108 protein-coding genes and 3 tRNA genes (2 of these 111 only partly in view) are annotated in these 115,343 nt (G+C 57.1%); 56 read left to right on the plus strand and 55 right to left on the minus strand.

Annotated elements, in window-relative coordinates:
* The 5 genes from CLU84_RS16380 to CLU84_RS16400 all read left to right on the plus strand — a co-directional run.
* On the plus strand, positions 1–321 hold the final stretch of the coding sequence (locus CLU84_RS16380) for a site-2 protease family protein (RefSeq protein WP_099738430.1). 348 nt of this gene lie to the left of the window's left edge; only the last 321 of its 669 coding nucleotides appear in the window; its start codon lies beyond the left edge, outside the window; its stop codon occupies positions 319–321.
* Positions 322–364: 43 nt separating this feature from the next.
* On the plus strand, positions 365–1,666 hold the full coding sequence (locus CLU84_RS16385; protein WP_099738432.1) for a tryptophan--tRNA ligase: 1,302 nt from the start codon (positions 365–367) through the stop codon (positions 1,664–1,666).
* An 82-nt stretch (positions 1,667–1,748) separates the two neighbouring features.
* Positions 1,749–2,462, plus strand: coding sequence for a response regulator transcription factor (locus CLU84_RS16390; RefSeq protein ID WP_099738434.1), 714 nt, complete (start codon positions 1,749–1,751; stop codon positions 2,460–2,462).
* A 38-nt stretch (positions 2,463–2,500) separates the two neighbouring features.
* On the plus strand, positions 2,501–4,264 hold the full coding sequence (locus tag CLU84_RS16395) for a FecR domain-containing protein (RefSeq protein ID WP_369826871.1): 1,764 nt from the start codon (positions 2,501–2,503) through the stop codon (positions 4,262–4,264).
* A gap of 116 nt (positions 4,265–4,380) precedes the next feature.
* Positions 4,381–6,747: a CHASE2 domain-containing protein gene (locus tag CLU84_RS16400; protein WP_099738436.1), complete on the plus strand. Its 2,367-nt coding sequence runs from the start codon at positions 4,381–4,383 to the stop codon at positions 6,745–6,747.
* 71 nt (positions 6,748–6,818) lie between these two features.
* Here the strand turns inward: CLU84_RS16400 and CLU84_RS16405 are convergent.
* Positions 6,819–6,895: transfer RNA gene (locus CLU84_RS16405), tRNA-Arg, on the minus strand.
* 315 nt (positions 6,896–7,210) lie between these two features.
* Between CLU84_RS16405 and CLU84_RS16410 the strand changes: the two genes are divergently transcribed.
* The 4 genes from CLU84_RS16410 to CLU84_RS16425 all read left to right on the plus strand — a co-directional run bounded on the left by CLU84_RS16410 (position 7,211) and on the right by CLU84_RS16425 (position 12,541).
* Entirely contained in the window at positions 7,211–8,500 is a 1,290-nt protein-coding gene (locus CLU84_RS16410) for an integrase (RefSeq protein ID WP_233210225.1), read from the plus strand.
* A gap of 94 nt (positions 8,501–8,594) precedes the next feature.
* A complete protein-coding gene (locus CLU84_RS16415) occupies positions 8,595–9,890 on the plus strand; it encodes a hypothetical protein (RefSeq protein ID WP_158235235.1) in 1,296 nt (431 codons plus the stop codon).
* Positions 9,891–10,532: 642 nt separating this feature from the next.
* Positions 10,533–11,234 (plus strand): hypothetical protein, encoded by a 702-nt coding sequence (locus CLU84_RS16420; RefSeq protein WP_099738441.1) that lies wholly within the window; start codon positions 10,533–10,535, stop codon positions 11,232–11,234.
* Entirely contained in the window at positions 11,234–12,541 is a 1,308-nt protein-coding gene (locus tag CLU84_RS16425) for an NAD(P)-binding protein (protein WP_099738443.1), read from the plus strand. Before CLU84_RS16420 ends, CLU84_RS16425 begins: the two co-directional genes overlap by 1 nt.
* 350 nt (positions 12,542–12,891) lie before the next feature.
* Here the strand turns inward: CLU84_RS16425 and CLU84_RS16430 are convergent, their stop codons facing one another.
* Together CLU84_RS16430 and CLU84_RS16435 are read right to left on the minus strand one after the other, a co-directional pair.
* Positions 12,892–13,824 (minus strand): hypothetical protein, encoded by a 933-nt coding sequence (locus CLU84_RS16430; protein ID WP_099738445.1) that lies wholly within the window; start codon positions 13,822–13,824, stop codon positions 12,892–12,894.
* A gap of 101 nt (positions 13,825–13,925) precedes the next feature.
* Positions 13,926–15,059, minus strand: a complete 1,134-nt coding sequence (locus CLU84_RS16435; RefSeq protein ID WP_233210226.1) for a hypothetical protein — start codon at positions 15,057–15,059, stop codon at positions 13,926–13,928.
* 104 nt (positions 15,060–15,163) lie between these two features.
* On the opposite strand from CLU84_RS16435, the gene CLU84_RS16440 reads away from it, so the two are divergent.
* Positions 15,164–15,559 (plus strand): helix-turn-helix domain-containing protein, encoded by a 396-nt coding sequence (locus tag CLU84_RS16440; protein WP_099738449.1) that lies wholly within the window; start codon positions 15,164–15,166, stop codon positions 15,557–15,559.
* A 5-nt stretch (positions 15,560–15,564) separates the two neighbouring features.
* On the opposite strand, the gene CLU84_RS16445 is transcribed toward CLU84_RS16440, so the two are convergent.
* The 3 genes from CLU84_RS16445 to CLU84_RS16455 form a co-directional block, all read right to left on the minus strand.
* Positions 15,565–16,305 carry a hypothetical protein gene (locus tag CLU84_RS16445; protein ID WP_233210228.1) on the minus strand — a complete coding sequence of 247 codons (741 nt, stop codon included), beginning with the start codon at positions 16,303–16,305 and terminating at the stop codon, positions 15,565–15,567.
* On the minus strand, positions 16,305–16,676 hold the full coding sequence (locus CLU84_RS16450; RefSeq protein ID WP_233210229.1) for a type I restriction endonuclease subunit M: 372 nt from the start codon (positions 16,674–16,676) through the stop codon (positions 16,305–16,307). Before CLU84_RS16450 ends, CLU84_RS16445 begins: the two co-directional genes overlap by 1 nt.
* A 203-nt stretch (positions 16,677–16,879) precedes the next feature.
* Positions 16,880–17,521: a hypothetical protein gene (locus CLU84_RS16455; protein ID WP_233210231.1), complete on the minus strand. Its 642-nt coding sequence runs from the start codon at positions 17,519–17,521 to the stop codon at positions 16,880–16,882.
* 390 nt (positions 17,522–17,911) lie between these two features.
* Here CLU84_RS16455 and CLU84_RS16460 point away from each other — a divergent pair, with 390 nt between their 5' ends.
* From CLU84_RS16460 to CLU84_RS16485, 6 genes are all read left to right on the plus strand, one after another.
* Positions 17,912–18,904 (plus strand): site-specific integrase, encoded by a 993-nt coding sequence (locus tag CLU84_RS16460; protein ID WP_099738455.1) that lies wholly within the window; start codon positions 17,912–17,914, stop codon positions 18,902–18,904.
* 92 nt (positions 18,905–18,996) lie between these two features.
* Entirely contained in the window at positions 18,997–20,610 is a 1,614-nt protein-coding gene (locus CLU84_RS16465) for a class I SAM-dependent DNA methyltransferase (RefSeq protein WP_099738457.1), read from the plus strand.
* Positions 20,607–21,938: a restriction endonuclease subunit S gene (locus CLU84_RS16470; RefSeq protein ID WP_099738459.1), complete on the plus strand. Its 1,332-nt coding sequence runs from the start codon at positions 20,607–20,609 to the stop codon at positions 21,936–21,938. Before CLU84_RS16465 ends, CLU84_RS16470 begins: the two co-directional genes overlap by 4 nt.
* Positions 21,939–22,111: 173 nt before the next feature.
* Positions 22,112–22,843: an OST-HTH/LOTUS domain-containing protein gene (locus CLU84_RS16475; protein WP_199173791.1), complete on the plus strand. Its 732-nt coding sequence runs from the start codon at positions 22,112–22,114 to the stop codon at positions 22,841–22,843.
* On the plus strand, positions 22,840–26,124 hold the full coding sequence (locus tag CLU84_RS16480; protein ID WP_099738463.1) for a type I restriction endonuclease subunit R: 3,285 nt from the start codon (positions 22,840–22,842) through the stop codon (positions 26,122–26,124). The genes CLU84_RS16475 and CLU84_RS16480 overlap by 4 nt, the downstream gene beginning before the upstream one ends.
* A 1-nt stretch (position 26,125) precedes the next feature.
* Positions 26,126–26,839: a SprT family zinc-dependent metalloprotease gene (locus CLU84_RS16485; protein WP_099738465.1), complete on the plus strand. Its 714-nt coding sequence runs from the start codon at positions 26,126–26,128 to the stop codon at positions 26,837–26,839.
* 294 nt (positions 26,840–27,133) lie between these two features.
* On the opposite strand, the gene CLU84_RS16495 is transcribed toward CLU84_RS16485, so the two are convergent.
* The 17 genes from CLU84_RS16495 to CLU84_RS16570 form a co-directional block, all read right to left on the minus strand.
* Positions 27,134–28,984 carry a type I restriction-modification system subunit M/S gene (locus tag CLU84_RS16495; protein ID WP_099738469.1) on the minus strand — a complete coding sequence of 617 codons (1,851 nt, stop codon included), beginning with the start codon at positions 28,982–28,984 and terminating at the stop codon, positions 27,134–27,136.
* A 356-nt stretch (positions 28,985–29,340) separates the two neighbouring features.
* Entirely contained in the window at positions 29,341–31,173 is a 1,833-nt protein-coding gene (locus tag CLU84_RS16500) for a UvrD-helicase domain-containing protein (RefSeq protein WP_099738471.1), read from the minus strand.
* A 164-nt stretch (positions 31,174–31,337) separates the two neighbouring features.
* Positions 31,338–32,180: a hypothetical protein gene (locus CLU84_RS16505; protein ID WP_099738474.1), complete on the minus strand. Its 843-nt coding sequence runs from the start codon at positions 32,178–32,180 to the stop codon at positions 31,338–31,340.
* A 99-nt stretch (positions 32,181–32,279) separates the two neighbouring features.
* Positions 32,280–33,179, minus strand: a complete 900-nt coding sequence (locus CLU84_RS16510) for a helix-turn-helix domain-containing protein (protein WP_099738476.1) — start codon at positions 33,177–33,179, stop codon at positions 32,280–32,282.
* 117 nt (positions 33,180–33,296) lie between these two features.
* Positions 33,297–33,752: an AlpA family transcriptional regulator gene (locus CLU84_RS22515; protein WP_233210244.1), complete on the minus strand. Its 456-nt coding sequence runs from the start codon at positions 33,750–33,752 to the stop codon at positions 33,297–33,299.
* A 99-nt stretch (positions 33,753–33,851) separates the two neighbouring features.
* Positions 33,852–34,700, minus strand: a complete 849-nt coding sequence (locus CLU84_RS16520) for a hypothetical protein (RefSeq protein ID WP_144445474.1) — start codon at positions 34,698–34,700, stop codon at positions 33,852–33,854.
* Between the two features lie 318 nt (positions 34,701–35,018).
* Positions 35,019–35,095, minus strand: a tRNA-Ile gene (locus tag CLU84_RS16525).
* 52 nt (positions 35,096–35,147) lie between these two features.
* Complete coding sequence (gene hrcA, locus CLU84_RS16530; protein WP_099738480.1) at positions 35,148–36,155, minus strand: heat-inducible transcriptional repressor HrcA; 1,008 nt, start codon at positions 36,153–36,155, stop codon at positions 35,148–35,150.
* A 9-nt stretch (positions 36,156–36,164) separates the two neighbouring features.
* Positions 36,165–36,752, minus strand: coding sequence for a recombinase family protein (locus CLU84_RS16535; protein WP_099738482.1), 588 nt, complete (start codon positions 36,750–36,752; stop codon positions 36,165–36,167).
* A 380-nt stretch (positions 36,753–37,132) separates the two neighbouring features.
* Positions 37,133–38,080 carry a hypothetical protein gene (locus CLU84_RS16540; protein ID WP_099738484.1) on the minus strand — a complete coding sequence of 316 codons (948 nt, stop codon included), beginning with the start codon at positions 38,078–38,080 and terminating at the stop codon, positions 37,133–37,135.
* Between the two features lie 316 nt (positions 38,081–38,396).
* Positions 38,397–39,545: a zonular occludens toxin domain-containing protein gene (locus CLU84_RS16545; protein ID WP_099738485.1), complete on the minus strand. Its 1,149-nt coding sequence runs from the start codon at positions 39,543–39,545 to the stop codon at positions 38,397–38,399.
* A 57-nt stretch (positions 39,546–39,602) separates the two neighbouring features.
* Complete coding sequence (locus CLU84_RS22715) at positions 39,603–39,857, minus strand: DUF2523 family protein (protein ID WP_099738489.1); 255 nt, start codon at positions 39,855–39,857, stop codon at positions 39,603–39,605.
* On the minus strand, positions 39,857–41,161 hold the full coding sequence (locus tag CLU84_RS16555; RefSeq protein WP_144445475.1) for a virulence factor TspB C-terminal domain-related protein: 1,305 nt from the start codon (positions 41,159–41,161) through the stop codon (positions 39,857–39,859). Before CLU84_RS16555 ends, CLU84_RS22715 begins: the two co-directional genes overlap by 1 nt.
* A 194-nt stretch (positions 41,162–41,355) precedes the next feature.
* Positions 41,356–41,565, minus strand: coding sequence for a major capsid protein (locus CLU84_RS16560; RefSeq protein ID WP_158235236.1), 210 nt, complete (start codon positions 41,563–41,565; stop codon positions 41,356–41,358).
* Entirely contained in the window at positions 41,558–41,764 is a 207-nt protein-coding gene (locus CLU84_RS21950) for a hypothetical protein (RefSeq protein ID WP_144445476.1), read from the minus strand. Before CLU84_RS21950 ends, CLU84_RS16560 begins: the two co-directional genes overlap by 8 nt.
* Entirely contained in the window at positions 41,761–42,162 is a 402-nt protein-coding gene (locus CLU84_RS16565; RefSeq protein ID WP_099738494.1) for a hypothetical protein, read from the minus strand. Before CLU84_RS16565 ends, CLU84_RS21950 begins: the two co-directional genes overlap by 4 nt.
* 2 nt (positions 42,163–42,164) lie before the next feature.
* Positions 42,165–42,473: a hypothetical protein gene (locus CLU84_RS16570; protein WP_099738496.1), complete on the minus strand. Its 309-nt coding sequence runs from the start codon at positions 42,471–42,473 to the stop codon at positions 42,165–42,167.
* A gap of 116 nt (positions 42,474–42,589) precedes the next feature.
* On the opposite strand from CLU84_RS16570, the gene CLU84_RS16575 reads away from it, so the two are divergent.
* The 8 genes from CLU84_RS16575 (at position 42,590) to CLU84_RS16610 (ending at position 50,629) form a co-directional block, all read left to right on the plus strand.
* Positions 42,590–42,955 (plus strand): hypothetical protein, encoded by a 366-nt coding sequence (locus CLU84_RS16575; protein WP_099738498.1) that lies wholly within the window; start codon positions 42,590–42,592, stop codon positions 42,953–42,955.
* Positions 42,956–42,971: 16 nt separating this feature from the next.
* A complete protein-coding gene (locus CLU84_RS16580; protein ID WP_099738500.1) occupies positions 42,972–43,871 on the plus strand; it encodes an NAD kinase in 900 nt (299 codons plus the stop codon).
* A 2-nt stretch (positions 43,872–43,873) separates the two neighbouring features.
* Entirely contained in the window at positions 43,874–45,634 is a 1,761-nt protein-coding gene (recN, locus tag CLU84_RS16585; protein WP_099738502.1) for a DNA repair protein RecN, read from the plus strand.
* A gap of 4 nt (positions 45,635–45,638) precedes the next feature.
* Positions 45,639–46,562: an RNase adapter RapZ gene (gene rapZ, locus CLU84_RS16590; protein ID WP_099738504.1), complete on the plus strand. Its 924-nt coding sequence runs from the start codon at positions 45,639–45,641 to the stop codon at positions 46,560–46,562.
* Between the two features lie 11 nt (positions 46,563–46,573).
* Positions 46,574–47,281 (plus strand): winged helix-turn-helix domain-containing protein, encoded by a 708-nt coding sequence (locus CLU84_RS16595; RefSeq protein ID WP_099738506.1) that lies wholly within the window; start codon positions 46,574–46,576, stop codon positions 47,279–47,281.
* 5 nt (positions 47,282–47,286) lie between these two features.
* Positions 47,287–48,750, plus strand: coding sequence for a two-component system sensor histidine kinase CreC (gene creC, locus CLU84_RS16600; RefSeq protein WP_099738508.1), 1,464 nt, complete (start codon positions 47,287–47,289; stop codon positions 48,748–48,750).
* A 176-nt stretch (positions 48,751–48,926) separates the two neighbouring features.
* A complete protein-coding gene (creD, locus tag CLU84_RS16605; RefSeq protein WP_099738510.1) occupies positions 48,927–50,360 on the plus strand; it encodes a cell envelope integrity protein CreD in 1,434 nt (477 codons plus the stop codon).
* Entirely contained in the window at positions 50,357–50,629 is a 273-nt protein-coding gene (locus CLU84_RS16610; RefSeq protein ID WP_099738512.1) for a hypothetical protein, read from the plus strand. Before creD ends, CLU84_RS16610 begins: the two co-directional genes overlap by 4 nt.
* A gap of 64 nt (positions 50,630–50,693) precedes the next feature.
* Here the strand turns inward: CLU84_RS16610 and mutY are convergent, their stop codons facing one another.
* The 3 genes from mutY to mutM form a co-directional block, all read right to left on the minus strand.
* On the minus strand, positions 50,694–51,761 hold the full coding sequence (gene mutY / locus CLU84_RS16615; RefSeq protein ID WP_099738514.1) for an A/G-specific adenine glycosylase: 1,068 nt from the start codon (positions 51,759–51,761) through the stop codon (positions 50,694–50,696).
* A 4-nt stretch (positions 51,762–51,765) separates the two neighbouring features.
* Positions 51,766–53,763, minus strand: coding sequence for a dynamin family protein (locus tag CLU84_RS16620; protein WP_099738516.1), 1,998 nt, complete (start codon positions 53,761–53,763; stop codon positions 51,766–51,768).
* 246 nt (positions 53,764–54,009) lie between these two features.
* Positions 54,010–54,849: a bifunctional DNA-formamidopyrimidine glycosylase/DNA-(apurinic or apyrimidinic site) lyase gene (gene mutM / locus CLU84_RS16625; protein WP_099738518.1), complete on the minus strand. Its 840-nt coding sequence runs from the start codon at positions 54,847–54,849 to the stop codon at positions 54,010–54,012.
* Positions 54,850–54,899: 50 nt separating this feature from the next.
* Here mutM and CLU84_RS16630 point away from each other — a divergent pair, with 50 nt between their 5' ends.
* The 7 genes from CLU84_RS16630 to pth all read left to right on the plus strand — a co-directional run bounded on the left by CLU84_RS16630 (position 54,900) and on the right by pth (position 60,794).
* Positions 54,900–56,687 (plus strand): tetratricopeptide repeat protein, encoded by a 1,788-nt coding sequence (locus tag CLU84_RS16630; protein WP_099738520.1) that lies wholly within the window; start codon positions 54,900–54,902, stop codon positions 56,685–56,687.
* Positions 56,684–57,214 carry a lipoprotein insertase outer membrane protein LolB gene (locus CLU84_RS16635; RefSeq protein WP_099738522.1) on the plus strand — a complete coding sequence of 177 codons (531 nt, stop codon included), beginning with the start codon at positions 56,684–56,686 and terminating at the stop codon, positions 57,212–57,214. The genes CLU84_RS16630 and CLU84_RS16635 overlap by 4 nt, the downstream gene beginning before the upstream one ends.
* A 63-nt stretch (positions 57,215–57,277) precedes the next feature.
* Positions 57,278–58,132 carry a 4-(cytidine 5'-diphospho)-2-C-methyl-D-erythritol kinase gene (gene ispE, locus CLU84_RS16640; RefSeq protein WP_099738523.1) on the plus strand — a complete coding sequence of 285 codons (855 nt, stop codon included), beginning with the start codon at positions 57,278–57,280 and terminating at the stop codon, positions 58,130–58,132.
* 39 nt (positions 58,133–58,171) lie between these two features.
* A tRNA-Gln gene (locus tag CLU84_RS16645) sits at positions 58,172–58,248 on the plus strand.
* 44 nt (positions 58,249–58,292) lie between these two features.
* A complete protein-coding gene (locus CLU84_RS16650; protein WP_099738525.1) occupies positions 58,293–59,252 on the plus strand; it encodes a ribose-phosphate pyrophosphokinase in 960 nt (319 codons plus the stop codon).
* Positions 59,253–59,406: 154 nt separating this feature from the next.
* Entirely contained in the window at positions 59,407–60,030 is a 624-nt protein-coding gene (locus tag CLU84_RS16655) for a 50S ribosomal protein L25/general stress protein Ctc (protein ID WP_099738527.1), read from the plus strand.
* A 125-nt stretch (positions 60,031–60,155) separates the two neighbouring features.
* On the plus strand, positions 60,156–60,794 hold the full coding sequence (gene pth / locus CLU84_RS16660) for an aminoacyl-tRNA hydrolase (RefSeq protein ID WP_099738529.1): 639 nt from the start codon (positions 60,156–60,158) through the stop codon (positions 60,792–60,794).
* Positions 60,795–60,874: 80 nt separating this feature from the next.
* Here the strand turns inward: pth and CLU84_RS16665 are convergent, their stop codons facing one another.
* Positions 60,875–61,135 (minus strand): YfhL family 4Fe-4S dicluster ferredoxin, encoded by a 261-nt coding sequence (locus CLU84_RS16665; protein WP_099738530.1) that lies wholly within the window; start codon positions 61,133–61,135, stop codon positions 60,875–60,877.
* Positions 61,136–61,332: 197 nt separating this feature from the next.
* On the opposite strand from CLU84_RS16665, the gene CLU84_RS16670 reads away from it, so the two are divergent.
* The 5 genes from CLU84_RS16670 to CLU84_RS16690 all read left to right on the plus strand — a co-directional run bounded on the left by CLU84_RS16670 (position 61,333) and on the right by CLU84_RS16690 (position 66,714).
* The gene (locus CLU84_RS16670; RefSeq protein WP_099738532.1) at positions 61,333–62,295 is read left to right on the plus strand and encodes an ABC transporter permease; all 963 of its coding nucleotides are present in this window, start codon (positions 61,333–61,335) and stop codon (positions 62,293–62,295) included.
* Positions 62,292–63,179: an ABC transporter permease gene (locus CLU84_RS16675; protein WP_099738534.1), complete on the plus strand. Its 888-nt coding sequence runs from the start codon at positions 62,292–62,294 to the stop codon at positions 63,177–63,179. Before CLU84_RS16670 ends, CLU84_RS16675 begins: the two co-directional genes overlap by 4 nt.
* A gap of 18 nt (positions 63,180–63,197) precedes the next feature.
* Entirely contained in the window at positions 63,198–64,226 is a 1,029-nt protein-coding gene (locus CLU84_RS16680) for an ABC transporter ATP-binding protein (protein ID WP_099738536.1), read from the plus strand.
* Positions 64,223–65,047, plus strand: a complete 825-nt coding sequence (locus CLU84_RS16685; protein WP_099738538.1) for an ATP-binding cassette domain-containing protein — start codon at positions 64,223–64,225, stop codon at positions 65,045–65,047. The genes CLU84_RS16680 and CLU84_RS16685 overlap by 4 nt, the downstream gene beginning before the upstream one ends.
* Positions 65,048–65,226: 179 nt before the next feature.
* Entirely contained in the window at positions 65,227–66,714 is a 1,488-nt protein-coding gene (locus CLU84_RS16690) for an ABC transporter substrate-binding protein (protein ID WP_099738540.1), read from the plus strand.
* Positions 66,715–66,804: 90 nt separating this feature from the next.
* Here the strand turns inward: CLU84_RS16690 and CLU84_RS16695 are convergent, their stop codons facing one another.
* The 16 genes from CLU84_RS16695 to CLU84_RS16770 form a co-directional block, all read right to left on the minus strand.
* Complete coding sequence (locus CLU84_RS16695; RefSeq protein WP_099738542.1) at positions 66,805–67,452, minus strand: LysE family translocator; 648 nt, start codon at positions 67,450–67,452, stop codon at positions 66,805–66,807.
* A 79-nt stretch (positions 67,453–67,531) separates the two neighbouring features.
* The gene (locus CLU84_RS16700; RefSeq protein ID WP_099738543.1) at positions 67,532–68,422 is read right to left on the minus strand and encodes a DMT family transporter; all 891 of its coding nucleotides are present in this window, start codon (positions 68,420–68,422) and stop codon (positions 67,532–67,534) included.
* Between the two features lie 204 nt (positions 68,423–68,626).
* Positions 68,627–69,352 carry a GTP cyclohydrolase I gene (gene folE / locus CLU84_RS16705; RefSeq protein WP_099738545.1) on the minus strand — a complete coding sequence of 242 codons (726 nt, stop codon included), beginning with the start codon at positions 69,350–69,352 and terminating at the stop codon, positions 68,627–68,629.
* Positions 69,353–69,450: 98 nt separating this feature from the next.
* A complete protein-coding gene (locus CLU84_RS16710) occupies positions 69,451–70,215 on the minus strand; it encodes an endonuclease/exonuclease/phosphatase family protein (protein ID WP_099738547.1) in 765 nt (254 codons plus the stop codon).
* 23 nt (positions 70,216–70,238) lie between these two features.
* On the minus strand, positions 70,239–70,736 hold the full coding sequence (gene nudB / locus CLU84_RS16715) for a dihydroneopterin triphosphate diphosphatase (protein ID WP_099738548.1): 498 nt from the start codon (positions 70,734–70,736) through the stop codon (positions 70,239–70,241).
* Positions 70,737–70,978: 242 nt separating this feature from the next.
* The gene (aspS, locus tag CLU84_RS16720; RefSeq protein WP_099738550.1) at positions 70,979–72,784 is read right to left on the minus strand and encodes an aspartate--tRNA ligase; all 1,806 of its coding nucleotides are present in this window, start codon (positions 72,782–72,784) and stop codon (positions 70,979–70,981) included.
* An 18-nt stretch (positions 72,785–72,802) separates the two neighbouring features.
* Positions 72,803–73,447, minus strand: a complete 645-nt coding sequence (locus CLU84_RS16725) for a DUF502 domain-containing protein (RefSeq protein ID WP_099738551.1) — start codon at positions 73,445–73,447, stop codon at positions 72,803–72,805.
* A 14-nt stretch (positions 73,448–73,461) separates the two neighbouring features.
* The gene (locus CLU84_RS16730; protein WP_099738553.1) at positions 73,462–73,752 is read right to left on the minus strand and encodes an FmdB family zinc ribbon protein; all 291 of its coding nucleotides are present in this window, start codon (positions 73,750–73,752) and stop codon (positions 73,462–73,464) included.
* Positions 73,753–73,852: 100 nt separating this feature from the next.
* Entirely contained in the window at positions 73,853–75,304 is a 1,452-nt protein-coding gene (locus CLU84_RS16735) for a sodium:solute symporter family protein (protein WP_099738555.1), read from the minus strand.
* Between the two features lie 33 nt (positions 75,305–75,337).
* On the minus strand, positions 75,338–76,906 hold the full coding sequence (gene ubiB, locus CLU84_RS16740) for a ubiquinone biosynthesis regulatory protein kinase UbiB (RefSeq protein ID WP_099738557.1): 1,569 nt from the start codon (positions 76,904–76,906) through the stop codon (positions 75,338–75,340).
* Positions 76,903–77,514 carry a hypothetical protein gene (locus CLU84_RS16745; protein WP_099738559.1) on the minus strand — a complete coding sequence of 204 codons (612 nt, stop codon included), beginning with the start codon at positions 77,512–77,514 and terminating at the stop codon, positions 76,903–76,905. The genes ubiB and CLU84_RS16745 overlap by 4 nt, the downstream gene beginning before the upstream one ends.
* Positions 77,515–77,605: 91 nt before the next feature.
* Positions 77,606–78,598, minus strand: coding sequence for a Tim44 domain-containing protein (locus CLU84_RS16750; protein WP_099738561.1), 993 nt, complete (start codon positions 78,596–78,598; stop codon positions 77,606–77,608).
* Positions 78,599–78,649: 51 nt separating this feature from the next.
* Complete coding sequence (ubiE, locus tag CLU84_RS16755; RefSeq protein ID WP_099738563.1) at positions 78,650–79,381, minus strand: bifunctional demethylmenaquinone methyltransferase/2-methoxy-6-polyprenyl-1,4-benzoquinol methylase UbiE; 732 nt, start codon at positions 79,379–79,381, stop codon at positions 78,650–78,652.
* Between the two features lie 243 nt (positions 79,382–79,624).
* Complete coding sequence (locus CLU84_RS16760) at positions 79,625–80,044, minus strand: gamma-butyrobetaine hydroxylase-like domain-containing protein (protein ID WP_099738565.1); 420 nt, start codon at positions 80,042–80,044, stop codon at positions 79,625–79,627.
* 87 nt (positions 80,045–80,131) lie between these two features.
* Complete coding sequence (locus CLU84_RS16765) at positions 80,132–80,572, minus strand: HIT family protein (protein ID WP_099738566.1); 441 nt, start codon at positions 80,570–80,572, stop codon at positions 80,132–80,134.
* Positions 80,573–80,579: 7 nt separating this feature from the next.
* Positions 80,580–84,497, minus strand: a complete 3,918-nt coding sequence (locus CLU84_RS16770; protein ID WP_099738568.1) for an FAD/FMN-binding oxidoreductase — start codon at positions 84,495–84,497, stop codon at positions 80,580–80,582.
* A 540-nt stretch (positions 84,498–85,037) separates the two neighbouring features.
* Here CLU84_RS16770 and ugpB point away from each other — a divergent pair.
* The 6 genes from ugpB (at position 85,038) to ugpQ (ending at position 90,461) form a co-directional block, all read left to right on the plus strand.
* Positions 85,038–86,351, plus strand: a complete 1,314-nt coding sequence (gene ugpB / locus CLU84_RS16775) for a sn-glycerol-3-phosphate ABC transporter substrate-binding protein UgpB (RefSeq protein ID WP_099738570.1) — start codon at positions 85,038–85,040, stop codon at positions 86,349–86,351.
* A 120-nt stretch (positions 86,352–86,471) separates the two neighbouring features.
* Positions 86,472–87,353 (plus strand): sn-glycerol-3-phosphate ABC transporter permease UgpA, encoded by an 882-nt coding sequence (gene ugpA, locus CLU84_RS16780; RefSeq protein WP_099738572.1) that lies wholly within the window; start codon positions 86,472–86,474, stop codon positions 87,351–87,353.
* Positions 87,354–87,355: 2 nt separating this feature from the next.
* The gene (ugpE, locus tag CLU84_RS16785; RefSeq protein ID WP_099738573.1) at positions 87,356–88,204 is read left to right on the plus strand and encodes a sn-glycerol-3-phosphate ABC transporter permease UgpE; all 849 of its coding nucleotides are present in this window, start codon (positions 87,356–87,358) and stop codon (positions 88,202–88,204) included.
* A gap of 65 nt (positions 88,205–88,269) precedes the next feature.
* Complete coding sequence (locus CLU84_RS16790; protein WP_099738575.1) at positions 88,270–89,277, plus strand: sn-glycerol-3-phosphate import ATP-binding protein UgpC; 1,008 nt, start codon at positions 88,270–88,272, stop codon at positions 89,275–89,277.
* A gap of 66 nt (positions 89,278–89,343) precedes the next feature.
* Entirely contained in the window at positions 89,344–89,691 is a 348-nt protein-coding gene (locus CLU84_RS16795; RefSeq protein WP_099738576.1) for a VOC family protein, read from the plus strand.
* Positions 89,688–90,461 (plus strand): glycerophosphodiester phosphodiesterase, encoded by a 774-nt coding sequence (gene ugpQ / locus CLU84_RS16800; protein WP_099738578.1) that lies wholly within the window; start codon positions 89,688–89,690, stop codon positions 90,459–90,461. The genes CLU84_RS16795 and ugpQ overlap by 4 nt, the downstream gene beginning before the upstream one ends.
* Before the next feature lie 243 nt (positions 90,462–90,704).
* Here ugpQ and CLU84_RS16805 read toward each other — a convergent pair whose 3' ends face one another.
* The 3 genes from CLU84_RS16805 to CLU84_RS16815 form a co-directional block, all read right to left on the minus strand.
* Positions 90,705–91,688, minus strand: a complete 984-nt coding sequence (locus tag CLU84_RS16805) for a tripartite tricarboxylate transporter substrate binding protein (RefSeq protein WP_099738580.1) — start codon at positions 91,686–91,688, stop codon at positions 90,705–90,707.
* Positions 91,689–91,858: 170 nt separating this feature from the next.
* Positions 91,859–93,487: a tetratricopeptide repeat protein gene (locus CLU84_RS16810; protein WP_099738581.1), complete on the minus strand. Its 1,629-nt coding sequence runs from the start codon at positions 93,485–93,487 to the stop codon at positions 91,859–91,861.
* Between the two features lie 339 nt (positions 93,488–93,826).
* Positions 93,827–94,120, minus strand: a complete 294-nt coding sequence (locus CLU84_RS16815; protein ID WP_233210246.1) for a hypothetical protein — start codon at positions 94,118–94,120, stop codon at positions 93,827–93,829.
* 54 nt (positions 94,121–94,174) lie between these two features.
* Here CLU84_RS16815 and hemA point away from each other — a divergent pair, with 54 nt between their 5' ends.
* From hemA to CLU84_RS16845, 6 genes are all read left to right on the plus strand, one after another.
* On the plus strand, positions 94,175–95,482 hold the full coding sequence (gene hemA / locus CLU84_RS16820; RefSeq protein ID WP_099738585.1) for a glutamyl-tRNA reductase: 1,308 nt from the start codon (positions 94,175–94,177) through the stop codon (positions 95,480–95,482).
* A 131-nt stretch (positions 95,483–95,613) separates the two neighbouring features.
* Positions 95,614–96,693, plus strand: a complete 1,080-nt coding sequence (gene prfA / locus CLU84_RS16825; RefSeq protein WP_099738587.1) for a peptide chain release factor 1 — start codon at positions 95,614–95,616, stop codon at positions 96,691–96,693.
* Positions 96,694–96,718: 25 nt separating this feature from the next.
* Complete coding sequence (prmC, locus tag CLU84_RS16830; RefSeq protein WP_199173792.1) at positions 96,719–97,579, plus strand: peptide chain release factor N(5)-glutamine methyltransferase; 861 nt, start codon at positions 96,719–96,721, stop codon at positions 97,577–97,579.
* A gap of 132 nt (positions 97,580–97,711) precedes the next feature.
* Positions 97,712–98,032 (plus strand): Grx4 family monothiol glutaredoxin, encoded by a 321-nt coding sequence (gene grxD, locus CLU84_RS16835; protein ID WP_099738590.1) that lies wholly within the window; start codon positions 97,712–97,714, stop codon positions 98,030–98,032.
* 43 nt (positions 98,033–98,075) lie between these two features.
* Positions 98,076–98,510 (plus strand): ribonuclease HI family protein, encoded by a 435-nt coding sequence (locus CLU84_RS16840; protein WP_369826872.1) that lies wholly within the window; start codon positions 98,076–98,078, stop codon positions 98,508–98,510.
* A gap of 108 nt (positions 98,511–98,618) precedes the next feature.
* Positions 98,619–99,998 carry a hemolysin family protein gene (locus CLU84_RS16845; RefSeq protein ID WP_099738594.1) on the plus strand — a complete coding sequence of 460 codons (1,380 nt, stop codon included), beginning with the start codon at positions 98,619–98,621 and terminating at the stop codon, positions 99,996–99,998.
* A gap of 111 nt (positions 99,999–100,109) precedes the next feature.
* On the opposite strand, the gene CLU84_RS16850 is transcribed toward CLU84_RS16845, so the two are convergent.
* Both CLU84_RS16850 and CLU84_RS16855 read right to left on the minus strand, forming a co-directional pair.
* Positions 100,110–100,763 (minus strand): lytic transglycosylase domain-containing protein, encoded by a 654-nt coding sequence (locus CLU84_RS16850; RefSeq protein WP_099738595.1) that lies wholly within the window; start codon positions 100,761–100,763, stop codon positions 100,110–100,112.
* A gap of 12 nt (positions 100,764–100,775) precedes the next feature.
* On the minus strand, positions 100,776–102,518 hold the full coding sequence (locus tag CLU84_RS16855) for a proline--tRNA ligase (RefSeq protein WP_099738597.1): 1,743 nt from the start codon (positions 102,516–102,518) through the stop codon (positions 100,776–100,778).
* A 94-nt stretch (positions 102,519–102,612) separates the two neighbouring features.
* Here CLU84_RS16855 and CLU84_RS16860 point away from each other — a divergent pair, with 94 nt between their 5' ends.
* Positions 102,613–103,311 carry an RNA pyrophosphohydrolase gene (locus tag CLU84_RS16860; RefSeq protein WP_099738598.1) on the plus strand — a complete coding sequence of 233 codons (699 nt, stop codon included), beginning with the start codon at positions 102,613–102,615 and terminating at the stop codon, positions 103,309–103,311.
* Positions 103,312–103,366: 55 nt separating this feature from the next.
* On the opposite strand, the gene proB is transcribed toward CLU84_RS16860, so the two are convergent.
* From proB to rplU, 4 genes are all read right to left on the minus strand, one after another.
* Positions 103,367–104,506: a glutamate 5-kinase gene (gene proB / locus CLU84_RS16865; protein WP_099738600.1), complete on the minus strand. Its 1,140-nt coding sequence runs from the start codon at positions 104,504–104,506 to the stop codon at positions 103,367–103,369.
* A 109-nt stretch (positions 104,507–104,615) separates the two neighbouring features.
* Entirely contained in the window at positions 104,616–105,731 is a 1,116-nt protein-coding gene (gene cgtA / locus CLU84_RS16870; RefSeq protein ID WP_099738602.1) for an Obg family GTPase CgtA, read from the minus strand.
* Positions 105,732–105,877: 146 nt separating this feature from the next.
* Entirely contained in the window at positions 105,878–106,135 is a 258-nt protein-coding gene (gene rpmA / locus CLU84_RS16875; RefSeq protein ID WP_099738603.1) for a 50S ribosomal protein L27, read from the minus strand.
* A 14-nt stretch (positions 106,136–106,149) separates the two neighbouring features.
* Positions 106,150–106,461, minus strand: a complete 312-nt coding sequence (gene rplU / locus CLU84_RS16880; RefSeq protein WP_099738605.1) for a 50S ribosomal protein L21 — start codon at positions 106,459–106,461, stop codon at positions 106,150–106,152.
* Between the two features lie 238 nt (positions 106,462–106,699).
* On the opposite strand from rplU, the gene CLU84_RS16885 reads away from it, so the two are divergent.
* From CLU84_RS16885 to CLU84_RS16915, 7 genes are all read left to right on the plus strand, one after another.
* Complete coding sequence (locus CLU84_RS16885; RefSeq protein ID WP_099739091.1) at positions 106,700–107,629, plus strand: polyprenyl synthetase family protein; 930 nt, start codon at positions 106,700–106,702, stop codon at positions 107,627–107,629.
* Positions 107,630–107,873: 244 nt separating this feature from the next.
* On the plus strand, positions 107,874–109,613 hold the full coding sequence (gene pilB, locus CLU84_RS16890; RefSeq protein WP_099738607.1) for a type IV-A pilus assembly ATPase PilB: 1,740 nt from the start codon (positions 107,874–107,876) through the stop codon (positions 109,611–109,613).
* A gap of 23 nt (positions 109,614–109,636) precedes the next feature.
* Positions 109,637–110,854: a type II secretion system F family protein gene (locus CLU84_RS16895; protein ID WP_099738609.1), complete on the plus strand. Its 1,218-nt coding sequence runs from the start codon at positions 109,637–109,639 to the stop codon at positions 110,852–110,854.
* Positions 110,854–111,723, plus strand: coding sequence for an A24 family peptidase (locus CLU84_RS16900; RefSeq protein ID WP_099738610.1), 870 nt, complete (start codon positions 110,854–110,856; stop codon positions 111,721–111,723). The genes CLU84_RS16895 and CLU84_RS16900 overlap by 1 nt, the downstream gene beginning before the upstream one ends.
* 5 nt (positions 111,724–111,728) lie before the next feature.
* On the plus strand, positions 111,729–112,355 hold the full coding sequence (gene coaE / locus CLU84_RS16905; RefSeq protein WP_099738612.1) for a dephospho-CoA kinase: 627 nt from the start codon (positions 111,729–111,731) through the stop codon (positions 112,353–112,355).
* 89 nt (positions 112,356–112,444) lie between these two features.
* On the plus strand, positions 112,445–113,200 hold the full coding sequence (zapD, locus tag CLU84_RS16910; protein WP_099738614.1) for a cell division protein ZapD: 756 nt from the start codon (positions 112,445–112,447) through the stop codon (positions 113,198–113,200).
* Positions 113,201–113,300: 100 nt separating this feature from the next.
* Positions 113,301–113,510 carry a DNA gyrase inhibitor YacG gene (locus CLU84_RS16915; RefSeq protein ID WP_099738616.1) on the plus strand — a complete coding sequence of 70 codons (210 nt, stop codon included), beginning with the start codon at positions 113,301–113,303 and terminating at the stop codon, positions 113,508–113,510.
* 113 nt (positions 113,511–113,623) lie between these two features.
* On the opposite strand, the gene CLU84_RS16920 is transcribed toward CLU84_RS16915, so the two are convergent.
* The 3 genes from CLU84_RS16920 to argJ form a co-directional block, all read right to left on the minus strand.
* Positions 113,624–114,088, minus strand: a complete 465-nt coding sequence (locus CLU84_RS16920) for an NUDIX domain-containing protein (protein WP_099738618.1) — start codon at positions 114,086–114,088, stop codon at positions 113,624–113,626.
* Between the two features lie 14 nt (positions 114,089–114,102).
* The gene (locus CLU84_RS16925; RefSeq protein ID WP_099738620.1) at positions 114,103–115,038 is read right to left on the minus strand and encodes an ATP-binding protein; all 936 of its coding nucleotides are present in this window, start codon (positions 115,036–115,038) and stop codon (positions 114,103–114,105) included.
* A gap of 225 nt (positions 115,039–115,263) precedes the next feature.
* Positions 115,264–115,343 carry the 3' portion of a bifunctional glutamate N-acetyltransferase/amino-acid acetyltransferase ArgJ gene (argJ, locus tag CLU84_RS16930; protein ID WP_099738622.1) on the minus strand. It continues 1,150 nt past the right edge of the window, so the window shows 80 of its 1,230 coding nt (coding positions 1,151–1,230); its start codon lies off the right edge, out of view — the gene reads right to left on this strand; the stop codon is at positions 115,264–115,266.

A 115,343-nucleotide genomic window follows, 5' to 3' on the forward strand; every position in this document is an offset into this window, starting at 1 on the left:
GTACTGGTGATGCTGGTAGCACTGGGCCAGCACGAGCGCTTCTTTTTAGAGATGTGCCGCGCCGGCATCACGGTCAACCTTGTGATGTGGGCCTTCAACCTCTTTCCGCTGCCGCCTCTCGATGGAGGCCGCATCCTGGTTGGCCTGCTGCCCTGGAAGCAGGCGCAGGCCGTGGCCCGTGTTGAGCCCTATGGCTTTTTCATCGTCATGGGCCTGGTTCTGCTCGGCGTGGTCGGCAGCTACTGGCTGCGTCCGCTGATGAGCCTGGGCTACTCGGCCATCGACCTGATCCTCTACCCCTTCATGGCCTTGCTGCGCTGACACAGGCGCGGCTGACTGCTATCGATTTTTGCTGTTGATTCCTATGAGTACTACCCGTTTCCTGACCGGCATCACCCCCAGCGGCACCCCACACCTGGGCAACTACGCAGGCATGATGCGCCCCGCCATTGAGGCCAGCCGCAACAAAAACGTAGAGAACTTCTACTTTCTGGCCGACTACCACGCGCTCATCAAGTGCCAGGACCCGGAGCGCGTGCAGCGCTCCACCATCGAGATTGCCGCCAGCTGGCTGGCCGCCGGTCTGGACCCAGAACACGTCACCTTCTACCGCCAGTCGGACATTCCCGAGATTCCCGAGCTGACCTGGTTCCTGACCTGCGTGACCGGCAAGGGCATCCTCAACCGCGCCCATGCCTACAAAGCATCCGTAGACAAAAACAACGCCGCTGGCACCGAGCCTGATGACGGCGTGACCGCTGGCCTGTTCATGTACCCCGTGCTGATGGGCGCTGACATCTTGGTCTTCAACGCCAACAAAGTGCCGGTGGGCCGCGATCAGGTCCAGCATCTGGAGATGGCGCGCGACATGGCTTCGAGCTTCAACCACATCTACGGCGGCGAATACTTTGCCCTGCCCGAAGCCGTGGTGGAAGAAAGCGTTGCAACCTTGCCCGGCCTTGATGGCCGCAAAATGAGCAAAAGCTACAACAACACGATTCCGCTGTTTGCCACGCGTGAACAGCTCAAAAAACTCATCAACGGCATCACCACAGACTCGCGCGCGCCCGGCGAGCCCAAGGAAGTCGAAGGCTCGGCACTGTTCCAGATCTATCAAGCCTTTGCCAGCGCCGAAGAAACCGAAGCCCTGCGCCAGCAATACGCCGCAGGCATTGCCTGGAGCGATGCCAAGCAGGCCCTGTTCGAGCGCATCGATCGCGAAATCGCACCCATGCGCGAGCGCTATGAATACCTGATGGCCCACCCCGCCGAGCTGGAAGAGATTCTGCAAGCCGGTGGCATCAAGGCCCGCAAGCTGGCCACCCCCTTGCTGCAGCAACTGCGCAGCGCGGTGGGCATCCGCAATCTAGCGCAGACCAACAAAGCCAAGGCCAAGACGGCCAAAGCCGCCCTGCCCCAGTTCAAGCAGTACCGCGAGGCTGATGGCCAGTTCTACTTCAAGCTGGTGGCCGCCGATGGCCAGCTGCTGCTGCAAAGCCAGGGCTTTACCGCCCCCAAGGAAGCAGGCCAGAGCATTGCCCAGCTGCAGCGTGAAGGCGCAGCGGCTCTGGAGGCGATCAAGCCTCGCCTGCAGTCGCTTGACGGCATCAGTGACGCACAAGTGGCTCAGGCGCTTGAGCAGTTGAGAGAAGCCTCAGAACAGTAAACTGTTCTCGAATCTTGGAGAAAGCTGCCCGTGCCATTGCCGGGCAGTGGTACTTCAATCCTTCGCACGAAAGGGATGAGAAATGCGCATTGCCGCCCTGGATGACGATCCTTTGCAATTAGAAATGTTGCGCCAAGTCGCCACAGAAGCAGGCCACAGCTGCCACACCTTCCTCAAAGGTGCAGCGCTGCAGCAAGAGCTGCGCCGGGAGAGCTTTGATCTGCTGCTGATCGACTGGGAACTGCCCGACACCAAGGGCCCCGATGTCGTGCGCTGGGTGCGCGAGCAAATCAGCAAGGATGTGCCTATCATCTTCATCACCCACCGCAGCGAAGAGGCCGACATTATTGAAGGCCTGGCCAGCGGTGCTGATGATTTCATGATCAAGCCCATCCGCGCGGGTGAATTGCGCGCGCGCATCTCTTCCTTGCTGCGCCGTGCCTACCCGCTGGCTGCGCAAAGCGTTCTGACTTTCGGGCCTTACCGCTTTCTCACCGCCACCAATGGCATTGAGATGGATGGCAAGCCCGTAGAAGTCACGCACCGCGAATACACGCTGGCACTGACGCTGTTCCAGAACCGGGGCCGCCTGCTCTCGCGCGATCATTTGCGCGAAGTGGTCTGGGGTCATAACGCCGAGGTGCAATCGCGCTCGCTGGACACCCATGTCTCGCGCCTGCGCAACCTGCTCAATCTGCGTGCTGGCCAGCCCTATGCCATTTCCGCTATTTATGGCTATGGCTACCGCCTGGATGCCCCCGAAACCGCTGGGGCCGAAGAGCCCAGCGTTGCCTGATTTTTAATAGCACCAACCCCATATCTCACCGCCACAGCATGCCTATTCGCCCTCAGTCCCGCTTTGCAACCCACGCCTCGCTGTATGGCCTTGGCTCAGGTGCGCTCTGGGTGACATTTGCAGGGCTGATGGGAACCAATGCAGTCAACGCGCAGATCACACCGCAGCCACGCGGCGGCGACTTTATCGCCCATCGCGTGGTGGCTGGCGACACACTGGAGATGCTGGCCGCCCGCTATCTGGGTGACCGCACACACTGGACCGCGCTGCAAAGACACAATCGCGTGGACAACCCCTTTCAGTTGCGCCCCGGCTCGGTGCTTGAAATTCCGACGCGTCTGCTGCGCGCAGCCACGGCATCGGTAGAGTTTGTGCAAGGTGATGTACGCAGCTCACGCTCTTTGAGCCATCTCGCAGACAACGCCAATACGGACAGTGCCACTTCGCAAGCTGTGCAAAAAGGCCAGTTGCTGCAAGAAGGTGACTCGCTCAAGGTTCCGGCCAACGCCTTTGTGTCGGTGCGTCTGGCTGATGGGTCGCTGGTGCGGGTGCAGTCAGAGTCTGATGTAGAGCTGCGCCAGATGCGCCGCAAGGGCCGCGCCGGCAGCTTGCAATCCGTCATCGACCTGCGCGAAGGCGGGGTTGAGGCCTCGGTGCCCAAGCAAGCCAATGGAGAGCGCCGCTTTGAAGTGCGCACACTGGCTGCATCCACCAGCGTGCGCGGCACCCAGTTTCTGGTGCTGACCGATGCCGCAGGCCAAACTGCGGCAGCCGTGGATGAAGGCTCGGTCGCCGTTCAGGCAGGCCAGCCCTCTGCCCTGCTCAAGCCCGGCCAGGGCCTTGCCGTTTCAGCCGGAGGCCCGCTGGGCAAGCCTGCCGCCATGCTGGGAGCGCCTGATATTGCTGCATGGCCAGCACTGGCGGAAGACGCCAACTGGGTCAGCCTGCCTCTGCCCGCCATGCCCGGTGCGGTGCGCTATCAGGTGCAACTGGCCAAAGACAAAGATTTCACCCAGATCGTGCGCGGCGGTATGTTCACACAATCTCCTGCCCGCCTGATAGGCGTAGAAGACGGCAACTACATCGCCGCCATTCGCGCCATTGATGCCAATGGCATTCCCGGCGCCCGCAGCCTGCAGGCCCTGCGCGTCAAGGCTCATCCCGTACCTCCGCACTACGAATCGCCCGAGCCGGATGCCACCATCGGCCTGGGCCAGCGCGGCCTGCAATGCACCAAAGTGACGGAGGCCTCCGCCTATCGCATTCAGGTGGCCAGTGCCGCTGGCAACTTCAGCCAGCCCCTGCTTGATGCGAGCGACCTCAAAGATTGCATCCTGCCCGCCGATGCCCTAGCCAAGCTGCCCGTGGGCGAGTACCAGTGGCGCGTTGCCAGCATTCGCACGCTCAGCAATGGTCAGCTGGATGCTGGCCCATTCGCCGCGCCCCAGAAGATGAAGCTGGCCCAAGCCCCAAAATCACTAGATCTGCAACTGGATGGCGGCGCGGGTGAAGGCAGTCGCAGCATTCGCTGGGCCGGTGAAGAAGGCCAGCGCTACCACATCGTCGTGGCCAGCGAGCCCGGCTTTGCCACGCCAGTAGTCGACACCTGGATAACCCAGCCCCAGTGGAGCACGCAAGACCTTCCCGCAGGCGCTTACTACCTGCAGATGCAGGTGGAAGACCGCAACGGCCTGCGCAGCAATTTCTCGGCAGCACGCCAGTTCCAGACCGGTAACTGGGTCACCTCGGCCGAGGGTCAGACCCTGACCTCTGGCGATGGCTCCCACCTGACGCGCCAGTAAAAACAGTAGCTGCCAGCCCATGATTTCAATGGAATGTCATGGGTTTCATGCCTTTAACCGTGATTTGACAATCGCTGCCAGCTATTGTTTTATGACTGCTTCACCGCACTCTCTGCATGACTGAAGCACCACCCACACGCAAAAACCGCTTGCAAGACCTGCGCCTGAGCTGGCTGCTACTCAGCGCCTTTTTGCTCGGCCTGACGTACTGGCTCAGTGGCAGCAATCAGTTGGTGCGCATCAACGGCATCATTCAAGACACCTCGGCCTGGCTGCACCAGCGCCCTGTATCTGCCGATATCGTCATCGTCGCCATTGATGACGACAGTATTGACAGCATTGGCCGCTGGCCCTGGCGCCGCGCCCTACACGCCGCTGCGCTGGAACGCATTCAGCAAGGCCTGCCTCGCGCCATTGGAATGGATATCGTCTTCAGCGAAGAAGACCTTGACTACCCCGGCGATGACCTGCTGCTGCAACTCTCGCTACAAAAAAGCGGCAAAGTGGTTCTGCCCATCACCCGCGCCGAGCGGGGCGAAGCAACACCACCGCTGCAAGGCCTTGCCAGTGTGGCCGCTGCCTTGGGCCACACGCAAATGCCCATGGATGCCGATGGCGTGGTGCGCCGCTTTTACGCACAAGAAGGACGGCCCGGCCAGCTCTGGTGGCATATGGCGCTGAGCCTGCACTGCGTGGGCGAAACCACTCAACCCTGCCCGCCCGCTGAAACGACTCAGATCCCTGCCAAGCCTAGAGCGATATGGCAACGCCTGCAGCCCCGGTTCATCGCCTTTGCCAGCGCAGCGCAAGACAAGCAGCAAAGCCATCAGTCACCGTTCACCACCTATTCCTATATCGACGTTCTGCGCGGCAACATTCCCCCCGCAGCGTTTCGCGGCAAATACGTGCTGATTGGTGCAACTGCTACTGGGCTGGGCGAAAAATTCACCGCGCCTATCGGCTTTGATGCACGCCTGGTCTCCAATGTGGAAATGCTGGGCCATGTGCTCAATGGCATCTTGCTCGGTACGCATCTGGAAGCGGCCTCGCCATCCCTCAACCGCGTTCTCAATCTCCTGCCCGTGCTGCTGTGCCTGCTCGCGCTGGCATGGGGTGGCCCCTCCGGCGGCTTGATTGCCAGCGCATTGCTGACGCTGCTCAGCTTGCTTATCGCCGGGCTGGCCCCGCGCTGGGGCCATGTGCAGACTGCACCGGCTGCGGCGCTATTGGGTCTCTCACTCGCCTACCCGCTTTGGAGCTGGCTGCGCCTGAGAGCCGCCACCCGCTTTCTGGCGCTGGAACTGCAAGACCTGCAAGGTCAGGGCCTGCCGGTCATCAGCACCAGCGCACTCAAAGGCGATGCGCTAGACCAGCGCATTGCTGCCGTCGAGCAAGCCTCACGCCAGTTGCGTGCCCTGCACCACTTTGTAAGCGAAAGCCTGCGCCAGCTGCCATCGGCCACCTTTGTCTGTGACCGCGATGGGATGGTGCTGCTGGCTAACACCGCCGCCTACCGCTACATTGAAAGCTTGGGCACCAGCCTCAAACAAGGCGATGATTTGATGACCCTGCTGGCCGGCCTGCACAACGCAACCGGTCACGACTACCGCTCAGCCAGCCTGCCCACCAACAGTGCGCCACTGCTCAGCCGCAACGCCCTCCAGCAAGCCACCCTGCCGCGCCAAAGCGAGGGCCGCGACACGCAGGGCCGCTATCTCATGCTACTCAGTCAGGCGTTTAAGGCACCGCCCACATCCGGCTGGCTGATCACTCTGGTCGATATCAGCGACCTGCGCAGCGCACAGGCCCAGCGCGATCAGGCCATGCAATTCATCTCACACGACATACGCGCGCCAGTCGGCTCCATCATCACGCTGCTGGAGATGCAGCGCACCAGCAAACGCATCGAGTCGGAAGAAGTTTTGTTTGCTCGCATTGAAAGCTACGCCCAGTCATCGCTCCAGCTGGCGGACGACTTTGTACACCTGGCCAGAGCGCAGGAACAAGACTACCGCAGCGAACTGCTGGACCTAGGCCTGCTGGCCGATCAAGCCGTATCTGACTGCTGGACACAAGCCCAGCAGCAAAACGTGCAGCTGGTGTTTGAGCTGCCAGAGACCGAAGCCAGCGTGCATGGCGACCCTGGCCTGCTGCACCGCGCCGTCATCAACCTGCTGACCAATGCCATCAAATACGGCAAGCCGCAGGACAGCGATCAAGCAGCCATCGTCGAATGCAGCATTGTGGAAGACGCACAGAGCTGGGGCATTGCCGTGCGCGATCACGGCCCTGGCATGGATGAAGCCTCGCTGAGCAAACTCAGCCAGCCCTTCGAGCGCCTGCAGCATCATGAGCGCATGGATGGTGTAGGTCTGGGCCTGGCCTTTACCCGCACCGTAGCCCAGCGCCACGGCGGCAGCCTGCAGATCAGCAGCAGACTGGGTGATGGCAGCACGTTCACTCTGCATATCCCAAAGGCCTGAGGCCAGAACACACCTGATCGCCAGAAACGAAAAAGCCTCAGAACTTTTTAGTTCTGAGGCTAGACGTTTTTTGGTGCGGCTGGCAGGAATCGAACCCACGACCCCTTGGTTCGTAGCCAAGTACTCTATCCAGCTGAGCTACAGCCGCAACAGGGTTGTATTCTAGCGGTGAAAAAACACCTCTCAGACCAAATCAGCAACTTTTTCGCAATCAAGCAAAGAAAAAGCCTGTCACCGATGAAGATGACAGGCTTGATACATGTTTGGTAGGGCGTGACAGACTTGAACTGTCGACCAAAGGATTATGAGTCATGATAGCTTAGCTAATACTGGATTTCACTGGATTTTAAATTTTATCATAACTCATTGATTTTAAACATTTAATTTTCCAACGCAATCCAACAGCATCCAGTATCATCGAAGAAAATTCCGGAACCAAACCGGAACCAGAAATCGCCCTTCAATGACTACAACCCAGACTCCAGGCCAAATTTTTCAAGCTTTACCTGCCGGAAAATTCGCCACGCTCGCAAAAATAAATCCACGTGGAGCGCTGCAACTACGCAAGCTCAAAAACGGCACCGGCATGTTCTACTGGCGCTCCGAGCACAACGGAAAAGAGCTGCGCGAGCCAATCGGCGCGTTTGACACGTCAGCGCCGCCAAAGAGCATCAAGCCAACAGAACGCGGCTACTCATTCAGCGCTGCGGTTCGAGCTGCTGAAGTTCTCTCCACGCAGCATCTTGGCAACATTGACGGTGGCGGCTACCAGACCCTCAAGAAAGCCAAGAAAAAAGAGCATGCTCAAGCAATGGAGCGAGCACAAGAGTTGGAAGAGCAAACGCTTGAGAAGCTACTGCTGGCCTACTGTGACTATCTCCAAAATCTTGGAAAAATTTCTCACCAAGAGGCAAGGAATGTGCTACGGCTCCACGTCATAGAAGCATTTCCAAAACTTGCCAGATCGCCAGCATCGCAGATCACTACCGAGCAAGTGGCTGATGTGATGCGGCGACTGATACAAGATGGCAAGCGCCGCAGTGCCAACAAGCTGAGAAGCTATATGCGCGCCGCCTTCCAGTGCGCGAAGTCTGCCAAGACCAATCCCAGCATTCCGCTGAGCTTCAAAAGCTTTGCGATTTCCATCAATCCAGTCTCAGACACAACGCCGGACCCGCAAGGCAACCAAGCCGACAAAAATCCCATCAACTTTTTTGGACTGCAGAGGTACTGGAAGCACATCAATAGTCAGAACGACTACCGCAGCGCCCTGCTACGTTTTCATTTGGCAACTGGCGGTCAGCGCATAGCTCAACTGCTGCGACTCACCAATGCAGACATTCATAGTGACCACATCGTTCTGCATGATCCAAAGGGACGAACCGGCCAGCGGGCTCGTACACATGTGGTTCCTCTCACCAACGTGGCGCGCCTTGCCCTTGAGCAATGCCGTGCGCCCGGTGAATTTGCTTTCACCAGCGATGGCGGAAAGACTCATTTAACGGGAACCACGCTGAGTGCATGGGCGCAAGCTGCTGCAGCCGAAGCCGGTCTTGCAGACTTTCAAGCTAAGCAAATCCGATCCGGGGTTGAGACTCTGCTGGCAAGTGCAAGTGTCAGCTCCGACATTCGGGGAAGACTACAGTCGCATGGCATTTCAGGCATTCAGAATCGGCACTACAACGCCTATGAGTACCTGCCTGAGAAGCGCCAAGCTCTGGAGAAGCTGCTTGATCTGTTGGAGCAAGAATAGCAACTGATTTTTCGTTAAACAGAAGAATCTGTTTCGTTGGCGCTTGTCGCCACAAGCAAAGTTCAATTGTCCACCCATAAGAGAGGCAAAAGCTGTGTCAACGTTGTCCAAGGAAATCAACCGTCGCTCAGAAAATAGACCTACGGCCCAACCAGCTTCATCAACAAGGTTGGCTCTGGAAGCTCTTGCATTGATTCCCTTGTATATGTTGGCTGAAGGACGGAATCAGAGCATTCCCAGCCTGATCCATGATCTAACTGGGCTGTCAAAAGCACGAATCTCCAAGGGCAGCATAGACACGATTCGCCCATCCACTCTGAAAAAGATAGATGAACATCAGCAACGGTGGTTAGCGAATTACCTTGAAGACCCCGAAGCACTTGCTCACGCTCACGAAAAGATTGCGACAGCACCGAAAACCAAGTCTGGAAATTATGCATCTTGGACTGGTTGGATGCATCAGCTTGAATTTCCGCCAGAGGTTCCTCTTCCTATGAGCAAAGCAGTGGCGTTGACCATAGATGAGTTGACGGAGGCACTGGTAGCGGCCTGCGACGAAGACGACCTAGCTAAATTCAAGCAAATTTTGCTGAGTCACATTGAGCGACATGGATCAGCGGTCAGTATTGCTGGAGAAACCGGTTTTGAACACGCGACAGAGCAGGAATTGAAAGAGCTACAGACCCTGAATGACTGGGCGCAAACTACCGTTTTTATCGAGAAAGTTCGCGACACACTGTATTGGGACATGATTAGTACGCTAGACGCTGAATGGAACAGTCACTATTTCTCCGGCCGCCAGAGACGATCACTGTTTCCTCTTGTCATGGTAAGGGTGCAAGACGGTTTGCTTGAAGGCCGTAAACCACTTTCAAGAAAAAACATCATCTTCCGTCCGTCTCGACGATTGCTGGAATTTCTGTACGCCTTGCTGTTCTACATGCGGTACAAAAAATGGCCCGACGGGGCACCAAGCCCTCAAGTTCTCGCAAGCATTCTCTCCAAACCTAGCGCGCAGGAAGTATTGAGCAACAGCGACGTAAGCAACTATTTCGACGGATCAACAAAGCTTACTCTTGATCTTGTGTATGACCACTGGGTGCAGATGCGCCAACACTTCACGCTTGAAAAAGCTGGGCAGGGGCCAGGACTACCGTTTCCGATAGTCATGCTCGCTCTTCATTGGCAGACCTTGCTGGTACGAGACAAAGGGAAATCGTTTTTGCTACCTGACCTGGAGAGATACAACCTCTTTTGGAACCACCGTCGCCAACAGTGGGAATCTCAGCAATCCGCGCAACATGAGTTTCTACACAATGCAAGCCCCAAGAAGGGGGAACCTATCGAGTGGCCTGCATGGATGCTCAGTCAGTCTTCGTTGTCATCCTGAGTAATTCGGTCTTCCCAGTCATCGGGACGATCATCTTCACCGCGTGAGTGCCAATATTCGTCGTGGTTTGGATTGCATTGATTGGCGTGGTTATCGTTGTCTGATTGGCGGGACATTTTGTTCTCCAGTAGATGAGGGGCTAGATTAATTTGCGGTCTTTGCAAGGGTCTGCTGCATACGGCCAACATATGAACCTTTCGGAACCCCTCCCCCACTTTGTTTAGCAACAGCGCTTTGAACGCGGGCGACTGCTGCTGGAGTTGTTGGCGACTTGACGGTACCACGTGACACCTGAGCGCCGTTGCGAGATGACTTAGACATAGAGCCTCCTTTAAAGTTAAGTGCATGGCCTACTTCGTGCGGCCACAGAAGGACTTTCGTTCAAGTCGTCTGCGCAGTTCATCCAGAAATGTTCACTTTCGGCTTTATCGGCTCCGCATTGATGACCTCATGAGATGTGGAACGGCAAGGGGATAGTGCTTGGTTTCATACGCGTCAACCAACAAGCCCAGTGAATCGCCCCACTTTTCCCTGTCATCAATCAAAATTTCTTTTGAGTCAACTTGAGCATCTTGCTTTGCCGTTTAAGCTTGAACTTGATTTCGTCTGAAAAGACGTGTACCAACTGATTGAATGAGAGCGATGGCGACCAGCTTTAATCCAAACAAGAATCCATATGCCGATGACCTCTTGCGCTTGAGCAAAGTGCCAATGTCGCGCTTTACTCCTCAAGAACGCCATCTCTCCGCGACCTTGCTCGCAAGCAAGCTCTATGGACTTGAGTTCGCTCATCTGCGCAACTATTGGTGGCCGGAACACGGTCCTCTTTTTGCCCAACGAAACAACCAGTTGGTTTTAGTTGAGGTACTGTTTGAGTCTGAATTTGATAAGGCTCGTTTGAGCGAGTTGCGGCATCGACTCTTTTTCGCCGAAGAGTTCTGGAACAGTCACCTCATCGTGCTCAAGGTTGGGATCAGCGGAATCAGCGAGCTATACAACGGAAAGTTGGATACCACACGGTTACGGGAATTCATCGACGCACAGTTGCAACTTACGGATGCACCTGCGCGTTCGGATGGCCCAGGACAAGATGCAATTCCGCCAAGAAGCGATGAGGAAGCCTCTTCAGCATACTTTGGCGACGCAGCCGCTAATAATGGCGCAGGTGGTGGCGGAGATGGTGACGGCTTCCGACAGGGAGGCGGTGGCGGAGGGTTTAGAGGAGGAGAGGGAGGAAACGGAGGCCAAGCTCCTGGCGCGGGAGGTGTCCGAGAACTGATCAATCATCCTGTGCTCTTCACCGTCGACGAAGAAGCTTTACGCGCAATTCTTGAGAACGCCTAATGACAACTCTAAGTACACCGGCGGATGCGCTGCCACTGCTCTCATGCAAAATTGCCCCGCGCCAATTTGACCTGAGCTATAGATTCTCCAGCATCAGCCTGCGGGACCAAATTGTTCGTGCACAAACGTTGATACGGACACTTGTCGAACAAGGTCTAGTAGCATGCCATCTCCCCGAGGTCTGTGCCGAGTTCGAGCTTCTTATCGTGGGGGGCGGAGCTGCTGGGCTTGCTGCGGCACATGAGGCATCCATGCACGGAGTTAGCTTTGTGCTCATTGAGCAAGGCGATGATGTACCGGGAGGTGTATTGCGCAGCTCAGCAAAGAGATATGTAAGCACGGCCATGTACGAATGGCCCCACCCCAATCATGCGGAGCATGATTTCCCTCTTGCTAAGCCGCATTTGCTTGGTCGAAACAAAGCGTCAGCAACTCTTCGACTGAACTTCAAGAAGCCAGTGACGGTTGGTGACTTTGGGAAAAGGCTTCTTAGAGAGTTGCAACCCAGTTTGAAAAGATGGAAGTCAAACTACACAAGTTTCTGTCTGAGCAAGCGCTTGTCTTCGCGTGAGCTTGTGATCACAGGCGCTCGCCTGAGCGATGCAGCCAAGACGTTGTTGCTAGACACGTTAAAAGGACGCGTGAGTATTCATGGCATTCCGCTTGATGAAGTCACCCTTCCTAAAATCACATTAGAAAATAGCTCTAAATCTTCCCTAGGGTGTTTCAAATTTCAGTACATCATCTATGCCGTTGGATTTGGAGTTGAAACCAAGAGCTATTCCAGTCGCAGTGTGTCCCCTTACGCAGGCTATGACCACCGCCCGTTCTGGGAAGCAGACCTCATCCCTGCGAAAAATCTAGGGTTTTCCCAAGCACCAAGGATTGGAATATTAGGTTCCGGTGACGGTGCATTGCAAGATGCACTGCGTTGCTTGGTTGACCCCAAGTGCCCCCACCCCCTTGCCATCTGGAATGGAATCTTGGAATGCCCCCAAAACGGTCTACCTCGGCTTAAGTACTCTCGGCATGTGGACAAGGCCTTGGCAAGAATCGCTGCAGCGGATATGTACACTACTGCTGGCGCCGTCTGGAGTCCTCAGCCCCATATCTTTGAGTCGCTAGATGAAGCTTTCATAGAAATTGCTTCCGACCTCATCGCGAAAGAGGGGGGAAGCTGCAAACAGCAATTGGCTCGATGCTTCGTAATGATGTGCAGAGAGTTACCATCATCACCAGAAACGGCCACTTCACAAAGGCGTATGCGCTCAACCGCTTTCTTGCGCATCTCTTCCATGGTGCACTAACGAAGTGGTGGCCTGGCCGTTTTGAGATTTTATCGGGCGAAGTCATTTCATTCACGCAAATCTCTGGCAGCAATCGGGGGCCATTCTGCAGATTAAGTCGCCGCCAACATCATCATCTATCTCTCTGCAATGCGAGCTCGCAATCATTCGTGGCGGCCTCGATAAAGAGACTGCGCCGACACAACTTGCAGGCCTTACAGGGATAGACACAGGGCGTACGGAGTTAGGGCGAATCCCGCCTGCCATTCGGGCGATTGGGCAGCCTTAAGCAGTTTGATTGGATAGGTGGGCCAGGCATCTACAGATGCATTTCTGAATTCGTGCGATCTAGAGCCGCTCAAATGACCAGATCAACGCGATTGCCTGCTCACAGCATCTTGCACCGCAGGCAGAACATCTTCGTAGTTGAATCCACTTTGCAATTTCTGCAGTGGCTTGGTGACTCTCTGGCTGAGCCACGCAGCCAAGCTCTGGCCCTCACCTTGGCGCACCAGCGGATCGTGACTGTTGCCGGGGTAGCGAAACTCCGTGAGGTTTTCCGGGTGAGCTTTGAACTTATCCGTGAAACCAACCGCCGGATATTGCTTGCTGCCACCAGCCCACGGGTCTTCGTCTTCGATAGATGACCACATCGGCAGTCGCGTGTCCCATTTCCACAAATGCTCGTACTGTCGGTTGACGCTCTGCTTGTGACAGACCCCGCCAACGATTTGGGGATCAGCACGATCCCAGTGGTAAGTGGTGCGGCAGCCCTCGCTATGACCGCTCAAGATAATGGGCAGATTGGAGAAGGTCTTGAACCAGCGGACGACTTCTGCAATATCGTCGCCGCGTGCATCCAGGCGCGCTGGATTGACGGCTGTGTACACGCCTTCGCGTGCCCGCTCGCTGGCTTGCTTAAGCATTTCTTCAGTTGAGCCGCCTGGACAACCGAGCTTGTTGCCGTCCCGCGCCACGAATTCTGGCGTGATGACCGCAAACCCTTCTCGGTAGTAGAACTGGGCCACCGTGGTTTCCCATCCCCACATGCCGCCACAGCCATGGTTGTGAATGACAAGTCCACGCACTGTGGGATGGCGCGGTATTAGCGCAGTGAACTTGTCGCGGTATACCGCCCCAAACAGCGGCAGGTAGAAGACGCTGCGACCAAGCACCGTTCGGGTTTGAGCTTTGTCGTAGGCCGGCACTTGGCGACTCTGCTGAGCACTGGTATTTGAAGTCAAAAGCGACTGCGACAGTGCCATGATCAGAACGCCCCAAGCAGAAAATTTTTCACTGCGCATAACCATCTCCCTCTCTACTAGATCATCTATTTTTCAGCGACGACGACTTTGATGTGCGTGCCACCGTGCAGATCAAATACCGACTGGCTTAAGCCGTGATTTCAAGGCAGCAGAAGTGGACGTTGATCTTGACCAAGGCCCAAGCTCTGCAACTCTGATGTCCCCAGCTCAGACATACGATCCGCTTGGCAGCGCAGGTCTGCAATCCGCTTTCCGTTTTGTTCGACTACGATGCCTTGCACCGTTGTCATGCTGCCATACACGGCATAGCGGTAGTTACCCTTATCAAACGACACAAACAGTAGTGGCAGTCCATTGGCACCAGCGTGCGTGCCTTGCTTGAATGCAGTGCTGGCTACGACGGTTGCACTGGCCGGATAGACCATCTCTGGCGCGCCATCAAGCGGAGCCAGCCGGTATGCCAGCTCATTGCCACTGCCGCTCATACACAGCGATGCACGCTTCTTGCCAGTGGAGCACGCAAACACCGGAGTCTCTTCGGCTGAACACAGCGTTGGCACTGCCGAATTCTGGCTAGGTGTCGCTGCTGCTGGTGTTACCTGAGCTTGCGAACTTGACGCAGCTTGGGGCTGCCGTGGTGCCGGGGTTGATATTGGCGTTGCCACAAGCGCAGGCTCTGACGATGTACCCTCGGACTCTGCTTCCATCTCGGCCTGGCTGGCAGATGGTGCCTGAGTTTCGGCAGCTTTCTTTGCCGCTACTTGCGCACGCAGCATACGGTCATAGCGATCCATGGCTATGTCGTGGAAATAGCCCATGAATGGCATGAAGCCGTTGAGTGCCACCTGTAATGCTCCAGTGTCTTCGGTGCGCTGCACGGTGTATGACACTTGACCCCAGAGCTTGGTGCCATCCAGCACTGCACCTTGTTTTTCATAGATGGCCCGCATGTATTGCTCCATCTGCGGCTCGGCCTTCACAGCATCTTCCGGGAAGACAGTCGTCAGCTGTGCCGAACACACAGCTTTGCCGGTATTAGCGTTGCTGGCATCGGTGGTGATGTTCTCCAACGCAACAGTCGTGTCCTTGACCGTGAACTTCACACGCTGCTGACGCTCTTCACTCATGGCGTTGTGCTGCTTGTCGAACTGCTGCTGGTATATCTGTTTGACCAAGCTGACAGTCTCCGCATCAGCGCAGGTCGGGGTATTGCTGCTGCACCCAGCAAGCATGGCGACAGCCGCACAGACGCTACTTATTAGAGTCTTTCTCATCATTTCTCTCTCCTGTTGTATGTGTTCTATACGACTCAAATCGTAGCGCATTGTGTCGTATAAGACGTTGGTTGAAAAGACACATTGGCAGACCCTCAGCGGCCATGAGAGCCAAGGAGTCTGCCCCGTCGCAACTGAACACCACGCCAGTGGTGAAGCTGCCAAATGCCGTCACAAAAGCATTGGGGGCCAAGCTGCGCAGCTACCGCGAGCTGGCGCAAAAGTCACAAGAGCAACTGGCGCATGACGCCGAAGTGGAGCGCTCGCGCATCTCCAAGCTGGAAAACGGCCACATCAATCCATCGCTGCTCACACTCGCCACGCTGTGCCATTGCTTAGGCATCACGCCAGCAGAGCTCTTTGAAGGCGTGACGGCCACTCTGCCACCCGCATCGCAAGGCGGTGAACTGCGTCGCCGCAACCAAGCACACGCCGAGAAGAGTCCAGCACCATCCAAAGTTGTCGATGCCGATCACCGCGCTAAACGCTCCAAGGCATAGGCCACTCACTGCAACTTGCGCACGCGCACCGCTGCCAGCAATCGCACCAACTCCGCAGACCACGACTCCGATTCGTAGTGCCAGAACACTGTCCATGGCTTGGCGTCACCAGCAGATAGATGCAACTGCTTGGCGCGGCGACTACCAAGGCCAGTGGTAGGCAATCGCAGCCGTGCATTGAATGCTTTAAAGCTTGGCTCACCACCGCCAGGGTCCAGCAGCAAGATGCGCTGCGGCTGATGCTTTGATCCAGAAGCCATGCCTTCCACACCGACCGCCAATGCCCAGTGCTTGGTGCGCTGGTGTTTGACCGATGCAAATGCCACCGCCACCAGCTCACCGCGCATCAACCAGTCCAGCGCATGTCTATCCACATGCTCTTTGGCTCCGTACTTGGCAGTCAACTTCAAAGGCAGCTCTAGGCTTTTGACCAACTCCACCCACTCTTTGGCATAGATGCCGCTGAAGTACTTCGGACCGAATGCATTCCAGACCGCTGCGGCCACGCCGTACTTTCGCTGGCTCATGTCGTACATGGCCGAAGCTTTGGCCAGATCGAAGATCACTAAGAGCATCGCCAGTACGTGCGTTCCGCAAGCGCCGTCGAGCATGGATTGCTGCATAAAGCAGCGCACCGGCTCTTGGCGCTGCTGCTGAACGGTCAGCGCATGGCCGGTCTGCAATGCGGCATGCACGCGCTGGAATCCATAGCGCTGTGGTGCAGAGATAGACGTTCCTTGACGCATCAATACTCCGATGGAAGCAGTAGCGTTGTGGCCGAGCGGTCAGCTTCTGTGATGATCCACAGGGTAGGCAAGCTGCTGCGTTTGTCTTGCGGCGTCTGCTGCAGCGCTTCTGCACCCACCAGCCGGTAAACGCTCATCACGCGCATACGTTGCCGAACGGCTGCCTCGTTAGTGGCTTTGTCTTCATCACAGCAGTCACCCCAATCGCCATGCACATGGCGTGATACCAATGCCAAGGCACTGAAGCCGGTTTGCTCTAGCAGCTCCAAAGCGGCAGGCGTTGCCACCAACTGGCCGAGAGCAAAGCGCGGCGCATTGCTCATCAAAGTCATGCGGTGTGCCGCAACAGAACGAGAAGAATTTGCTGACATGGAAGTACTCCTTGGTTGAACGTCAGACACAAGAACTCCACGTGCGAATCGCCGACGCCGCTGCCCCATACGGGCGAGCGCAGTCCTCCGCATGCGTGGAAACGGATAAAAAATGGACCGGCAAAGCGGTCCATCAAGAGATACAGAAATCAGAGCAGCGGCGACTTCACATCGCCATCACAGGCCAAGCCACCGGCGCTGTGCTAAATCGACAGTCCCACCACAGCGAGAAGCTCAGCATCTGTCGCATAGCTGAGACTTAGTGCTTGAACCGTTGCCGGCCATATGCCCAGCAACGACTTCAAGTCAGTATTGGCGTCGCACGGCTCATACTGATCCAGCACGCCAAGCAGGCTCAGTTGCTCATCCAGCGCCACATCGACAGCGGCCAGATCAACACGCCACCATTCAGCCAGCAGAGCACGCAGGGATGAAGCTGGTAGTTCAAAACACGGCCACGCCGCACCGCCATAGTCCAGGTATGCACACAGCAGCCGCAGCCACTCAGCCGAAGACAAGTCCAAGTGCTTACGAAGCCGCTCCAGATTGCGAGCCGCTGGTGCTACATCTACCGGCAGTGCTGGGCACGGTGCAGCCATCAAGCGCTCCACTACCAGATCAGGCTCCATTGGCTGATCCGGCATCATTGAACCAAGGAAGGTTGGCACTTCAAAAAAGCATGGACTCTGCGCATGGCCCAGCACCGGCCAGTACAGCAACTCCAGATCGCGTGACACATCCGCCAGTTGCTGTGCATCGAGCACATCTACCAGCACCAGCAACAAGCGCTGCAGCATCAGTATGCGGTGATGGCGGCGAAACGCCAGATTGCTCAGCGAATTCAATCCAATGAGAAAACAAGGATTGGGATTAAAACTCTGCACGCTCATATTGAAACCATCAATATCTAATAATGCTGCACCGCACTACAAATAATGCATATTTATCCGTGCATAATGGTATTATATCAATAATATAAGAAAATGCCGTATTTTTAGCGGTTTTATGGCTATTTAAGCCATATATACAGAACAACTACATAAACTCAGCAAAAACGCTGAATTGCAAGTCGTTCGTTGTAGTAACTCAAATCCCCAGCCATCCCTCAAAACCAGCAGTAGACGCGCCTGTAGCAATGGCGTACCCCACCTGCGCGTGCTTTGAAGCTGGCTGAATCCCATTCAAATCCTGACTATCGATAATCAATCGTTATCGATATTTAAACTGGAGATTTCATGAGCAATAAACACTCGACAATTTCAGTCGCTGGAAAATCTCACACTCGAAAAACAGTGAAAAATATCACAAATCGGATTACAAAGAATAAGATAGTAAAAAGCGGCTCAGTTCAAGAATATATGGATGCAAGTCAAGCCGGCGCCACAAAGCGAGCCTACGGCTCAGACTTGCGGCACTTCCTGGCACATGGTGGCGCGATGCCTTGCACGCCCAAGCGCTTGGCAAAGTATCTGGCTGAGTCTGCAAACGATGGCTTGGCTGTTGCCACACTGGAGCGCCGCGTCACCGCAATCCACAAGGCGCATGTCGATCAAAAGCACGGATCACCAGCGCACAGCGAAATCGTCAGACAAGTCATGCAGGGCATACGCCGCACGCTCGGCACCAAGCAGCGGCAAGTGAAACCACTTACAAAAGATGACTTGCTGCCCGCACTTGAAACCATAGAGAGCGTTCACATGCCGGTCAGAGCAGCGCGAGACCGAGCGATTCTATTGATCGGCTTTGCGTCGGCCATGCGCCGATCTGAGCTCGTTGGCGTGTGCGTGGAGCATTTGACGTTTTCACCGGCAGGGCTTGAAATTGAACTACCAGTCAGCAAGACGGATCAGGAACAGCACGGTCGCACCGTATTTATCCCGCGAGCCAATGGCAGTCACTGCCCGGTCACCGCACTGATGTGTTGGCTTAAGACCGCAGGCATCAGAACGGGGCATGTTTTTAGGTCCGTCAACCGCTACGACGGCATTGCCACGCAAGGATTGACGCCGCAGTCGGTGGCTCTCATTGTGAAGGGTGCCATGGCACAAGCCGGAGCTGATGCTCGAATTTTCAGCGGCCACAGCCTGCGAGCAGGTTACTGCACTACCGCCGCCGAGCAAGGCTTGCCGTCTTGGCAGATACGTATGCAGACGGGGCACAAATCCGATGTGACACTGGCACGATACATCCGGAAATCCGACTGGCAAAAAGCGCAAAGTCTGCTGTGACCGGCGCAGGTCGCGCCAGAATTCGCACAGAGGTCATATGAGAATGCCGTATCGATTTTTTTGGTCATACTCGTCTTTAAAATCAGGCCCTTATGGCAAATCAACTTACCCTCGACACGCTCGAATCCTGGCTCTGGGAGTCAGCAAACATTCTGCGTGGTTCCATCGACTCGTCGGACTTCAAGAACTACATATTTGGCTTGCTGTTTCTCAAGCGCTTCAACGACGTGTTCGATGAGCGAGTCCTTGCACTTCAAAAAGATGAAGGGCTTAGCGAGGTTGACGCCTTGGTTGAGGTGCAAGACAAGTGGGGCTCGTTTCCCAAAAGTGCTCGCTGGCCAAGCTTGATTGCCCAGACTGAAAACATTGGTGAGGCGCTGGACAAAGCATTCGCCACGATTGAAGCCCACAACACAGAGCTTCAGTATGTGTTGACGGCCACCCAGTACGGCGATAAGCGCGTGCTGTCAGATGCCACGCTCCAGCGCTTACTGCGTCACTTCAACCAGTACAAGCTGGGTAATGATGACCTTTATAAAGCTGACATGCTTGGCGACGCCTATGAGTACCTGATCAAGCAGTTCGCTGATGATGCAGGCAAGAAGGGCGGAGAGTTCTACACCCCTAAGGCTGTGGTGCAATTGGTAGTAAAACTCATCGACCCACAACCTGGTCATAGCGTGTACGACCCAACCTGCGGTAGTGGCGGCATGCTGGTGGAAAGTGCTGACCACATTGCTACATTGCCCAATGGTCTGCTGCTGGGCAATAAGCCCAATGTGCTGTTATACGGGCAGGAAAAGAACCTTGGCACTTGGGCCATCGCCAAGCTCAACCTCTATCTGCACAACATGCGCGCCGAGATTGAGCGCGGTGACACCTTAGTCGAGCCCAAGCACCTTGCTGGTGATTACCTCAAAACCTTTGATCGAGTGATTGCCAACCCCCCATTTTCTGCGAAGGCCTGGTGGTCACCTCTGGAGCTTGCCAATGAATCCGAACAGGAAGATGGTAAGAAACCTAAGGCACCAAACTACAAACAGGTCAGTGACCCCTACGGGCGCTTTGTCTACGGCATCCCGCCGCGTGGCTATGCCGACCTCGCCTTCGCCCAACACATGCTGGCCAGCCTCAAGGCCGATGGCCGCATGGGCATCATCCTGCCGCACGGAGTGCTATTCCGCAGTGGCGAAGAAGGCAAGATTCGCGAAGGCCTGCTGTTCGGCACCGATACCGCCAGCGGCAACCAGCCCGGTGACCTTATCGAGGCCATCATCGGTCTGCCCTCGGCCCTGTTCTACAACACCGGCATTCCGGCCTGTGTGCTCGTTCTGAACAAGCGCAAGCCTGCTGCACTCAAAGACAAGGTCATCATCATTGAAGCCAGTCGCGACTACCTCGAAGGCAAAGCCCAGAACAGCCTGCGCAGCGAGGACATCGCCCGCATTGCCGACACGCACAAAGCTGCTTTCGAGCAGCAGACCGAGGTGGAGAACTACTGCCGGGTCGTCACGCTGGACGAAATCCGCAACAACGACGGCAACCTCAATATTGCCCGATACATCGACAACGGCGAAACCGAAAAAATCATCGATGTGGAAGCCACTTTGTCGCAGTTGGCGGCGCTGGCAGAAAAAGAAGCGCAGATTGATGCGCGACTAAATAGCTATTTGGCTGAATTGGGTTTGCTGGAGGCTGACGCATGAGAGCCGGCAAGCAGGGCTACAAGGAAACCTCAGTCGGTTGGATACCCATTGACTGGGTGGCAACAACACTAGGCAATGAAGTCGCAACAATTATCGGCGGAGGAACCCCTTCCAAAGAAGTAGCCGAGTATTGGGGAGGTGACATTCCGTGGGCGAGTGTCAAGGATTTTGTCGGTTCGCGATTGAACAAGACCCAAGACCGCATAACTCGTCAAGCAATTAAGGCAAGTGCCACCAATCTAATACCTGCAGGTACATTGATTACACCAACAAGAATGGCGCTAGGACGTGTCGCTGTTTTTGACTGTGAAGTCGCCATCAATCAAGACCTGAAAGCTATTTTCCCTAAGTCATCATTGCTAAAAGAGTTTCTCTTTTACTGGTTTCAGGCCAACGCTGACCGCATTGAAGCAGCCGGTACCGGCTCTACTGTCAAAGGGATTCGGTTGGAGACACTGCGTGAGTTTTGGCTCGCACTTCCGTCACTCCCAGAACAACAAAAAATCGCCGCTATCCTGACAGCCGTGGATGACAAGCTGGATGTGATTGCGCGCCAGATTGAAGTCACCCAGACTCTCAAGCAGGGCCTGATGCAGACCCTGTTCAGCCGGGGTGTTGGCACCCAAGATGCCGATGGCCGCTGGGTGCCACACGCAGATTTCAAGGACAGTGAGTTGGGGGTGACTCCGGCAGGGTGGAAAGTTGGAGTAATCGGAAACTACGTAAGCGCACTTCGTTCCGGAGTTAGCGTAAATGCTGAAGATAGAACCCACCAAGAGGGCGAAGTAGGTGTTCTTAAAGTCAGCGGCGTATTGAATGGCCAGTTCCGCCCAAATGAACACAAAACGGTATTGTCTGAGGAGCTTTCCCGAGTTGCTGAACCTGTAAAGCAAGGCCGAATTATTATTAGCCGCGCTAACACGCCAGCACTTGTAGGGGAGTCTGCTTATGTGGACTCAAGCCGACCAGACCTTTTCCTCCCGGACAAACTTTGGCAGACGCAAGCGTCTGATACGCCTCATTCAGTGAAGTGGCTTGCTTACTACCTGCAAAGCCCATCCGTACGCCAAGAAATCAGCAAGGCGGCGACCGGAACCAGTGGAAGCATGAAAAACATTGCAAAACCTGCATTTTTGGGAATTCCAATGCCCCTCATACCTCTACCTGAACAAGAAAAGATGGCAGATATATTGACCGCCGTTACATCGAAACTGACTGCTTTGGTCGGCAAGCAAGCCCACTTTCAAGCACTAAAGCGCGGCTTAATGCAAAAGCTACTGACGGGCGAGTGGCGGGTCAGCGTGGACGCCAGCGCGACCGGAGCGTAAGGGACTGGATGGCGTCGCAAGCACTGCTCACCCCTGACTCCCCACTTGAACTGCAGCGTGATGTACAGCGCAAGCTGGGGCGGTGCTTGCTGCGCCTCCAACAATACGAAATCCTGCTCAAGGGATTGGTAGCTCACAGCGACCTCGCCGGGTCTCCCGCAGAATTGCAAGCTGTGCGAGACGCTCAGGTGGCCAGCGCCCAGAAGAAGACCTTGGGCACCTTGGTCGGCATGCTGACCGAGCGCCATCTGGCCTTGGCTGATGACTGTGATAGCACCGAAGACCCACAGCAAGACAACAGTAGTCTATGGTGCCAGTTTCGTTTTCGGGTGCAACTTGATGCCAGCCAGCACCAAGCGACAACCGCCGCACTTAAAGAGTTGGTGGACCTGCGCAATGAGCTGGTCCATCACTTTTTGCAGCGGTTCAACATCTGGGAGCATCAAGGCTGCATAGACGCAGACGCCTATCTCGATGCCAGCTACGAGACGATTGACGGCCATTACCTGACCTTGCGCGGGTGGGTTCAGACCTTGGAAAAAGCCCGTAGCGACATGGCTGCCTTCATGAAAACCGCGACGTTTGAGGACCTACTTGTGAACGGCATTGCGCCGGATGGTTCGGTGGACTGGCTCGCCAGCGGGGCCGTTCGCTGCCTGCGCGATGCGGAGTCTCGGTTCATGGTGGATGCGTGGACCCAGCTCAATACTGCAACCTCGTGGATTCGAGCCGAACACCCCGACCAAAATCCTCAGCGCTATGGCTGTGGCAGCTGGCGTCAAGTCATCCACGAGTCTCAGCAGTTTGAAATTCGCAGAGTAAAGAACAAGGAACAAGGCTGCGGCGAAGTTTGGTATCGCAGCCGCCTGGAGGAGAGCAGCATGCAAAGAAAGAAAAGCCCATGAGCCAGTCACCTGAAAAGACTGGCGTTGAAACGCCTGCCATCGAGTCGTTGGTCAAGCTGGGCTACACCCATCTGCCCGGTCACACAGTGCAAATGGAGCGCCGCCACCTCGCCCCGATAATTGAGGATGTGCTGCGCCCCCGGCTGCTGGCCCTGAACCCGTGGCTGGCCACTGCACCCGGTGGAGTGGATACGGCCCTGATTGAACTGCGCAAGCGCGTCAACGACGAGCTGCTGGTTGCAAACAAGGCGTTCTGGGAGCAGGTGGTGCACCGCTCGGACATTCAAGTGAAGGATGCCGAGGGCAAGCCGCGCAGCGTACGCTTCTTCGATGCAAGTCAAGTAGTTCTCAACGACTTCCATGTCGTGGACCAATACGTCGGCAAGAATGCGGATGGCGACCTATTCCGTCCAGACCTGCTGCTGTTCGTCAACGGCTTACCGCTGGCCATCATCGAGTGCAAAGCTAGCCATCACCGCTTAGATGAAGCGCTCGCGCAACTGGATGGTTATCAAGCGAGCTTTCCGGCTCAATTCGTATTCAATCAAGTTTGCGTGGGTCTTAATCGTAGGCAAGGCTTGTATGGAGCCATCCTTACCAAGCCTGCCTTCTATGCACGCTACCGCTTGCAGGACGCAGAACTCGCGATGGTGGAGAAGACTCTGGGCACAGACCCGAGTGAGCAAGATCAGCTACTGTGGGCACTGTTTGAGCCCAGCCGCTTCCTGGAACTCATCACCCACTGCGTCCTGTTTGAAACCCGCGATGGCAGGACCATCAAGAAGCTGCCACGCTACCAGCAATGGCGGGCTGTAAGCAAAGCCATCGCTCGATTGAAGGCAGAAAAGCCTATGGGCGGCGTAGTCTGGCACACCCAAGGTAGCGGTAAATCGTTAACCATGGCTCTGCTGGCTCGAATACTCAGGGCAGATAGCACTGGGCTGAGCAACCCAACTGTGCTGGTTCTGACCGACCGCAAGGATTTGGACAAGCAAATCTTCGATACCTTCCACGCGGTAGGCATCAAGGCTATTCAAGCTGTCTCTGTCGATGGTCTGGTGAAGTTACTTGGGAATGACTATGGCAGTGTGTTTACCAGCACGGTGCAGAAATTCCAAGAGAGCGAAACTGCCACCGAAAGCGCTGACAGCACACCCGATGAAGAAAACGACTTGTTCCAATCCATCCGGCATAGGCGGCTGCGCGAAGACAAAGATTTCTTCATGGTTGAGGAGCGCAACGCCAATCATGGTTTGCATGACGATGATGGTGTACTGCTGGAAGCCAAATGGGAAGAAGTCGGCCGCGAAAAGGTCAACTTCCGCGTGTTAAGCGCCAAGCCCAATTTCTATGTCTTGGTTGATGAAGCCCATCGAAGCCAATACGATTTCTTGGCTGCCTTCATGCGGGCCAGCTTGCCCAACGCTAAGTTCATCGCATTCACCGGCACACCACTGCTGCATGATGACAAGCACACGCTGGCCGAGTTTGGCGGCGACACTTATATTGACGAATACCGCTTGCACGAGGCAGTTGCTGATGGTGCGACCTTACCCATCAAATACCGAGATGCTTGGGTTGAGCTTATTCCCAACTCCAAACTAGATCAGGCATTCAAAGATAAGTTTGCTCAAGAAGACGAAGCTCGGCAGCAAGCATTGAAGAAAGAGCTGCTTGCCAGATGGCGTAAGGCTGAAGGCCGTATGGAGCAGGTAGCAGCTCACTTGGTCGATCACTTTCTTACCAATGTGAAGGCCAAGGGGTTGAAGGCCATGCTGGTCTGTGATGGCCGCGACATGGCAATCCGGTACAAAGACCTACTGGATGCATTGATGCAAGAGAGGCAAGCCAAGGGTCTGCCAACGTTTGAAAGTCGTGTAGTTATTTCCTTGGCGGGCGCAACGGCCTCCCGTACAGGAGCCAGCGAGCAGGCTGCAGCACAAACAGCCGGAGTCACCAAGGAAGCAATTCAGACCATTGAAGAGCGTGTCAGGGCCGAAATCAAGGCTGACAAGCAGCCAGTCGCTCTACCAACAGAGCAAATATCCAACTTTGTCTCCAAGCTGTTCCCTTTGCCGTATGGCGATGAAGCCAAGGGGGCCGATGGGCAACAGCACGCAAATAACGTGGGCCTCATCATCGTGTCAGACATGCTGCTCACTGGATGGGATGCTCCCATTGTCAGCACCATGTACCTCGACAAGCCTCTGAAGGAGCATACCTTGCTGCAAGCCATTGCACGTGTGAACCGCACCATGGCAGGCAAAAACGCGGGCTACATCGTTGACTATCACGGCGTGGTTGAGCATCTCGACCACGCGCTGAAAATTTATGGTGGAGAGGTCAAACCGTCGCAAGTCTGGGAAGGGGTAGAAACTGAGCTTCCCAAGCTGCAGGCAACTCTTGAACGCATCCTGTCTTTGCTGCCAAAAAAGCATGACCCCGTTAGTCAACGCGAGGACTACAAAGAGGATGCTGAACGATTCTTGGACCCCGCCACGCGGTTAGATGCTGTCGAAGATTTCTTGGAATTGGTAAAGCACTTTAACCGCAGCATCGACATTATCTTGCCCGATGTGCGCGCTGTTCCCTTTAAACCGTACTTCACGCTGCTTGCAGAAATCCGCCTGATGCTGCGCGACAAGCTGCCAGACACCACGTACCGCGAACGCATCACCAAGCTGGAATCTGTATTGCTGCAGCAGTTGCTGGATGAGTACATTGACGCAAGCCCGGCTAAAAGCTTGCTTGGAAAAGATGTGTCCATTCTGGACGCCAGCGACATGGCTAGGTTAAAGAAGCTTGCGAGTCCTGGCAGTCAGGCGCTGGTGATGAAAAACCAGTTGAAGCACACCATCGCCACCGGCAAAGACAAAGACCCGGCATTTTTTGACAAACTGGCCGAAGAGCTTGAAAAGCTCCTGGCCGAAGAAGCGGTAGGCCGCATCAGTCAGGCTCAGTTCTTGGAGCAACTCGAACTGTTTGGTCAACGTATCAACGATAAAGACAATACAGGTTTCCAGCATCCTGCCCACTCGGCGGTCTATCACTATCTAGCAGCACTTCTGGGTGAGGCTACGGCTCGTATCGCCACAACGAAGCTGTTTGAGGACAACGACCTGAGCAAAACCTTAGCGGCCGCCAATTGGAAGCAGATGTTCGACCTGCACCCAGATTTGCGCACGTTGCTGCACAAGCTGTTGATTCCGCTTGCGGGATGGGAGCGTTCGGTCGCAAGAGAGCATGCGAAGCGCATACTGGACATTCTGCTGAAGAACTGACATGCCTTTGTTGCAGTACGGACGAACCACCATCGAATGGCGCTTTCAGCCAGATGCAACTTTGAAGCGCCACTACGTGACAGTCGAACGTGGTCAGGCTGTACTGCTGCGTGGACCCTTGGTAAATGAAATTGAGCAAGAGGCTCTTGTTCGCCAACGTGCTCGCTGGATTCGAGAAAAGCTATCGCAGGTCAATCAGCCACAAGCTATTGAGCCTATCGTCACGGGTAGTCGCTTGCGCTACTGTGGTCGCAGCTACTTCACGGAAGTAAGGCATGCGCCAAACTTGACCACGCCTCAGCTGACGTTCACAGCATCCCGCTTCATCGTAGAAAACCCAACGGGGTTGAGCATCGAGCCCGACATACTCGCCCCTTTACTAGATGGCTTCTATCGTGAACGTGCTCACGAAAAACTCTTGACTCGTGTGCGTCACTGGGAGCGTCAGACGGGAATGCAAACTCATGGCACACGCATTCGGCATTTCCAGAGTCGCTGGGCCAGCTGCAACTCGCAAAACGTATTGGAGTTTGATCCACGTGTGATGGAACTATCGGCTAGCGTGCAAGACTATGTGATCGTGCATGAGCTGTGCCATACAGTGGAAAAGAGCCATACCAAAGCTTTCTGGGGATTGGTTGCCAAGCACATGCCTCGCTGGCAACAACACCATGCACTGCTTGATGCTGCCAATCTAACTCCGCGCAAAATTTAAATGCGGTGCAAGCTGCTCGACCCATAGAGCGACTTCATGTCACATTGAAGTTCTTTGTTTAGATCGGCTTCATAGTGGCATTTAACTGTCATTGGGGCTCTTACCACCGAAGGATGACAGCCACAACACTCGGAATCACAATGGCCAAACAAAAGCCTAGATAGCGAATCGTGTATCCATTTTGGTGACGCCTCCATGCTTCCAGCTTCACTTCAGGAGGATCACTTTGGAAGTACTTGAAATTGTCCGGTTCTTTGGGAAATTTTGGCATTGGCATAGTGATTCCCTTCCTGCTCAAGGCTGTGCCCATAGATGCGCTGCGATGGCGGCCTGCTCATTGCGCAACTGGTCGATTTGATCTTGTAGGTTGTCCTCAAGCTCTAATGCTTGGATGGCCTCATCTTGTTGTTGAGAGTTGGGCAGCCATATCGAAAGCGCCATAAGTTCTCGCAACTGAATCAAGGGCGTCGTTGCACCAACCACAATGCTTTGCAAAAGCTCCTGCCCCTGGTTGGAACGTAGTAGCAGGAACAATGCTCGTGCATCTATGGGGGTGGATGCATGCATGCGCAGCACAATCCCCGATTGGCCGACAATCCAAGGTGTGGATAACTGAAGTACATCTTTTGAAACGATGCCGACTTTTCCTGCACCACCTTTAACAATGAGCACTATGTCTAGCGGCTCTAGGTAGAGCGATTCAGTCTGAGCCAAAAGCTGTACAGGTAGGTCAAGCTGCCGTTGTGCATCCCTAATATAGCCATGAGAAGGCAGGTCTTGTGCACCGACCTCATGCACTCTGAAGGTGCTCTCCATCGACTGCGAAGCTTTGCGAAGAGTCGGATGCAGTGGGCGCACTGTATGCACTAAATCTGCTAAACGAACCAATGGTTGCGAAGGTGATGGCGTAAATGAGGATGTTGCTTGCGCAAGGAGACGACTGACCTGTAACGTATTTGCGTCCAGTATTTCTGAGCGTGTTCGCGTAGCCTCGTTTGTCGATGGCAACAAAGCTGGTGACTGAATACGACGAGCTAAGTGAACTGGGTCAATCAAGCTCCACCGTGTTTTGGACACTGCTTTATAAAAGGGGCCATTGCCCACATCAATAAAGTGAACTTGCTCATTCCCTCCGCGCGGGTCCAAGACGAGAACTGCAGTGGCAACACCCGTGACTGGCAGCAGTCCTTTAGGCATTGCCAATACTGCGTGGATCATTCCACGTTGCACAAGATCATTGCGCAACTGAGCTTCAGCACCGGCACCAGACAGCAATGTACTGGGCACAAGAACTACCACTCGACGCTTTGCCTGGGCCAACAAATGCCTTACGACAAGCACGGTGCCAGATGTGGTTTGCTCAGGAAATCGGCACCATTGATCTTGCTGTGACAAATCACGCTCATAGCGCATCCCGAAGGGGGGACATGCAAGAGCCACATCGAACTGAATCAGTCCGCCCTTCTGACTTAATGCTGTCGGGTGCACCACTGGATCAGTGCAATGCACAGGCGCTTCAAGATTAGCAAGTAATTGCACGAGACGCGTGACATTTTGGCGTTCAGGAGTCTCGGTGTACGGCATGGCACCCAGCCGATGCACTGCAACAGAAAACTGAGAAGACGTGTCCCAAGGAGTGTAGACATTGTCGCGCCCCTTTACGTCTCCAAGCTCCACCATAAGTTCAACTAACTCGCGAGGGAGTAACGGAAAAGAGCCGTATGCATGAGAAGCTAGCGACTCACCTTGCCCAAACGAGTCTGTATTCAGAGACAGAACCTCCTCCAGCGACAGATTGTCTAGTTTGCCGTTTTGCAGAATCTTCCAAGCCGTATGAACCAGCGTCTCAATATTTTCTTGAGGCAGGCCTTTGAGGGGCAGTAGATCACTCAGAAGTTGATCTTCCGAAGCCGCGATGGCTTGCGACAGAGCATTGCTGATAGACGTTTGCCCATGTTTCAGGGCGTTTTGGACCTTAGCCGATTCTGGCAAACGATTGAGTTCAGAGAGCTTAGCCCACCCAAGAAGGGCCCACCCCACAGCAAAGGCGACACTCGGACTGAGTGCTTGATCAAGCAAGTGGCGGAAAAGGTCTGAAGGTTGGGCTGCATTCATGAATCGAAGTATTACATACTTCGGATTCATTCATCAAGAGCGCCAACAGAATTTTGTTTTGCTTGCTCAGCATCGGTGCCCAAGGTCCCGTCAATTTGGCTTTAAAAGTTTTTGGGGACCATGCTTTTGGTTGCAGTCAGCAGTCACTAACTCAAAGCCAAATGGATAGTCTGGACGGCATCACACGATCAATGTCTGCAAGCTCATTTCCGTAGACCAGCCGCGTTCCACGATGCTAGCGAGAAGCCACCAGAACGGCCATGGCGGCGTTTCCTGCAGCTTGGCTATGTGGTGCAAAAATTCGCTCTTGGAACGAAAAATGACCAGACAGCGCATGCCATCCGGCCATCAGTTCAGCAGTCATACTGCCACCAACATCACAAAAGCTAGCCCTGCACCTGAGTCAAAGTTCGTTGAACATTGGCTGGCTGCAGCAGGCTACTGAGTTCCTTAGACTTTTTATAGCTTTGAGCATGCGGCATAGGGGCGTAGTACAGCCGAACGGCATTGCGTGCCCGCGTAACGGCAACATACAGAAGCCGACGCTCCTCTGCCAGCGCGGTCTCCGACTTGGCATGGAAGATCGGCAACTCACCGTCAGCGACACCGACCACAAACACGTGGTCCCACTCACCACCTTTGGCTTTGTGGATAGTCATGGTCTGCACCACTGGCTTCTCTTGCTTGGTAGCGCGGAGCATTTCAAGGCCATTGGAATAGTCACGGCATTTCGCGCCCCAAAAATTTAGACCATCTCGGACGTCCTTGTTGGAACGCACGCCGCCGAGAACTTTCAAGTAAATGTCCCGGCATTCTTTGTAGCGCCCCTCTAGCGAGGATGAGCTGGCTGCTTTCTGCAGACTGCGCGCCCTGCTTTTCCAGTCTTGCTTGGCCGTCAGCTTCACTTTGCGAAACGCATGCGCCACCGCATCAGGATCAATTGCCGCTTGAATACGTTCATGCCGATCAACCAGACTAACCAGTCGCAGCACACGCTGAACATGCTGTAAATCACGCGCAATGCCCTTCCTCGCGGAATTTATGTCCAGAGCCAGCAAGCTCTGCTCCACCGTCTTCAAAGTTGAGTTGGTACGAGCAAGCACAGCAATACTTGAGGCATCGACGCCCTGCTCCAGTAGTTGCTGAATGTCCCGGACAACGACATGCGCCCGCTCTATAGGGCCACCGCTAGTCACCAGTGCCGGCTTCACGCCATCCCGCATAGTCACGATCTTTTGAGTGCTCTTGCCAGCAACAGCCATTGCCAGCTCTGCGGTCTGGCGGTGCAGGCGGTGAGACTCCGGCAGAGGCATGACAACGACATCGTCAACAACCTGATCCAGCGGCGTATAACTGCTACCGCTAAAGCCGTAGATCGCCTGCTCAGGGTCGCCAAAGGCCATAAGCTGGCAACCACGCTTGACCAGTGAGGCTAGCAGCAAATTTTGGGCGGCGCTGCCATCTTGGAACTCATCGACCAGCACATGGGTGTAAGGAATTTCAGCCCCGCCATCAAGTACATCAACCGCTTTTTCCAGCATGTCTCCGAAGTCCAGTTTGCCCGCAGCTTTTTTTGCACGCGCAAAGCGCTTCTGCACGGCCAAGGCAATCGGGGCATAAGTAGCAAGACCAGCTGAGAACTTTCGTGAGGTCATCACATCACTGAGCTTCTGCTTCGAGGCCTGAGCAAAGCTCAGCGCTTTTAACAACTGCTTCAAACGACGCGAGTCCTTCAGCAACTCACGCACCAGACGAAGCCGCTCCCGGCGTTCGGATTTATTTAACTTGACCCACAACTTGCGATCAGAGGCATCTTTCCGGCAACGGCGCAAAGCTTCTTTCAACAACACTAGACTTTCTGTGCTTGTAGGCACACCACCACCGCAGCCACCTGCGCGGGTCACTAGACTTAGGGCAAAGGCGTGAGTGGTCTGTGTGGTGGGCAACTCATTACCAACAGCAGACTTCTTCTGCGGTAGTGACTTCTTGCCAGAGTTGCCCTTCTGCTTGAGGCTGCGCTGAAGTCGATTGCGGAACTCATCAACAGAATTTTTGGCGAAGCTCAAGACCAGAATTTGTGAAGCTGGCGTTCCGTTGCGCATCAAGTGCTTGACACGCTGTATGAGCGTGGTGGTCTTGCCACTGCCAGGACTGGCGCGCACTTCCACGCATGGCAGCGTGGTATGCACTATCTGGCGCTGATGAGTGGTTGGCTTCATTTGGGTTATGGTTTTATGGCCTGAATTTCAGTGATTGCATGTGCCATGCAGATAAAGAAATCATCGAGAAAACACATGTTTTTTGAAGAAAAGAGCTGGTGAGATGACTCGTTTTTTTGACGTGTTTTCCGAAATAATTGGCTTCTATATCAGTAGTGCTCGGCCTACTTTTTGATGCGCTTCATCAGCCCGTTCCAGTCTGTTTTTGCCAGATGGCGCTCAAGCTCGGGAGTCGCCTTGAGCGCGTTATGCATGATGAACCGGCCATCAATGCTGTGCTTATCGATCCAACGGTTTGCACGTTTGAGGTATGCCGTGTCCGAAGCATCTGCGCGGCCGCCACAGCAAGCGGCCAGCAAACGGCCCAACTCAGTTTTGCTTGGCGGCAGCGCGTAGAACTTCAGGCTTCTTCCCCAGAACTGCTTATGGCTAAAAACGATGAGGTCTTCCAACGTGCGGATGCCGTGCTTTCTCAAGGCATCCTTGCCACTCAGGCGCAGCTCAACGTGAAAGCACTCCATGGCGTCGGCATCTGGACGCGCATTGTTGATCTTGCTGGCTTTATCTGCGTAGACCGCCAGGACACTGCCATCACGACCACCACTTTCTGCCCGCTGACCGCAGTAAAAGGTGCCTTCGCATTGAACGAAGAGTGACCGCTGGCTCGGCACTTTTACGGAACCGAGAAACGCAGTGAGTAGCGCCATGCGAACCCTGTTGGGTAGAGTCACATCGCGGGCCAACTCGACATAGGTTGGATCGGCATTAGTTTCTGCCCTCAGAATTTCTTTCGCCATACGCAGACACTTGCGTGTCGGCTGAAACAGCTCCAGCTTGCACTTGCGGTTAGCCTGAAATTTGGGCTGATCGTTCGTCACAGTCAGACAAGTGCAGTGCTCGCGCAGCTCTTCAAATTCAGCGTCTGAAGCCGGACGGTCTAGCCATATCGTCACACGATCAGCCCCATATACAGGCGAACGAGACACCGCGTTGTTCTCGATAGTCATAATGAGTCTTCTAGAGATTGGGGGGATGTTGCAGGTGTTGCGCGAAATCTGGCTTTGCTTGAGATAGCCGCAAATCACGCAACACGTGCAACACAGAGATCACAGACGGTCACCGCGCAAATGGAAAGGCAATGCACCCAGGCGACGAGAGATGGTGCTTTTGTTGTAGCCCAAGGCTTCACCGATCTCCTCCAACGACTTTTTCTCTTCACGCAGGCGATAGATTTCGCGATCCAGTCTGTCTGGAGAAACGCAGGGCAGGCAGTGGCGTTCAACGCGACCCTCAGCGTCCACGCGGATGTTTTCAATCACCGCACTGTGGCCCGTTGCCGCGAGAAAACTACCAGGGATGGGAGTGGCCATAACCGCCGATGAATAGCCCTTGTCAGGTTCACAGCGGCAGACTGTGAATACGCCGTTGAAGCAGGAAGACAAGTAGGCTTCTTCCTCTTTGCTGAAGCCCTGAAAGATAAAGATGATCAGCGCCCCCTTGCCCGCTACAGCACGCTTGAATGCAGACAAATTAGCTTCGGACCAACGCGCCTTTTTGTTAGCAGCGGGGACAACCACGACATGACAGCCCTCTGCTTTCGGCGGCCCCATGAGAGCACGGCCTTCTTGGCGGCGATAGTCGGGAGGAGTCGGCGTCTTAGGGACGATCACGGAGATATTGGCTTCGCCATCGACAAAACGAGACACCTGAAATTTCAGATTACTTGCGGAAACATGATCAGCCGCGAATATCTCGACGTTCTTTTGCTGTTCTACAGGCAACCCGAAGATTGAGCCTGCCGCGCACAAGTCAGCCGCGATTCCATAGGCCACCAACGCTGAAGAAACACCTACACCTACCGAGACCCCGTAGCAGCGAGACTCCGCCAGAGGCAAGGATTTGTTAGAGACTGAAGATTCTGCCGAACCGCTGCTTTGCGCATCCTTCTTCACAGTTGGCACTGCTGGTTTTTGAGCATTGATTTCACTTGGATTAGATGTATTCATGGGTAGTTAGCTCCTGGGTGGTAAAAAAATGGCAAAGTGAAGCCCCTGCACCTGTTGATCAGGTGCATACGGTATGAAAAATGGGGGGCTGTTCCGTGAGCCAGCACTAAGCTGGGATCAGAACTTCGGTGGGTTTGCGATGAGTTCGCGGATGGCGGCACGAGACCAGCCGACTGAGCGGGGGCCAAGTTTTACGCCTGCGGGATAGATGCCTTTGAGGACGCCGTCGTACCATGCCGCACGCGAGACCGGATATACCGTCAGAACGTCATTGAGACGTATATAGCCGTCGCTATCCAGACAGATCATTGGAAACGGCTTGTGGACTGGATTTTTATAGCGGGCATCTCGGTCAAACTCAGCAGCACTCTCTGGAGTTATGGATGCCACCTGAACCACCTGAGGTGTGTCCTGAAGTGCAGCCGTGGCGGTCTGAGTATCGAAGTGCAGGCTCTGCGACACCGTCGATTTACCCACACGCTTCAGCTGTTGGAAGGCGCGAGAACGAGCCGCCACAGAAGCTTGAGCGAACAACATACGGGGACCGCCGTTCGCGGAGAGGGGAGAATTCATGATGCAAGGCTTGGTGAGTGCTGATGCCTTGCATTCTGGAATTCGTTGGAAATCGTTGGAACTGGGAAAAATGAATTCCCACGTCGGTTTTTCAAATTTCTACGTGTGCGCCGCAGGAGAGGATTGTGCCGACTTCGCATTCTCTTCAAGCTTGGCTCGAATCTTCTTTACCTCTTCTTCACCGAGCCTCTGAACGGCGGTCACAAAAGCATTCTGTACAGTGCCACGATCACCCAGGTAAGAAACTCCATTTTCTTTACTAATGTCAGCAAGCGGCTGATACAACCCACTACCTTTCACCGAATCCGAGGACTTTTCTGGTGGCCAATCCGGGATGAATTTGTAGTGCTCAATGGCCATAAGCACCAAAAGCCGTGCCCAAGCTTTATTAAGCCTTTCGTTGCTGTTCTCAGCAGGTTTAGGGACCTGGGCCGACTCACCGCTGAAAGAGGATGCACACGTATCCTCTTCAAACTCAAAAGGAAGAGGTGGATTCAGTTCACTGAACTCTTCAGGAAAGTTAAAGCCTTTGAACAAAGCTCCAGTACGAACCTGCTCTACGAAATCGCGTAAAACGATATAAGTGCCATCTCCCGACTTACATTCATAGTCTTCTCCGGGGGCGATCCGGATGCCTTGAACATAAGTGATCCTCTGCTTCAATGTCTTGAGATGCGGACGAAAGTACTTATTGCGAGCATCATCAGCATCAAGCTTCGAGTAAGCAGGAGGATGTATGTCATGCAACAAGCAAATCGCTTCCTGAACCGAAGCAACGGGGCGATCCTGCCAAATTAGCCAGTCTGGTTTGTACTTCCACTCACTTGTTTGAGACTGCGGCGAATCGGTTGCAGTCACTCCAGATTTTGATAGTTCCACCTCAGAATCATCAGTCACCGTCTGATCAATCTGAGCATGTTCAAGTGATGTTGATCGCTTCGCAGGCATGAAAATTTATAGGCTGTGAGTGGGCATTATTTCCCAACTATCTTGCTTCAAGCAACCAGCGAACTCCGTGTGCTTTTCTGCCTACTGGGAGGATGCACTGCTTAAAAATACAGCATCTTTGTAGGCATACCGCAGCACTTGCACTTGAGAAAAATTTCCAAAAAAGTCTCACTCAGGACCAGCCACTCGGACTAGCCATGTCCGAAGAAGTACAGCCACATCTTGCAAAATTCCGGAACCAAACCGGAACCAGGAATAAAAACAAAAAAGCTTGCTATGTTTTTTATAGCAAGCTTTTATTTATTTACAACAGTTTAATGGTAGGGCGTGGCGGACTTGAACCGACGACCAAAGGATTATGAGTCCTCTGCTCTAACCAACTGAGCTAACGCCCCAGCACTGACAACAGCCGTGGCTGCCACCAGAAAAACTATGACATTGTAGGGCCTAACGCTTGTGGCTCAGGGCATTGCTCACCAATTTGGATGTGATGTCGACAATCTGGATCATCTTGTCGTAGTGCATGCGCGTGGGGCCGATCACACCCAGGGTGCCCACAACCTTACCGTCCAGCTCATAGGGAGCACTCACCACGGAGAGGTCTTCAAACGGGACGGTCTGGCTCTCGCCACCGATGTAAATTCGTACGCCATCGGCCTGATTGGAGAAATCCAGCAGGCGCAGAATTTGCGTTTTTTGCTCAAACAGATCAAAAGCGCGGCGCAGATTGCCCATGTCGCTGGAGAAATCACTGACCGACAGCAGGTTACGCTCGCCGGCAATCACCACGTCTTCCTGGTCATGGTTACCCATCACTTCAGAGCCCACATTCACGGCGGCCTGCATGAGGCTAGCGACTTCGCCTTGCAGTTGCTCGACTTCGGTCTGCAGCCTTGTTCTGACCTCTTCCATGGTCAAACCGGCGTAATGGTGATTGAGGAAATTCGAGGCTTCGATCAACTGCGAAGACTCATAATCCACATCCGTAAAGATCACGCGGTTTTGCACATCGCCTTCGGGCGAGACGATGATGACCAGAAAGCGCCGCTCCGACAGGCGCACAAATTCAATGTGCTTGAAGACGGAGCTGCGGCGCGGCACCATGACCACGCCCACAAACTGGGAGAGGTTGGAGAGCAGGTTAGCCGCATTGGCGATCACCTTCTGCGGCTGCTCATGGATCAGCCCGGGCGTGATGAGGTTGGAGCGGTCCACCGTCAGCATGGTGTCGACAAACAGTCGATACCCTCTTGCGGTAGGCACGCGGCCTGCGGATGTGTGCGGGCTGATGATCAACCCCATTTCTTCCAGATCGGCCATCACATTGCGGATGGTGGCAGGCGACAATTCAAGCCCGGATGCACGCGAAAGAGTGCGCGAGCCGACTGGTTGACCATCAGCGATGTAACGCTCAATCAGCGCTTTCAGCAATAACTTGGCACGTTCGTCGAGCATGATTTCATTTTACTTACGAAGCACTCGTTTAACCCAGCGCCCCCTACCCTCATGCCGATAAATGTGATCCCGTAGACACGCGATCGACACCCCCATCATCTCAGCCAGGACGCGCTGTAGATACCAACCCGAGCGCCAAGCGAGAACAATCTCAGCTACTTCGGACTCAGAAAAGTATCTTTTCCTCCCCCAAGTCTTACCAGCCGCACGCGCAGCGATCTGACCAGCAAGACACCGTTCCCGTATCAATTCCCGCTCAAATTCCGCAAATGCAGAAAGCATGTGAAGAAACATGCGCCCATGGGGACTATCAGTCTCTATTGACTCGGTAAGCGAGCGAAAAGCCACACCCCGCGAACGCAACAACTCAAAGACTCGCACAAACTGCGAAACAGACCGAGCCAGCCTGTCGAGCTTGTAAACAACCAAAACATCGCCCTTCTTTAGCTCAGCAAGGAGCCGATCCAACTCAGGCCGATCACGAACAGCGGAACGCTTTTCTTGAACAATATTTTTAATACCAGCGCGCTTAAATGCAGCCAGTTGAGCAGTCATGTTTTGATCAAGTGTCGAAACACGAGCGTAGCCAATCAGCATGAAATCCCCCCTAGTTTTATGAGCGGATTTTGTCCCTTCGGGTACGTACTGCGCCCGCACTGGTGCCCCTGTAACCTCATGTCTCTCCGTGGCTCAGGAACCCTGTAGCCTCATGTCTCTCCGTGGTTGAGCAACCGTGTAGCCTCATGTCGTTCCGTGGTTGAGCAACCTCATAACCTCATGTCAATCCGTGGTTCTGTAAACAGTAACCTCATGTCTTTCCGTGGTTTGAGAACGCTCTAACCTCATGTCTCTCCGTGGCTCACGAACGCTCTAACCTCATGTCGTTCCGTGGCTCAGGAACCCTGTAGCCTCATGTCGTTCCGTGGTTCAGGGGCACCAGCGCGGACGCAGTACAGCAGCTACGCTGCACAAAATCCTTAGTGAACTGTTCCAGGTATATCGATGGGTTTCGGCTCAGTCACAAGCCAATACCGGGCACCCTCAAAGCGTTCGAGGGTCAGGCGATGGGACACGATGACCTCACCCTCTGCACACTCAAAAGTCATTTCGATCATGTCTTGCAGGGATGCACCCCAGATGCGGATTTTTTCAGCCTTTGGCATGGAGGTGACACCATTGCCGTTATGGCTCCTGCTGTACCTGCTGGAATGGCCAGGAGCGTCCGCATAGTCCTTAGTGATGTACTTGGACACGTAAGAAGCAATCTTGGCAATGGAGCGCTGTTTGATGCGTCCTTGGGGAGTCTTGCGACCACCAACGAAGCACAAGCCATTGTCCTTACCAACGATGGAGCGCCAGACCTTAGTGCCGAGTTCCCAGCCTTTGACTTTGACGTCCTTGTGCACAGCGTGCTTGGGGAGTTTGTGGCATGCGATGTGGACATGCATGGCCCCCCTATCCTGCCTCTCAAAACTCGCACAGTAGACGAAGCGTCCACCGAGCGCGCTTTTCATGCGACGAACCCATTCTTTGAAGTGCTTTTTGCAGAGATCACGGTCTTCTTGATTTTCCCGGTAGGTCAACGTGAGCAGCTCATTCAAGCCGTTGGCTTTGATGAACCAGCGGCAGGCAGATTTGGCCCTGTTCGCGTTCTGTTCAAGCTTCTTAAGGCGACGGGCTTCCTTGTCCTCTTCGATCTCTCTCTCACGCCATTCGCGCTCTTCACCATCCCACTGAGAGAGGTAGGCTTCCTCATCAAACGGAGGGGGCGCGATCTTGTCGGTTTCAGACCAGGTGATGACATTGCGGAAAGAGATTTCCCGATGGCCATTGACGCGCTTGACATACACATCCCAAGAGTCTTCATGGACTTCGCCTTGAATGACTATGCGTTCCCCGGTAGGGGCAGTTATGATTCTCTCCATTGCAGCTACTCCAATTAGTTGCGATCACGAGTCCGAACGGTTCCAGCCGTTGCGGGCTCTTTTTTTTCCTACAGATTCAATCAGCGCCCAGAGGCAAAACGATCTCTTGTTCTAAGTTGAGGTATGAATAAATTAGGCACGCGCTGCGCGCGTGCCTGCCCGTCCGCTTCGCTGCCCGTGCAGGCCCGCTGCACAGCTTGTGCCACAACCACCGCAGTGAGAGATACGAGCCCATTAGGGAGTTGAGTGCAGAGGTGCTCTTGGCCGCACGGCCAGCCCATGCAGCCGCAAGCTTCGCTTACGTCCACAAGGGCCATCATTGGAGTACCGACCTGACCTGAGCATTGCGCGCAGCTAAGCCTTGGCTGTAGCCATCAAGAGCCGCAGGAGAAGGACGCTCTTTGGGTTCAGGCATGGGGACGGTCTGAGGAACTGGCGCCGACTGAGCAACAAGAGACGGACGCTCTTGCAACCCAGCCGGGCCCGAGTTGTTGGCTTGAGGCTTTTCCCAGTCAACGAAGTAGCCGTTTTTAACGATCTGGGTGCAGATTTCATCTGGCACCAGCAGCTTGGTTCCCTGCTGCGAATAGCAAGTACAGCCTTTGGACTTCATTTCCACACATGCGGCCGGGTATGGCGCTGTGACAGGCTTTGTCACATCGTCATACCGCGGCGCAGTGTGAGGAAAACCACCCAGACGCGATTTAAAACTAGCAGCGTACTCAGCAGGAGTCATAGGAGGACGCACCCCCTCAGACCCGCCCCCGCTTGCGCTGGAGGCCCCCGCCGCAGCCTTGGCAGTGACAGATGAATCCGCGCCGCCAATCGCACTGACACGCCCAAAACTGATATAGGCGAATACCAAGGCCACGGCGACCGCGATCAGAAACATCCAAGCAGCTTTGGGGATCTTCTTTTTATTGGTGTGAAGAGTGGCGGACTCGTACCACGTGTAAACCTCCTTTGGAAATTTGACAGTGGTACTGGTGCCGGTGGACTTGCTGGAGCCGGGTTTTTCGCAGTTGAGATTGACGGAGTCCCACTCAAGGCAGGAGACAACATCCTGACCCCAGATGCGCTTGAGATGGCGGTGCCAGCCAGGAGAGCCAATCAGACGGCGAACAAACGAGTCAACGTTAGCGGGATGTTGAGAGATCAGGTAGAAGTCAAAGCCGCGCCGGCGGTGCTCGGCAAGCATCTTGACGGACTCAGGAACAGCTGCCCCAGAGGGCCGGTTCGGCAGGTCGTTATGGCACTCATCAATGATGAAGATAGTCCCGTCAGGTTCTGCCTGCCAGTCCTTGAATTCAATCTGTTTCCAGCCCTCTAAAGGCCCGCCGGGCACGGGCTTGAAACGGCCGTTATGGGCAACGGGACGGTTCTCCTTTGTCGCCCGTTCCATCACCCATTTCAGGGTGTTGAGGGTCTTACCAGACCCGTTTGTACCAGTGACCAGATGGAGCATACCGGCCTCAGCTGAAGATCATTTTCTTGAGGGACGCGCCGCCCGTGATTCCGTTCATCACCATGTTTGCGAACATGCAGCTGAACAGAATCGTGAGCGCCCTACCCACTTGCAGAACCCCAAGATTGCCAACACATCAGGGGGCAGATTGTGGAGGTTCTGAGCCACCAGATTTTTCAGAAAATCCAGCGCCTCAGACACACCGTAATAGCTAACGAAAGCGATACCCAGAGAGGCGAGCGTGCGCCCCACCAGACCACCCACCAAACCGATGAGCAGACCACCCAGAGAGCCAAGCAAAGGTAGAGCCATTACGACTGCCTCCTAATGATGATGAGAGCGCCCGCAATAGACGCAAAGATGACGTTGACGTAACCGAGCATTTGCAGCCAAGGACACAGCGCAGAAAACGGCAACGCCAGAGAGCCGAACCAGAAGTCAATGACTCGATCAGCAGGGCAACTGCCCGAGCCAAGAAAGTCATCCCGGTCAGTGACAGATATGTCAAAGCGCTTGTTACCCGGGAGGTCAGTCGTGACGTTCTTAGTACCCAAGTCCTTGACGGTCTCCCAAGCCTTGTACAAAGGGCCATCCTTGAGAGCATCAATCTGGCAATTGCGGGTATGAACTTCCTTGGCAAGCGCACAACTAATGCCGTCACCTTCACAAGTGAAACCACTTGCGCAGGTGCCTTCAAACTTACCGGGCTTGTCTTCGCAGTCTTCGCCCTCACACTTGCCATCCCCCTTGTCGGTTCCATCCTTGCCGTCCGGGTTCTTGTCGCCGTTTGTGGCGGCACAAACAGCGCTGGATTTATTGCTAGCGCAGTACGAACTTTGGGAGCTTGAAGAGGTGGAGCTGGAGGTGCTGGTGGTAGCCCCAGAACTATCCTTGGTGGTAGTCACCGTAGTGGTGGTACAGACACCCTTGTCACAGGTGGTAGATGTCTCTTTGTTAGAGGTAGTCCCATCAGGATTTTTAGCGGACTCAGTCTTCTTGTCACCAGTGGCAGCTTGATTAGGGACACAGGTACGAACCCCATTAACGTCACCAACAGAACCAGCACAGTCCGACTCTTTTTTCTGAGGAACGTCAGAGGGTTGAGGGAGAGTGCAAGTGCCACCTGTTACCCGGTATTCCTGACTAGTCATCCAAGAGCCGTCAGAGGTTTTGTAAGAGACACCAATACCGACCTGTTCGGCAGCACAACCCATGGCGCAATTCGGACGCGCACTATCAGCTGAGCAGCCAGGAGGACTTGCAGTCCCCTTCCCTTCTAAGTTGATCTTTCCACCCTTTAGGCCAGAGCAGAAATCACTGAGGCCATTGCAGGTGTTGGTGTTGTTTAAGACGCACTGATTGCCGTTCTCAGAATAACCAGTGTTGCAGTTGCAGACGCCGCTTGTAGCGATGGAATTTGCAGGGCACTGGGTGAATGAGAGGATTGAAAAATTCGCGTACTCATAGTTATCAGCAGTGCGCTTGATGACGCAACGACCAGAGACAACAGTTCTGGAGTAGCCAGACGCCGCAGGAGCCCAAGAGTTACAGGCCTCAGACTGAGAAGCGTAGTTAGGATCAGAAGCAGCGCCACCCAAGTAATAGCGGGTATTCATAGGCACAGATGCCGAGGCTGACAGCGAGAACAGCGCAAGAGCGAATGCAATCAGGCGGTAAAGATGAGCCATACAGCACCGCATAGAGCAATAACAACGAAGAGTCCCATTTGCTGCCCTTTCCTAAACAAGCCGGGGTTTGCTTAGAAAAGGACAGGGCCGAAGCCCTGCCCAGAACTGGAGCAATCAGTCCATTACTTGATGGAGCGACGGATCCAGTTGAAGCAGACGATGGCCAAAACCACGCCAAGAATGGCCAGACCGATGGAGCCGACAGATGCCTTTTGACCAGTGATGTCAGCAACCAAAGTTGTGACATCAACAGCCTCAGCATGAGCAGTGCCCACAGTTGCCAGAACGAACGCAGGAACAGCCGCGAGGGCCAGTTTCAGTTTTTTACCCATGAGAGTTCTCCTCAGTTTTTCCGCCATCGCGGAGGGTTTGAATAAGGGCACGAATTGCCCAGCCAACAGCCCAGACGGAGATCACCGCCAGACCGATCTGCGCACCCTCTGCAGGAGTGAGACTCAGCACAGGGAACACAAATTCATGCTGCACAGTGACCGTGCAGGCTTGAGAACAGTGGATGACCTGATCGGTCATGGATAAGGGTCCTGCCCGCACTGAGTGCAAGCAGCGTGATAAACCTCGTCACCCCGGACAACGGCTTGAAAGTCATGCTCTGGATACTTACCACGGCAGACCAGCGGAAGCTGATCGACCACGGCAGTTTTTGCATACTCTTTGGCCTCATGCCTGAGGTCCATACGGTCCGCAACACCCACAAAACGCTCCCCAAGGCTTCGCCAACGCGCAGCACGCTTGCGGGACATATCAATGCGGTGCTTACGGTCAATGAAGTAGGTGACTTTGGTAATTAAGCCAATGGCCAAGCCTTGCAGTAGCTGCATCAGCAGGGCACCCACCATGCCCATAACGAGGCAGAGAACCGAGATCACGCGAATCGCGTGATCGAACTGTTCAGAGGTGAGCGTGACCATGGTCAGGCCTTATCTGCAGGAGCAGCAGAGCGCTCTTGCTTAGTGGGCAGACGGGTCAGATTGGTGAGCCGAGACTCGATTTTTCGGGTCTGGTAATGAGCCGCCAGCGAGAACGTGGCGGTATAGGTTCCGGGAACGATAGTGCCGATCATTTCCTTAGGAACGTCGAGGACGCCCACTTGCGAAACTGCGCCGTCACCATCAAGCAGGATGCACTCGGCCTCTTGCATTTGCCATGGTTTGTTGTTCTTGCCAATGCCAGAACGAGGATCATTGACCTTGAGAATTTGAACTACAGATGAATGCTGCATATGGCCTCCTATGGCGAAAATTTCCCTTGCAGATAGGGCAGTCGTAGAATTAACCCGTGGCGGTTTAAAGTAAACCATCACGGGTTAGTAACAATGTAATCCACGGAGGTTTAGAAATGCAAGAGAAAGTTGCAGAAAAAGCCGCACCTACTGAAAAAAAGACAGTGGGCACACCGGACCGTGCACGAATCAAAAGACTGGTGGACGCAGCAGCCGGGAAATGTCACGGAGGGTTCAGACAGCTAGCCGATGTGATGGAAGTACACCCACAGCTAATTTCGAACTGGCGCAACGGGCTGAAGACACCATCACCGGAAGCACAAGCAGATCTGGCACAAATCGCGGGACAAAACGCATTGGTGGCCGGACTGATGGCCATGATCGAAAAGACAGACGGGAACCGTAAAAAACGGCTGCAATCGGCATACAGAGACTGGTCAGCAAAGGCAGCCGCAAATTTAGAGAAAATGACATCTGTTTAATGATGTAATTTCCCAGATGACATCCACGTTCCGCCATATTGCCTTGATCGGCAAGTACCACACCCCCGACGCAGGCGCCCCATCCGACGCTGCCAGCGAAGCTTTGCTGCGCATTGCGTCTTATGTGCGCAGTCTGGGTTGCGAGGTGATTCTGGATACCCAGTCTGCGATCTATGCAGGCCTGTCTGACTACCCAAGCATGGACGTGGATGGCCTGGGCAAGTATTGCGACCTGGGCTTGGTCGTGGGTGGCGATGGCACCATGCTGGGCGTCTGCCGTCATCTGGCTCGCTACGGCACGCCCTTGGTGGGTATTAATCAAGGGCGCCTTGGCTTTGTCACCGATATTGCGCTGGATGAGTTTGAAGCCTCCATCACGCCCATTCTGCAAGGCGAGTACGAAGAAGACGAGCGCCCCCTGATGCACGCCCTCGTCATGCGTGATGGTCAATGCGTATTTGAAGCCCAGGCCATGAACGACGTGGTGGTCAACCGTGGCTCAACCTCTGGCATGGTGGAGCTGCGCATTGAGGTGGGCGGGCACTTTGTCTCCAACCAGCGCGCCGATGGTCTGATTGTTGCCACGCCCACTGGCTCAACCGCCTACGCGCTGTCTGCCGGCGGGCCCATGCTGCACCCCTCTATTCCCGCGTGGGTGATGGTGCCCATTGCGCCGCACAACCTCTCGAACCGCCCCATTGTTCTGCCCGATTCTCAGGAGATCACGATTGAAGTCGTCGGAGGGCGCGGCGATGTCAGCGCGAACTTTGACATGCAATCTCTCGCATCGCTGCAGCACGGCGACCGCATTCTGGTCACCCGCGCCAATCACAGCGTGCACTTTCTGCATCCCAAGGGCTGGAATTACTTCTCCACCCTGCGCAAAAAACTGGGCTGGAATGAAGGGGGCTCCTGATCATGGCTTTGAAGCGCATCGCCCTGCAGGACTTTGTGATTGTTCAGTCCCTTGATCTGGACTGGCAAGCGGGCTTTACGGTACTGACCGGCGAAACCGGGGCAGGAAAATCCATCATGCTAGATGCCCTGCAACTGGTGCTGGGCGCCCGTGCCGATGCGCAGGTAGTGCGCGAAGGCTGCAATCAGGCTGACATCTGCGCCGAGTTTGACTGCCCTCAAAACCTGCGCCCCTGGCTTGAAGAAGCCGGTTTTGCACAAGAGCAAGAACTGCTGCTTCGCCGCGTAATCGACAGCCAGGGCAGAAGCCGCGCATGGATCAATGGATCTCCCGCCACAGCAACCCAGCTACGCCACCTGGGTGATCAGCTCATCGATATTCACGGCCAGCACGCCTGGCAAAGCCTGACCCGCCCCGATGCAGCCCGGGCCATGCTGGACACCTATGGCAGCATTGACACCGCCCCGCTCAAGTCGCTATGGCAGGGCTGGCGCCAGACCAGCCAAGCACTGGAGCAGGCTTTGTCTGCCCAGGACAATCTGCAGCGCGAGCGTGAACGCCTGCAGTGGCAGATTTCAGAGCTGGACAAGCTCTCGCCTCGCGCAGACGAGTGGGATGAGCTCAACGCCCAACACACCCGTCTGTCGCACGCTCAGACCTTGATGGACTCTGCCCAAACCTGCCTGCACCTACTGGAAGATGATGATGCAGGTGCCGCCAACCTCTTGGGTAAAGCGCACCACCTGCTACAAGATCAAGAGCATCTGGAGCCCGAGTTTCAGAATATTTCTGATGTACTAGGCTCCTGCGTGGCGCAGTTGCACGATGCAAGGCACTCGCTGCAAGCCTACCTGCGCCGCGCCGACTTGGACCCTGAATTACTGGCTGACTTGGACGAACGCCTTGCGCTGTGGATGCAGCTGGCGCGTCGCTACAAGCGCACACCCGAAGAGCTGCCAACGCTGCTCGAAGGCTGGAAGCAAGAGCTGCGCCAGCTTGATGCAGCTGTGGATATAGATGGCCTTCACGCCACAGAACAAGCCGCTTATCAGCAATATCAAGCTGAAGCACGCCAGGTCTCTCAGCAGCGTGCACTGGCCGCTCCCCGCCTGTCACGCGCTATTACCCAGTCCATGCAAAGTCTGGGCATGAAAGGTGGCCGCTTTGAGGTACAGCTGGAGCATGCCGAATCGGCGGCTCCCGCAGGCACAGACAGCGTAACCTTTCTCGTCGCAGGCCACACCGGAGCCACACCCAAACCCATTGCCAAAGTGGCATCGGGCGGTGAACTATCCCGTATTTCTTTAGCTATTGCCGTCACCACCAGTGAGCTGGGGCAAGCCGGAACACTGATTTTTGACGAAGTCGATTCCGGTGTGGGTGGCGCTGTGGCCGAGACCGTGGGGCGCCTCATGCGCTCTCTCGGTCGTTCGCGCCAGGTATTGGCCGTTACGCACTTGCCGCAGGTCGCCGCTTATGCCGATCAGCATTACCGCGTCACCAAACGCCCCAAGTCCAACACCACCATCAGCAGCGTGGATCCACTGGATGGCGAAGAACGCGAAATGGAAATGGCCCGCATGCTGGGCGGCGAGCATCTGTCTGAAGCCACGATGGCCCACGCCCGAGAAATGCTAAACATGGCAAGATTGTCGGCAAGCGAGCTGCTGAACAGCAATGGCTCGCCTGCCTCAAACGCCAAAAGCAAGAGCAGCAAGGCCGCCACCACGCGCAAAAACACCAGCAAAGTCAGGGGAGAGTGAAATCATGTCTATGGAGATTGTTCTGATCAGCGGCATGTCCGGGTCGGGCAAATCTGTTGCACTGCATGCGTTGGAAGACGCAGGCTTTTACTGCGTGGACAACCTGCCGCCAGAGCTGCTGCAATCATTTGTGGAGCTGAAGCTCACTCACAAGGATGAAAAAGTAGCCATCGCTATGGATGCGCGCAGCGCCCAGGGCCTGCCGCAATTGCCTGAGCAACTGGCGCGTCTTGAAAAACAGGGCCTGATCCCTCGCATGATTTTTCTGGATGCAGGCAACAGCACGCTGGTGCGCCGCTTCTCTGAAACACGCAGGCGCCACCCCCTGTCCCCCGGCTCGGCCGCCACGGAGCGGCAGGCGCTGGAGCAGGACATTGAAAAAGAACGCGAGCTGTTAGGAACACTGCGCGACCGATCTGTCGTCGTCGATACCAGCGACCTCAAATCATCTCAGCTGCAAAGCTATATCAAGCAAGTCATTGAAGCGCCCGAGGGCCAGATGACGCTGATGTTCCAGTCCTTTGGCTTCAAGCACAACATGCCCGCAGACTCGGACTATGTGTTTGATGTGCGCATGCTGCCTAACCCGCACTATGAAAAAGATCTGCGCCCGCTGACAGGGCTTGATCAGCCTGTGGCGGACTATCTGCGCAATCTCCCTGAGGTGCAGCAGATGCAGCTGGACATTCAACAGTTTCTGGAGCGCTGGCTGCCCCTACTGGCCAGAGACCACCGCAGCTACGTGACGGTGGGCATTGGCTGCACGGGCGGCCAGCACCGTTCGGTCTTTCTGGTAGAAGCACTGGCCAAGCATTTCGAGAAAACCTGGCCTACCGTGCGCCGCCATCGTTCGCTGGATTTTCGTGGGAATTTCCTGCAGGTTTCTCAGCAGTTTTTGACCACTGACACCCCGCCTGCCTCGCACTGATCAAACCTCCGATGCTCAGTACCCAGACTCCGGCCCTACGCGTGCTGCTCCTGGAAGATGACCCCGCCATTGCGCGCACCATCTGCTATACGCTGGAACGCGAAGGCATTGCCGTGACCCATAGCCTGCTGATTGCCGATGCGCGCCAGCAATGGGCATCCGTCATATTTGATGCCTTGCTCATGGATGTGGGCCTGCCCGATGGCAATGGTCTGGACTGGTGCCGAGAGCTGCGTTCTGCACGCTCTATCGCTCCCGTGCTGGTTCTCAGCGCCAGAGGTGAAGAGATGGACAAAGTGCTGGGGCTTGAGCTGGGGGCCGATGACTATCTGACCAAGCCCTTCAGCCCCCGCGAGCTGCTGGCCCGCACCCGCGCCCTGCTACGTCGTTCAAGGCAATTTCAGCCTGTAGCCCAGATACAGCCTGCGCAAGCACTTCAAATAGATGAGCAAGGCCAGCGCATTTTGCTTCACTCGCAAACCATGGATTTGACGCGCCGCGAGTATCAGCTGCTGCAAAGCCTGATCCAGAGCGCAGGCCGCATCCTCAGTCGCGATGCGCTGCTGGAGCAAATCTGGGGGCTGGGCAGCGAGAGCACAGACCGCACGGTGGACACCCACATCAAGACCCTGCGCGCCAAGCTGCGAGAGCGCTTGCCGGATCACGAAGTCATCATCACCCACCGCGGGCTGGGCTACAGCCTGAACCAACCCGGATAAGCCCGATGCGCCTGGGCCTGCGTCTATTCTTCGCTTTCTTCCTCATCAACGGGCTGGCCGCATTTTTTGTGCTGCGCGTCTTTATGGTGGAAGTCAAACCCAGCGTTCGCAAGGTGACTGAAGACACGCTAGTCGAAACCGCCTATGCGCTGGCAGCGCTTGCCAGTGCGGACTTGGCCAAAAACCTGTTTCAGCCGGGCCAAAGCGGCCCCTTCGCGACCCAGCTATCGAACTACACGCAAAAGCCCATTCAGGCCTGGATCTGGGACGCCCGCAAAACCACGCTGGACATGCGTATCACCGTGACCGATGCACAAGGCATTGTGCTGTTTGACTCGCAAGGCAAAGATCAGGGCTCAGACTATTCACGTTGGCGCGATGTCTATCTGACGTTGCGCGGCGAATACGGTGCGCGCACCACAAGAGCGGTCAAGGAAGACGAGTCCAGCAGTGTGATGTATGTCTCCGCACCCATCATGGTGAACGGCCAGATTGGCGGTGTACTCACAGCCTCCAAACCCTCCAGCTCGGTACAGAAAATCGTGGATAGTGCAGAACAAAAAATTCTGCGTGGAGGTCTGCTGTTTGTGCTGCTGTCTGCTGGCGTAGGCTGCGCCGTGACCTGGTGGTTTGTGTTGCATGTACGCCGCCTGCGCAACTATGCGCAGCAGGTTCAGGCACCCACCCTCAATGAATCGACCCACCCTGCGCAGATGCCCCAGCCTGTGGCCGTGCCCAATATGCCCGGCGAGCTGGGCGAGCTGGCTCAGGCCATGGACACCATGCGAAAACGCCTTGAGGGGCGCGACTACATCGAAGGCTATGTGCGCGCCCTCACCCATGAGCTGAAAAGCCCTGTCGCCGCCATACGTGGCGCGGGCGAATTACTGCAAGACGACCTGCCCACCCCAGACCGCATCATGTTTGCCAAGCAGGTTGTGGACCAGAGCCTGCGCCTGCAAAACCTGATTGACCAGCTACTGCAACTGAGTCGACTGGAGCAGCGCCAGCAGCTGGATAAAACCCATAGCTGCAGCCTGATGGAATGTGCGCAGCAGGCCATGAATGCCCTGCAAAGCACCGCCCAGCAGCACGGCATTGCGCTGCAGCTAAAAGGCGCAGACAGCCACGGCCCATGGGAGGCTGGCCTTGTCACCCTCGCCATCAGCAACCTGCTGCAAAACGCGCTGGATTTTTCGCCTGAAGATCGCGTCATCACGCTTGAGTTGAGCCCGCATCGCATCACCATCAGCGATCAAGGCCCGGGCGTGCCAGACGTCATGCTGGCCCGTTTGGGCGAGCGTTTCTTCACCACACCCAGACCTAATGGCGAGCGCAGTGGCACCGGCCTTGGCCTGTCCATCGTCACCCGCATCATGCATCTGCACGGCGGCAGCATGGCGATACGCAATCTGCACCCAGGACTTGCTGTGACTCTGGACTTCGCTCCTGAAAATCAAACCCACTAAGAGAGGCTAAAGCTACAGGTTTACGGTTGAGACAAGACGAAGCAACGACGTATCAAGGGTTGCGTTAGGGTCTCTAAGGAATGAAGCGCGACTTCACACTCGCTTCACAGACTTCATTTCATCCACACAGTCGCTGAAGACACTGCCTCCTGAAACCTCATATTTCAGGAGCAAGCATGAAAAACCGACTGCTATTCAAAACAGTCTCACTGCTGATCGTTCTGGCAATGCTCATGTTGGGCTTGTCCATGATTCAGGACGTGGTTAAAGACCGCATCCGTAACCGTGACTACGCCGTGCAAAGCGTGGTATCCAGCCTGGCCGGATCACAGACGCTGATAGGCCCGGCGCTGGTGCAGAACTGCACGGAAACCACCAGCAACCCCAACGGCAAGAAAATCGAATACACCACGCGTGAATTTCAGCGTCAGTTGCTGCCCGACAGCGTGAGTCACAACGCCAGCGCAGCCATGGAAGAGCGCTCACGCGGCCTGCACCTGATCAACGCCTATGTGCTGCACGACCAGATTCAGGCCAGCTTCACCAACGCCGATCAGCTTGCCCAGCCACCCAGCGCAACCGGTGCCGCCAAAGCCACCGTCAGCTGCGGCAAGCTCTATCTGAGCTTTGCCCTCAGCGACCCGCGCGGTATTCGCAGCGCGACTGTTGAAGCCAACAACAAGGAGCTGAACGTGGAGTCCGGTACCTCGCTGGAGCACTACAGCAAAGGCATTCAGTCCGAAATCAACCCCGCCACACTCAAAAAAGGCGAGCCACTGAGCATCAGCCTCAAACTGCAGTTGCTGGGCACTGAACGTCTCGCCTTCACGCCCATAGGCGCTGAAAACAAAGTAACTCTGACTACCGACTGGCCACACCCATCGTTTGGCGGCAGCTTTCTTCCCGCCCGCCGTGAGGTGACGGACAACGGCTTTACCGCCAACTGGGAGATCTCCTCACTCGCCACCTCGGCCAGCACCGCCTTCACCCGCCAGCAAGGGCTCTGCAGTTCCGGGTATGGCGACAGCGAGCCAGACTACACCGTAACCAGTGCTGCGCGTGCAGTCGCATCGGGCAACGGCCCCTGCCTTGAGACCATGAACACGGAGTTCGTCAACCCCGTCAATGTCTATTCGCTGAGCGACCGTGCCACCAAATACGGCTTGCTGTTTGTGATTCTGACTTTTGTGGCCGTCGGCCTGTTTGAGGTCATGAAAAAGCTGCGCGTTCACCCTGTGCAATACCTGCTGGTGGGCTCTGCGCTGTGCAGTTTTTTCCTGCTGCTGATCAGCCTGTCCGAGCATCTGGGTTTTGCCACTGCCTATGTCATTGCCGCAAGCTCCTGCGTCGCACTGCTGGCCTTCTACGCCAGCCATATTCTGGGCAGCATCAAGCGTGGCCTGCCGTTTGCCGCAGCCATCTCTGCGTTGTATGGCCTGCTCTATGTGCTGCTGCAACTGGAGCAGACCGCTCTGGTCGTCGGCTCTATTGCGCTGTTTGCCGTGCTGGCTCTGGTCATGATCTGCACCCGACATGTGGACTGGTATGCCTTTGGCCAAAGCGATAGCGATGCACCAGCCAAAGCAGTGGCAGACAAGGAACTGGTATGAACACCGTCCAGCATTCGCGTGAGATTCAAGCCCTGCTGGCCATCTCATCGCAGCACCTGCTCAATGAAGGCAGCGTGCATCAATACCAGCAGCTCTGGCTGGCTGCACAAAGCAGTGGCGACCGTGCAGCACAGCAGACCGTTCGCCAGCATGTAGCGGACGCCGGGCGACTGCTGCAAGCACAGCGCAGCAACCCACAGGCCAGAGCGCTGTGGCTGGCCTTGATGAGCCTGCGCTGCTCCATGCTGATGCCGCGCCTGCGATTCTGAAACTATCTACCCCCAGCAAAAAAGGTGACATGCGTCACCTTTTTTGCTGGGACAAAGCCAAGACTCAGGCCAGCTCAGAGTCCAGCAGTTTGCGTATCGGCGCAGGCAAGCCCAGCTCAGCCCAGCCTGTGGCATTGACCCAGCAGGATTCATCTGCTTCAAAAACCATAGCTGCCTGCGCTTGATCCATAGTGATCAGCACCGGGTGAAGGTGCAAATCCTTATGCGTCAGCACATGCAGAAAACCGGGCAGGTCTTGCCAGCGGTGCGCAGCACTATCAAGCCAGGTCACGTTTGCAAAGCGCTTCAAGGCCTCATAGCTGTCAAAGACTGGCGGGCTGTAAAGCCCTGCCCAGATGCCAACTTGCGGACGCTTTTGTAGCCATACGCGACGCTGACTATCCACGGCCACCAGCAGCCACCACGCTTCAGATGTTCGTTTGACCTTGCGCGTGCGCACCGGATAGGCCTCAGGGTTGCCAGCGCGTCCGGCACGGCATTCATCGTGCAGCGGGCAGACCAGGCAGCCGGGCTTGCGCGGCGTGCAGATGCTGGCGCCCAAATCCATCATGCCCTGCGTGTAGCGCGGCATGGCTTCGTACAAATTCTCTGTGGGGCAAAGCTGCTGCGCATGCACCCACAGCTGCTTTTCATTTTTAGACTGCGCCAGATCGCCATCAAAGGCCAGCACGCGCGTGAGCACCCGGCGCACATTGGCATCCAGAATCGGCACGCGCTCAGAAAAGCAGAACGAAGAAATCGCACCAGCGGTCGAACGGCCAATGCCAGGCAGTGTCGCCAGCTCTTCGGCAGTCTGCGGAAAAGCCCCGTCCCATTGTTCCATGACGTTCTGCGCGCATTTGTGCAGATTGCGGGCGCGGCTGTAATAGCCCAGACCGCTCCACAGCGCCAGCACGGCATCTTGCGGTGCAGCGGCCAGACTGGCTACGTCAGGGAATGCATCCAAAAAGCGCTGGTAGTAGCCCAGCACGGTGCTGACCTGAGTCTGCTGCAGCATGATTTCAGACAGCCAGACACGGTAAGGATCACGGGTTTGCTGCCAGGGTAAATGATTGCGGCCATGGCTGGCCTGCCACTGCACGACAGCAGTGGCAATCGAAGGAAAAGTCAAGATTTCAAGCTACCAGGTTGATGTCCAGCGGCGCGGAAGTGGTTTGGGCGCGCTCAGACCATAAAGGCACCAGCAACTGGGCTGATGCGCTGATCAACTGCCTCTGCAAAGAGCCCAGATGAGCCTGCGCATTTTCCATGTCGGCAATGCGCTCCTCCAGATCCGTGGCTGCGCCGCTGATGCGGTCGACCGCTTCCAAGCGGCGCGTGTAACTGCGTTTACGTTCACGTAATTGTGCATCGACAGGCGCAGTCAGTGATTTGCTCCACATTTCCACATCGTTCGATGCCGCTTCAAACACGGTGCGCAGACGCAGCGCCAGCGCCTTGATCAATCGCTGCGAAAAATCTGCACTTGTGAGTTTGAAGGCACTGCTCAAGCCCAGGTACTGGGTGTAGCTGCCTTCGATGCTGTGCAGGTCCTCAGTGAAGTCGGACAGCATCAGCGCTGGCGGCACCTGCAGAGAAAAGCTGAATTCAGCATTGAGCTCTCTGAATGACGTACTCATCAAGTTCTGCATTTCTTCGGCCTGCGCAAGCACCCGGACGGCCACCGCATGCAGTCGCTCAAACGTCTGCTCATAGATCTTGCGCACACCCAACTTGAGGCCACGCTGATCCAGTGCTTCTTTGAGTTCAGTCAGCTCTTTTTTCAAAACCGCCGAGCTGAGCAGCTGAAAAATATCCTTGAGCATGCGCATGTGCACCGTGCGCATGGCCTGAACTTTGGTCGAGCTCTGGTCAAACTCCTGGTTCTCACCCTCGATGCGCGAGCGCATGCCGGCAATCACACTGGCGTTCTTGCCGCGCAAGCCGCACAGCTCAGCCAGCTGGTCGTCCAGCTCTCTGCGGCGCATATTAATAACTCGGTCCACCTGCCCCTGCAGTTGCTGCACATTGGCATGCACTGCGGCCTGCAGCACCTTCTGGCGCTGACCCATGATGCCGTTGGCCAGCAAGTCCTCAAACGCGGGCAGGCCGCTGGCTTGCAGCAAGACATCGTTGCGATTCACCTTTGCGACCAGACCCTTCTGGGCAGAAACAGGTAATACCTTATCGACCGAGACACCCAGCAGATTGGCCGAGTCCTGCTGCTGCCTGCGCAACTGCGCCTGCACCTGCGCGCCAGAGCTGAGGCTGTCCCACAGCGTATCGACCTTGTTGAGCACCACCAGGCGCGATGCAGCCAGCGCATCGTCTCTACCAGCCTTACCTGCACCAGCGGGCAGCACATGATCACGCCAGATGGCAAGGTCGGACTTGGTGACGCCCGTATCAGCCCCCAGCACAAAGACCACGGCATGGGCCTGGGGGATGAGGTTGACCGTCAACTCAGGCTCTGCACCCACGGCATTCAAACCAGGGGTATCCAGAATCACCAACCCCTGCTTGAGAAGCGGATGCGGCATGTTAATGAGCGCATGGCGCCACATGGGCACTTCCACCCAGCCATCGGCATCCACCATGGGGTTATCGGCTTCATCGTCGTCATGCCAGAAGCCCAGCCTTCTAGCCTGGTCGACGGAAACCTTGCGCACATCGGCCACCTTGACCAGCGTGTCTGCAATCTGCTGCGCATTACCAACATCCAGCGGGTACTGCGCCCATGCATCGCTGCGCACACGCCACTGGCCCAGACTCTCTGGCGACTCACGCGTGTCAATGGGCAGAAGGCGCAAGCTGGGCATCAACTCAGCCTCCCAGCCCAGCTCTGCCGGGCACATGGTGGTGCGGCCTGCGCTCGCAGGCATGAGGCGACGGCCGTAGTGGGCAAAGAAGATAGCGTTGATCAGCTCTGATTTTCCGCGCGAGAACTCGGCCACAAAAGCGACCATGACCTTGTCTCCGCGCATCTGATCTTCAAGGCGCTGCAAGCGCTCCTGCACGGAGGAGTCCAGCAAATCCTGCGCCATCAGCCATTCCCGCAGTTCCTGCAGCTGCGAGGCAAAACCTCGTCGCCACGCACCATGTTGGCCAAACTGCTCGTTGAATGAAGCTGTCACGTCTACCTCTCTTGTTTGTGCAAGTCGCCCAGTCAGCGAACACTACCAGCCTGATCAAAATATAGCATTGGCCATTGCCAGGGCTGTCATGCACTGCAGCACACCGAGTATCGGCGCAAGTCTGCTAACTCTGTATCAAATACGCGCGCATCTGGCACCGCACTGTGTCATATCAGACAATAGTGCTGAATTTTTAGTCAAAACAACCTCAAGCGCCCATGAAACAAGCGCTAGCAGCTATCAAATTCAAAGAGCTTTTGCCTCTTTCTGGCAGCGGGCGCAATAAAAGGTGCTGCGCTGCCCCTGCTTCATCAACTTGATGGGCGCGCCGCAATGCGTGCAAGGCAGGCCCTCGCGGCCATAGACCTTGGCCTGCAGCTGAAAGTGCCCTTCCATGCCATTGGCCGCAGAAAAATCTCGCAGCGTGGTGCCGCCCTTCTCCACCGCCAGAGCCAGCACAGAGCGAATCGCCTCATACAAAGTTTTGACCTTGCGTGGCCCCACATCACGCGCCGGTGTGGCCGGGTGAATGCGCGAGTGAAACAGCACCTCAGAGGCATAGATATTGCCCACCCCCACCACCACGCTGCCGCTCAGCAGCAATTGCTTGATGGGCGTGCGGCTGGCGGCCAGCCCGGCCTTGAAGCCATCCAACGTGAAACTGCTACTCAGCGGCTCCATGCCCAAGTGGTCAAGCAACTTGCGCGCCAGTGCATCGCCCTCATCAGGCACATAAATCACGGCGCCAAAACGGCGCGGGTCATGCAGGCGTAAAAGACCGTGAGAAGTTTTCAGGTCAAAGTGGTCGTGCGTACCCGCGCTGCCCAGCGGTGCCTCGTCAACCCCCACAAAGCGCAGGCTGCCCGACATGCCCAGGTGAATGAGGAGCAGCCCCTCACTCAAATCCACCAGCAAATATTTACCGCGGCGACGCACGCCCAGCACCTCGCGCCCGACCAGCGCCTGCGGCAATAGCCCCAGCGGCCAGCGCAAGGGTTTTCCCAAGGCTGCTGCATCAATGCGCGCACCCGCAATGCGGTCCGCAAAAGAGCGGCGCGTAACCTCGACTTCGGGCAACTCAGGCATGCAATCTCTTCTTCACCAAGTGTTCAACAAGCTTGGATTATTATGGGCCGATGGTTCATCCTCTACGTATTCAGGGACTCGCCGTGGCCACCGCTCTGGCCATGGGATCGGCAATCGCATCCGCCCAACCTGCCGACCCGCCACCCAAAGTGGACAGGACCGAGCAAGCGACTGAGCTTGAGCAAAGCATGGAGCGCGAAGGCAATCAGGCCGCCCTCTCTGCCGAGCTGTTCTATGAAATCCTGGTGGGCGAGCTCGCCGCCCAGGAAGGTGCCCTGAACGACGCACAGGCCCTGATGATGGAAGCTGCGCGCAGCAGCAACAACGAAAAGCTCTACCGCCGCGCTACAGAGCTGGCAGTTCAGTCCCGCTCTGGCGATCGCGCTCTGCGCAACGCCCGCGCCTGGCTGGAAGCCTATCCGGAATCACGCGATGCCAACCGCGCCGTGCTGCGCATTCTGGTGGCCATGAATCGCATCGCCGACTCGGCCAGCTACCTGCGCCGCGAAGTAGAACTGACGCCAGCAGCCAACCGCAGTGCCACCTTTTTAGCCATCACCCAGCTCTACAACAATGCCTCAGACAAGTCTCTGGCCGCTGATGTGGTGGAGCAGGCACTGGAAATCGATTTCAAAGACCCCAAGAACGGCCCTATGGCCTTGGCTGCAGTCGGCCACATGCGTCTTGTGGCAGATCAAAAACAGGCTGCACTGCAAGCGCTGCAAAACGGTGCCAAGCTGAGTCCGGATTCGGGCGCCATCGCCCTGCTGGCAATGGAGCTGCTGGAGTCTGGCTCCACCGAAGTCGAGCCACTGGTTAAACGCTATCTTGAAAAAAATGCATCGCCCCAGCTGCGCCTGACCTATGCCCGCGTGCTGCTGGGCCAAAAGCGCAATGCGGATGCCAAGGCTCAGCTGCAACTCATCACCCGAGAGACCCCGGAATTCCCAGAAGCCTGGGTCATTCTGGCCAATCTGCAGCTGCAAGATAGCGAGCTGGATGCCGCAGATACTTCGCTGGCCCAGTTTGGCGCACTGCTGCCCAAGCTGCCCGATGGTGTGGGCCGCAATGCCGGTGAAGCCCAGTTTTATCTGCTCAAAGCTGAGCTGGCCGAAAAGCGCAAGCGCTATGACGAGGCCGACGATTATCTGCAGCGCATTCCTGATGCAGCCAATCTGCTGAGCGTGCAAGCGCGCCGTGCCGATATGCTGGCGCGTCAGGGAAAGGTACAAGAAGGCCGTGCGCTCATTCAGGCCACACCCGTCACCGGCCCCAATCAAAAGCGTCTCAAGCAAATCGCAGAAGTGCAGTTGCTGCGCGACGCGGGCCTGAATCAGGAGGCCTACACACTGCAGGCCGATCTGCAGAGCCAGTCCCCCAACGATGTGGAGCTGGCCTACGACACCGCCCTGCTGGCAGAAAGAGCAGGCAAGTTTGATGAAATGGAGCGCCTGCTGCGCGACATCATCAAGCACAAGCCCGACTTCAAGCATGCGTATAACGCCCTGGGCTACTCCTACGCAGACCGCAATATCAAGCTGGAAGAAGCGCAAGCCCTGATCCAGAAGGCGCTGGACATGCAACCCGGCGACCCCTTCATCACCGACAGTCTGGCGTGGGTGCATTTCCGCCGCGGCAATCTGCCCGAGGCAGAAAAACTGCTGGAGCAAGCCTATGCCACGCGTCAAGATGCAGAAATTGCCGCCCATCTGGGCGAAGTTCTGTGGGCGCAAGGCAAACAAGACCGCGCACTGCTCATCTGGCGTCAAGGCCTCAAGGAAGACAGCAGCAACGACACGCTGCTTGAAACTCTCAAGCGCCTGAACGCAAAGCCATGAAGCCCATTACCCAACTGCGCAAAACTTGGCTGACCCTGCTGATGAGCGGTGCGATTGGCAGCGCTTTGCTGACAGGCTGCGCCCTGCCAGAGCGCCAGCTGACGCCCGATGCGGCCGCGACCAGCCAGCACTGGTCAGGCCGCATGGCCTTGCAGGTACAGGACTCACAGCAACAATCCTTCAGCGCCGGTTTTGAACTGCAAGGCCGACCCGAAAACGGCACGCTACTGGTTTTCAACCCGCTGGGCTCCATCATCGCTCGACTGCAATGGACGCCTGCGGGGGCCACGCTGCAGCAAGGCGCGCAGATAACAACATCCGACTCCCTGCCGGAACTCATCACCCGCCTGACCGGCAACAACATCCCCGTTGCTGCGCTGTTTGACTGGCTGCAAGGCAAAGACACCGCAGTCACCGGCTGGAAAACCGATCTGTCGCGCATCGGCGAAGGCCGCCTGCGCGCTGACCGCAGCAGCCCGCCACCCGAGGCATCGCTGCGTATCGTGCTCGACCAGGAATCACGCTGACCCGCGACTTCTGGCCTGTTCTGGTGCTATCGTTGCGCCGTTTTTCTCCCACATATATTCGCCATGCACTCGCTTTATGACGTGCCGGCTCCGGCCAAGCTCAATCTGTTTTTGCACATCACAGGCCGCAGGCCGGACGGCTACCACCTACTGGAATCAGTCTTCATGCTGATTGACTGGCACGATGTAATGCACTTTGAACGCAGCCACAGCAGCCAGATCAGCCGTGAAGACCTGAACAGCGTGGCCCTGCCCCCAGACGATTTGATTACCCGCGCAGCCCGCGCCCTGCAACAAGCCACAGGCTGCACACAAGGCGTGCACATCGGCATTCAGAAGAATTTACCGGCGCAAGCCGGCATGGGCGGCGGCTCATCGGATGCAGCCAGTACATTGCTTGCGCTCAACCGTCTGTGGAAACTGAAGCTCTCACGCCAGGAACTGCAAACAATCGGTTTGACGCTGGGTGCCGACGTGCCATTTTTCCTCTGCGGTCACTCTGCCTGGGTCAGCGGAATTGGCGAAATCATTGAGCCACTGGATGGCAAAAATACCTTACCAGAGCAGCAGTTCATCATAATCAAGCCCGAGCAGGGACTGGAAACTGGACAGATTTTCACCAGCGATCTCCTGAAACGCGACACAAAGCCTGCTATAGTTGCGGACTTCGCTGCAGAGCACTACGGTTTTGGCCGGAACGACTTGCAGTCAGTCGCTGAAAGCTTGCAGCCTGAAGTGATGAAAGTCAGAAACTGGCTTGAGTCATTCAAACTGCATGCTAGAATGACGGGCTCAGGAAGTGCAGTCTTTGCACCAATGACACAGACAATTGATTTGAATAGTGCACCAAACACTTGGCAAATCAAAATCTGTAAAAATCTCGAATCTCATCCACTTTTGAGTTGGGTTTCTGGATAAAAAGTTTTAGGCTTTTTGTCTTCGACAAAAGACCTGTGTAGGGGAGTCGCCAAGTTGGTTAAGGCACTGGATTTTGATTCCAGCATGCGAAGGTTCGAGTCCTTCTTCCCCTGCCAAACATCTTCTTGCGTCATAGCAACCCACAGCACTGGGACGCACAATGCATTCACATCATTCTGATTTCATGGTCTTCACGGGCAATGCCAATCCAGGCATGGCCCAAGAGATCGTTAAGCACCTTGGCACTACCCTCGGTGCTGCTGACGTTGGCTGTTTCTCCGATGGAGAAGTTGCAGTCGAGATCAAGCAAAACGTTCGCGCTCGTGACGTGTTTGTGGTTCAGTCCACATGCGCCCCCACCAACGACAACCTCATGGAATTGTTGGTCATGGTTGATGCACTCAAGCGTGCATCCGCCGAGCGTATCTGCGCCGTGATCCCGTACTTTGGCTACGCCCGTCAAGACCGCCGCCCCCGCTCCAGCCGCGTGCCAATCACCGCCAAGGTGGTTGCCAACATGCTGCAAGCCGTGGGTGTCGAGCGCGTTCTGACCATGGATCTGCACGCCGACCAAATTCAAGGCTTCTTCGACATTCCCGTAGACAACATCTATGCAACCCCCGTGTTGCTCAATGACCTGCGCCAGAAGAACTACGAAGACCTGATCGTTGTGTCCCCCGACGTTGGCGGTGTGGTGCGTGCTCGCGCCCTGGCCAAGGAACTGGGTTGTGATCTGGCTATCATCGACAAACGTCGCCCCAAGGCGAACGTGTCTGAAGTCATGCACGTGATCGGCGACATCGACGGCCGCAACTGCGTGATCATGGACGACATGATCGACACCGCAGGCACCCTGGTCAAGGCAGCCGAGGTACTCAAGCAGCGCGGCGCCAAGAATGTGTACGCTTATTGCTCGCACCCCATCTTCTCTGGCCCAGCCATTGAGCGCATCGGCAACGGCACGGCTCTGGACGAAGTGGTTGTGACCAACACCATTCCGCTGAGCACCGAGGCTCAGCAGTGCGGCAAGATTCGCCAGCTGTCTGTAGCAGGCCTGTTTGCCGAGTCGATTCACCGGATTTCTACCGGTGATTCGGTGAGCAGCCTGTTTAGCGCTTAAAATCTCTGGCTTTTCGGGCTTGAGCCAAACAAACCTCCTGCGGGAGGTTTGACTGTTTCGAGTCCACCTCAAGAATCCAAGGCCTTTTTCAGGGCACAGGTTCTTTTATCAATAGGGCGAGACTGGTCGCGGTCCGCCCATCTAGGAGTTAGTTATGCAATTCGTCGCAACTGAGCGCGCCAAGCAAGGTACGGGTGCGAGCCGCCGTCTGCGTCTGTCGGGTAAGACTCCCGGCATCGTTTACGGTGCTGGTGAGACCCAACTGATCGAAATCGATCACAACGCCCTGTGGCACGCTGTGCACAAGGAAGCTTTCCACTCCAGCGTTCTGGACATGGAAATCGCCGGTCAAGTGACCAAGGTTGTTCTGCGCGACGTGCAGTTCCACCCCTTCAAGAAGCTGGTGCAACACATCGACTTCCAGCGCGTGGACGCAACCACCAAGCTGCACATGAACGTGCCTCTGCACTTCGAAGGCGCAGAACAGTCTCCCGCCGTTAAGGGTGAAAACTGCACCATCACTCACCTGATGACCGAAGTGCAAGTGATCTGCGAACCCGCAGCTCTGCCCGAGTTCATCAAGGTGGACCTGAGCGCTCTGACTTCCAAGTCCACTCTGGGCGTGCAAGGTCTGAAGCTGCCTAACGGCGTGAAGGCTGTGGTGCGCGGCGCCAACAAGAACCCTTCCGTGATCTCCATCAAGCTGCCCGACGTGGCTCCTGCTGAAGGCGCTGCACCTGCTCCCGTGGCTGCTCCCGCTAAGAAGGGCAAGAAGTAATTCTTGTGACTTCGGTACAGCGCCCGTCGCTGTACTCAAAGAAAAGGCCCACCTCGGTGGGCTTTTTCTTTGGGGTTGAAAGAACCGCTCCCGCCGGCCTTTGCTAGCAAGAAGATAATCAAGTCATGATCAAACTGTTTGTCGGCCTCGGCAATCCCGGCCCTGAATACGAAGACACACGGCACAACGCCGGCTTCTGGTGGATTGATGCGCTGGCGCGCGAACTCAAGGTCACTCTGGTTCCAGAGCGCAGCTACTGGGGCCTGATGGCTCGCACCACCATCCACGGCCAGCACGTCTGGCTGCTGGAGCCTCAGACCTTCATGAATCTGTCTGGCAAGTCCGTGGGCACTCTGGCCCGCTTCTTCAAGATTCAACCCGAAGAAATTCTGGTCGTGCACGATGAGCTGGACTTTGAGCCCGGCGTGGTCAAACTTAAGCTGGGCGGTAGCCACGGCGGCCACAACGGCCTGCGTGATATCCATGCCCAGCTGGGCTCACCCAACTACTGGCGCCTGCGCGTGGGCATTGGTCACCCCGGCAACAAGGGCGAAGTGGCCAACTGGGTACTCAAGAAACCCGCCCCGGATCAGCTGAAACTGATCGAAGACGCCATCACACATTCGCTCAAGGCTTGGCCCGAGATGGTGGCCGGACAGATGGACAAGGCCACACTGGCCATCCACACCACCAAGACCCCGCGCCCCAAGCCACCGCGCAAGCCCGCACCCGATGCATCGTCAGCTTCCGCCGACAACGCCTGAAGCAAAAAAAAAGCTCCTGAAACAGGAGCTATTTACGCTTGATTGATAAGGGTCAGAGGCATAAAACCTCTTGAAAAACCTTAATCCAGCTTCTTGGCCTGCGTCAGCTGCTCGTACTTTCTGAACAGCACCTCGTGGCTTTCCACATACTCGGGGTTCACGGGAATGCAGGCCACGGGGCAGATCTGCACGCACTGGGGCTCATCAAAGTGGCCCACACATTCTGTGCATTTATGGGGGTGGATTTCATAGAACTGCTCGCCCATGTAAATGGCATCGTTCGGGCACTCGGGCTCGCACACATCACAGTTGATGCATTCATCCGTAATCATCAATGCCATGAGCCAGCTCCTCTGCAGTTCTTCGAATAAGTAGCGCTCATTATCCCAAGCCCGCCAAGACATGGCGGCACTCGGGACAAAGCCAATACGCATCGAAGACCGCTCATTCACGGCATATCAACGGCACAATGCCGTTATGCTGCGCAGCACGCAAAAGACCTCTGCGTTTTTCTCACGATGAACCTTCGCCCAAAGCCATGAGCATCTTCTTGCTCAAACGCCTGCTCACGCTGATTGTCACCTTGCTGGGTGCATCCATCGTGGTGTTTGCCGTGCTTGAAATTTTGCCCGGTGATGCCGCCCAGATGCTCATGGGCCCCGATGCCGCCCCCGAAGCCGTGCAGGCCATGGCGCAGCAGCTCGGCCTTGATCAGCCCGCACTCACGCGCTACTGGCAGTGGATTAGCGGCCTGCTGCATGGTGACATGGGCACCAGCTACGCCTATGGCTCGCCAGTTTCCGAGCTGGTGTGGGAGCGCCTTATCGTTACCGTGCCGCTGGCCATCATGGCCATGGGCATCACCGCCGTACTGGCTATTGCGGCTGGTGTATTTGCCGCAGCAAACCACAAGCGCTGGGGCGATGTGGGGATGATGGGCCTGGCGCAGATCGGCATTGCCATCCCCAACTTCTGGTTTGCGATTCTTTTGATTCTGCTGTTTTCAGTCAAGCTGCAATGGTTCTCGGCCGGTGGCTTTCCGGGCTGGAGCGAGGAAGACGGCGGGGGCTTCTGGCCCGCGCTGCAGGCGCTGCTGCTGCCCGCTGTTTCTCTAGCCGTGGTGCAGGCCGCCATTCTGGCGCGCATAACCCGCTCCGCCGTTTTAGAAGTGCTTCGTGAAGACTTTGTGCGTACCGCCCGCGCCAAGGGCCTGTCGCGCGGCGCTGCGCTCTGGAGTCATGTGCTTCGCAACGCCATGATTCCCGTCATCACCGTCATGGGCCTGCAGTTTGCCAACCTGCTGGCAGGCACCATCGTGGTTGAAAACGTGTTCTACCTGCCCGGTCTTGGCCGCCTGATCTTTCAGTCCATCGCCAACCGCGATGTGATCGTGGTGCGCAACTGCGTGCTGCTGCTGGCCGCCATGGTGGTAGTGGTGAATTTTGTGGTCGATTTGCTGTATGCAGCCATTGACCCCCGCATCAAGGCCAGCGATATATGAGCACGCCTGTGCCTGGTTACCCCACCCGCGCCTTCACACGCACGCAGCCGCAAACCTTTGGCCAGCGCGCGCTGCAGAACCGCAGCTTTTTGCTGGGAGCCCTGCTCACCACCTTGCTGATTGCGGCCGCTCTGCTGTCTTTTGTCTGGACCCCCGGCTCCGCCTACGAAATAGACATGGATGCCGCACTGCAAGCCAGCAGCAGCCCGCACTGGCTGGGCACGGATGCCTTTGGGCGCGACATTGCCTCGCAAATTCTCGTCGGTGCACGCGCATCCATTGCCGTGGGGCTGATTGCCGTGGGCATAGGCCTAGCGCTGGGCGTAGCACTGGGGTTGATTGCCGCAGCTCGCCGGGGCTGGGTGGAAGAAATCATCATGCGGCTGGCAGACTTTACCTTCGCCTTCCCCGCCTTGCTCTCGGCCATCATGCTCACCGCCGTCTTTGGTGCGAGCATGGTCAACGCCATCATCGCCATCGGCATCTTCAACATTCCCACGTTTGCGCGCATTACCCGTGCATCGGCCAACGCGATCTGGGCGCGGGATTATGTGCTGGCCGCACGCGCCTGCGGAAAAAGCCGCACCGCCATTACGCTGCAGCATGTGCTGCCCAATATTCTTTCCGTGCTGGTGGTGCAGGCCACTATTCAGTTTGCGCTGGCCATTCTGGCCGAGGCAGCGTTGTCCTATCTAGGCCTGGGCACGCAGCCGCCCCAGCCCTCATGGGGCCGCATGCTCAGCGATGCCCAGACCCTCATGTTTCAGGCACCCCTGCTGGCCGTCTGGCCCGGTGTGGCGATCGCCCTTTCGGTACTGGGCCTGAACCTGCTGGGCGACGGCCTGCGCGACCTTCTCGACCCTCGACTGACACGCGAGCGCTAATGCGTAGGGATACCGACCATGGCTTTGCTTGAAGTCTCCAATCTCACCATCAATCTGCAAACCCATCGCGGCCGCGCTCAGGCCGTGCGCGATGTGAGCTTCACGCTGGAGCGCGGTGCCACTCTGGGCCTGATCGGCGAATCGGGCTGCGGCAAATCGCTGACGGCACTGGCCCTGATGGGCCTGCTGCCCGACCATGCGCAGATCGACGGCAGCATTCAGATGGACGGCAAAGAGCTGCTGGACATGAACGAGCGCCAGCTGTGCGCGCTGCGCGGCAACCGCATGTCCATGGTGTTTCAAGAACCCATGAGCGCTCTGAACCCCGTGCACAGCATTGGCCGGCAAGTGGCAGAGCCGCTGCGCCTGCACCAAGGCCTGAGCCGCGCACAGGCCCGTGCCCGTGCCACCGAGCTGCTGGAACGCGTAGGCATTGTCCAGGCCGCGCAGCGGCTGGACGAGTACCCGCACCAGTTCTCTGGCGGGCAGCGCCAGCGCATCATGATTGCCATGGCGCTGGCCTGCAGCCCCGACCTGCTGGTGGCGGATGAGCCCACCACCGCACTTGACGTCACGGTACAGCAGCGCATTCTGGATTTGCTGCAGGAGCTGGTGGCCGAGCATTCCATGGCTCTGGTACTCATCAGCCATGATCTGGGCGTGATTGCTCAGAATGTGGAGCAGCTATTGGTCATGTACGGCGGCACCGTGGTGGAGTCCGGCATGACGGAGACCGTCTTCAGCCAGCGTGCCCACCCCTATACACGCGGCCTGTTCGCAGCGCGCCCCCAGCTGCATGCTGCCAGCAACACCGACCGCTTGCCCACCATTGCAGGCGCCGTGCCTGAGTTGGTAGACTTGCCTGCAGGTTGCCCGTTTGCAGGCCGCTGCAGCTACACCCAGAGCAACTGCTTTATTGAACGCCCACAGCCCCGCACGCTGCACCAGCCCAGCGTGGCTGCACCTGCATCGCTGGCCTCATGGCGCCAACCGCATCGGGTGCGCTGCCTGTATGAGCAAGCCTTGAAAGCGGGAGCGCTGGCATGATGCAAGACGCTCTCAAAACAGAAGCTGCCAGCGCAATAGTGCTAAGGGCTAGCGGCTTGAAACGCTCATACACGCGCCCCCGCACATCAGTGTGGCATGCTACAGAACCTCTGCAGGCGCTGCGCGGTGTGAGCTTTGAGTTGCAGGCCGGACAAAGTCTGGGAGTGGTGGGTGAATCAGGTTCGGGAAAGTCCACTCTCGCCCGTCTGGTCATGGCGCTGGATACGCCCAGCGAAGGCACGGTCGAACTGCTGGGCCGCAATCTGCACCAGCTGCCTGAAAAAGAGCTGCGTGCGGCAAGACGTGATTTTCAGATGGTGTTTCAGGACCCCTACGGCTCGCTGGACCCGCGCATGACGGTGGAGCGCATCATCAGCGAGCCACTGACCATCTTGCCCGGCAAACCCAGCCGCGCTGCACAGCGCCAGCAGGTGCTGGCAGTGCTCGATCAGGTGGGTCTGCGCGCGCAAGATGCCGACAAGTACCCGCATGAGTTTTCAGGCGGCCAGCGCCAGCGCATTGCCATTGCCCGTGCGCTGATTACCCGCCCCAAGCTCATCGTGGCCGATGAACCGGTCAGCGCACTTGATGTGTCCGTCCAGGCCCAGGTGCTCAATCTCATGCAGGACTTGCAGCGCGAGCTAGGCCTGTCATACCTCTTCATCAGCCACGATCTGGCCGTGGTGCAACATGTCTGCGATCAGGTCATCGTGCTCTATCAGGGCGAAATCGTGGAGCGCGGTACGCCGCAAAAGCTGTTCTCGGCACCCGAGCACCCGTACACACAGACATTGATCAAGGCCGCTCCCCGCGCTCACTGAAACCGCAGCACAAACAGTTGCCCACACTCGCAGCCGCTATCTGCAGCGCTGCGGCCTTGGCGGCCCTCTGAGTGGTGTAAAAACACGCCTGAAACAAGTCCGTACAGTACGCACCGTGCGATGACTTGCAGCGCTTTTACAGGCCGCGCGCGGCCTGCCCCCATTCGGAGACTTTGTTGATGCTCAATCGCCGCTCCTTGCTGGTCAGCTCGGCTGCCAGCTTGCCGTTGTTCACTGCCTGGCCCGCTGTGGCCCAGAACAAAAAAGACAGTGTCACGCTGGCCATGACGCTGGAGCCGCCGGGGCTGGACCCTACGGCCGGCGCTGCCTCGTCGATTGCCGAAGTCGTGCTCTACAACGTGTTCGAGACACTGACCAAGATCAACTCGGACGGCAGCGTCTCGCCCCTTCTCGCCGAAAGCTGGGAGGTCTCGTCCGACCTCAAGACCTACACCTTCCGCCTGCGCAAGGATGCCAAGTTTCAGAATGGTGAGCCCTTCAACGCCGCCGCCGTCAAATTCTCGTTTGACCGCGCAGCCGCTGACAAAAGTACCAACAAGGACAAGCGCAGCTTCGCCAACCTCAGCACCAAGGTGGTGGACCCGTACACCATCGTCATCACCAACAAAGATATCGACCCCGATTTTCTGTTTGTGATGGGTCAGGCCACCTCCGTCATCGTCGAGCCCAAGAGCGCGGCCAGCAACGCCACCAAGCCCGTGGGCACCGGCCCTTACCAGCTGGCGTCGTGGAGCAAGGGTGCATCCGTCACGCTGGCCGCTTGGCCGGACTATCGTGCAGCGCAGAGCATTCGCATCAAGCGCGCCGTGTTCCGTTTTATTTCAGACCCGGCTGCGCAGGTCGCATCCCTGCTGGCAGGCGATGTGGACGTTTTCCCCCGCGTTACGCCGCGCAGCGTGCCCCAGTTCAAGGCCAACCAGCGCTTTCAGGTGGTGGTGAGCAACTCACGCGCCAAGACCATTCTGGCCATCAACAACGCACGCAAGCCTCTGAACGATGTGCGCGTGCGCCGCGCCATTGCCGCCGCCATTGACCGCGATGCCGTCATCGCCGGTGCCGCCGATGGCTATGGCGTGCCCATTGGCAGCTATTACGTGCCCACCGCCTTTGGCTATGTGGATACCACGGGCGTCAACCCCTTTGATCTGGACAAGGCCAAGGCGCTGATGGCTGAAGCCGGCATCAAGACCCCGCTGACGCTTACCATGACCCTGCCGCCCACCCCTTACTCACGCCAGGGCGGTGAGCTGATTGCAGCCCAGCTGGCCAAGATTGGCATCAATCTCAAGCTGCAGAACGTGGAATGGGCACAGTGGCTGTCGGGCACATACACCAACAAGAACTACGACCTTTCCATCATTTCGCATGTGGAGCCGTTTGATCTGGGCAACTTTGCCAAGCCGGACTACTACTGGGGCTACCACTCGCAAGAGTTCAATGAGCTGTTCGAGAAGATCAAGCACACCCCCCGCCCTGCCGACCGAGCCCGCCTGCTGGGCGACGCCCAGCGCCTGCTGGCCCGGGATGCAGTACACGGCTTCATCTACACCCCGCAATGGGTGACCGTGGCCAACAAGAAGCTGCGCGGACTGTGGAAGGACATGCCGGTGTTCGTCAACGACCTGTCTTCTCTCTCTTGGGCTTGAATTTGACCTCCCCCTGAGGCGCTTCCGCGCCTTCCCCCTCTCTCGCTTCGCGGGAGGGGGACGACAGCCTCGCTTAGGCCGCGCCAGTTTTCAGCGTTGCACCATTACCAAGCGTAATGCCAGCGCGCCGAAGACAGTCGCGGCAATGCGGTTGAGCCAGCGCTGGGCGCGGGCAGATCGCTGGAAGATTTGGCCGAACATGCCCGAGCCGCAGGCAATGGAGCCAAACACCAGCAGCGTGGCCAGCATGAAGACACAACCCAGCGCCATGACTTGCAGACCCACGCTGCCACGCGCCGGGTCGGTGAACTGGGGCAAAAAGGCCAGAAAGAAGATCAGTACCTTGGGGTTGGTCAGACTCATGACCACTCCGCGACCTGCCCAGCCCATGGCGGTTTTAAGCGTCAGCACATCACGCTCGGCCTGTGCCTGCGCACCCTCAGTCACGCTGACCGGTGCACACCATGCACCCCATGCCAGATACGCCAGGTAGGCCGCGCCGCAGAACTTGAGCACCGTAAACAGCATGGGCGATGCAGCAACCACTGCCGCCAGCCCCAAGGCCACCGCTACGGTGTGACCCACAATACCGAGGCTCAGCCCCAGCACCACGCACAAGCCCACACGCCAGCCGCGCTGGGCGGACTGCACAAGGACAAACAGATTGTCCGGCCCGGGGCTCAGCCCCAGCAGCACGGCCACACCAAAGAATGCAATCAAAACGTCCCAGGTCGGCATGGTCAATTCTTTATAAAAAAAATAGCTGCTTACGCTTTATTAGCAGGCACCACAGGCCTTTTTGATGCATAGAACTGCATCAACCCAGCCCCAGCGCCGTCACGCCCAGCGCAATCATGATGGCGCCTGCAATACGCAGGCCCCGGTCGCCCTCACCCAGCAGCTTGCCACCGATCAGCGCGGCAAACAGCATGGACACCTCTCGCGCCGGTGCGACATGCGAGATAGGTGCGCTTTGCACCGCATACAGCACCAGCACATAGGCAATAGGGCTGAAGAAGGCGACGATGGCCGCATAGCGCCACTGCAAGCGCCAAAGGCGCTTGGTCTCGGGCCAGTCCCGCACAGCCAGCGGCGCCAGAATCACCAGCCGGATCAGATTGCCCACGTAGTCCACCAGAATGGGCGACATCAGCAGCACCTTGACGGCATAGCTGTCCACCACCGTATAGCTGGCAATGAACATGCCCGTCAGCAAGCCGTAGTAGAGGCCGGACAGCACGCGCTGGCGTGCCTCGTCATCCTTCCCCTCGCGGATAGCAATGATCATGCGCGGGCCACCCGCAATCAAAAACACACCTATCACCACGCCCGCAATACCCGCTGCGCCCAGCGTGGAGATGCTTTCGCCCAGAAACAGTACCGCCACCAGCGATGACATCAGCGGCCCGCTGCCGCGTGCCAGCGGATAGACCACCGTCAGGTCCGCCACCCGGTAGCCGCGCAGCAGCACCACGAAATAAGCCACATGCAGCAACGCGCTGGCCGTGACAAAAGCCCATTCCATCCAGCCCCAGCCCGGCACCACATCCTTGCCCAGCCACCAGCCCAGCGGCAACCAGATGATGGCGTTCCAGACCGAGGTGTAGAGAGAGAAGCGGGCATCGCCGCCCGCCTTCTTGGCCACGATATTCCAGCCCGAGTGAATCAGGCCGGCCAGAATGATGAGAGCAAAGGCTTGCAGTGACATGAGAGACAGAAACGCCAGAAATGCAAAAGGCCGCGCAACGCGCAGCCTTTAAAAAGTCCGAAATCAGGTTTCAGAGAAGCTCTGTATGACCCCTGATGCGGGCCACTGCCCTGTACCCAACCAGAGACACCGAGCAAGAGCCGCCTCGCGGCGAGATTGTCGTCCCCCTTGGGAGAAGGTGCGCAGCGACTCTGGGCGAAGCATTTATTTCCGGGCAGCGATAAGCGACAAGAATTCGCGGCGCAGCTCGGAGTTGGTGAGGAAGGCCCCGCGCATGACGGAGTTGAGCATCTTGGAGTCCATCTCGCGCACACCGCGCCAGGACATGCAGAAATGCGAAGCTTCCATCACCACAGCCAAGCCGTCGGGACGGGTCTTGTCCATGATCAGATCGGCCAGCTGAATGATGGCCTCTTCCTGAATCTGCGGGCGACCCATGATCCAGTCCACCAGACGCGCGTACTTGGACAGACCGATCACATTGGTGTTCTTGTTGGGCAGCACGCCAATCCAGATCTTGCCAATCACGGGGCACAGGTGGTGGCTGCAGGCACTGCGCACGGTGATCGGGCCGACGATCATCAGCTCGTTCAGGTGCTCGGCGTTCGGGAATTCGGTAATCGCTGGCTGGTGCACATAACGGCCGCGGAAAACCTCGTTCACATACATCTTGGCCACACGGCGAGCCGTGGCGCGAGTGTTGTGATCGTTGGTGGTGTCGATGACCATGGAGTCGAGCACCGTCTGCATCTTCTCCTGGACCTCGTCCAGCATTTTTTCCAGCTCGCCGGGCTCAATAAAATCGGCGATGTTGTCGTTGGCGTGAAAACGCTTGTTCGCCGCCTGCAGGCGCTCGCGGATCTTGACCGAAACGGGCGTACCCTCTTCAGTCTGTTTGTCTTTATTCATATCGGCGAGTTCTCTGAACATTCAAGAATGGTACCAGCGAATCAACTTCCCAAAGCCTCAAAGGCTTTGCCATTCAAACGCAGGTTTACAAAGCGCCCGAAGCTATGGTTTCAGTAGCATCAGAGCCTGAATTCAGCAATCAGCGGCAAATGGTCGGACATACGCCACCAAATCCGCCCCTTTGGCACTTGCAGCCCCAGCGGCGTCAGCCCACGCACATAGATATGGTCTAGCTGCGCAATCGGCAGACGTGCAGGGTAGGTGGCGATGCCCCGGGTTTCATCAAACTCGAACAGACCAAAGCCCGCCAGCATGCGCTTGATCTGGTTGCCCCAGTCGTTGAAGTCACCTGCCACGACCAGCGGTGCATTGGGCGGCACCTCGCGCTCGATAAAGCGCTGCAGCAGGGCAATCTGGCGAATGCGGCTGCCGGGAATCAAGCCCAGATGCACAACGATGGAGTGCACGCGCTTGCCGTTGATGTCCAGCTCCACATGCAGCAGACCGCGCTGCTCGAAGCGGTGGTCTGAGATGTCTTCATGCTGGTAGCCAATCACCGGCCAGCGGCTGAGCAGCGCATTGCCGTGCTCGCCATCTTTGGTGTAGGCATTGGTCAGGTAGACCGACTCATAGCCCTCGGGAGCCAGATATTCGGCCTGCGGCACATTGGGCCAGTGGTCGAAGTACTGCTCCTCCTTGCGGTTCATCTTGCGCACTTCCTGCAGGCAGACAATGTCCGCATCGAGCTGCTCCACCGCAAGACCCAGATTGTGGATTTCCAGCCGCCGTGCCGGCCCCAGGCCCTGCACACCCTTGTGAATGTTGTAGGTGGCCACGCGCAGAATCTGCGGCTCTGGCGGCGTAAACAACTGAACTTCAGACATAGGCACTGTTTTTCTCAAAGCGGTTACGGCTTCTGCTGGCTTTGAGCCAACGCCGGTTCAAAGCGCGGCAGCAGCAAAATGGCTTCTGCGTTGGAAGAAGAAAAGCAGCGCTGGGCTGCGTCGCGCCAATCATGCCAATCATGTGCGGTGTGCTCTCTCGGATTCAAGTGCACAGCCATGTAGGACGGCACACGAAGCCCGAACACACGCTCCTGGTTGTGCCACACGCCCGGCGCATAACGGTGCTGCCATTCGGGGTAGATGGCGTAGATGTTCTCAAGCTCCCAGTCGATGAGCTGGCAGCCGGGCGCAAGTGCATCAATGCCGGTTTCTTCCAGCACCTCGCGGGCAGCGGTTTCACGCCAGTCCTCACCCTCGCTGTCTTTGCTGCCCGTCACCGACTGCCAGAACGGCTCGCCGCCCGGCGCAGCAATGGTGCGGCGCAGCAGCAGAACCTGACCGTCCTCACGGTAGATGACCACCAGCACGGACTGCGGAATCTTGTAAGGCTTGATGTCCATCAGCCCATATTAGCGCGCTGGCAATGGCCGCAATGGAAGTTGGTGCTGCGCTTGATGGCTATCAATATTCATAGCAGCTAGCGCCTTCTAGTCATCAAAATAGATCACAAAACTTGCCAGATCCATCCACAGAAAAGCGTAAGCAGCTCTTAAAGCTGTAGCAATAAAAAAGCGCCAGCCGCTTTCGCAGACTGGCGCTTGATGCAGGCTGCGATAAACGCAGTCTGCAAAAGGCTTGGAGATCAGGCCTCGGTGGTCGTCACCACGGTGTTGCGCAGCTTGATGTGCAGCTCGCGCAGTTGCTTCTCGTCCACGGGCGATGGGGCTTGCGTCAGCAAGTCCTGGGCGCGCTGGGTCTTGGGGAAGGCAATCACGTCACGGATGGACTCGGAGCCGGTCATCAGCGTGATCAGACGGTCCAGACCGAAGGCCAGACCACCGTGAGGAGGCGCGCCGTACTGCAGCGCATCCAGCAGGTAGCCGAACTTGGCACGCTGGTCTTCAGGGGTGATGTTCAGGGCGGCAAACACCTTGGCCTGTACGTCTGCACGGTGGATACGCACCGAGCCACCGCCCAGTTCCCAGCCGTTCAGCACCATGTCGTAGGCCTTGGCAATGCACTTGCCTGGATCCGTGACCATCAGCTCTTCATGGCCATCCTTGGGCGATGTGAAGGGATGGTGCACAGCAGCCCAGCGGTTGTTTTCTTCGTCATGCTCGAACATGGGGAAGTCCACCACCCACAGGGGTGCCCACTTGTTTTCGAACAGACCGCTCTTCTTGCCGAACTCGCTATGGCCGACCTTCAGACGCAGGGCGCCGATGGAGTCGTTGACGATCTTTTCCTTGTCAGCGCCGAAGAAGATGAGGTCGCCGTCTTGAGCACCCGTGCGCTTCAAGATTTCAGCAATCGCTGCATCGTGCAGGTTCTTGACGATGGGCGACTGCAGGCCTTCACGACCCTTGGCCACTTCATTGACCTTGATCCAAGCCAGACCCTTGGCACCGTAGATCTTGACAAACTCGGTGTAGCCGTCGATTTCGCCACGCGAGATCGCAGCGCCGCCGGGTACGCGCAGAGCCACCACGCGGCCGCCCTTGGTGGTCGCAGGAATGGAGAAGACCTTGAAGTCCACGTCGCCCATGCAGTCGGTCAGCTCTGTGAATTCGAGCTTGACGCGCAGGTCAGGCTTGTCCGAACCAAAGCGGTGCGCAGCATCCTGGTAGGTCATGATAGGGAACTCGCCCAGCTCCACGTCCAACTGCGTCTTGAAGACTTCGGTGATCATCTGCTGGAAGATGGCGCGAATTTCTTCTTCGTTCAGGAACGAAGTTTCGCAATCGATCTGCGTGAATTCTGGCTGGCGGTCAGCGCGCAAGTCTTCGTCGCGGAAGCACTTGGTGATCTGGTAGTAGCGGTCGTAACCGGCCACCATCAGCATCTGCTTGTACAGCTGGGGAGACTGGGGCAGCGCGAAGAATTCGCCGTCATGCACGCGCGAGGGAACGAGGTAGTCGCGTGCGCCTTCGGGAGTGGATTTGCCCAGCATGGGGGTTTCGATGTCGATAAAACCCAGCTTGTCCAAGAAGTTGCGCACCTGGATCGCGGTCTTGTAGCGCAGCATCATGTTGCGCTGCATCACGGGACGGCGCAAGTCCATCACGCGGTTGGTCAGGCGCACGGTTTCCGACAGATTCTCGTCGTCCAGCTGGAAGGGAGGCGTGACGGAAGCGTTCAGCACGTTCAGCTCGTGGCACAGCACTTCGATCTGGCCGCTTTTCAGCTTGTCGTTGGTGGTGCCAGCGGGGCGGGCACGCACGATGCCCTTGACCTGCACGCAGAACTCATTGCGCACGTCTTCAGCCACCTTGAACATTTCAGCGCGGTCAGGATCACAGACCACCTGCACATAGCCTTCGCGGTCACGCAGGTCGATAAAGATCACACCACCGTGGTCACGGCGGCGATTCACCCAGCCGCACAGGGTCACGGTTTCGCCCATTTGGGCTTCGGTCACCAGACCGCAGTATTGAGTACGCATTGCCATGAAATTCTTCCTGCACCCTTAGGGATGCGACAAGGTTGTTTGTTTGGATTCTTCGATCGCGGTGAGGTCTGGCGGAGCCACTACACCCATCGAAACAATATATTTGAGTGCGGCATCCACACTCATTTCCAGCTCAACGCACTCACTCTTGCGCACCAGCACAAAGTAACCGCCCGTGGGGTTCGGTGTGGTGGGCACGAACACGCTGACATAGTCATCGCGCAGCAAGGCCGCGACTTCGCCATTGGGCTGGCCCGTGACAAAGGCCACGGTCCAGACGCCTTCACGCGGCCATTGCACCATGACCGCAGTGCGAAAGGCGTTACCGCTGTCAGAGAAAACGGTATCAGAGACCTGCTTGACGCTGGAATAGATGGAGCGCACCACAGGAATGCGGCGCACCAGTGCATCACCCCAGCCGACCAGCTTGCGTCCGATGAAGTTGCTGGCAATACCACCGACGATCAGCAGGATCAGCAACGTCAAAATGACGCCAAAGCCAGGAATGTGCACGCCCAGCAGTTTGTCGGGCTGCCATGCCTCAGGAAGAATGGCCAGCGTCTGGTCCAGTGTCCCGATGATCCAGTTAAGCACACCGAGGGTGATCACCAGAGGAACGATGACCAGCAAACCTGCAATCAGCCACTTGCGCAATGCAAACATAGTCTCGAAGAGCCTCAGGAGTTGGCAGTGGCAGGAGCCGCTGCAGGAGCCGGTGCGGGTTCCGCTGCAGGTGCAGCAGCGCTCTCACTGGAGGAAGAAGTGCTTGCAGTCGGCTTGCTGCCGCTATTCTTGAAGTCCGTGGCATACCAGCCAGAACCCTTGAGCTGAAAGCCCGGAGCGGTGAGCTGCTTGGAAAAGGCCTCGGCCCCGCAAGCTGGGCACACGGTCAGCGGCGCGTCCGAGATTTTCTGCAGCACATCCTTGGCATGACCACAGGAGCCACACTTGTATGCATAGATAGGCATAGCGCTAAAACGAGGGAAGTGCAAAAACCCTCAATTATAGGCGTCGCCCCTCGTTTTGCTGCGCTGCACAGGCAAGCCCCGGCATCGCTTATTTACACTTTCAGACCTTGGCCTCGGTAAAGCTCTCAATTTCCCGGTGATGGTTGCTAACCCACTGGGGCAGCAGAGACCCTGCCAGCATGCCAACAACCGCCGCCAAAAGACCAGCCAACTGCTGCGGGAAAGCCTGATGGAGAGCAGGTGTCACCATAAAGATCAGCCAGACCCCAATGCCCAGCACCACGGCGCTGATGGCGCCTTGCGTGGTAGCGCGCTTCCAATACAGACCAAAAACCAGCGGAACAAAAGCCCCCACCAGCGGCACCTGATAAGCGCTGGCCACCAGTTCATAGATGGGAGTGCCTTGCATGGCAATGGAATAAGCCAGCACGCAGGCCGAGAACACCAGCACGCTGATGCGCATGGTCCTGAGGTTGTCCTTATCCGTCGTAAACGGGCGGAACTGACGCCAGATGTTTTCGGTAAACGTGACGCTGGGCGCCAGCAAGGTCGCTGATGCACAGGATTTGATAGCAGACAGCAGCGCACCAAAGAACAGCACCTGCATGGCAAACGGCATCTTGTCCATCACCAGAGTGGGCAGCACCTTTTGTGGATCTTCAGCCAGCAAGGCCGTAGTCTCAGTCGGCATGATGATGAGCGCACTGGCCACGAGAAACATGGGCACAAAGGCAAAAATCACATAGCAGGCACCACCGATGATGGTGCCGCGTACTGCAGATTTTTCAGTATCGGCAGACATCACGCGCTGAAAGATGTCCTGCTGCGGAATCGAGCCCAGCATCATGGTCACGGCAGCGCCAATGAAGAACACGATTTCATGGAGTGAAGGCTCGGGTAGGAACTTGAACAGATCGCGGCTGGTGGCCAGATCGACCACCTTGTCAGCACCACCTGCCATATCACCAGCGAAGAAAGCCAGCGCCAGCAGACCTACAACCAGAATGATCATCTGCACAAAATCGGTCACCGCCACAGACCACATGCCACCGAACAGCGTGTAGATGAGCACGGAAAGAATGCCAATCGTCATACCCATGGGTATGCTGACCGAGCCGCCCGAGAGCAGGTTGAACACCAGCCCCAATGCCGTGACCTGAGCCGAAACCCAGCCCAGATAGCTGAGCATTATGATGAGCGAGCAGATCACCTCAATCGAGCGACCATAGCGAGCACGGTAGTAGTCGCTGATGGTCAGCAAATTCATGCGGTAGAGCTTGGCCGCAAAGAAGGCACCGACCAGAATCAGGCACATTCCCGCGCCAAACGGGTCTTCCACCAGGGCCTGCAGGCCGCCTTCGATGAACTTGGCAGGTACACCCAGAACCAGCTCTGACCCGAACCAGGTCGCGAAGGTGGTGGTGATGATCATGTACAGCGGCAGATGTCGCCCGGCAATAGCGAAGTCCGCCGTGTTTTTCACGCGTTTTGCCGCCCACAAACCAATGCCAATGGTTATCAATAGGTAGACGATTACCAATGAGAGCAGCAAGCTCGCACTCCTCAGACTAAAAAAACAGGAAGCTCAGAAGCGGATGCGCAGCAGAATCTGCAGCACTACCAGCCCGATAACGAAACCAATGCCTGCGCTGAGGATGGCCTGCAGCAAGCGGTTGGTGGTCTTTTGCTGCTGGAGCAGCTCTTTCAGCAAGACATCGTTGTGATTGCCAGCGCCTTGCTTGGCCAGATACTGGTGCAGCACGCGCGGAATATCGGGCAGAATTTTGGCGTAACGCGGGGCTTGCGCCTGAATTTCGCTCCACAGACGCTGCGGGCCCATCTGGTCCAGCATCCACTTTTCAAGAAACGGCTTGGCCGTGCTCCAGAGGTCCAGATTCGGATCCAGCTGACGCCCCAGACCTTCGATATTGAGCAGCGTCTTTTGCAGCAGCACCAGTTGCGGCTGGATTTCGACCTGAAAACGGCGCGAGGTCTGGAACAGCCGCATCAGCACCATGCCCAAAGAAATTTCGGCCAGCGGGCGGTCAAAGTAAGGCTCACAGACGGCTCGAATAGCGGCTTCCAGCTCTTCAACCCGCGTGTGGGCAGGCACCCAGCCACTTTCCACATGCAAAGCGGCTACGCGCTTGTAGTCGCGACGAAAGAAAGCCAGAAAGTTCTGCGCCAGATATTCTTTGTCGAACTCGGTCAGCGTGCCGACGATGCCAAAGTCCAGCGAGATATAGCGCCCGAAGGTATCGGGCTCCAGGCTGACCATGATATTTCCCGGGTGCATGTCCGCGTGGAAGAAACCGTCACGAAACACCTGAGTGAAGAAGATAGTCACGCCGTCACGCGCCAGCTTGGGAATGTCTACACCGGCTTCACGCAGACGCTCCACCTGACTGATGGGCACGCCCTTCATGCGCTCCATCACCATCACATCAGTGTGGCAGTAATCCCAGTGAATCTCGGGGATCAGCACCAGATCCAGCCCTTCCATATTACGGCGCAGCTGCGCGGCATTGGAGGCTTCACGGATCAGGTCCAGCTCGTCATGCAGGTAGTTGTCGAACTCGCCAACCACTTCCTTGGGCTTGAGGCGCTTGCCGTCTTTGGACAGCCGCTCCATCCAGCCCGCCATCATGTGCATGAGCGCCAGATCCTTGTCGATCACGGTCTTCATGCCCGGACGCAGCACCTTGACGGCCACCTCATGCTCAACGCCAGCCTTGTCGCGAATCACGGCAAAGTGCACCTGTGCAATCGATGCACTGGCCACGGGCTGACGATCAAAGCTCACAAAAATCTGATTGAGCGGCTTGCGAAAAGAGCGCTCGATGGTGTCTACCGCGATTTGAGAATCGAACGGAGGCACACGGTCCTGCAGCTTGGCCAGCTCTTCCGCAACATCGGGCGGCATCAGGTCGCTGCGCGTAGACAGCACCTGACCGAACTTCACAAAGATGGGACCCAGTTCCTCAAGCGCTTCACGCAGGCGCACGCCACGTGGCTTGTCAAGCTTGCGGCCGAATGTGAGCACGCTGCGCAGACTGCGCAGGCGCGGGTGTGGAATGCCGGAGAGCACCAGCTCATCCAGACCATAACGAAACACCACCCAGAGGATGGCCCAGCCTCGCAGAAAACGGCTCATGGCTGTGTGTAATCGGCACCGGGCATGGATGCCACAGGTGCGGTGCTTGCCGGGCTGACGACATCTGCATCAGCCGCTTTTTTGCCACCCATGCGTGCGCCAACGAACTGGCGCAGGCCTTGGGCTGCTGTACGGGCAACCTTGGCAATGGTGTGGGCTGGCACATCGCCAACCAAGCGGGCCAGGTCTTCTTCCACATCCCACTTGACGTTGTCGACCAGCCAGTTGATCTCGGCGGCAAACTGCACATCGCCTTCAATGCGGATGCTGGGCTTGCCGCCGCGCAATGCAGTCTGAGCCAGCGACAGAGGCGAAGTCTCAGTGACTTCCAGCATCAGGTCGGGGGCAGCGTCTTCAGGTGCCACATCGAACAGACCAGCGGGCGTGACCAGCAGGGCTACCGAGTACTGACGCCACTGCACGCGGGCAATGCGACCTTTTTGACGCAGAAGGCGATCCATGGCCTCTTTTTCCTGCATCAGCACATGGTTGATGAAAAGCACCAGACGCTGATGCATTTCACTCACCAGCCATTCGGGAGCTTGAGGTCCAGCCATCACGCGTTCGACGAGACCGCTCAGAAAAGAAAAAGGGGACTGTGTTGCCATAGTCCCCGATTATTCATGAAATCAATCCCCCTGAGTCGCTACGCGCCTTCCCTATGAAAACAACGCCTTCGCTGCGGGGGCGGCCTGTGCCTTATTGGAGCGCTTGCACGCCAGCCACCAGCCAGCCGCTGGAGCCACTCTTGGGCTTAGTCATGTTCCAGACTTCGCGGAAGGGGCTTGGACCTGCGGAGGCGTCTTCACGGATCATGCCGGAGAACTCGACACTGGCCATATAGCCATTGCCCAGATCTTCGATGCCCAGTAACTGGGCATCAATCATCAGCACTTCCGTGTGATTGGGTTCGCCAGGGCGCTGCGATTCGCGCTCAGCCAGTTGAGAACGAATTTCCGACAGCATCTCGTCCGTCATCATCGAGCGCAGCGAAGTAATGTCAGAGCGGTCCCAGGCGGATTGCAACGTCACGAAATTACGCTTGGCAGCTGTCAGGAAGCCGACTTGATCAAAGCCTTCTGGCACACCCCAGTTCTGCGAACCCGACAAAGCCGAGCCAATCATGGAGCCACCGGCTGCGGCGGCAGGCTGATAGTCCTGTTCCCAGGGACGCGCAGACGCATCATTGCCAATTTTTTCAGGGTTGTACTGACGTGCCTGAGGAGCATTGACATCACCACCCAGATTGCCTGCACCCTGAAAGGCGAAGGGGCTGTTATTGGCCTGAGCAGCAGGCGCGGCCTTGCGGCGGCGCATGATCATTCCGATGACCGCCATGGCGACCATGGCCAGCAAGGCCATCATCAGAAAGTTGCCAAAGGCTTCACCAAAGCCCAGCGAGTGAGCCAGCCAGGCCAGGCCCAGACCGGCTGCCAGACCGCCAAGCATAGCACCCCAGGGCTTCTTGGGTGCTGCAGCAGGCGTTGCCGGCGTGCCAGCACGGTTTTGCTGAGCCGCATTTTGCTGCGGAGCCTGCTGAGTGTTCTGTGTGGGAGCACGAGAAGCTTCGCGTTGCGTGACATTGCCAGACTGTTTGCCAAACGAAGAGCCTCCGCCCATGCGTTTCGCGTCAGCCTCACCGTGTGCCACAACCAGCATTGCCACCAAGGCAATTGACCAAAGTTTTTTCATCTCATCTCCCTTCTTATAGAAAGTCGCTACAAATCTGCGCACAAGGCGCGCTTAACACTTGATCCCGACATGCAAGGCACAGATGCCACCTGTCATGTTGTGATAGTCCACATGGCCAAAGCCGCATTGCTGCATCAAGGCCTTGAGTTCCTTCTGGCCGGGGTGCATGCGGATGGATTCAGCCAAATAACGATAGCTTTCCGCATCACCGGCAATCATCTGCCCCATGGCCGGCAAAATCTTGAACGAATAAAAGTCATAGGCTTTCTCCAGGGGCTTGGCCACCTTGGAGAACTCCAGCACCAGCAGCTTGCCACCGGGGCGCAGAACGCGGTTCATTTCCTTCAGCGCTGCATCCTTGTGCGTCATATTGCGCAGGCCAAAGGCCACGCTGACCAAGTCGAAGTGGCCATCAGGGAAAGGCAGTTTTTCCGCATCACAGACCAAGGTGGGCAGCAGCACGCCCTTGTCGGTCAGGCGATCACGCCCCACACGCAGCATGGCTTCGTTGATATCGGTGTGAACCACTTGGCCCGATGCGCCGACCTTCTTGGAAAAAGCCAGAGCCAGATCGCCCGTGCCGCCTGCAATATCCAGCGCCTTGTCGCCTTCCTTGAGGTTGGCCACCATCAGGGTATAGGCCTTCCAGGCGCGATGCAGACCGCCGGACATGACGTCATTCATGACGTCGTACTTGGAGGCAACGGAGTCGAACACACCGCGTACACGCGATGCCTTCTCGCTTTCGTCAACAGTCTGGAATCCGAAGTGTGTGGAGCTCATAACAAAGAATGCTAAGCAAGCAGTGCTTGTGCGTACAGCGACAACCCCGTATGACTACAGGCTTTGAAGCACTATGGTTTTTAGAAGAAATTGGCTTTAAGCGCTTATCTCACCTGCGCTACAAGCTATCGGAAATATAGCACCAGCATCAATAACCCTGCGCTTGGCGCATGGCCTGTGTGGTGTCAGAGGGACGTTTGCATAGGCTTTCAGCCAGCAAACAAGCCCCCTCGAAGTCAAATCTCAATGCACGCTGCAGCCGTGACCACCAGCGCCCTTTTCGGGCATCAGCGTGTCGCGGTTCAGGCCTGCATCTTCAAGGCGCTGCAGATACTGCTTCCACAGTTCGTCTTGCTGGCTACCCAGCTGGTAGAGGTATTCCCAGGTGTAGAGACCGCTTTCGTGCCCGTCGCTGAAGAAAGGCTTGATCGCATAGTTGCCCACCGGCTCGATGGTGTTGATCCCCACATCGCGCTTACCGGTCTGCAGGACTTCCTGGCCCGGGCCATGCCCCTGTACCTCAGCCGATGGCGAGTACACGCGCATCAGCTCAAAGGGGATGCGAAAGGTTTTGCCATCCGTATAAGACACCTCCAGCACGCGCGACGCGCCATGCACGGTTAGTGCCTGAGGGGTGGGAGTGTTGGCTTGCAATCCGGCCATGGTTCTCTCCTGTTCAATGCATAAAAGGGCAGCCAGGAGCTGCCCTTTGTCTCTCTGTACTCAATCTCCAGAACGGAGATACGAACATCAGGCGGCCCAGAGGGTCAGCGCCTTTTGCAGTGCAGCGTCTACCACTGGCAGTTGCTGGGCCACCGCCGCTTCACGCGCTTCATCGCGCTCGCGCAAGGCGGGCGCCCAGACCGAGGCGGGAAAGTGGCTGTCCCAGTCATAGCGCGCAATCACATGCCAGTGCAGATGAGCCACCATATTACCCAGGGCCGCCAGGTTGATCTTGGTGGGCGAGAGCTGCTCGCGCAGCACGCGCTCCACCACGGCCACGGCGTCCATGCACAAGGCACGGTCTGCAGCGCTCAAGTCCGAAAACTCGGCAGCATGATCGGCCCAGACTACGCGATAGAAGGCAGGAAAGCCCTCTTCCGCCGCACGAATCACCCGCAGCTTGTCGCCACGCCAGATCAGTGCACCGCCGTCGGTGGTGCACAGAGGGCAGTTGTCTTGATGCGTCATATTTACCTCAGACCAGGACACGCTCGATGCCACCCGCGTTGGCACGCTTGACGTATTCGGGCATCCAGTTCTCACCCAGAATGTCACGCGCCATCTCAACCACGATGTAGTCGGCTTCCAGCAGGCCATTGTTCATGTCATTGCCGTAGCGCGACAGGCCTTGCAGGCAGCTTGGGCAGCTGGTCAGAATCTTGACGTTTTCCTTGGGCGCCAGAGCACCGCTCTCGCGCAGCTCGGCTTCGCTCTTGCGCAGCTCTTCCGTCTTACGGAAGCGAATCTGCGTAGAGATATCAGGACGCGTCACGCCCAGCGTGCCGGACTCACCACAGCAACGCTCGCTCTTGGTGACCTGGTCGCCCATCAAGGCCTTGACGGTCTTCATGGGGTCCTGCTGCTTCATGGGCGTATGGCAAGGGTCGTGGTAAAGGTACGTGCCCTTGTTCTGCAGCGTGATGCCCTTTTCGAGCAGATATTCGTGGATGTCGATGATGCGGCAGCCAGGGAAAATCTTGTCGAACTGGTAGCCCTGCAACTGGTCATAGCAGGTACCGCAGCTCACCACCACAGTCTTGATGTCCAGATAGTTGAGCGTGGTGGCCACACGGTGGAAGAGCACACGGTTGTCCGTGATCATCTTCTCAGCCTTGTCGAACTGGCCCGAACCGCGCTGGGGATAGCCGCAGCACAGGTAGCCGGGCGGCAGCACGGTTTGTACACCGGCGTGCCACAGCATGGCCTGCGTGGCCAGGCCCACCTGGCTGAACAGACGCTCCGAGCCGCAGCCGGGGAAGTAGAACACCGCCTCGGTATCCGACTTGGTGGCCTTCGGATCCCGGATGATGGGCACGTAATCCTTGTCTTCAATATCCAGCAATGCGCGTGCCGTCTTGGTGGGCAGGCCACCGGGCAGCTTCTTGTTGATGAAGTGAATCACCTGCTCCTTGATAGGAGCCGTACCGACCGATGCCGGCGGGTGCGCCGTCTGCTTCTTGGCAAAGCTTTGCAGCACATCGGCAGCCAGACGCTGAGCCTTGAAGCCCACACCGACCATGGCCGAGCGCATGAACTTGATGGTGTCAGGGTTCGTGGCATTCAGCATGGTCATAGCCAGCTTGTTGCCCGGACGGAAGCTCTTCTTGTCCATCTTGCGCAGCAGATTGCGCATATTCATGGTCACATCGCCAAAGTCGATCTTGACCGGGCAAGGGTTCAGACACTTGTGGCAGACCGTGCAGTGGTCGGCCACGTCTTCAAACTCCTGCCAGTGCTTGAGCGACACACCGCGGCGGGTCTGCTCTTCGTAGAGGAAAGCTTCCACCAGCAGCGAAGTCGCCAGAATCTTGTTGCGGGGCGAATACAGCAGATTGGCACGCGGCACGTGCGTTGCACACACCGGCTTGCACTTGCCACAGCGCAGGCAGTCTTTGACGGAGTTGGCAATAGCGCCAATATCCGACTGCTGCATGATGATGGACTCGTAGCCCATCAGGCCGAAAGACGGCGTGTAGGCGTTGGTCAAGTCGGCAAACATCAGTGATTCACGCGGCGAGCGGCCATCGTGGCTCTGGTGCGCCGATGCGTCCCACTCTTCATTGCGAATCAGCTTGCCCTTGTTGAAGCGGCCTTCAGGGTCCACGCGCTTCTTGTACGCAGCAAACGGTGCCAGTTCCTCATCGCTGAGGAATTCCAGTTTGGTAATGCCAATGCCGTGCTCACCCGAGATCACGCCATCCAGACTGCGCGCCAAATCCATGATGCGGGCCACGGCGCCATGCGCGGTCTGCAGCATTTCATAGTCGTCAGAGTTGACGGGCAGATTGGTGTGCACATTGCCGTCACCGGCGTGCATGTGCAGCGCCACCCAGACGCGGCCCTTTAGCACCTTCTGGTGAATATCGTTGACGGATTCGAGCAACGGCTGGAAGGCAGCACCTGCAAAAATCTTGGACAGCGGCTCTTTGAGCTGCGTCTTCCAGCTGGCGCGCAGCGTGTGGTCTTGCAGCTGGGGGAACAGCGTGGCAACGCCATCCAGCCAGCCTTGCCACAGGCCGCGCACGTCAGCGACCAGCGCCAGCGCCTGCTGCACGCGGTCTTCCAGCAGCTCTGCACTGGGAATCTCGCCTGCATCGTCGCTCTTGCCCAACGGAAGATCAGAATTTTTGAAGAATTGGCTCAGCTCGTCGCACAGCTTGAGCTTGTTGCGCAGGCTCAATTCAATATTGATGCGCTCAATGCCATCGGTGTACTCGGCCATGCGGGGCAGAGGAATCACCACGTCTTCATTGATCTTGAAGGCATTGGTATGGCGCGAGATCGCTGCTGTGCGCTTGCGGTCCAACCAGAACTTCTTACGGGCCTCGGCGCTGATGGCGATAAAGCCCTCGCCATTGCGCGAATTGGCAATGCGCACCACTTCGCTGGTCACGCGGGCTACTTCATCGGCGTTGTCACCGGCGATGTCGCCCAGCAACACCATCTTGGGCAGGCCGCCATTGCCCTTTTTGGACTTGGTGGCATAACCCACGGCCTTGAGGTAGCGGTCGTCCAGATGCTCCAGACCCGCCAGCAGCACGCCCGAGCGCTTTTGCTCGGCGAACATATAGTCCTTGATCTCGACAATCGAAGGCACTGCATCCTTGGCGTTACCAAAGAACTCCATGCACACCGTGCGGGTATGGGCCGGCATGCGGTGCACCACCCAGCGGGCGCTGGTGATCAGACCGTCCGTGCCTTCCTTCTGAATGCCGGGCAGGCCAGAGAGGAACTTGTCGGTCACGTCCTTGCCCAGGCCTTCCTTGCGGAAAGTCTTACCGGGAATGTCCAGACGCTCAGTACGAATATGGGTCTTGCCGTCGGCCTCGAAGTACTTCAGCTCGAAGCAGGCCATTTCGGCATCGTGAATCTTGCCCAGGTTGTGATCCAGACGCGTGACTTCCAGCCACTGCGCATCAGGCGTCACCATGCGCCAGGACACGAGATTGTCCAGTGCCGTGCCCCAGAGAACTGCCTTCTTGCCGCCCGCATTCATGGCCACGTTGCCGCCAATGCAAGATGCCTCGATGGAGGTGGGATCCACCGCAAACACAAAGCCGCCGCGCTCGGCCGCATCGGCCACGCGCTGTGTCACCACACCGGCTTCGGAATAAATAGTGGGCACTTCATGATCCACACCGGGGATCATGCGCATCTCGACTTCAGTCAGCGCTTCCAGCTTTTCGGTGTTGATGACCACCGATCGCCATGTCAAAGGAATAGCACCACCCGTATAGCCCGTGCCGCCTCCACGGGGAATGATGGTCAGACCCAGCTCGATACAGCCCTTGACCAGGCCGGCCATTTCGGCTTCGGTGTCAGGGGTCAGAACGACGAACGGATATTCCACACGCCAGTCCGTGGCATCGGTCACGTGGGCCACACGCGAGAGTCCATCGAACTTAATGTTGTCCTTGGCCGTATAAGGGCGAAGCGTCTTCTGCACACGGCGGCGCAGTTGCTCGGCTTCTACAAAAGTGGCATTGAATTCGTGCACGGCACGGTGGGCAGCATCCACCAATTGCCCCACCAGCTGATCACGCACCGAGTCTTCATGAGGCTCACGGCGCTTGTCGATCTCGGAGAGTCGATGCGCCAGCGCCTCGACCAGCGACTTGCGGCGATCAGGGCTGTGAATCAGATCGTCCTGCAGATAGGGGTTACGCTGCACGACCCAGATATCACCCAGCACCTCGTAAAGCATGCGGGCAGATCGGCCAGTGCGGCGTTCCTGACGCAGCTGGTTGAGCACATCCCACATGGATGAGCCCAGCAGACGAATCACGATCTCACGGTCAGAGAACGATGTGTAGTTATAGGGAATCTCGCGCAGTCGTGCGGGTTCAGCAGCCTGCGCCTGCAAGGCGGCAGCCAACGCAATCGGTACATTCATGGGTAGACCGTGTTGGGCGCCCGGGGGCGCCCCGAAGCCAGTGGGACGCTGATTTTAAGCGACCCGGGCTCATTCATGCTTTGCTATGGCTTCTGAGTCACCAGCCCAGCTATCGCAAAAACAGCAAAGCCGCCTGTTTTCAAAGTGAATCAGCCCATGCAAAAACAGCATAAAACTCATCCAAAGTGTGCCAGCACACGACCGCATTCAATCACTTGCGGCCAAAAACCGGCCCTCTGCTCTGGAGACAGCAGATCAGGCAGATCACTTACCTATGCGATTTCCATAAAAACCATACATTTACGAATCAAAAACAACGCAATACGAAAGACTACCAACAACAAACGAAATGACCTTGACCTAGAATGGCGCAGCTTCGCGCACCATCATTTGTCGCACATTCGTCATAAGACGAGCAGTGACTGCGGGTTCTGCCCATGGTGGAGTGCCTAGCCCATGCAAACAATGACATCCATATGTCATACGAATGACTTAGTGTGTACCAGCACATATTTCGTCAACGATCGTTAGAGGAGCCTCATGCAATTCAAGCAACTAGCCATGGCTGCAGCCGTCGCTGCAACCGCCTTCTCGGCACAAGCCACCACCGATATTCAATGGTGGCACTCTATGACTGCCGTGAACAACGAATGGGTCAATGACCTGGCCAAGCAGTTCAATGAAAGCCAGAAGGACTACCGTATCGTCCCCACCTTCAAGGGTGTGTATGACGAATCCATGACAGCCGCCATTGCAGCATTCCGTTCGGGCAATGCACCTGACATCCTGCAAGTGTTTGAAGTGGGCACCGCCACCATGATGGCTTCCAAGGGAGCAACCGTGCCCGTGGGCAAGGTGATGGCCGATGCCGGCGTGTCCTTTGACCCCAAGGCCTACATCCCTGCCGTGGCCGGTTACTACACCGCTCCTAACGGCCAGATGCTGAGCTTCCCCTTCAATAGCTCGACCACCATCTTCTATTACAACAAGGACGCCTTCAAGAAGGCCGGCCTGAACCCTGACGTGGCCCCCAAGACCTGGCCCGAAGTGTTTGACGCTGCCAAGAAGCTCAAGGCCAGCGGCCACAGCTGCCCCATGACACTGGCATGGCAGGGCTGGACTCAGCTGGAGTCCTTCTCCACATGGCACAACGTTGAGTTTGCGACCGAGCAAAACGGTCTGAGCGCCAACGGCTACAAGGCCCGCATGAAGGTGAACTCACCTCTGCACGTCAAGCACATCGACAACCTGGCCGCCGCCGCCAAGGCTGGCGAGTTTGTCTACAAGGGCCGCGCTTCCACCGCTCAGGCGTCGTTCACCGCAGGTGAATGCGCCATGATCCAGACTTCGTCCGGTTTCTACGGCGATGTGGCCAAGAACGCCAAGTTCAACTACGCACTGGCTCCACTGCCTTACTACGCCGATGTGAAGGGCGCGCCCCAGAACACCGTGATCGGTGGCGCATCGCTGTGGGTGATGGCTGGCAAGTCGGCTGAGCGCTACAAAGGCGTGGCCAAGTTCTTCGAATTCCTGTCGCAGACCAAGGTTCAGGCCGCTTCGCACCAGCGTACCGGCTACCTGCCTGTGACGATGGCTGCCTACGAGCTGACCGACAAGTCCGGCTTCTACGCCAAGCACCCCGGTACTGATACTGCGGTGACGCAGATGATCCGCAAGGTCACTAACAACTCGCGCGGTATCCGCCTGGGTAACTATGTGCAGATCCGCACCATCGAGGACGAAGAACTCGAACAAGTGTGGGCTGGCAAGAAGACTGGCCAGCAAGCGCTGGACTCTATCGTGAGCCGCGGCAATGAGCTGCTGGCACGTTTCGAAAAGTCGTACAAGAAGTAAACCCTCCAGCACCCGCAAGGGTGCTGACAGGCCTGCTGTGCCTTCAAACAAGGCACAGCACCCTTAAATGCCCCGTTGACTGAACCCAGGCTCCGGCGGTTTTTTTATTTGTGACTCCTCATGGAAAAACGCGTACTTTTCCGATCCAGATGGCTTCCCTGGGCGCTGATTGCGCCACAGCTACTCATCATCGGTATCTTCTTTTTCTGGCCCGCTGGTCAGGCTGTGCTTCAGTCATTCCAGATGGAAGACGCGTTCGGCATGAGCACCGAATGGGTTGGTCTGGACAACTTCCGTCAGTTGTTCAGTGACCCCACCTACCTGAACTCCTTCAAGCGCACCGCCCTGTTCTCCGTACTGGTGGCTGGTGTAGGCATTGCAGCATCTTTGGGTTTGGCCATTTTTGCCGACCGCATCGTGCGCTTTGCCATGCTCTACAAAACCCTGCTGATCGTGCCTTACGCTGTGGCCCCCGTGATTGCGGGCGTGCTGTGGGTTTTCATGTTCTCGCCTTCGATTGGCGTGATCACGCATTACCTAGGCAAGCTGGGCTACGAGTGGAACCACCTGATGAACGAGAACCAGGCCATGGCCCTGATCGTCATCACCTCGGTGTGGAAGCAAATTTCTTATAACTTCCTGTTCTTCCTTGCGGGCCTGCAATCCATCCCCAAGGCACTGATCGAAGCCGCTTCGATTGATGGTGCCGGCCCATGGCGCCGTTTCTGGAACATCCAGCTGCCCCTGCTGTCGCCCACCACCTTCTTCCTGCTGGTGATCAACATCGTCTACGCCTTCTTTGACACCTTCGGCATCATCGACGCAGCCACCCAAGGCGGCCCCGGCCAGTCGACATCGATTCTGGTCTACAAGGTTTATCAGGACGGCTTCAAGGCGCTTGACCTGGGCGGCTCGGCTGCACAGTCCGTGATCCTGATGCTGATCGTTGTCGTGCTGACCGTGATCCAGTTCCGCTATGTTGAAAAGAAAGTGCAGTACTGATCATGGTTGATCGCAATCCCTGGCTCACCTTCATCTCCCATGCCGTACTGGTCCTCGGCGTGGCCATTGTTGCCTTCCCGCTGTATCTGGCCTTTATCGCCTCGACGCACACGGCCGATGCCATCGTGCAGTCCCCCATGCCGCTGCTGCCCGGCGCCCATATGTGGGAAAACTACAAGGAAGCCCTGCTCGGCTCCGGCAAGCTGGGCTCCAACACCAACGTCGTGCAAATGATGTGGGTCAGCTTCTGCGTGGCCATGATCATCACCGTGGGCAAGATCGCCATTTCGCTGCTGTCCGCCTTTGCCATCGTCTACTTCCGCTTCCCCTTCAAGATGCTGTGTTTCTGGGCCATCTTCTTGACGCTGATGCTGCCCGTAGAAGTGCGCATTCTGCCCACCTACAAGGTCGTGGCTGAACTGGGCATGCTCAACAGCTACGCGGGCCTGACGCTGCCGCTGATCGCCTCGGCCACCGCCACCTTCCTCTTCCGCCAGTTCTTCCTGAGCGTGCCGGACGAGCTGGTCGAAGCGGCCCGCATTGATGGTGCCAGCGCCATGCGCTTTTTCAAGGACATTCTGGTGCCCTTGTCCAAGACCTCCATCGCAGCCCTGTTCGTGATTCAGTTCATCTACGGCTGGAACCAGTACCTGTGGCCTCTGCTCATGACCACCTCGGAAGACATGTACCCCGTGGTTATCGGTATCAAGCGCATGCTGGCCGGTGGCGAAGCCTCTGTGGACTGGAACATTGTGATGGCGACTGCCATTCTGGCCATGCTGCCCCCTACGGCCGTGGTGATGCTGATGCAAAAGTGGTTTGTCAAAGGCCTGGTGGATACCGAGAAGTAATCCTCTCCACCACTGCCCCAACCACCTTCTTTTGACCCATTGAACGAATACCTGGAATACCTCTCATGGCATCCATCTCTCTGAAGAACATCGTCAAGCGCTACGGCACCGGCAAGGCCGCCGTGCCCGTCATTCACGGCGTGAGCGCCGAAATCAAGGACGGCGAATTCGTCGTGCTGGTCGGCCCCTCGGGCTGCGGCAAGTCCACCCTGCTGCGCATGATTGCCGGCCTGGAAGAAATCACCGGCGGCGACCTGATGATTGGCGACAAGGTCGTCAACGACCTGGAACCCGCCAAGCGCGACATCGCCATGGTGTTCCAGAACTACGCGCTCTACCCTCACATGAGCAACTACGAGAACATGGCCTATGGCCTGAAGATCGCCAAGGTGCCTGAGGACGAAATCAAGCGCCGCGTGGACAAAGCCGCCAAGATTCTGGAACTGACCAACCTGCTTGACCGCAAGCCCCGCCAGCTCTCCGGCGGCCAGCGCCAGCGCGTGGCCATGGGCCGCGCCATTGTGCGCCAGCCCAAGGTCTTCCTGTTTGACGAGCCCCTGTCCAATCTGGATGCCAAACTGCGCGGTCAGACCCGCCTGGAAATCCAGAAGCTGCACGCCGAGCTGGGCATCACCAGCCTGTTCGTGACCCACGACCAGGTCGAAGCCATGACGCTGGCCCAGCGCATGATCGTCATGAACGGCGGCTATGTGGAGCAGTTCGGCACCCCCGAAGAGGTCTACCACACCCCCGCCTCAGTGTTTGTGGCAGGCTTCATCGGCTCGCCCCCCATGAACCTGCTGAAGAACGCGCCCAACGGCAAGCCCGGCATGATTCTGGGCATTCGCCCCGAACACATCGACCTGGTGGAAACGGGTGGCGTGGAATTCAAGGTGCAAACCGTTGAACTGCTGGGCGCTGAACGTCTGCTGTACGGCCAAGTCAATGGTGAAGACGTCACCGTGCGCATTGAAGAAGGCAAGCCCTTCCCCAAGCCAGGCGAAACCACCCAGATTGCAGCGCGCGATGACCGCCTGCACTGGTTCAACGCAGAAACCGGCAAACGCGCATAACCCCCTTCAAGGGCCGACGTCTCAGGCGATCGGCCCTTTTGCTTGCAGCACAGTACATTGAGGCACATGCCTTCATTGATTCACTCCACGGCTCCGGTCCTTCCCTCTCTGAATCTTGCAGAGAGCGAAGCGTTTTACGCCCAGCGACTGGGCTTTGCCGTGCTGCTGCGCATGGACGAGTACCTGATCGTGGCACGCGAGGGGTGCGAGCTGCACTTCTGGCCCTGCAACAACCCGGAGCTGCCACGCAACAGCTCCTGCTATATACGCGCAGACACCCGCGCACTGCATACCGAATTCACCCAGAACGGCTTGCCCCTGAACCCACCCCAAGCACGTGAGTGGGGCATGCGCGAGCTGTATGTGATTGACCCACACGGCAACCTGCTGAAATTTGGAGAACCTGTCGAATGACCTCCCTGGCAAATTGGCCCTATCCTCGATGGGTCGCCCACCGTGGAGCCGGCAAGCTGGCACCGGAAAACACCATGAGCGCCTTTCGCCTGGGCGCTCAGCACGGCTATCGCTTCTTTGAATGCGATGCCAAGCTCAGCCAAGATGGCGTGCTGTTCTTGATGCATGACGCTACGCTGGAGCGCACCACCAACGGCCATGGTATTGGCAGCCAACTCAGCATGGGTAAAATCGCCCAGCTCGACGCCGGCAGCTGGCATTCGCGCGCCTATGCGGGCGAGAACCTGCCCACACTGGAAGCCCTGGCCCGCTGGTGCCTGGCCAACCAGTTGCACCTGAATGTGGAGATCAAGCCCACGCCCGGCCAGGAGCTGGAAACCGGCCGCGCCTGCGGTGAGCTGATGAACCGCATCTGGCCCCAGGATGTGGTGCAGCCCCTGTTCACTTCGTTCAAAACAGAATCGCTCAAAGGCGCACGGGAAGTGGCGCCGCATATCCCTCGCGGCCTGCTGGTGGACAAGTTTGCCGACGGTACGGGCGATGCCGATCTGCAGATTGCCAAAGACTTGGACTGCAGCGCCCTGGTGCTGAACCACGCGCTGTGGAACCCTGCACTTGTCGCCAAAGTGCATGGCGCAGGCCTGCGCTGCAGCAGCTACACCGTGAACGACGAATGGGCCGCTCAGCGCCTGATCGACCTGGGCACGGACGGCATCATCACCGACCGCGTGGACTTGTTCAGCCCCGCCCAGACCGGCGCACACATCTAAATTCATAGCTGCTAGCATCTGAAATTAATGGATTTCAAGCCATTAATAAGCTGAAACTCATTGAAATCAAGCGCAAGAAGCTTCTGTACTGATAGCAAACAAAAAGCCCGGCCACTGCAAAGTAACCGGGCTTTTTGCATTCAAGACATCACGACCTTAAGTCACAACCTCTAAAACTGGTGCCACCCCGACAGATAGACGCTCTGCAAGAGCCGCCTCACAGGGAAGGCGCGCCACAGGAGCTCAATCCAGCTTCGTTCCGGAAGCCTTCACCGCAGCCGCCCAGCGAGGTGTTTCGCTGGCCAGGAACTTCGCAAAAGCTTCAGAGCCCATAAAGGCCGGATCAGCTCCCTGCTCGGCCATGCGGCTCTTCACTTCGGGCAAGCTCATTACCTGCTGAAAAGCATTGCTCAACTTGGCCGTCACTTCCTTGGGCAGCCCGGCAGGTGCCAGGAAGCCGTAGAAACCTACCACTTCAAAACCTTTGAGGCCGGACTCAATAGCGGTCGGCACTTCAGGCAGCGCAGGGTTGCGCTCCTTGCTGGTGACCGCCAGTGCGCGGACCTTGCCTTGCTTGTGATACGCGGCGGCCTGAGGAATGCTCTCTGCCATGAACTGCACCTGACCACCAATCAGGTCGGTAAACGCTGGGGCACTGCCCTTGTAGGGGATGTGCACCAGATCCGCTCCGGTCGCGTTCTTGTACATCTCAGGCACCAGATGGCTGATACCGCCGTTACCCGCCGAGCCGAAGTTGATGCGGCCGGGGTTGGCCTTGGCGTAGGTCGTGAACTCGCCCAGCGTCTTGGCAGGCACCTTGTTATTCACCAGCAGCGCCAGCGGCTGCATGGCGGTACGGGCGATGGGCGTGAAGTCTTTGAGCGTGTTGTAGGGCAGCTTGCTGTAGAGCGCAGGATTAATCACCATCACACCGGTATTGGCCAGCATCAGCGTGTAGCCGTCCGCAGGGGAACGCATGACATCCTGCGCGCCCACAGAACCACCTGCGCCGGGCTTGTAGTCCACCACCAATGGCTGGCCCAGCACGCTTTGCAGCTTGTCCGTCAGCAGTCTGGCATGCTGATCCAGCGGGCCACCTGCGGGGAAGCCCAGCACGATGCGAATGGGCTTGGTGGGGAAGGCATCGTTGGCCTGCACACCCACAGACATCAGCAAACCGGCACCAGCCATCAGGCCAGCCAGAGCGGTACGGACGGATTTATTCATTATTTGTCTTCCTTTGGTTTTTAAAACGACTTCTCCGGCGCGAACTGTAGCGGCATTTGGATGCGAAAGACACCCTCATTCCGAGCAGAAGATATGAAAAAACGCTTCTCGAAAGAAGCGTTTTTGAAGCAAGACAGACTGGCTAAGCAGCCACTCTCAGAGTAGCCCAATCAGCGCTTGGGCTGCCAGGCCAGCGCTTTGTTCTGCGCCTCAGCCACTTGGGCAATCGTCAGCTTGTTGGCCGACTCATCACGGCGCTTGGCAGCATCGCCACCCAGCTCCGTCGCGGCCAGGTTGTACCAGAAGTAGGCCTTGCCATAATCACGCGGCACGCCCTGACCCTGCGCATACACCATGCCCAGGTTGTACTGGGCGGCGGCATCGCCTTGCTCTGCGGCACGCTGGTACCACTGCACGGCCTTGCCGTAGTCGCGGGCCGTGCCCTGACCTTCCGCGTACATCACGCCCAGGCGGTTCTGCGCACCAGAATGGCCTTGCTCAGCCGCGGCGGTGTACCACTTCAAAGCCATGGCGGGGCTGGCTGCGCCGCCTTGGCCATCGGCATGCAGACGCGCCAGATTGAACTGGGCCGATGCATCGCCCTTGTCGGCTGCGCGGCGGAACCACTGCATGGCGTTGGCATAGCTTTGCGGTACACCACGGCCTTCGGCGTACAGCGTACCCACGTTGTTGATGGCTGCGGCATGGCCTTGCTCGGCAGCCTTCTGGTACCAGACCAGCGACGTGCCGTAGTTCTGGGGCGTACCCAGACCTTCTGCATACACGGTACCCAGGTTGTACTGAGCGTCGGCATGGTTCTGGTCGGCAGCGCGCTGGAACCACTGGGCGGCATAGGCCGGACTTTGCTCCACACCCAGGCCATAGAGGTACAGACGGCCCAGATTGTTCTGGCCGTCGGCATTCCACTGCTCGGCACTCTTCTGGAACCAGGAGGCAGCCAGCTTGTAATCACGCTGCACGCCCACGCCATCCATATACATACGACCCAGGCTGTTTTGCGCACGGGCATCGCCTTGCTCGGCAGCACGTTGCAGCCACTGAGCGGCCTGCACCGGGTCCAGCTTCACGCCCACCCCATCAGACAGCATGGAACCCAGCTGGTTCTGCGCCTCAGCATGGCCTTGATCGGCCGCCTTTTTGAACCATTCGGCAGCCGTCATGTAATTCACGGCCACGCCATTGCCCTTGAGGAAGCGCTGACCCAGTTCAAACTGAGCTGTCACATGCCCTTGAGCGGCAGACTTTTCCAGCCACTGCGCCGCAGTGCTGAAGCTCTGCGGCACGCCCAGACCATCTTGATAGAGGTGCGACAGGTTGTACTGCGCGATCGCATTGCCCTGCTGGGCTGCGCGGCCGTACCACTGTGCGGCCTCGCGGTAATTTTGTGGCACGCCCTGGCCGTTGGCATACAGGGCACCCAGGCTGTTTTGCGCGCCAGCATGGTTTTGGGCAGCGGCCTTGCGGAACCATTGAGCCGCCGTGGCAGCATTCTGGGGCACGCCCTGACCGTGGACATACATCTCGCCCAGCTGGCTCTGCGCCTTGGCATCTCCGCGCTCGGCCGCTTGCAGCGGGCCGGCTGTGGACGAAACACGCGATCCCGCGATAGGCAGCGGGCCATATTGCAGGCGACTGAACTCAAACTGCGGGCCAGAGGTGGCGGCTCGGGAATCGCGCAGAAAATTCATGCGACCTTCCGCACCGGTTTGCGCTGATGCGCTCTGGGCAAAGACAGCCAGACTCGACATGACCAGCGCTGCGATGGGAGAGAACTTCATTCCGGTACGATTCCTAGATGCGTGTTGTTACATCAGATATACGATGACACTAACCAGCGAGCGTAACTGATTCTGATAGCAGCTTTGCTAAGGAATTCCTGAATCGCGGCATCCTCGCCACAGTTTTATGACATTTAAAGCGCTCATAAAAAAGCCCGGCGACAGCGGGTTTCGGGCAAATCATTGGATGTCAGCGCATGCTCACTCGTTACTTTTACAGGCTTGCTTCCCATCGAAATGTCTCAAAACACACGCTGGCGCAGATACAACACTCACCTTGAGTCAGATCAAGCTTTCAAGCAAAACAGCCTCACCAAAAGCAGCGATTCGGCTCAAAACTCAGCGCCACGCCCTTGAAAGAGCCCACTGACAGAAGGCACTTATACCCACCAGTGCGGCATAGCTGAGCATCTTCCCATCGCGTGAAAACAGCCAGAGACCGGCCCATAAAACTGCAGAGCCGAATATAAAATTGATAGCTGCTTGCGTAATGAATGATTGAGCTCCAGCCTTGTTTAACTGAAAAATTCGGGCGAAGATCGCCAAACCCAGCGCCAGGAAAAAAGCGGGGGCGACGAAGTTGAGTAAATGATTTACGCTCGCAACAAAATCCATGACAGCAATCGTTTCCAAGGCTTTGGACGCAGGGGATGCCCGATCCGGTACTAAATTTTATAATCGCAAGTTATGGCAGTCTGGGCTTTAGGCATCAATCACCACACGGCTCCGCTCGATTTGCGGGGTCGTTTTGCGTTCGCGCTCGATCAGATCGAGCCGACGCTGCAAGGTTTGCGCGCGTCCCTGACCAGCGCAGGCAAAGCCCACAATGCTGTGGAAACCGCCATTCTCTCCACCTGCAACCGCACCGAAATTTACTGCGCGGCTGACGCACCTGCCATGGATCACACCATGCACTGGCTGGCCAATAGCGGCGGTGTAGCGCCTGAGTTGCTGCGCCAGCACTCCTACGTGCTGCAAGATGGTCTGGTCGCACGACACGCATTCCGCGTGGCTTCGGGCCTTGATTCCATGGTGCTGGGCGAGGCGCAAATCCTGGGCCAGATGAAAAACGCCGTGCGCGCCGCTGAAACCGCGGGCGCACTGGGCACCACCCTCAACCAGTTATTTCAACGCAGCTTTGCCGTTGCCAAGGAAGTGCGCTCTTCTACCGAGATCGGTGCGCACAGCATTTCCATGGCAGCCGCCGCTGTGCGCCTGGCCGGTCAATTGTTTGAAGACCTGACCAAGATTCGGGTGCTGTTTGTCGGCGCGGGCGAGATGATCGAGCTGGTCTCCACCCACTTTGCCGCACGCAACCCAAAACAAATCACCATCGCCAACCGCACTATGGAGCGCGGTGAGAAGCTGGCATCCCAGTTTGGCGCCAGCACCATGCGTTTGGCCGATCTGCCCGAGCATCTGCACGAGTACGACGCCATCATCAGTTGCACCGCATCCACCCTGCCCATCATTGGCCTGGGTGCTGTTGAGTCTGCTCTCAAAAAGCGCAAGCGCCGCCCCATCTTCATGGTCGATCTAGCCGTTCCGCGCGATATTGAAGCTGAGGTCAAGCACCTCAACGACGTGTACCTCTACACCGTAGACGATCTGGCCACCGTGGTTCGCACCGGTCAGGCCCAGCGCCAGGCCGCCGTGCAGCAGGCCGAAGTCATCATCGACACCGGCGTGCAGAACTTTATGCAGTGGATGGACCAGCGCAACCCCGTGGGTGGCTCTGTCTCGCTGATTCAGCAGGTCAACGCACAGGCTGACGAATGGCGCGCGCTTGAAATTGCCCGCGCCAAGAAACTGATCGCCAAGGGCGAAGATATAGACACCGTGCTGGAAGCGCTCTCGCGCGGCATCACACAAAAAATGCTGCACGGCACCATGGCCGCGCTGCACAAGGGCGACGCCGACGAGCGTGCCCAGACGGCAGACACCGTCAGCCGCCTGTTCCTGCGCTCTAGCCGCAACAACTCCAACAAGCTTTAGCGGCGCTCGCCCGCTTTCGCGCTGCGCCTGCCCGCAGCGCATAGGCCCGACTGCGGCCAGCCCAGACCTCTTTTCCCTGACTCAACGAAGGCGTCCTGCGTGTCGCCCTTCTCAAGCCCTCGGTACACACCATGCAAGACTTTTTGCGCAACCAGCTCGAACGCTACGCCCAACGCCTGCAGGAGCTGGACTTTCTGCTCTCGCGCGAAGACATCATGGGCGACATGAAACAGTACCGCAGCATCTCGCGCGAGCATGCTGACGTTACCGCCATTGCCAGCCGCTACACCCGCCACCAGCAGGCCGCCGCCGACATCGCTGCCGCCCGCGAAATGCTGGACGACCCTGACATGGCCGAGATGGCGCAGGAAGAAATCACCAGCGGCGAGGCTGAGCTCATCAAACTTGAAGACGAGCTGCAGCGCCTGCTGCTACCCAAAGACCCTGATGAGGCTCGCCCGGCCTTCATGGAAATTCGCGCCGGTACCGGCGGCGATGAATCGGCCCTGTTTGCCGGTGATCTGGCCCGCATGTACACCCGCTACGCCACCACCGTGGGCTGGAAAGTCGAGGTCATGAGCGCCAACGAAGCCGAAATTGGCGGCTACAAAGAAGTGGTGCTGCGCATCGAAGGCGACAACGCCTATGGCGCGCTGCGCTTTGAATCAGGCGGCCACCGCGTGCAGCGCGTGCCCGCTACCGAGACACAAGGCCGCATCCACACCAGTGCCTGCACCGTTGCCGTGATGCCCGAGCCCGACGAGGCCGAAGCCATCACCCTCAACCCCGCCGACCTGCGTATCGACACCTTCCGCGCCAGCGGCGCTGGTGGTCAGCACATCAATAAAACCGATTCCGCCGTGCGTGTGGTGCACTTGCCCACCGGCATCGTGGCCGAATGCCAGGACGGCCGCAGCCAGCACAGCAACAAGGCCAAGGCCCTGCAAGTGCTGCAGGCCCGCATTCAAGAGAAAGAGCGCAGCGAACGCGCCGCCAAGGAAGCCGCCATGCGCAAGGGCCTGATTGGCTCGGGCGACCGCAGCGACCGCATCCGCACCTACAACTTCCCCCAGGGCCGGATGACGGACCACCGCATCAACCTCACGCTGTACAAGCTGCTCGCCATCATGGAAGGCGACCTCGGCGATGTGATGCAGGCCCTGCAACATGCCCGCGAGGCCGAACTGCTGGCCGAACTTCAGGGCGACTAAGCCCTGACTGCTACTTTGGAAGAGCATGACAGAGCCCACCCTCTCCAACCCCCTCAGCGTTGCCCAAGCGCTGACACTGGCCGCCCAGCGAGGCCTGCCGCGCGTGGATGCGCAAATGCTGTTGCTACATTTAATGCAGCAACCAGGGCATGCCCGTGCTTGGCTTATCACCCATGACACCGATATTCTGAGCGCCGAGCAGCAAGCCCGCTGGAATGAACTGTGCGCCCAGCGCCAGCAAGGCGCACCCGTGGCCTACCTTACCGGCCACAAAGAGTTTTATGGACTTGAACTGGCCGTAGATGCCCGCGTACTGGACCCCCGCCCTGATACCGAAACACTGGTGGACTGGGCGCTGGAGCTGCTGCCAGAAGGCGCTGCCCACCGCGTGGTGGACCTGGGCACCGGCAGCGGCGCGATTGCGCTGGCCCTGCAAAGCCAGCGCCCTGCCGCGCAGGTGGTTGCGGTGGATGCCAGTGCCGATGCGCTGGCCGTGGCACAGGTCAATGCTAGGCATCTGAACCTGCGCGTGCAATTTGCCCATGGCAGTTGGCTGGAACCTTTGGCCGGCCAGCCGCCTGCCGACCTGATCGTCAGCAACCCGCCTTATATCCGCGCCGATGATCCGCATCTGGCGGCTCTGACCCACGAGCCGCTGTCGGCTTTGGCCAGCGGTGCCGATGGCCTGGAAGATATTCGCAGCATCATCGACCAAACCCCCTCCCAGCTGAAGGCAGGCGGCTGGCTGCTTTTCGAGCATGGCTGGGATCAGGCCCATGATGTCGCCCAGCTGATGCAGGCCGCAGGCTTTGAGCAGGTGCAGAACCGCAACGACCTGGCAGGCATTGCCCGCTGCACCGGCGGCTGCTGGCCGGGCTTGATTTAGCTACAAGCGTCCCCAGATATCTGTGTGCTGAAGTACAACAAGATTTCCTCACAGCACCGCATTCATTGCGGTCGGTGAAATAATTGCAGACATCGCGGCTGTGGCCGCCACCCCTAGAATCCGGAGCCCACTATGAGCAACACCCAACAACGCATCGACGACCTGGTCAAGAACAACGACATCCTGCTGTTCATGAAGGGCAACGCCAGCTTCCCTCAGTGCGGCTTCTCTGGTCGTGCCATCCAGATCCTGAAGGCCTGCGGTGTGGACACCAAGTCCATCGCCACCGTGAATGTGCTGGAAGATCAGGAAATCCGTCAGGGCATCAAGGAATACAGCCAGTGGCCCACCATCCCTCAGCTGTACATCAAGGGCGAATTCGTGGGCGGCTCGGACATCATGATGGAGATGTACGAATCGGGTGAGCTCAAGCAAATGCTGGCCGCCGAATAAGCCACACCACACCCCAAGCCACCGTTGCCCGGTGGCTTTTTTCATGCCGCCTCCAAAACCTGCCCCCGCCCACCATTGCTGCATTCATATCGATGGCAGCTCTTTGCCCAACCCCGGCCCCATGAGTCTGGGCGCTGTGCTGCGCCTGCCTGATGGTACGCAGCACAGCCTCTCAAAAGCCTTGCACCAAAGCGGCTGCAACAACGAGGCCGAGCTACTGGCCTTGATGGCAGCCTTGACGCTGGCCCATGAACTGGGTGCCCGCTGCCTGACCATTCGCACCGACTCCCATGTGCTGCTGGAGCAGCTTGGCCCGCCCATGGCCAAGCCCTCCCGCCCCATCGCCAGACTCAACCATCTGTTTGAGGAGGCCCGCCAGCAGATGCAGGGGTTTGATGAACTGGTGCTGCAGTGGATACCCAGACACCGCAATACCGAGGCCGATGCATTGGCCAGAGCCGCACACACCCAAGCCTGAGCAAGCCCATAGAGCCGCCCCTTTCCCTGTGCCATGCTTTATGTGGTCGAATGGGGAGTCTTAGATTACAGGCTGCGGGCCCCTTAAAAATCCGCAGCCGCCCTGCCTATGAGTGTGTTCCAAAGCCTTCTGGTGATAGCCCTGCTGATTTTGCTCAGCGCCTTCTTTTCCATGGCAGAGATTTCTCTGGCCGCATCACGCCGACTGCGGCTGCGCCAGCTGGCCGACGATGGAGATGAACGCGCAGAGCGCGCCTTGCGTGTGCAAGAGCAGCCGGGCGAGTACTTCACCGTGGTGCAAGTGGGACAAAATGCGGTCGCCATCCTCGGCGGTATCGTCGGCGAAGGTGCTTTCAGCCCCTCGGCGACACAGCTTTTCTCGCTCTGGTTTTCCCCTGAGCTGGCGTCTACCCTGGGCTTTCTGCTCTCATTCCTGATAATTACCTCGGCCTTCATCCTACTGGCCGACCTGCTGCCGCGCCGCATCAGCATGAACGAGCCCGAGCGCTACATCGTGCGCGTGCTGGCACCCATGCGCTGGTTTGTGTTGATCTTCAAGCCCATCATCTGGTTTTACAACCTCGTCACCGACACCCTGTTTCGCCTGCTGGGTCTGCCCGCCACGCGCGATGAGCGCATCACCTCAGAAGATATTCTCGCCATGACCGAAGCGGGTACCAAGGCTGGCGTGCTGGAGGCCCGCGAACAGCAGGTGATTGCCAATGTGTTCGAGCTGGATTCTCGCGCCGTGGCCTCGGCCATGACACTGCGCGAACGGATTGCCTTTTTCTACAAGGACGATGACAACAACGTCATCCGCGCCCGCATTGCCGAAGAGCCTTTTTCCACCTACCCAGTGTGCGACGGCGATATTGACCGCGTGATTGGCTATGTGGATGCCAAAGACCTGTTTCAGCGGGCACTCAACAACCAGCCACTGTCGCTGATGGATGAAACGCTGATTCACAAGGTCCTCATCGTGCCCGACCGCCTGAGTCTGGCCGAGGTGCTGGAGCAGTTCCGCCAGGTCCATGAAGACTTTGCCGTCATCGTCAACGAGTACAGCCGCGTCGTCGGCGTCGTCACCCTCAACGATGTGATGAGCACGGTCATGGGCGATCTGGTCAGCGCCTCTGAAGAGGAAGAGCAGATCATCCGCCGTGACGAGCATTCCTGGCTGATCGACGGCGTCGCGCCCATCGAAGATGTGATGCGTGTGCTGCAGCTCGACGAAATGCCGCACGACGACGAGTACGAGACGCTGGCTGGCTTCCTCATGGTCATGCTGCGCCGCGTGCCCCGACGCACCGACGTTGTGACCTGGGGCGGCTACAAGTTTGAAGTGCTGGACGTGGACAGCTACCGCATTGACCAGGTCATGGTCACGCAGCTGCCGGTCCATACGCCAGAGTCTGCAGCCCCATCAGCCGCCGCGGCTGCCAAAGTACAAAGCAGCGCTGCACAGGCAGCGAAGAGCAATCACTCCTGAATCAGGAGCTTCCAACGCATGTCTTTCAACGATAGAGATATGGTTTACGGCTGAAACAAATAAAAAGAGAGCGGTAACCGCTCTCTTTTTCATAGTGCAATCTGAACCTGATCAGACCGCCTTGGGCTCATCAACCAGCCAGCGCCGCTGCGCGCCAAAGACGGCGTTCGGGTACTGGGGCTGGCCACGGCTGCCGTTGTAGCGGCCCAGCGCCATATAGGCATCGCCTTTTTCACGGTCCATGTAGTGGCGCAAGATCACGCAGCCAAAGCGCAGATTGGTCTGCATGTGAAACAGCTTGCCAATGTCGCCATCGCCGATCAGTCGCATCCAGAACGGCATGATCTGCATATAGCCACGTGCCCCGACGCTGGAGATGGCGAACTTGCGATAGCCGCTCTCCACCTGAATCAGGCCCATGACCATGGACACATCCAGCCCAGCGCGCTTGGATTCGTACCAGACGGTCTGCAAAAACTCACGCCGCACCTGCGGGTCGGCCTTGCGCTTGACCAGTTTGTCGCTGCAAGCCACCAGCCAGCGCAGATAGCTCATGCGCGCCTCGGTCGAGGTGAACTCCAGCTCGGGCGGTGCGCCCGAGCCAGCCACCGCCGAACTCAAAGCAGTGCGAACGGAATCGGCCAAAGGCTCTTCCAGCTGACCGCCCGCCCATGCGGTTTGCGGCAGCAGCCACCCTGCCGATGGAAGGGCAAGCGAGGCTGCGGCAGTCAGGCAGGAGCGGCGGCTGAGAAGGCTTTCTGGCATTGATACAGCAGCTTACAAGCCCAAACGGCTCTTGAGGTGGTTCAGCACCTCATTCGTCGCCAGCTTTGTAGCTTCTGTGTCACGGCGCTGCTGGTACTCGACCACGCCTTCCTTCAGACCACGGTCACCCAGCACCACGCGGTGGGGCACACCAATCAGCTCCCAGTCGGCCAGCATGGCACCTGGGCGCTCGTCGCGGTCGTCCAGAATCACGTCCACACCCAGAGCCAGCAGGGCGTCGTACAGCTTGAAGGCTTCTTCCTTCACCGCTTCGCTGCGGCCCATGCCGATGGGGCAGATCACCACGGTGAACGGCGCAATCGCGTCGGGCCAGATGATGCCGCGCTCGTCGTGGTTCTGCTCAATGGCAGCCGCCGGCAGACGGGTCACGCCAATACCGTAGCAACCCATTTCGAAGTGCTGTGGCTTGCCGTTGTCACCCAGGAAGGTGGCATTCATGGCCTGCGAATACTTGGTGCCCAGGTAGAACACATGGCCGATTTCAATGCCGCGCTCAATCGCCAGCTCGCCAGCGCCGTCGGGGGACTTGTCGCCAGCCACTACGTTGCGCAGGTCGGCAATCACGGCAGGCTCGGGCAGATCACGGCCAAAGTTCACGCCGGTGATGTGGAAGTCTTCTTCGTTGGCACCGCAGATCCAGTCAGCCATCACGGCCACATCGCGGTCCACCACGATGTTCACAGGCTTCTTCAAGCCAATGGGGCCCAGATAACCGGGCTTGCTGCCGAAGTGGTCTTCGATCTCGGACACAGATGCAAAGCGGAAGCCAGTCAGGCCTTCAACCTTGCCAACCTTGATCTCATTCATCTCGTGGTCGCCGCGCAGCAGCAGCAGCCAGACTTGCGTCTTGACGATCAGGCCCTTGTCGTCCAGCTCGTCGGTGGCCAGCACCAGCGACTTGACGGTCTGGCTCAATGGCAGACCCAGCTGAGCCGCCACGGCTTCGCAAGTGCTGTTACCGGGGGTTGCGACCTTTTCCATCGCCTTGGCGGCTGCAGGACGGGCCTGTGTGGGAGCCAGAGACTCGGCCTTTTCGATATTGGCCGCGTAGTCGCTCTGTGAGCAGTAGACGATAGCGTCTTCACCCGTCGAAGCAATCACCTGGAATTCTTCGCTCAAATCGCCGCCGATGGCACCGCTGTCCGCACGCACGGCGCGGTATTGCAGGCCAAAGCGATCAAAAATGCGCTTGTAGGCTTCGCGCATGGTCTGGTAGCTGATCTGGGCGGTATCGCGATCCTTGTCGAAGGAGTAAGCGTCCTTCATGATGAATTCGCGGCCGCGCATCAGGCCAAAGCGCGGACGGCGCTCATCGCGAAACTTGGTCTGGATTTGGTAGAGGTTCTTAGGCAGCTGCTTGTAGCTCTTGAACTCCTGACGGGCGATATCGGTCACCACTTCTTCGGAAGTGGGCTGAACAATGAAGTCGCGGCCATGGCGGTCTTGAATACGCAGCAGCTCGGGGCCCATCTTTTCGAAGCGACCGGTCTCCTGCCACAGCTCGGCAGGCTGTACCACAGGCATGGTGGTTTCAATGGCACCGGCACGGTTCATTTCTTCGCGCACGATGGCCTCGACCTTGCGAATCACGCGCAAGCCCATGGGCATGTAGTTGTAGATACCCGCACCCAGCTTTTTGATCATGCCAGCCCGTGTCATGAGCTTGTGGCTGACCACTTCAGCGTCGGCCGGAGCTTCTTTGAGGGTGGAGATGAGAAATTGGGAGGCTTTCATGGAACTGGCAATTCAGTGGAAATAGGCATGGCCCGCTTGTCGATCACAAGGGGCCATGCATAATGAACACAATTCAAAAATTTGGGGTTTGATTATGCTTGACCGGGACGGTTTTCGCCCGAACGTCGGCATCATCCTGCTCAACCAAAGAAACCAGGTGTTCTGGGGAAAACGCATTCGCACCCACAGCTGGCAGTTTCCGCAAGGTGGTATTGACCGGGGCGAGACGCCCGAGCAGGCCATGTTCCGTGAACTGCACGAGGAGGTGGGGCTGAAGCCCAATCACGTTCGCGTGGTTGCCCGCACTAGGGACTGGTTGCGCTATGAGGTGCCAGACAGGTATATCCGCCGCGACGCTCGCGGGCATTACAAAGGCCAGAAGCAGATATGGTTTTTGCTTCAATTGGTCGGGCACGACTGGGATTTAAACCTTCGTGCGACTGACCACCCCGAGTTTGATGCCTGGCGCTGGAACGATTACTGGGTTCCACTCGATGTCGTCGTAGAGTTCAAACGCGGTGTGTATGAGATGGCTCTGACCGAGCTGGCGCGGTTTCTGCCGCGAGGCGAGCAGCAGCGCAATCGTTATCTGCGCAGTGGCATGCGGCCACGCGAGCAGGAGACAGGCCAGCCAGGCGCAGTGCCATCTGCGCATCAGACACCGGCTCTGTATCCCGCACGAACTGGAAGCTTTCGCATCAATCCAGGTATCGAGCTGCCGCCCGGCGCCAGTTTTGACCCGGATCCGCAAACAAACATCAACAATCAGCAAGACAACAAGCCTTTGCAATGAAAAAAGCCGTAATGCATCACCTGCATTACGGCTTTTTTGTTGAAGCAACAGACGCTCAGAGCCCTGCCACCACCATATTGTCGCGGTGCATCATCTCTGGGCCAGCCGAGTATCCAAGCAGTGACTCAATCTCTGAAGAGCTCTTGCGGCACAGCAGCCTTGCCTCGGCGCTGGCATAGCTGGCCAGACCACGGGCAATCTCAACACCGCCCTCATCGCGCACGGCAATCACTTCACCGCGAGAGAAGTCGCCCTCCACCGCAATCATGCCGATGGGCAGCAGGCTCTTGCCTTCGTCTCGCAGCTTGAGCGCAGCGCCTGCATCCACCGTCACCGAGCCGCGCAGCTGCAGATGGTCGGCAATCCACTGTTTGCGCGCCTGCGTCTTGTGCGTATGCGTCATCAACAAAGTGCCAATCGATTCACCACGCGTCAGGCGCAGCAGCACGTCTTTTTCACGCCCCCAGGCAATCACCGTTGATGCACCCGAGCCGGCGGCGCGCTTGGCCGCCAGAATCTTGGTGATCATGCCGCCGGTGCCAATGGAAAGGCCCGCGCCGCCCGCCATGGCCTCCAGCTCAGGGTTGCCAGCTTCGGCCACGTCGATGAACTTGGCATCGGGGTTCTTGCGCGGGTCAGCGCTGTAGAGGCCGCGCTGATCGGTCAAGATCACCAGTGCATCCGCCTCAACCAGATTGGCGACCAGTGCCCCCAGCGTGTCGTTGTCACCAAAGCGGATTTCATCGACGACGACCGTATCGTTCTCGTTGATGACAGGCACCACGCCCAGCTGCAGCAGCGTGAGCAGCGTGGTGCGCGCGTTCAGGTAGCGTTCACGGTCAGCCAGGTCGGCATGGGTCAGCAGCACCTGCGCGCTGGGCACACCCTCTTCGCGCAGCTTGGTCTCGTACATCTGGGCCAAGCCCATCTGCCCAACAGCGGCAGCGGCCTGCAATTCATGCACCACGGTCGGGCGCGTGGCCCAGCCTAGGCGCTTCATGCCTTCGGCAATAGCACCGCTGGAGACCATGATGACTTCGCGCTTGACGCCATCTTTGCCTTGCACCAGAGCCGCCAGCTGACGACTCCACTCCTCAATGGCCGCCTCATCCAGCCCTCGACCTTCATTGGTCACCAGACTGGAGCCGACCTTGACCACGATGCGATGTGCATCACGCAACACATTGGAAGACATGAGGATTTACAGTGTTTTAGGCCTCTAACGCTTATGCATCAAGCGCTAAAAGCTATGAAATTAAAAGCAAAACAGCGCACCAAGTGCGCTGCAGGGTATACCGCCTAGCTTATTCCGGATCGTAGGATGCGAAACGGGGATCGGTCATATCCAACTCAGAATCCTCGCCTCCCACAAAACGGGGATCCACTTCCTTCGGAGCCTGCTCAGACAGCTGCTGGTTGTGCACATGTTCGAAGATTTTGCGGATCAGCGGCTCGCAGCCTTCGCGGGTCAGCGCCGAGATCTCATAGACCGGGCCCTTCCACTTGAAGCGCTTGACGAAGTCCTTGACCTTGGCTGCGCGCTCTTCCACGGGAACCATGTCCAACTTGTTGAGCACCACCCAGCGCGGCTTGTTGTAGAGGTCTGCGTCGTATTTCTTCAGCTCGCTCACAATGGCCTTGGCCTGCTCGACAGGGTCCACGCCTTCGTCAAACGGTGCGATATCCACAACATGCAGCAGCAGACGCGTGCGCTGCAGGTGGCGTAGGAATAGGTGACCCAGGCCAGCACCTTCAGAGGCGCCTTCGATCAGACCCGGAATATCGGCAACCACAAAGCTCTGCTCAGCAGCCACACGCACCACACCCAGATTGGGGTGCAAGGTGGTGAAAGGATAGTCCGCAATCTTGGGGCGCGCATTGGACACGGCTGTGATGAAAGTGGACTTGCCCGCATTGGGCATACCCAGCAGGCCCACGTCGGCCAGCACCTTCAGCTCCAGCTTCAGATTGCGACGTTCGCCGGGAAAGCCGGGGGTCTTCTGGCGTGGAGCGCGGTTGATAGCGCTCTTGAAGCGCAGATTGCCAAAACCACCATCGCCGCCCTTGGCAATGGTGATGACCTGTCCGGCCTCCAGCAATTCAAACAGCACTTCGCCGGTATCGGCATCGCTGATGATGGTGCCCACGGGCATGTTCAGCGTAATGTCGTCGCCCGCAGCGCCAAACATATCGGAACCCATACCGTGCTGACCACGCTTGGCATCGTGACGACGCGAGTAGCGATAGTCCACCAGCGTGTTCAGGTTCTCGTCGGCCACGGCATACACGTGACCGCCACGGCCACCGTCACCACCGTCGGGGCCGCCAAATTCTTTGTATTTTTCGTGCCGGAAAGACACGCACCCATTGCCACCGTCACCAGCGGAAATGTCGATAAAAGCTTCGTCAACGAACTTCATAAGGCATCCAGTCTACAAAATCAGTGTGCACCAGAAGCCTCAGGTCACACTTTTACGTGATCAATTCCATGCCCCACCTGTCAACTGGAGCTTTTTCAAACAACAAAGCCCCGACAAGTCGGGGCTTTGTTGGAGTCAAATACGACTTATGCAGCCGAGATGTTGACTGTTTGCTTGGACAGAGCGCCCTTCACTGCGAACGACACGTGGCCGTCAACGAGTGCAAACAGGGTGTGATCCTTGCCCACGCCCACGTTCTCACCGGGGTGGAACTTGGTGCCGCGCTGACGCACGATGATGGAACCAGCTGTAACCAGCTCGCCACCAAAGGCTTTCACGCCCAGCATTTTTGGCTTGGAATCACGTCCATTGCGCGTAGAGCCGCCGCCTTTTTTCTGTGCCATGACTCAGCTCCTATTTAAGCAGCAATTGCCACGATTTGCAGTTCGGTGAACTGTTGACGGTGGCCTTGACGTTTTTGATAGTGCTTACGACGACGCATCTTGAAGATGTGCACTTTGTCGTGCTTACCGTGAGCAACAACAGTTGCCTTCACAGTTGCGCCGGACACCAGGGGAGCGCCGATCTTGATTTCGGAGCCGTTGCCGACTGCCAAAACTTGATCGATCACAATTTCCTGGCCTACGTCCGCAGCAATCTGTTCTACTTTAATTTTTTCGCCAGCAGCAACACGATATTGCTTGCCGCCGGTTTTTATGACCGCGTACATGTAAACCTCTTTACTTTGAGAGTTCTGCAGACGAATTTCCACAGAGCCAGCGATTCTAACACGCACTGAAAAATCACGCTCAAATCAACCCCACAGAGACCGCAAGCAAGCCCCGCGCAAGTCATCAATGAAAAAAGAGCAACACTCTATTTCTATAATCCTTGATCCACTTGGCGGTTCAATCACCTTGACTACAGAAATTTCCACATCCAATCCGCTTGCCCTGATCGCAGATGACATGCGTGAAGTGGATATTGTCATTGCGCAGCGATTGACAACCAGCGTTCCTCTGATTGCACAGATCTCCCAGTACATCATTGCGGCGGGCGGCAAACGTTTGCGCCCTGCGCTGCTGCTCTTGATCAGTGGTGCTCTTGGTTACCAAGGCAAAAACAAGTACACCCTGGCAGCGGTGGTGGAGCTGATTCATACCGCCACCCTGCTGCATGACGATGTGGTGGACGAATCCACGCTGCGCCGCGGCCGTGCAACGGCCAATGAGACGTTTGGCAACCCTGCCAGCGTCTTGGTGGGCGACTTTCTGCACACACGCTCCTTCCAGATGATGGTGGAAGTGGGCAGCATGCGCGTGCTGCGAATCCTGTCGGACGCCACCAATGTGATTGCTGAAGGTGAAGTTCAGCAGCTCATCAACACCCATGACGCATCGCTGGATGAGGCAGGCTATCTGCATGTCATTCGCTCCAAGACCGCCCAGCTCTTTGAAGCCAGTGCCCAATTGGCCGCTGTCCTGGCAGATGCACCTGCCGAAATTGAGCAAGCCTGCGCCGCCTACGGTCAGGCCTTAGGCACCGCCTTCCAGATCATTGACGATGTACTGGACTACACAGGCAACGCGCAGGAAATGGGCAAAAACCTGGGCGATGACCTGCGCGAAGGCAAATGCACTCTGCCACTGATTGCTGCCATGCAACGCGGCACTCCCGAGCAAGCAGCAATTGTTCGCAGTGCCATTGAACAAGGCTCAACCGACCAACTGGATGCCGTTGTTGAAATCGTGCGCAACACAGGTGCTCTGGACATTGCCAGAGCTGCCGCTCACAGCGAAGCCCTGCGCGCCATCGATGCTCTGGCAGCATTACCAAGCAACGCGCACACTGCCAGCTTGCTTGAACTGGCATCTCAGCTACTGGAGCGCCGCACCTGACTCAACAGCTGAGCAGCACACTACATGGGCGCATGGGCGGCCGTTTCGCTGGGCAGAATGCATCGCTCGAAACAAGAGATCCAAGACGGGTGTCTTAAGCTCAATCCATGCAGGCTTTATCACCGTTTCTTGAGCCACATTCAAATGCGTTGCTTTGTCGCCCGTATGCAACTTTGCCTCATCCTTTGAGCAACCACAAGAATGGTAGGATAAGTCTTCCCCTTACCCTCTCAGAACCGGATACATGGCTGCTGCCGATAACCTGCAAAAACCCTCTGCTGCCCCCATCGCCATCCCCGGCCTGGGCAGAGCTCTGATTTCAGCAGGCAAAGTTTCCCAGCAAGCAGCCGAGGCAGCAGTCAAGAAGGCCGCGACAAGCCGCACACCCTTCATCACTGAACTCAGCCAGTCCGGCGAAATCAGTGCACTGGAAATCGCGGAAACCATTTCCACCATGTTCAGCACACCATTACTGGACCTGAATGCTATTGATACCCAGCAACTCCCTCGCGAACTGCTGGACCCAAAGATCAGCACTACCTACCGCGTACTGGCCCTGACCAAGCGCGGAAACCGGATCACTGTCGCTACAGCAGACCCGACACAGCAAGAGGCCGCTGAGCAGATCAAGTTCACGACCCAGTTACTGGTTGACTGGGTTGTCGTCGAAGCAGACAAGCTTCAAAAGCTGATCGACCAGACAGGCAAAAGCGTCAGCGAATCTCTGGACAGCTACTCCAGCTCGGGCGATTTCGATTTTGATGACGTCAAAATCGAAGATGCACCCGAAGAAAAAGACAACATTGGCGCGGACGTTGAAGATGCGCCCGTCGTCAAGTTCCTGCACAAGATGCTGCTGGACGCCTTCAATATGCGCGCCTCGGACTTGCACTTTGAACCTTACGAGCACAGCTACCGTGTGCGATTTCGCGTGGATGGTGAGTTGCGTGAAATCGCATCTCCTCCTATCGCGATCAAGGACAAGCTGGCCTCACGCATCAAGGTGATCTCGCGTCTGGATATTTCAGAAAAGCGCATCCCGCAAGACGGCCGCATGAAGCTCAAAGTCGGGCCTGACCGAGTTATCGACTTTCGCGTGAGCACACTCCCCACTTTGTTTGGCGAGAAGATCGTGATCCGTATTCTCGACCCAAGCTCTGCCAAGATGGGTATCGAGGCACTGGGCTACGAGCCCGAAGAAAAAGAGCGCCTGCTCAAGGCCATCAAGCGCCCTTATGGAATGATTCTGGTGACCGGCCCTACGGGTTCGGGAAAAACGGTTTCACTCTACACATGTCTGAACCTGCTTAACCAGCCCGGCGTCAACATTGCCACGGCTGAAGACCCTTCCGAAATCAACATGCCTGGCGTCAATCAGGTCAATGTGAACGAGAAGGCGGGCCTGACCTTTGCGGCAGCCCTGAAGTCCTTTCTGCGTCAGGATCCAGACATCATCATGGTGGGTGAAATCCGCGATCTGGAAACAGCAGACATTTCTATCAAGGCTGCGCAAACCGGCCACTTGGTGCTATCTACGCTGCACACGAATGATGCACCGACCACACTAACGCGCATGCGCAACATGGGGATTGCGCCCTTCAATATTGCCTCCAGCGTGATTCTGATTACCGCGCAGCGACTCGCCCGCCGCCTGTGCCCTCAATGCAAAGAGCCTGCTGATATTCCGCATGACGCTTTACTTGAAGCCGGCTACAACGAAGATGAACTGGATGGCAGCTGGACCAGCTACAAGCCCGTCGGCTGCCCCGCCTGCAATAACGGCTACAAAGGTCGTGTCGGCATCTATCAGGTCATGCCAATCAGCGAAGAGATGCAGCGCATCATCTTGCGTGATGGCAGCGCATTGGAAATCGCAGCCCAATCCAAGGCGGAAGGCGTCCGCTCATTGCGGGCCTCGGGCCTACACAAAGTTAAATTAGGACAGACCTCACTCGAAGAAGTGCTGGCTGTTACCAACGAGTAAAACAATACCAGCGAGGGAACGCCATGGCAACCACAGCGTCCAAGGGAATCAAGGAATCTCTCTTTGAGTGGGAGGGCAAAGACCGCAACGGGAAAGTCGTACGTGGTGAAACACGTGCCGGCGGAGAAAACCAGATTCAGGCTATGCTCCGCCGCCAAGGCGTGACACCCTCCAAGATCAAAAAGCGCCGAACCCGTGGCGGCAAAAAGATCAAGCCGAAGGATATTGCCCTGTTTACCCGCCAGCTGGCGACCATGATGAAGGCTGGCGTCCCACTGCTGCAGTCTTTTGACATTGTGGGCCGTGGTAATACCAACCCCAACGTCACCAAACTACTCAACGATATCCGACTGGATGTAGAGACCGGTACTTCGCTGAGCACCGCTTTTCGCAAGTTCCCTCTGTACTTCGACAGCCTCTACTGCAACCTGGTTGAAGCCGGTGAGGCGGCCGGTATTTTAGAGGCGCTGCTGGACCGGCTTGCCACCTATATGGAAAAGACGGAGGCCATCAAGTCCAAGATCAAATCCGCGCTGATGTACCCCATCTCAGTCATGATCGTGGCGTTTGTCGTGGTAGCAGTCATCATGATTTTCGTGATCCCAGCATTCAAGGAAGTCTTCACCTCGTTCGGAGCCGACCTTCCTGCACCAACGCTGATCGTCATGGGGATCAGTGAGTACTTTGTGCAGTACTGGTGGCTTATTTTTGGTGTGATCGGCGGCGGCGGTTACTTCTTCATGCAGGCCTGGAGGCGTAATGAGCGCGTTCAGCAGTTCATGGATCGCACCATGCTCAAGCTCCCTATCTTCGGGGTGCTGATCGAAAAATCCTGCGTGGCACGCTGGACTCGTACGCTCTCGACCATGTTTGCGGCTGGCGTTCCGCTGGTCGAGGCTCTAGACTCCGTAGGCGGCGCATCGGGCAACTACCTCTACCAAACCGCGACTGACAAAATTCAGCAGGAAGTGTCCACCGGCACCAGCCTGACAGCAGCCATGGCCAATGCCAATATTTTCCCCTCCATGGTGCTGCAAATGTGTGCCATCGGTGAAGAATCTGGCTCCATCGACCACATGCTGGGCAAAGCCGCTGACTTCTACGAAAGTGAAGTCGACGAAATGGTCGCAGGCCTATCCAGCCTGATGGAGCCCATCATCATCGTCTTCCTAGGCACACTGATTGGCGGCATTGTGGTGTCCATGTATCTGCCTATCTTCAAGCTGGGTCAAGTGGTCTGATGATTTCCGAAATTGCATTGAATGCTGCAGCGGGCGGCGTGCTGGGCCTGCTGATTGGTAGTTTTTTGAACGTCGTGATTCACCGCATTCCTCGCATGATGGAACAGGAGTGGCATGACGAATGCGTGCAATGGGCTGAGGAACAAAAAGAAAAAGGTTCAAAGATTGAGCTTGCACCTGCTCAGCCCTCCATCACACTCAGCAAGCCGCGATCGCGCTGCCCCCATTGCGGGCATCAAATTGTCTGGTACGAAAATATTCCCGTACTCAGCTACCTTTTTCTGCGCGGTCGCTGCGCTGAATGCAAAAAGCCCATCAGCCTGCGCTATCCAGCCATAGAGCTAGTCTGCGCCGCACTGTTCGCCTTCTGCCTCGCCCGCGATGGCCTCACACCAACCGGCTTTGCCTGGTGCGGGTTCAGCGCTGCCCTGCTGGCTCTGGCAATGATTGACTGGGACACTACCTTTCTGCCTGACTCCATCACCCTGCCATTGCTGTGGGGTGGACTGCTTGCATCTGCTCTGCAATGGACTTCCGTGCCACTGCTCAACTCCTTCTGGGGCGCTGTCGCAGGCTATATGTCGCTATGGCTGATCTTCTGGGCTTTCAAGCTAGCAACCGGCAAAGAAGGCATGGGCTACGGCGACTTCAAGCTCTTTGCCGCGCTGGGTGCCTGGTTTGGCTGGCAGGCACTAGTGCCCATCATTCTCATGGCCTCAGTCGTGGGCGCCATCATCGGCATCGCCCTCAAGATCAATAGCAAGCTGCGCGAAGGTGGCTATATCCCGTTTGGCCCCTTCCTGGCAGGCGGCGGCTTTGTGAGCCTGATATGGGGTCCTCAGGCCATCTTGGGCTTTGTGGGCCTGTAAAACCCATGCATGCTGCACCCTCTGCCTCTCCTTTCCGACTCGGCCTGACCGGCGGTATTGGCAGCGGTAAAAGTACGATCGCCCAGCGCTTGCGAGAGTGCGGTGCCACGCTGATTGATGCAGACCATATCTCACGCAGCCTGACAGCCATTGGTGGTGCCGCTCTGCCTAACATTGCGCAGTCCTTTGGTACAGACCTGATTGATACCCAAGGCGCCCTCAACCGCGCACGCATGCGCGAGCTGGTTTTTGCAGACCCAAAAGCTCGCCAGCAACTCGAAGGCATTCTTCACCCCCTGATTGCCGAGCAAACCCGCCAGCAACATGAAGCTGCAATTGCTGCGGGCAGCAAACTCATTGTTCACGACATTCCTTTGCTGGTGGAGTCTGGCCACTGGCGCGGCAAGCTTGATGGAGTACTCGTTGTGGATTGCCGCGAAAGCACTCAAGTGGAGCGCGTCATGGCGCGTAGCGGCCTGACGCAAGATGCTGTGCAAAACATCATTGCCGCTCAGGCCACGCGTGTGCAGCGGCTGGCTGTCGCCGATTGGGTGCTCTACAACGACGAAGGCATCACAATCGATTCCCTCAACGCATATACCGATCAAATCGCTGCATGGTTCGGGCTATGATGCGCGTCATGGGGCTTGGCCTGTGCGTGTGATCGCCGCATGTGCACGTTAACCGCTGATTCCTGTGCGCCCCTAGGAGCCCAGCAAACGTGATCCTGTACGAATATCCTTTTAACGAGCGTCTGAGAACCTATCTGCGCCTTGAGCAGTTGTATCGCCGACTGAGCGAGTTGCTGACCCGCGCGCATGCTGTTGATCATCACTTTGTGCTGATCACTATCTTCGAGATCATGGATGTGGCGTCGCGCAGCGATCTGCGCGCCGATGTCCTCAAGGATCTGGAGCGCCAGAAGAACCTGCTCGACGTTCTGCGCGACAACCCCGATATTTCCCAGCACATGCTGCATCAGGTGGCGCGCCAGGTCGAAATCTGCTTTACCACCATCAATGCGCAAAGCGGCAAGGCCGGTCAGGCGCTGACTGAAAACGACTGGCTGATGTCCATACGCAGCCGCGTGTGCATACCAGGCGGCACCTGCAGTTTTGACCTGCCGGCCTATCACGCCTGGCTGAGCCTGGACCCACGCTTTCGCCAGCGCGACCTGGAGGACTGGGCTTCCGAGCTGACCCCGCTAGGCCAGTCGCTGGAGCTGATACTGCAGCTGCTGCGCGAAACCGGTATCCCCCAGCGCGTAGCTGCCGAACAAGGCGTGTTCCAGCAAGCCATGCCTGCGGGCCGCAGCTTTCAATTGCTGCGCTTGCGCATAGACCCTCACCTCAATCTGGTGCCCGAAATCAGCGGCAACCGCTTGCTGGTGTCCGTGCGCCTGCTCAAGCTGGCCAGCGGCTGCAAGCCCCAGCCCAGCAACGATGATGCTTCTTTTGAGCTGACGCTCTGCGCCTGAGCCTCGTCGCCTGCCTTCATGTACGTTGAGCCGCTGATTGCGGCTCAATTGCTTTCAGGGTCAGTCCACCCGTTTTTTCCAGCTGTGATACACCTGCACCATGAGCACTGACAACCAATCCCCCACCATGGTGAAATGCCCCACCTGCGGTGGCCCCAGCGTTTTTATGCCGACCAACAAATTCCGGCCTTTCTGTAGCGAGCGCTGCCGCAACATCGATCTGGGTGCCTGGGGCAATGAAGAGTTCCGGGTACCCGCCCAGACTCCGCCCGAAGATGCACCATTTGGCGACCCGCGCACCGAAGCCTGAGCCTATTAAGAAAAGAGCGCCTTGCGCTTGATACGTCTAGATTTCAGACTCCATAAAGCCTGAAGTAGAGATATATCAAGCGCAAGGCGCTCTTATTTTTGAAGCAACCTACGTCAAGCTTTGGGCTGACTGGCCTCGTAATAGCTCTGATCGAACAACAGGCCGCGCTCTTCGCTAAGCCATTGCAGCACAGGGTAAGAGCCGGGCAAGACCGGCGCCACATCCAGCGGCAATTGCTGCCATGCCATTTGCTGACCTTCACGCATCTCAAACTCACCCGACCACTGCATCACCTTGCACCAGTGCAGTCGTACCAGCGCATGCGGGTAATCATGCTCGGTCACCTTCCATGCATGGGCCGTGCCAATGGTCACGCCTAGCTCCTCAATCAGCTCGCGGCGCAGGGCCTGCTCGACGGTCTCGCCCTCTTCCAGCTTGCCACCCGGAAACTCCCAGTAGCCGGCATACGGCTTGCCAGCTGGGCGGCTGGTAATCAACAGCGCGCCATCGGATTCGCGCAGCAGCACGCCCACGGCTACGTCAGTGTGCTTGCGTTGCACCTGTGTTTCAGCAGTCACATCAAACTCTTTCTTTACTCAAGATCCGCTTCTTCAGCCAGACCATCGACATCTGCGATGCGCTTATTCACGACCACAGGGCGCTCATTGCGGCCCGCATAGTCGCGTGCAAACTGGTGAGCCACACGACCGCTGCGCGAGCCGCGCTCCAGCGCCCAGACCAGAGCCTCGGGCCGAGCTGCTTCAATCGTCGCCGCATCCATGCCCAGCGCCGACAGCCACTGCGCCACCACGCGCAGGTATTCGTCCTGGCTGAAGGGATAGAAGCTGACCCACAGGCCAAAGCGCTCAGACAGAGAAATCTTCTCCTCCACCACTTCGCCGGGGTGAATTTCGCCGTTCTCGCTTTTTTGCTGCGCCAGATTGTCCGTCATGTACTCGGGCAACAGGTGACGGCGGTTGCTGGTGGCATAAACCAACACATTGGCCGTAGCGGCGGAGACCGAGCCATCCAGCATGGACTTCATGGCCTTGTAGCCGGGCTCCCCTTCTTCAAAGCTCAGGTCATCGCAGTAGATGATGAACTTCTCGGGGCGACTGGCCACCACGTCGACGATATCGGGCAGATCGGTCAGATCAGCCTTGTCCACCTCAATCAGGCGCAGGCCTTGCGGCGCATAGCTGTGCAAGCAGGCACGAATCAGCGAAGACTTGCCTGTACCACGCGCGCCCGTCAGCAGCACATTGTTGGCCGTGCGGCCACTGACAAACTGCTCGGTATTGCGTGCAATCTTCTCCTTTTGCACGTCAATATTCTGCAAATCAGACAGTTGCATGGCACCCACATGGCGTACAGGCTCCAGCACGCCGCAGCCATTGGCGCGCTTGCGGTAGCGCCAGGCGATGGCGTCATTCCAGTCTGCAGGCGCTTGCAAGGGCTGGGGCAGCACGGATTCAATACGCTGCATCAGTTGCTCGGCACGTTCAACCAAGCGCTCCAAAGGGTTCATTACATCTTGCACTGCTCAATCTCCATCTCTATTTTTATAGCTGCCAGCGCTAACCAGATATAAGCTTTAAGCTCAAATCAGCCTAGAACCCAATAAATATTGACGCTAGTGCTTCTAAATTTGATAGCCCACAGCGCTTAAGCCCCACGCACACTGCGCAGCGAGGCTGTCATCCCCTCCCGCTTAGCGAGAGAGAGGGAAAGCGCAAAGCGCCTCAGGGGTGATTCAAGAACGGTAATCGGCGTTGATGGTCACGTACTCGTGACTCAGATCGCAAGTCCACACGGTCTGCACCGCATCGCCTC

It is taken from the genome of Comamonas sp. 26, assembly GCF_002754475.1.
Classification (GTDB): domain Bacteria; phylum Pseudomonadota; class Gammaproteobacteria; order Burkholderiales; family Burkholderiaceae_C; genus Comamonas.

Bases quoted from the DNA above. Each gene is read 5' to 3' on its own strand.
- CLU84_RS16500 (WP_099738471.1), bottom strand. From the start codon at position 31,173: ATGAAGCCAACCACTCATCAGCGCCAGATAGTGCATACCACGCTGCCA.
- CLU84_RS16535 (WP_099738482.1), bottom strand. From the start codon at position 36,752: ATGCTGATTGGCTACGCTCGTGTTTCGACACTTGATCAAAACATGACT.
- CLU84_RS16680 (WP_099738536.1), top strand. From the start codon at position 63,198: ATGGCTTTGCTTGAAGTCTCCAATCTCACCATCAATCTGCAAACCCAT.
- CLU84_RS22715 (WP_099738489.1), bottom strand. From the start codon at position 39,857: ATGGCTCTACCTTTGCTTGGCTCTCTGGGTGGTCTGCTCATCGGTTTG.
- ugpE (WP_099738573.1), top strand. From the start codon at position 87,356: ATGGTTGATCGCAATCCCTGGCTCACCTTCATCTCCCATGCCGTACTG.
- pth (WP_099738529.1), top strand. From the start codon at position 60,156: ATGATCAAACTGTTTGTCGGCCTCGGCAATCCCGGCCCTGAATACGAA.
- CLU84_RS16505 (WP_099738474.1), bottom strand. From the start codon at position 32,180: ATGACTATCGAGAACAACGCGGTGTCTCGTTCGCCTGTATATGGGGCT.
- folE (WP_099738545.1), bottom strand. From the start codon at position 69,352: ATGTTCAGAGAACTCGCCGATATGAATAAAGACAAACAGACTGAAGAG.
- CLU84_RS16915 (WP_099738616.1), top strand. From the start codon at position 113,301: ATGAGCACTGACAACCAATCCCCCACCATGGTGAAATGCCCCACCTGC.
- CLU84_RS16540 (WP_099738484.1), bottom strand. From the start codon at position 38,080: ATGGAGAGAATCATAACTGCCCCTACCGGGGAACGCATAGTCATTCAA.
- CLU84_RS16610 (WP_099738512.1), top strand. From the start codon at position 50,357: ATGAACACCGTCCAGCATTCGCGTGAGATTCAAGCCCTGCTGGCCATC.
- CLU84_RS16580 (WP_099738500.1), top strand. From the start codon at position 42,972: ATGACATCCACGTTCCGCCATATTGCCTTGATCGGCAAGTACCACACC.
- CLU84_RS16460 (WP_099738455.1), top strand. From the start codon at position 17,912: ATGAGCAATAAACACTCGACAATTTCAGTCGCTGGAAAATCTCACACT.
- ugpQ (WP_099738578.1), top strand. From the start codon at position 89,688: ATGACCTCCCTGGCAAATTGGCCCTATCCTCGATGGGTCGCCCACCGT.
- CLU84_RS16510 (WP_099738476.1), bottom strand. From the start codon at position 33,179: ATGAATACATCTAATCCAAGTGAAATCAATGCTCAAAAACCAGCAGTG.
- CLU84_RS16860 (WP_099738598.1), top strand. From the start codon at position 102,613: ATGCTTGACCGGGACGGTTTTCGCCCGAACGTCGGCATCATCCTGCTC.
- CLU84_RS16635 (WP_099738522.1), top strand. From the start codon at position 56,684: ATGAAGCCCATTACCCAACTGCGCAAAACTTGGCTGACCCTGCTGATG.
- hrcA (WP_099738480.1), bottom strand. From the start codon at position 36,155: ATGCTCGACGAACGTGCCAAGTTATTGCTGAAAGCGCTGATTGAGCGT.
- CLU84_RS16655 (WP_099738527.1), top strand. From the start codon at position 59,407: ATGCAATTCGTCGCAACTGAGCGCGCCAAGCAAGGTACGGGTGCGAGC.
- CLU84_RS16795 (WP_099738576.1), top strand. From the start codon at position 89,344: ATGCCTTCATTGATTCACTCCACGGCTCCGGTCCTTCCCTCTCTGAAT.
- prmC (WP_199173792.1), top strand. From the start codon at position 96,719: ATGACAGAGCCCACCCTCTCCAACCCCCTCAGCGTTGCCCAAGCGCTG.
- creD (WP_099738510.1), top strand. From the start codon at position 48,927: ATGAAAAACCGACTGCTATTCAAAACAGTCTCACTGCTGATCGTTCTG.
- grxD (WP_099738590.1), top strand. From the start codon at position 97,712: ATGAGCAACACCCAACAACGCATCGACGACCTGGTCAAGAACAACGAC.
- CLU84_RS16385 (WP_099738432.1), top strand. From the start codon at position 365: ATGAGTACTACCCGTTTCCTGACCGGCATCACCCCCAGCGGCACCCCA.
- ispE (WP_099738523.1), top strand. From the start codon at position 57,278: ATGCACTCGCTTTATGACGTGCCGGCTCCGGCCAAGCTCAATCTGTTT.
- CLU84_RS16390 (WP_099738434.1), top strand. From the start codon at position 1,749: ATGCGCATTGCCGCCCTGGATGACGATCCTTTGCAATTAGAAATGTTG.
- CLU84_RS16560 (WP_158235236.1), bottom strand. From the start codon at position 41,565: ATGGGTAAAAAACTGAAACTGGCCCTCGCGGCTGTTCCTGCGTTCGTT.
- ubiE (WP_099738563.1), bottom strand. From the start codon at position 79,381: ATGAGCTCCACACACTTCGGATTCCAGACTGTTGACGAAAGCGAGAAG.
- CLU84_RS16695 (WP_099738542.1), bottom strand. From the start codon at position 67,452: ATGCCGACCTGGGACGTTTTGATTGCATTCTTTGGTGTGGCCGTGCTG.
- CLU84_RS16470 (WP_099738459.1), top strand. From the start codon at position 20,607: ATGAGAGCCGGCAAGCAGGGCTACAAGGAAACCTCAGTCGGTTGGATA.
- CLU84_RS16555 (WP_144445475.1), bottom strand. From the start codon at position 41,161: ATGAATACCCGCTATTACTTGGGTGGCGCTGCTTCTGATCCTAACTAC.
- coaE (WP_099738612.1), top strand. From the start codon at position 111,729: ATGCATGCTGCACCCTCTGCCTCTCCTTTCCGACTCGGCCTGACCGGC.
- mutM (WP_099738518.1), bottom strand. From the start codon at position 54,849: ATGCCTGAGTTGCCCGAAGTCGAGGTTACGCGCCGCTCTTTTGCGGAC.
- CLU84_RS16445 (WP_233210228.1), bottom strand. From the start codon at position 16,305: ATGCGTCAAGGAACGTCTATCTCTGCACCACAGCGCTATGGATTCCAG.
- CLU84_RS16400 (WP_099738436.1), top strand. From the start codon at position 4,381: ATGACTGAAGCACCACCCACACGCAAAAACCGCTTGCAAGACCTGCGC.
- CLU84_RS16725 (WP_099738551.1), bottom strand. From the start codon at position 73,447: ATGTTTGCATTGCGCAAGTGGCTGATTGCAGGTTTGCTGGTCATCGTT.
- CLU84_RS21950 (WP_144445476.1), bottom strand. From the start codon at position 41,764: ATGACCGATCAGGTCATCCACTGTTCTCAAGCCTGCACGGTCACTGTG.
- CLU84_RS16730 (WP_099738553.1), bottom strand. From the start codon at position 73,752: ATGCCTATCTATGCATACAAGTGTGGCTCCTGTGGTCATGCCAAGGAT.
- rapZ (WP_099738504.1), top strand. From the start codon at position 45,639: ATGTCTATGGAGATTGTTCTGATCAGCGGCATGTCCGGGTCGGGCAAA.
- CLU84_RS16885 (WP_099739091.1), top strand. From the start codon at position 106,700: ATGCGTGAAGTGGATATTGTCATTGCGCAGCGATTGACAACCAGCGTT.
- CLU84_RS16395 (WP_369826871.1), top strand. From the start codon at position 2,501: ATGCCTATTCGCCCTCAGTCCCGCTTTGCAACCCACGCCTCGCTGTAT.
- CLU84_RS16465 (WP_099738457.1), top strand. From the start codon at position 18,997: ATGGCAAATCAACTTACCCTCGACACGCTCGAATCCTGGCTCTGGGAG.
- CLU84_RS16850 (WP_099738595.1), bottom strand. From the start codon at position 100,763: ATGCCAGAAAGCCTTCTCAGCCGCCGCTCCTGCCTGACTGCCGCAGCC.
- proB (WP_099738600.1), bottom strand. From the start codon at position 104,506: ATGTCTTCCAATGTGTTGCGTGATGCACATCGCATCGTGGTCAAGGTC.
- CLU84_RS16710 (WP_099738547.1), bottom strand. From the start codon at position 70,215: ATGTCTGAAGTTCAGTTGTTTACGCCGCCAGAGCCGCAGATTCTGCGC.
- CLU84_RS16750 (WP_099738561.1), bottom strand. From the start codon at position 78,598: ATGAAAAAACTTTGGTCAATTGCCTTGGTGGCAATGCTGGTTGTGGCA.
- CLU84_RS16435 (WP_233210226.1), bottom strand. From the start codon at position 15,059: ATGAGAAAGACTCTAATAAGTAGCGTCTGTGCGGCTGTCGCCATGCTT.
- rplU (WP_099738605.1), bottom strand. From the start codon at position 106,461: ATGTACGCGGTCATAAAAACCGGCGGCAAGCAATATCGTGTTGCTGCT.
- prfA (WP_099738587.1), top strand. From the start codon at position 95,614: ATGCAAGACTTTTTGCGCAACCAGCTCGAACGCTACGCCCAACGCCTG.
- rpmA (WP_099738603.1), bottom strand. From the start codon at position 106,135: ATGGCACAGAAAAAAGGCGGCGGCTCTACGCGCAATGGACGTGATTCC.
- pilB (WP_099738607.1), top strand. From the start codon at position 107,874: ATGGCTGCTGCCGATAACCTGCAAAAACCCTCTGCTGCCCCCATCGCC.
- creC (WP_099738508.1), top strand. From the start codon at position 47,287: ATGCGCCTGGGCCTGCGTCTATTCTTCGCTTTCTTCCTCATCAACGGG.
- CLU84_RS16840 (WP_369826872.1), top strand. From the start codon at position 98,076: ATGCCGCCTCCAAAACCTGCCCCCGCCCACCATTGCTGCATTCATATC.
- recN (WP_099738502.1), top strand. From the start codon at position 43,874: ATGGCTTTGAAGCGCATCGCCCTGCAGGACTTTGTGATTGTTCAGTCC.
- ugpA (WP_099738572.1), top strand. From the start codon at position 86,472: ATGGAAAAACGCGTACTTTTCCGATCCAGATGGCTTCCCTGGGCGCTG.
- CLU84_RS16765 (WP_099738566.1), bottom strand. From the start codon at position 80,572: ATGACGCATCAAGACAACTGCCCTCTGTGCACCACCGACGGCGGTGCA.
- CLU84_RS16480 (WP_099738463.1), top strand. From the start codon at position 22,840: ATGAGCCAGTCACCTGAAAAGACTGGCGTTGAAACGCCTGCCATCGAG.
- aspS (WP_099738550.1), bottom strand. From the start codon at position 72,784: ATGGCAATGCGTACTCAATACTGCGGTCTGGTGACCGAAGCCCAAATG.
- CLU84_RS16760 (WP_099738565.1), bottom strand. From the start codon at position 80,044: ATGGCCGGATTGCAAGCCAACACTCCCACCCCTCAGGCACTAACCGTG.
- CLU84_RS16845 (WP_099738594.1), top strand. From the start codon at position 98,619: ATGAGTGTGTTCCAAAGCCTTCTGGTGATAGCCCTGCTGATTTTGCTC.
- CLU84_RS16745 (WP_099738559.1), bottom strand. From the start codon at position 77,514: ATGGCAACACAGTCCCCTTTTTCTTTTCTGAGCGGTCTCGTCGAACGC.
- CLU84_RS16685 (WP_099738538.1), top strand. From the start codon at position 64,223: ATGATGCAAGACGCTCTCAAAACAGAAGCTGCCAGCGCAATAGTGCTA.
- CLU84_RS16425 (WP_099738443.1), top strand. From the start codon at position 11,234: ATGACAACTCTAAGTACACCGGCGGATGCGCTGCCACTGCTCTCATGC.
- CLU84_RS16575 (WP_099738498.1), top strand. From the start codon at position 42,590: ATGCAAGAGAAAGTTGCAGAAAAAGCCGCACCTACTGAAAAAAAGACA.
- ubiB (WP_099738557.1), bottom strand. From the start codon at position 76,906: ATGAGCCGTTTTCTGCGAGGCTGGGCCATCCTCTGGGTGGTGTTTCGT.
- CLU84_RS16805 (WP_099738580.1), bottom strand. From the start codon at position 91,688: ATGAATAAATCCGTCCGTACCGCTCTGGCTGGCCTGATGGCTGGTGCC.
- CLU84_RS16675 (WP_099738534.1), top strand. From the start codon at position 62,292: ATGAGCACGCCTGTGCCTGGTTACCCCACCCGCGCCTTCACACGCACG.
- CLU84_RS16925 (WP_099738620.1), bottom strand. From the start codon at position 115,038: ATGAACCCTTTGGAGCGCTTGGTTGAACGTGCCGAGCAACTGATGCAG.
- CLU84_RS16485 (WP_099738465.1), top strand. From the start codon at position 26,126: ATGCCTTTGTTGCAGTACGGACGAACCACCATCGAATGGCGCTTTCAG.
- CLU84_RS16670 (WP_099738532.1), top strand. From the start codon at position 61,333: ATGAGCATCTTCTTGCTCAAACGCCTGCTCACGCTGATTGTCACCTTG.
- CLU84_RS16450 (WP_233210229.1), bottom strand. From the start codon at position 16,676: ATGTCAGCAAATTCTTCTCGTTCTGTTGCGGCACACCGCATGACTTTG.
- CLU84_RS16565 (WP_099738494.1), bottom strand. From the start codon at position 42,162: ATGGTCACGCTCACCTCTGAACAGTTCGATCACGCGATTCGCGTGATC.
- CLU84_RS16545 (WP_099738485.1), bottom strand. From the start codon at position 39,545: ATGCTCCATCTGGTCACTGGTACAAACGGGTCTGGTAAGACCCTCAAC.
- CLU84_RS16690 (WP_099738540.1), top strand. From the start codon at position 65,227: ATGCTCAATCGCCGCTCCTTGCTGGTCAGCTCGGCTGCCAGCTTGCCG.
- CLU84_RS16595 (WP_099738506.1), top strand. From the start codon at position 46,574: ATGCTCAGTACCCAGACTCCGGCCCTACGCGTGCTGCTCCTGGAAGAT.
- CLU84_RS16895 (WP_099738609.1), top strand. From the start codon at position 109,637: ATGGCAACCACAGCGTCCAAGGGAATCAAGGAATCTCTCTTTGAGTGG.
- CLU84_RS22515 (WP_233210244.1), bottom strand. From the start codon at position 33,752: ATGAATTCTCCCCTCTCCGCGAACGGCGGTCCCCGTATGTTGTTCGCT.
- nudB (WP_099738548.1), bottom strand. From the start codon at position 70,736: ATGGACATCAAGCCTTACAAGATTCCGCAGTCCGTGCTGGTGGTCATC.
- CLU84_RS16420 (WP_099738441.1), top strand. From the start codon at position 10,533: ATGGCGACCAGCTTTAATCCAAACAAGAATCCATATGCCGATGACCTC.
- CLU84_RS16790 (WP_099738575.1), top strand. From the start codon at position 88,270: ATGGCATCCATCTCTCTGAAGAACATCGTCAAGCGCTACGGCACCGGC.
- CLU84_RS16430 (WP_099738445.1), bottom strand. From the start codon at position 13,824: ATGCGCAGTGAAAAATTTTCTGCTTGGGGCGTTCTGATCATGGCACTG.
- CLU84_RS16665 (WP_099738530.1), bottom strand. From the start codon at position 61,135: ATGGCATTGATGATTACGGATGAATGCATCAACTGTGATGTGTGCGAG.
- CLU84_RS16810 (WP_099738581.1), bottom strand. From the start codon at position 93,487: ATGAAGTTCTCTCCCATCGCAGCGCTGGTCATGTCGAGTCTGGCTGTC.
- CLU84_RS16495 (WP_099738469.1), bottom strand. From the start codon at position 28,984: ATGAATCCGAAGTATGTAATACTTCGATTCATGAATGCAGCCCAACCT.
- CLU84_RS16650 (WP_099738525.1), top strand. From the start codon at position 58,293: ATGCATTCACATCATTCTGATTTCATGGTCTTCACGGGCAATGCCAAT.
- CLU84_RS16410 (WP_233210225.1), top strand. From the start codon at position 7,211: ATGACTACAACCCAGACTCCAGGCCAAATTTTTCAAGCTTTACCTGCC.
- CLU84_RS16630 (WP_099738520.1), top strand. From the start codon at position 54,900: ATGGTTCATCCTCTACGTATTCAGGGACTCGCCGTGGCCACCGCTCTG.
- cgtA (WP_099738602.1), bottom strand. From the start codon at position 105,731: ATGAAGTTCGTTGACGAAGCTTTTATCGACATTTCCGCTGGTGACGGT.
- CLU84_RS16900 (WP_099738610.1), top strand. From the start codon at position 110,854: ATGATTTCCGAAATTGCATTGAATGCTGCAGCGGGCGGCGTGCTGGGC.
- CLU84_RS16700 (WP_099738543.1), bottom strand. From the start codon at position 68,422: ATGTCACTGCAAGCCTTTGCTCTCATCATTCTGGCCGGCCTGATTCAC.
- CLU84_RS16770 (WP_099738568.1), bottom strand. From the start codon at position 84,497: ATGAATGTACCGATTGCGTTGGCTGCCGCCTTGCAGGCGCAGGCTGCT.
- CLU84_RS16570 (WP_099738496.1), bottom strand. From the start codon at position 42,473: ATGCAGCATTCATCTGTAGTTCAAATTCTCAAGGTCAATGATCCTCGT.
- CLU84_RS16520 (WP_144445474.1), bottom strand. From the start codon at position 34,700: ATGCCTGCGAAGCGATCAACATCACTTGAACATGCTCAGATTGATCAG.
- CLU84_RS16440 (WP_099738449.1), top strand. From the start codon at position 15,164: ATGAGAGCCAAGGAGTCTGCCCCGTCGCAACTGAACACCACGCCAGTG.
- hemA (WP_099738585.1), top strand. From the start codon at position 94,175: ATGGCAGTCTGGGCTTTAGGCATCAATCACCACACGGCTCCGCTCGAT.
- ugpB (WP_099738570.1), top strand. From the start codon at position 85,038: ATGCAATTCAAGCAACTAGCCATGGCTGCAGCCGTCGCTGCAACCGCC.
- CLU84_RS16855 (WP_099738597.1), bottom strand. From the start codon at position 102,518: ATGAAAGCCTCCCAATTTCTCATCTCCACCCTCAAAGAAGCTCCGGCC.